Source organism: Thermococcus waiotapuensis, from assembly GCF_055384795.1.
This window is the reverse complement of the sequence record NZ_AP042429.1, coordinates 1,041,322-1,150,012: the sequence shown is the minus strand read 5'-3', so window position 1 is coordinate 1,150,012 and position 108,691 is coordinate 1,041,322. Positions and strand designations below refer to the sequence as shown.

At 53.3% G+C, this 108,691-nt stretch carries 123 protein-coding genes and 2 tRNA genes (2 of these 125 running past the window's edge); 71 read left to right on the top strand and 54 right to left on the bottom strand.

Going from position 1 to position 108,691, the window contains the following annotated elements; all coding sequences use genetic code 11:
* Together ACZ47M_RS06410 and trm10 are read right to left on the bottom strand one after the other, a co-directional pair.
* A protein-coding gene (locus ACZ47M_RS06410; RefSeq protein WP_315343383.1) for an AAA family ATPase crosses the window boundary here: on the bottom strand, window positions 1-551 show its 5' portion. 502 nt of this gene lie to the left of the window's left edge; 551 of the gene's 1,053 nt are visible here — the first part of the coding sequence; it begins with the start codon at window positions 549-551; the stop codon falls past the left edge of the window.
* A 52-nt stretch (window positions 552-603) separates the two neighbouring features.
* Window positions 604-1,713 carry a tRNA (guanine(9)-/adenine(9)-N1)-methyltransferase gene (gene trm10 / locus ACZ47M_RS06405; RefSeq protein ID WP_315343514.1) on the bottom strand — a complete coding sequence of 370 codons (1,110 nt, stop codon included), beginning with the start codon at window positions 1,711-1,713 and terminating at the stop codon, window positions 604-606.
* A gap of 98 nt (window positions 1,714-1,811) precedes the next feature.
* Here trm10 and ACZ47M_RS06400 point away from each other — a divergent pair, with 98 nt between their 5' ends.
* Complete coding sequence (locus tag ACZ47M_RS06400) at window positions 1,812-2,093, top strand: family 4A encapsulin nanocompartment shell protein (protein ID WP_315343386.1); 282 nt, start codon at window positions 1,812-1,814, stop codon at window positions 2,091-2,093.
* Here ACZ47M_RS06400 and ACZ47M_RS06395 read toward each other — a convergent pair.
* The 6 genes from ACZ47M_RS06395 to ACZ47M_RS06370 all read right to left on the bottom strand — a co-directional run bounded on the left by ACZ47M_RS06395 (window position 2,086) and on the right by ACZ47M_RS06370 (window position 5,460).
* A complete protein-coding gene (locus ACZ47M_RS06395; RefSeq protein WP_315343388.1) occupies window positions 2,086-3,000 on the bottom strand; it encodes a triphosphoribosyl-dephospho-CoA synthase in 915 nt (304 codons plus the stop codon). The genes ACZ47M_RS06400 and ACZ47M_RS06395 overlap by 8 nt on opposite strands.
* Entirely contained in the window at window positions 2,997-3,233 is a 237-nt protein-coding gene (locus ACZ47M_RS06390; protein ID WP_315343390.1) for a hypothetical protein, read from the bottom strand. Before ACZ47M_RS06390 ends, ACZ47M_RS06395 begins: the two co-directional genes overlap by 4 nt.
* A 1-nt stretch (window position 3,234) precedes the next feature.
* A complete protein-coding gene (locus tag ACZ47M_RS06385; protein WP_315343516.1) occupies window positions 3,235-3,669 on the bottom strand; it encodes a PspC domain-containing protein in 435 nt (144 codons plus the stop codon).
* 537 nt (window positions 3,670-4,206) lie between these two features.
* The gene (locus ACZ47M_RS06380) at window positions 4,207-4,938 is read right to left on the bottom strand and encodes a YhfC family intramembrane metalloprotease (RefSeq protein ID WP_315343392.1); all 732 of its coding nucleotides are present in this window, start codon (window positions 4,936-4,938) and stop codon (window positions 4,207-4,209) included.
* 5 nt (window positions 4,939-4,943) lie between these two features.
* Window positions 4,944-5,282: a heavy metal-binding domain-containing protein gene (locus ACZ47M_RS06375; protein WP_315343394.1), complete on the bottom strand. Its 339-nt coding sequence runs from the start codon at window positions 5,280-5,282 to the stop codon at window positions 4,944-4,946.
* Between the two features lie 100 nt (window positions 5,283-5,382).
* Window positions 5,383-5,460 (bottom strand) — tRNA-Met (locus ACZ47M_RS06370).
* Window positions 5,461-5,551: 91 nt separating this feature from the next.
* Between ACZ47M_RS06370 and ACZ47M_RS06365 the strand changes: the two genes are divergently transcribed.
* The 3 genes from ACZ47M_RS06365 to ACZ47M_RS06355 all read left to right on the top strand — a co-directional run bounded on the left by ACZ47M_RS06365 (window position 5,552) and on the right by ACZ47M_RS06355 (window position 8,425).
* Complete coding sequence (locus tag ACZ47M_RS06365) at window positions 5,552-6,712, top strand: aconitase X catalytic domain-containing protein (RefSeq protein ID WP_315343396.1); 1,161 nt, start codon at window positions 5,552-5,554, stop codon at window positions 6,710-6,712.
* Window positions 6,713-6,721: 9 nt separating this feature from the next.
* Window positions 6,722-7,114: a DUF126 domain-containing protein gene (locus ACZ47M_RS06360; protein WP_315343399.1), complete on the top strand. Its 393-nt coding sequence runs from the start codon at window positions 6,722-6,724 to the stop codon at window positions 7,112-7,114.
* Window positions 7,115-7,183: 69 nt separating this feature from the next.
* Window positions 7,184-8,425, top strand: a complete 1,242-nt coding sequence (locus ACZ47M_RS06355; RefSeq protein WP_315343400.1) for a site-2 protease family protein — start codon at window positions 7,184-7,186, stop codon at window positions 8,423-8,425.
* Here ACZ47M_RS06355 and ACZ47M_RS06350 read toward each other — a convergent pair.
* Window positions 8,422-8,973: an HTH domain-containing protein gene (locus ACZ47M_RS06350; protein ID WP_315343518.1), complete on the bottom strand. Its 552-nt coding sequence runs from the start codon at window positions 8,971-8,973 to the stop codon at window positions 8,422-8,424. The genes ACZ47M_RS06355 and ACZ47M_RS06350 overlap by 4 nt on opposite strands.
* 266 nt (window positions 8,974-9,239) lie before the next feature.
* Between ACZ47M_RS06350 and ACZ47M_RS06345 the strand changes: the two genes are divergently transcribed.
* Both ACZ47M_RS06345 and ACZ47M_RS06340 read left to right on the top strand, forming a co-directional pair.
* Complete coding sequence (locus ACZ47M_RS06345; protein WP_315343401.1) at window positions 9,240-9,422, top strand: class III signal peptide-containing protein; 183 nt, start codon at window positions 9,240-9,242, stop codon at window positions 9,420-9,422.
* Between the two features lie 49 nt (window positions 9,423-9,471).
* On the top strand, window positions 9,472-9,672 hold the full coding sequence (locus tag ACZ47M_RS06340) for a hypothetical protein (RefSeq protein ID WP_315343402.1): 201 nt from the start codon (window positions 9,472-9,474) through the stop codon (window positions 9,670-9,672).
* On the opposite strand, the gene ACZ47M_RS06335 is transcribed toward ACZ47M_RS06340, so the two are convergent.
* A complete protein-coding gene (locus ACZ47M_RS06335) occupies window positions 9,673-11,880 on the bottom strand; it encodes a glycosyltransferase family 39 protein (RefSeq protein ID WP_315343405.1) in 2,208 nt (735 codons plus the stop codon). It lies immediately after the preceding gene.
* Between the two features lie 148 nt (window positions 11,881-12,028).
* A complete protein-coding gene (locus tag ACZ47M_RS06330; RefSeq protein WP_315343407.1) occupies window positions 12,029-14,251 on the bottom strand; it encodes a hypothetical protein in 2,223 nt (740 codons plus the stop codon).
* 179 nt (window positions 14,252-14,430) lie between these two features.
* Between ACZ47M_RS06330 and ACZ47M_RS06325 the strand changes: the two genes are divergently transcribed.
* From ACZ47M_RS06325 to ACZ47M_RS06295, 7 genes are all read left to right on the top strand, one after another.
* The gene (locus tag ACZ47M_RS06325; protein ID WP_394356324.1) at window positions 14,431-15,000 is read left to right on the top strand and encodes a hypothetical protein; all 570 of its coding nucleotides are present in this window, start codon (window positions 14,431-14,433) and stop codon (window positions 14,998-15,000) included.
* Window positions 14,997-15,239: a pro-sigmaK processing inhibitor BofA family protein gene (locus ACZ47M_RS06320; RefSeq protein WP_315343412.1), complete on the top strand. Its 243-nt coding sequence runs from the start codon at window positions 14,997-14,999 to the stop codon at window positions 15,237-15,239. Before ACZ47M_RS06325 ends, ACZ47M_RS06320 begins: the two co-directional genes overlap by 4 nt.
* A 67-nt stretch (window positions 15,240-15,306) precedes the next feature.
* Complete coding sequence (prf1, locus tag ACZ47M_RS06315; protein WP_315343522.1) at window positions 15,307-16,554, top strand: peptide chain release factor aRF-1; 1,248 nt, start codon at window positions 15,307-15,309, stop codon at window positions 16,552-16,554.
* 140 nt (window positions 16,555-16,694) lie between these two features.
* Complete coding sequence (locus tag ACZ47M_RS06310; protein ID WP_315343415.1) at window positions 16,695-17,216, top strand: aliphatic sulfonate oxidoreductase polyferredoxin-like subunit; 522 nt, start codon at window positions 16,695-16,697, stop codon at window positions 17,214-17,216.
* Complete coding sequence (locus ACZ47M_RS06305) at window positions 17,216-17,971, top strand: aldehyde ferredoxin oxidoreductase N-terminal domain-containing protein (RefSeq protein WP_464883383.1); 756 nt, start codon at window positions 17,216-17,218, stop codon at window positions 17,969-17,971. Before ACZ47M_RS06310 ends, ACZ47M_RS06305 begins: the two co-directional genes overlap by 1 nt.
* 51 nt (window positions 17,972-18,022) lie before the next feature.
* Complete coding sequence (locus ACZ47M_RS06300) at window positions 18,023-19,090, top strand: aldehyde ferredoxin oxidoreductase C-terminal domain-containing protein (RefSeq protein ID WP_464883411.1); 1,068 nt, start codon at window positions 18,023-18,025, stop codon at window positions 19,088-19,090.
* Between the two features lie 20 nt (window positions 19,091-19,110).
* Window positions 19,111-19,329, top strand: coding sequence for a MoaD/ThiS family protein (locus ACZ47M_RS06295; protein WP_315343418.1), 219 nt, complete (start codon window positions 19,111-19,113; stop codon window positions 19,327-19,329).
* 13 nt (window positions 19,330-19,342) lie between these two features.
* Here ACZ47M_RS06295 and ACZ47M_RS06290 read toward each other — a convergent pair whose 3' ends face one another.
* The gene (locus ACZ47M_RS06290) at window positions 19,343-20,224 is read right to left on the bottom strand and encodes a dihydrodipicolinate synthase family protein (RefSeq protein ID WP_315343421.1); all 882 of its coding nucleotides are present in this window, start codon (window positions 20,222-20,224) and stop codon (window positions 19,343-19,345) included.
* A 211-nt stretch (window positions 20,225-20,435) separates the two neighbouring features.
* Window positions 20,436-22,364, bottom strand: coding sequence for an arginine--tRNA ligase (locus tag ACZ47M_RS06285; protein ID WP_315343525.1), 1,929 nt, complete (start codon window positions 22,362-22,364; stop codon window positions 20,436-20,438).
* A gap of 69 nt (window positions 22,365-22,433) precedes the next feature.
* Here ACZ47M_RS06285 and ACZ47M_RS06280 point away from each other — a divergent pair, with 69 nt between their 5' ends.
* Window positions 22,434-22,712, top strand: a complete 279-nt coding sequence (locus tag ACZ47M_RS06280) for a lipoate protein ligase C-terminal domain-containing protein (RefSeq protein WP_315343424.1) — start codon at window positions 22,434-22,436, stop codon at window positions 22,710-22,712.
* Window positions 22,709-23,284 carry a stage II sporulation protein M gene (locus ACZ47M_RS06275; RefSeq protein ID WP_315343427.1) on the top strand — a complete coding sequence of 192 codons (576 nt, stop codon included), beginning with the start codon at window positions 22,709-22,711 and terminating at the stop codon, window positions 23,282-23,284. The genes ACZ47M_RS06280 and ACZ47M_RS06275 overlap by 4 nt, the downstream gene beginning before the upstream one ends.
* 6 nt (window positions 23,285-23,290) lie before the next feature.
* Here ACZ47M_RS06275 and ACZ47M_RS06270 read toward each other — a convergent pair whose 3' ends face one another.
* Window positions 23,291-24,550 carry a radical SAM protein gene (locus tag ACZ47M_RS06270; protein WP_315343429.1) on the bottom strand — a complete coding sequence of 420 codons (1,260 nt, stop codon included), beginning with the start codon at window positions 24,548-24,550 and terminating at the stop codon, window positions 23,291-23,293.
* Window positions 24,551-24,708: 158 nt separating this feature from the next.
* On the opposite strand from ACZ47M_RS06270, the gene ACZ47M_RS06265 reads away from it, so the two are divergent.
* The 14 genes from ACZ47M_RS06265 (at window position 24,709) to nuoI (ending at window position 35,130) form a co-directional block, all read left to right on the top strand.
* Window positions 24,709-25,209 (top strand): ACT domain-containing protein, encoded by a 501-nt coding sequence (locus tag ACZ47M_RS06265; RefSeq protein ID WP_464883382.1) that lies wholly within the window; start codon window positions 24,709-24,711, stop codon window positions 25,207-25,209.
* A gap of 229 nt (window positions 25,210-25,438) precedes the next feature.
* Window positions 25,439-25,969 (top strand): Na+/H+ antiporter subunit E, encoded by a 531-nt coding sequence (locus ACZ47M_RS06260; protein ID WP_315343432.1) that lies wholly within the window; start codon window positions 25,439-25,441, stop codon window positions 25,967-25,969.
* Window positions 25,966-26,220, top strand: coding sequence for a monovalent cation/H+ antiporter complex subunit F (locus tag ACZ47M_RS06255; protein WP_315343434.1), 255 nt, complete (start codon window positions 25,966-25,968; stop codon window positions 26,218-26,220). The genes ACZ47M_RS06260 and ACZ47M_RS06255 overlap by 4 nt, the downstream gene beginning before the upstream one ends.
* Entirely contained in the window at window positions 26,217-26,615 is a 399-nt protein-coding gene (gene mnhG, locus ACZ47M_RS06250; RefSeq protein WP_315343435.1) for a monovalent cation/H(+) antiporter subunit G, read from the top strand. The genes ACZ47M_RS06255 and mnhG overlap by 4 nt, the downstream gene beginning before the upstream one ends.
* A complete protein-coding gene (locus ACZ47M_RS06245) occupies window positions 26,612-26,896 on the top strand; it encodes a DUF4040 domain-containing protein (protein ID WP_010477873.1) in 285 nt (94 codons plus the stop codon). The genes mnhG and ACZ47M_RS06245 overlap by 4 nt, the downstream gene beginning before the upstream one ends.
* 2 nt (window positions 26,897-26,898) lie before the next feature.
* Window positions 26,899-27,606 carry a Na(+)/H(+) antiporter subunit B gene (locus tag ACZ47M_RS06240; RefSeq protein ID WP_315343528.1) on the top strand — a complete coding sequence of 236 codons (708 nt, stop codon included), beginning with the start codon at window positions 26,899-26,901 and terminating at the stop codon, window positions 27,604-27,606.
* Window positions 27,603-27,947 carry an NADH-quinone oxidoreductase subunit K gene (locus tag ACZ47M_RS06235; protein WP_315343438.1) on the top strand — a complete coding sequence of 115 codons (345 nt, stop codon included), beginning with the start codon at window positions 27,603-27,605 and terminating at the stop codon, window positions 27,945-27,947. Before ACZ47M_RS06240 ends, ACZ47M_RS06235 begins: the two co-directional genes overlap by 4 nt.
* Window positions 27,944-29,431 (top strand): proton-conducting transporter transmembrane domain-containing protein, encoded by a 1,488-nt coding sequence (locus tag ACZ47M_RS06230; RefSeq protein WP_315343440.1) that lies wholly within the window; start codon window positions 27,944-27,946, stop codon window positions 29,429-29,431. Before ACZ47M_RS06235 ends, ACZ47M_RS06230 begins: the two co-directional genes overlap by 4 nt.
* On the top strand, window positions 29,428-31,281 hold the full coding sequence (locus tag ACZ47M_RS06225) for a proton-conducting transporter transmembrane domain-containing protein (RefSeq protein WP_315343442.1): 1,854 nt from the start codon (window positions 29,428-29,430) through the stop codon (window positions 31,279-31,281). The genes ACZ47M_RS06230 and ACZ47M_RS06225 overlap by 4 nt, the downstream gene beginning before the upstream one ends.
* 3 nt (window positions 31,282-31,284) lie before the next feature.
* Window positions 31,285-32,214, top strand: coding sequence for a respiratory chain complex I subunit 1 family protein (locus ACZ47M_RS06220; protein WP_315343444.1), 930 nt, complete (start codon window positions 31,285-31,287; stop codon window positions 32,212-32,214).
* Between the two features lie 10 nt (window positions 32,215-32,224).
* The gene (locus ACZ47M_RS06215) at window positions 32,225-32,803 is read left to right on the top strand and encodes a NuoB/complex I 20 kDa subunit family protein (RefSeq protein WP_315343531.1); all 579 of its coding nucleotides are present in this window, start codon (window positions 32,225-32,227) and stop codon (window positions 32,801-32,803) included.
* On the top strand, window positions 32,800-33,315 hold the full coding sequence (locus ACZ47M_RS06210; RefSeq protein ID WP_315343447.1) for an NADH-quinone oxidoreductase subunit C: 516 nt from the start codon (window positions 32,800-32,802) through the stop codon (window positions 33,313-33,315). The genes ACZ47M_RS06215 and ACZ47M_RS06210 overlap by 4 nt, the downstream gene beginning before the upstream one ends.
* Window positions 33,316-33,325: 10 nt before the next feature.
* Window positions 33,326-34,501, top strand: coding sequence for an NADH-quinone oxidoreductase subunit D (locus ACZ47M_RS06205; RefSeq protein ID WP_315343535.1), 1,176 nt, complete (start codon window positions 33,326-33,328; stop codon window positions 34,499-34,501).
* A gap of 5 nt (window positions 34,502-34,506) precedes the next feature.
* A complete protein-coding gene (nuoI, locus tag ACZ47M_RS06200; RefSeq protein ID WP_315343538.1) occupies window positions 34,507-35,130 on the top strand; it encodes an NADH-quinone oxidoreductase subunit NuoI in 624 nt (207 codons plus the stop codon).
* 50 nt (window positions 35,131-35,180) lie between these two features.
* Here nuoI and ACZ47M_RS06195 read toward each other — a convergent pair whose 3' ends face one another.
* From ACZ47M_RS06195 to hjc, 4 genes are all read right to left on the bottom strand, one after another.
* Window positions 35,181-36,482: a uracil-xanthine permease family protein gene (locus ACZ47M_RS06195; RefSeq protein ID WP_315343449.1), complete on the bottom strand. Its 1,302-nt coding sequence runs from the start codon at window positions 36,480-36,482 to the stop codon at window positions 35,181-35,183.
* Between the two features lie 84 nt (window positions 36,483-36,566).
* Window positions 36,567-37,910 (bottom strand): leucine/methionine racemase, encoded by a 1,344-nt coding sequence (locus tag ACZ47M_RS06190; protein WP_315343451.1) that lies wholly within the window; start codon window positions 37,908-37,910, stop codon window positions 36,567-36,569.
* 126 nt (window positions 37,911-38,036) lie between these two features.
* Window positions 38,037-39,791 carry a hypothetical protein gene (locus ACZ47M_RS06185; protein ID WP_315343452.1) on the bottom strand — a complete coding sequence of 585 codons (1,755 nt, stop codon included), beginning with the start codon at window positions 39,789-39,791 and terminating at the stop codon, window positions 38,037-38,039.
* Window positions 39,778-40,176: a Holliday junction resolvase Hjc gene (gene hjc / locus ACZ47M_RS06180; protein WP_315343454.1), complete on the bottom strand. Its 399-nt coding sequence runs from the start codon at window positions 40,174-40,176 to the stop codon at window positions 39,778-39,780. Before hjc ends, ACZ47M_RS06185 begins: the two co-directional genes overlap by 14 nt.
* Window positions 40,177-40,289: 113 nt before the next feature.
* On the opposite strand from hjc, the gene ACZ47M_RS06175 reads away from it, so the two are divergent.
* Both ACZ47M_RS06175 and uppS read left to right on the top strand, forming a co-directional pair.
* Window positions 40,290-40,811: a gamma carbonic anhydrase family protein gene (locus ACZ47M_RS06175; protein WP_315343456.1), complete on the top strand. Its 522-nt coding sequence runs from the start codon at window positions 40,290-40,292 to the stop codon at window positions 40,809-40,811.
* A gap of 9 nt (window positions 40,812-40,820) precedes the next feature.
* Window positions 40,821-41,615: a polyprenyl diphosphate synthase gene (uppS, locus tag ACZ47M_RS06170; RefSeq protein ID WP_315343457.1), complete on the top strand. Its 795-nt coding sequence runs from the start codon at window positions 40,821-40,823 to the stop codon at window positions 41,613-41,615.
* Between the two features lie 168 nt (window positions 41,616-41,783).
* On the opposite strand, the gene tgtA is transcribed toward uppS, so the two are convergent.
* Both tgtA and ACZ47M_RS06160 read right to left on the bottom strand, forming a co-directional pair.
* Window positions 41,784-43,529 carry a tRNA guanosine(15) transglycosylase TgtA gene (tgtA, locus tag ACZ47M_RS06165; protein ID WP_315343459.1) on the bottom strand — a complete coding sequence of 582 codons (1,746 nt, stop codon included), beginning with the start codon at window positions 43,527-43,529 and terminating at the stop codon, window positions 41,784-41,786.
* Between the two features lie 41 nt (window positions 43,530-43,570).
* The gene (locus tag ACZ47M_RS06160; protein ID WP_315343461.1) at window positions 43,571-44,488 is read right to left on the bottom strand and encodes an inorganic phosphate transporter; all 918 of its coding nucleotides are present in this window, start codon (window positions 44,486-44,488) and stop codon (window positions 43,571-43,573) included.
* Between the two features lie 119 nt (window positions 44,489-44,607).
* On the opposite strand from ACZ47M_RS06160, the gene ACZ47M_RS06155 reads away from it, so the two are divergent.
* The gene (locus ACZ47M_RS06155; protein ID WP_315343464.1) at window positions 44,608-45,231 is read left to right on the top strand and encodes a hypothetical protein; all 624 of its coding nucleotides are present in this window, start codon (window positions 44,608-44,610) and stop codon (window positions 45,229-45,231) included.
* On the opposite strand, the gene hmgA is transcribed toward ACZ47M_RS06155, so the two are convergent.
* From hmgA to ACZ47M_RS06140, 3 genes are all read right to left on the bottom strand, one after another.
* Window positions 45,228-46,454, bottom strand: a complete 1,227-nt coding sequence (gene hmgA, locus ACZ47M_RS06150) for a hydroxymethylglutaryl-CoA reductase (NADPH) (RefSeq protein ID WP_315343467.1) — start codon at window positions 46,452-46,454, stop codon at window positions 45,228-45,230. The two genes, ACZ47M_RS06155 and hmgA, sit on opposite strands and share 4 nt — an antisense overlap.
* Window positions 46,455-46,468: 14 nt before the next feature.
* A complete protein-coding gene (locus ACZ47M_RS06145; protein ID WP_315343469.1) occupies window positions 46,469-47,212 on the bottom strand; it encodes a MinD/ParA family ATP-binding protein in 744 nt (247 codons plus the stop codon).
* 119 nt (window positions 47,213-47,331) lie between these two features.
* Complete coding sequence (locus ACZ47M_RS06140) at window positions 47,332-47,544, bottom strand: TRAM domain-containing protein (protein WP_315343541.1); 213 nt, start codon at window positions 47,542-47,544, stop codon at window positions 47,332-47,334.
* Window positions 47,545-47,770: 226 nt separating this feature from the next.
* Here ACZ47M_RS06140 and tdh point away from each other — a divergent pair, with 226 nt between their 5' ends.
* The 7 genes from tdh to pheT all read left to right on the top strand — a co-directional run bounded on the left by tdh (window position 47,771) and on the right by pheT (window position 54,845).
* The gene (gene tdh, locus ACZ47M_RS06135; protein WP_315343544.1) at window positions 47,771-48,823 is read left to right on the top strand and encodes an L-threonine 3-dehydrogenase; all 1,053 of its coding nucleotides are present in this window, start codon (window positions 47,771-47,773) and stop codon (window positions 48,821-48,823) included.
* Between the two features lie 128 nt (window positions 48,824-48,951).
* Window positions 48,952-50,379, top strand: coding sequence for a S1 family peptidase (locus tag ACZ47M_RS06130; RefSeq protein WP_315343472.1), 1,428 nt, complete (start codon window positions 48,952-48,954; stop codon window positions 50,377-50,379).
* A complete protein-coding gene (locus ACZ47M_RS06125; protein WP_315343474.1) occupies window positions 50,372-51,034 on the top strand; it encodes a hypothetical protein in 663 nt (220 codons plus the stop codon). The genes ACZ47M_RS06130 and ACZ47M_RS06125 overlap by 8 nt, the downstream gene beginning before the upstream one ends.
* A gap of 84 nt (window positions 51,035-51,118) precedes the next feature.
* The gene (gene pheS / locus ACZ47M_RS06120) at window positions 51,119-52,621 is read left to right on the top strand and encodes a phenylalanine--tRNA ligase subunit alpha (protein WP_315343476.1); all 1,503 of its coding nucleotides are present in this window, start codon (window positions 51,119-51,121) and stop codon (window positions 52,619-52,621) included.
* A gap of 4 nt (window positions 52,622-52,625) precedes the next feature.
* Window positions 52,626-52,880, top strand: a complete 255-nt coding sequence (locus tag ACZ47M_RS06115) for a DUF4258 domain-containing protein (RefSeq protein WP_315343478.1) — start codon at window positions 52,626-52,628, stop codon at window positions 52,878-52,880.
* A 3-nt stretch (window positions 52,881-52,883) separates the two neighbouring features.
* A complete protein-coding gene (locus ACZ47M_RS06110; RefSeq protein ID WP_315343480.1) occupies window positions 52,884-53,117 on the top strand; it encodes a DUF2283 domain-containing protein in 234 nt (77 codons plus the stop codon).
* Window positions 53,118-53,138: 21 nt separating this feature from the next.
* Complete coding sequence (pheT, locus tag ACZ47M_RS06105) at window positions 53,139-54,845, top strand: phenylalanine--tRNA ligase subunit beta (RefSeq protein ID WP_315343483.1); 1,707 nt, start codon at window positions 53,139-53,141, stop codon at window positions 54,843-54,845.
* Between the two features lie 223 nt (window positions 54,846-55,068).
* Here pheT and ACZ47M_RS06100 read toward each other — a convergent pair whose 3' ends face one another.
* From ACZ47M_RS06100 to ACZ47M_RS06085, 4 genes are all read right to left on the bottom strand, one after another.
* The gene (locus ACZ47M_RS06100) at window positions 55,069-55,581 is read right to left on the bottom strand and encodes a hypothetical protein (protein WP_315343486.1); all 513 of its coding nucleotides are present in this window, start codon (window positions 55,579-55,581) and stop codon (window positions 55,069-55,071) included.
* A gap of 287 nt (window positions 55,582-55,868) precedes the next feature.
* The gene (locus ACZ47M_RS06095) at window positions 55,869-56,228 is read right to left on the bottom strand and encodes a Na+/H+ antiporter NhaC family protein (protein WP_394356323.1); all 360 of its coding nucleotides are present in this window, start codon (window positions 56,226-56,228) and stop codon (window positions 55,869-55,871) included.
* A gap of 61 nt (window positions 56,229-56,289) precedes the next feature.
* Window positions 56,290-57,027: an FAD-dependent thymidylate synthase gene (gene thyX / locus ACZ47M_RS06090; RefSeq protein ID WP_315343488.1), complete on the bottom strand. Its 738-nt coding sequence runs from the start codon at window positions 57,025-57,027 to the stop codon at window positions 56,290-56,292.
* 84 nt (window positions 57,028-57,111) lie between these two features.
* A complete protein-coding gene (locus ACZ47M_RS06085) occupies window positions 57,112-57,354 on the bottom strand; it encodes a DUF996 domain-containing protein (RefSeq protein WP_315343489.1) in 243 nt (80 codons plus the stop codon).
* A 181-nt stretch (window positions 57,355-57,535) separates the two neighbouring features.
* On the opposite strand from ACZ47M_RS06085, the gene argF reads away from it, so the two are divergent.
* On the top strand, window positions 57,536-58,483 hold the full coding sequence (gene argF, locus ACZ47M_RS06080) for an ornithine carbamoyltransferase (protein WP_315343546.1): 948 nt from the start codon (window positions 57,536-57,538) through the stop codon (window positions 58,481-58,483).
* 47 nt (window positions 58,484-58,530) lie between these two features.
* On the opposite strand, the gene ACZ47M_RS06075 is transcribed toward argF, so the two are convergent.
* Window positions 58,531-59,541 carry a deoxyhypusine synthase gene (locus tag ACZ47M_RS06075; protein ID WP_315343491.1) on the bottom strand — a complete coding sequence of 337 codons (1,011 nt, stop codon included), beginning with the start codon at window positions 59,539-59,541 and terminating at the stop codon, window positions 58,531-58,533.
* 166 nt (window positions 59,542-59,707) lie between these two features.
* Here ACZ47M_RS06075 and ACZ47M_RS06070 point away from each other — a divergent pair, with 166 nt between their 5' ends.
* The 4 genes from ACZ47M_RS06070 (at window position 59,708) to ACZ47M_RS06055 (ending at window position 62,540) form a co-directional block, all read left to right on the top strand.
* A complete protein-coding gene (locus tag ACZ47M_RS06070; RefSeq protein WP_315343494.1) occupies window positions 59,708-60,205 on the top strand; it encodes a hypothetical protein in 498 nt (165 codons plus the stop codon).
* Window positions 60,206-60,291: 86 nt separating this feature from the next.
* A complete protein-coding gene (locus tag ACZ47M_RS06065; RefSeq protein ID WP_315343496.1) occupies window positions 60,292-61,038 on the top strand; it encodes a hypothetical protein in 747 nt (248 codons plus the stop codon).
* A gap of 1 nt (window position 61,039) precedes the next feature.
* Window positions 61,040-61,867: an ABC transporter ATP-binding protein gene (locus ACZ47M_RS06060; RefSeq protein ID WP_315343498.1), complete on the top strand. Its 828-nt coding sequence runs from the start codon at window positions 61,040-61,042 to the stop codon at window positions 61,865-61,867.
* The gene (locus tag ACZ47M_RS06055) at window positions 61,848-62,540 is read left to right on the top strand and encodes a hypothetical protein (protein WP_315343499.1); all 693 of its coding nucleotides are present in this window, start codon (window positions 61,848-61,850) and stop codon (window positions 62,538-62,540) included. The genes ACZ47M_RS06060 and ACZ47M_RS06055 overlap by 20 nt, the downstream gene beginning before the upstream one ends.
* On the opposite strand, the gene ACZ47M_RS06050 is transcribed toward ACZ47M_RS06055, so the two are convergent.
* Complete coding sequence (locus ACZ47M_RS06050; protein ID WP_315343500.1) at window positions 62,541-63,587, bottom strand: FAD-dependent oxidoreductase; 1,047 nt, start codon at window positions 63,585-63,587, stop codon at window positions 62,541-62,543.
* Window positions 63,588-63,776: 189 nt separating this feature from the next.
* Here ACZ47M_RS06050 and ACZ47M_RS06045 point away from each other — a divergent pair, with 189 nt between their 5' ends.
* Window positions 63,777-64,556 carry an SDR family oxidoreductase gene (locus tag ACZ47M_RS06045; RefSeq protein WP_315343549.1) on the top strand — a complete coding sequence of 260 codons (780 nt, stop codon included), beginning with the start codon at window positions 63,777-63,779 and terminating at the stop codon, window positions 64,554-64,556.
* A 20-nt stretch (window positions 64,557-64,576) separates the two neighbouring features.
* Here ACZ47M_RS06045 and htpX read toward each other — a convergent pair whose 3' ends face one another.
* Window positions 64,577-65,452, bottom strand: a complete 876-nt coding sequence (htpX, locus tag ACZ47M_RS06040; RefSeq protein ID WP_315343502.1) for a zinc metalloprotease HtpX — start codon at window positions 65,450-65,452, stop codon at window positions 64,577-64,579.
* A gap of 170 nt (window positions 65,453-65,622) precedes the next feature.
* Window positions 65,623-67,266, bottom strand: coding sequence for a thermosome subunit beta (gene thsB, locus ACZ47M_RS06035; RefSeq protein ID WP_464883410.1), 1,644 nt, complete (start codon window positions 67,264-67,266; stop codon window positions 65,623-65,625).
* A 191-nt stretch (window positions 67,267-67,457) separates the two neighbouring features.
* On the opposite strand from thsB, the gene ACZ47M_RS06030 reads away from it, so the two are divergent.
* Complete coding sequence (locus tag ACZ47M_RS06030; RefSeq protein WP_315342680.1) at window positions 67,458-68,126, top strand: Kae1-associated kinase Bud32; 669 nt, start codon at window positions 67,458-67,460, stop codon at window positions 68,124-68,126.
* Between the two features lie 90 nt (window positions 68,127-68,216).
* The gene (locus ACZ47M_RS06025; protein WP_315342877.1) at window positions 68,217-68,828 is read left to right on the top strand and encodes a hypothetical protein; all 612 of its coding nucleotides are present in this window, start codon (window positions 68,217-68,219) and stop codon (window positions 68,826-68,828) included.
* A gap of 161 nt (window positions 68,829-68,989) precedes the next feature.
* On the opposite strand, the gene ACZ47M_RS06020 is transcribed toward ACZ47M_RS06025, so the two are convergent.
* From ACZ47M_RS06020 to ACZ47M_RS06010, 3 genes are all read right to left on the bottom strand, one after another.
* The gene (locus tag ACZ47M_RS06020; protein ID WP_315342683.1) at window positions 68,990-70,870 is read right to left on the bottom strand and encodes a threonine--tRNA ligase; all 1,881 of its coding nucleotides are present in this window, start codon (window positions 70,868-70,870) and stop codon (window positions 68,990-68,992) included.
* Window positions 70,871-70,961: 91 nt separating this feature from the next.
* Complete coding sequence (locus tag ACZ47M_RS06015; protein WP_315342879.1) at window positions 70,962-72,047, bottom strand: mechanosensitive ion channel family protein; 1,086 nt, start codon at window positions 72,045-72,047, stop codon at window positions 70,962-70,964.
* Between the two features lie 2 nt (window positions 72,048-72,049).
* Window positions 72,050-72,691, bottom strand: a complete 642-nt coding sequence (locus tag ACZ47M_RS06010) for a DUF432 domain-containing protein (protein WP_315342881.1) — start codon at window positions 72,689-72,691, stop codon at window positions 72,050-72,052.
* Window positions 72,692-72,784: 93 nt separating this feature from the next.
* On the opposite strand from ACZ47M_RS06010, the gene ACZ47M_RS06005 reads away from it, so the two are divergent.
* From ACZ47M_RS06005 to ACZ47M_RS05985, 5 genes are read left to right on the top strand one after another with little or no spacing between them, the layout of a single operon-like run.
* The gene (locus ACZ47M_RS06005; protein WP_315342684.1) at window positions 72,785-73,372 is read left to right on the top strand and encodes an exosome complex RNA-binding protein Csl4; all 588 of its coding nucleotides are present in this window, start codon (window positions 72,785-72,787) and stop codon (window positions 73,370-73,372) included.
* Window positions 73,373-74,017, top strand: a complete 645-nt coding sequence (locus ACZ47M_RS06000; protein ID WP_315342685.1) for a DUF2067 family protein — start codon at window positions 73,373-73,375, stop codon at window positions 74,015-74,017.
* Window positions 74,007-74,294 carry a DNA-directed RNA polymerase subunit L gene (locus ACZ47M_RS05995; RefSeq protein WP_315342687.1) on the top strand — a complete coding sequence of 96 codons (288 nt, stop codon included), beginning with the start codon at window positions 74,007-74,009 and terminating at the stop codon, window positions 74,292-74,294. The genes ACZ47M_RS06000 and ACZ47M_RS05995 overlap by 11 nt, the downstream gene beginning before the upstream one ends.
* Before the next feature lie 44 nt (window positions 74,295-74,338).
* Entirely contained in the window at window positions 74,339-75,676 is a 1,338-nt protein-coding gene (locus tag ACZ47M_RS05990; RefSeq protein ID WP_315342689.1) for a hypothetical protein, read from the top strand.
* Window positions 75,673-76,077, top strand: a complete 405-nt coding sequence (locus tag ACZ47M_RS05985) for a ribonuclease III family protein (protein WP_315342691.1) — start codon at window positions 75,673-75,675, stop codon at window positions 76,075-76,077. Before ACZ47M_RS05990 ends, ACZ47M_RS05985 begins: the two co-directional genes overlap by 4 nt.
* Here ACZ47M_RS05985 and ACZ47M_RS05980 read toward each other — a convergent pair whose 3' ends face one another.
* Both ACZ47M_RS05980 and ACZ47M_RS05975 read right to left on the bottom strand, forming a co-directional pair.
* On the bottom strand, window positions 76,078-76,647 hold the full coding sequence (locus ACZ47M_RS05980; protein ID WP_315342883.1) for an ASCH domain-containing protein: 570 nt from the start codon (window positions 76,645-76,647) through the stop codon (window positions 76,078-76,080). It lies immediately after the preceding gene.
* Window positions 76,634-76,981: an ASCH domain-containing protein gene (locus tag ACZ47M_RS05975; RefSeq protein ID WP_010477958.1), complete on the bottom strand. Its 348-nt coding sequence runs from the start codon at window positions 76,979-76,981 to the stop codon at window positions 76,634-76,636. Before ACZ47M_RS05975 ends, ACZ47M_RS05980 begins: the two co-directional genes overlap by 14 nt.
* Window positions 76,982-77,077: 96 nt before the next feature.
* On the opposite strand from ACZ47M_RS05975, the gene ACZ47M_RS05970 reads away from it, so the two are divergent.
* Together ACZ47M_RS05970 and ACZ47M_RS05965 are read left to right on the top strand one after the other, a co-directional pair.
* The gene (locus tag ACZ47M_RS05970; protein WP_315342694.1) at window positions 77,078-77,242 is read left to right on the top strand and encodes a class III signal peptide-containing protein; all 165 of its coding nucleotides are present in this window, start codon (window positions 77,078-77,080) and stop codon (window positions 77,240-77,242) included.
* Window positions 77,243-77,259: 17 nt separating this feature from the next.
* A complete protein-coding gene (locus tag ACZ47M_RS05965; protein WP_315342695.1) occupies window positions 77,260-78,480 on the top strand; it encodes an A24 family peptidase C-terminal domain-containing protein in 1,221 nt (406 codons plus the stop codon).
* 144 nt (window positions 78,481-78,624) lie between these two features.
* Here ACZ47M_RS05965 and ACZ47M_RS05960 read toward each other — a convergent pair whose 3' ends face one another.
* A complete protein-coding gene (locus ACZ47M_RS05960) occupies window positions 78,625-79,251 on the bottom strand; it encodes an HAD-IB family phosphatase (protein ID WP_315342885.1) in 627 nt (208 codons plus the stop codon).
* Between the two features lie 97 nt (window positions 79,252-79,348).
* On the opposite strand from ACZ47M_RS05960, the gene ACZ47M_RS05955 reads away from it, so the two are divergent.
* Genes ACZ47M_RS05955 through ACZ47M_RS05945 form a run of 3 tightly spaced genes read left to right on the top strand, consistent with a single transcriptional unit; the run spans window position 79,349 to window position 82,195 of the window.
* Window positions 79,349-80,062: an RAD55 family ATPase gene (locus ACZ47M_RS05955; protein ID WP_315342887.1), complete on the top strand. Its 714-nt coding sequence runs from the start codon at window positions 79,349-79,351 to the stop codon at window positions 80,060-80,062.
* Between the two features lie 37 nt (window positions 80,063-80,099).
* Entirely contained in the window at window positions 80,100-80,513 is a 414-nt protein-coding gene (locus ACZ47M_RS05950) for a hypothetical protein (RefSeq protein ID WP_315342697.1), read from the top strand.
* Window positions 80,513-82,195, top strand: coding sequence for a DUF4910 domain-containing protein (locus ACZ47M_RS05945; protein ID WP_315342699.1), 1,683 nt, complete (start codon window positions 80,513-80,515; stop codon window positions 82,193-82,195). The genes ACZ47M_RS05950 and ACZ47M_RS05945 overlap by 1 nt, the downstream gene beginning before the upstream one ends.
* Here ACZ47M_RS05945 and ACZ47M_RS05940 read toward each other — a convergent pair.
* Together ACZ47M_RS05940 and ACZ47M_RS05935 are read right to left on the bottom strand one after the other, a co-directional pair.
* A complete protein-coding gene (locus tag ACZ47M_RS05940; protein ID WP_315342889.1) occupies window positions 82,192-82,530 on the bottom strand; it encodes a transcriptional regulator in 339 nt (112 codons plus the stop codon). The genes ACZ47M_RS05945 and ACZ47M_RS05940 overlap by 4 nt on opposite strands.
* Window positions 82,531-82,810: 280 nt before the next feature.
* Window positions 82,811-83,227, bottom strand: coding sequence for an Lrp/AsnC family transcriptional regulator (locus ACZ47M_RS05935; protein ID WP_394356313.1), 417 nt, complete (start codon window positions 83,225-83,227; stop codon window positions 82,811-82,813).
* A 184-nt stretch (window positions 83,228-83,411) separates the two neighbouring features.
* Here ACZ47M_RS05935 and ACZ47M_RS05930 point away from each other — a divergent pair, with 184 nt between their 5' ends.
* The 5 genes from ACZ47M_RS05930 to ACZ47M_RS05910 all read left to right on the top strand — a co-directional run bounded on the left by ACZ47M_RS05930 (window position 83,412) and on the right by ACZ47M_RS05910 (window position 89,625).
* Window positions 83,412-84,578, top strand: coding sequence for an OBG GTPase family GTP-binding protein (locus tag ACZ47M_RS05930; protein ID WP_315342701.1), 1,167 nt, complete (start codon window positions 83,412-83,414; stop codon window positions 84,576-84,578).
* Window positions 84,579-84,856: 278 nt separating this feature from the next.
* The gene (locus tag ACZ47M_RS05925) at window positions 84,857-86,335 is read left to right on the top strand and encodes an FAD-dependent oxidoreductase (RefSeq protein ID WP_315342703.1); all 1,479 of its coding nucleotides are present in this window, start codon (window positions 84,857-84,859) and stop codon (window positions 86,333-86,335) included.
* A 2-nt stretch (window positions 86,336-86,337) separates the two neighbouring features.
* Window positions 86,338-87,498, top strand: a complete 1,161-nt coding sequence (locus ACZ47M_RS05920; protein WP_315342892.1) for an NAD(P)/FAD-dependent oxidoreductase — start codon at window positions 86,338-86,340, stop codon at window positions 87,496-87,498.
* 63 nt (window positions 87,499-87,561) lie between these two features.
* Entirely contained in the window at window positions 87,562-88,803 is a 1,242-nt protein-coding gene (locus ACZ47M_RS05915; protein WP_315342704.1) for an MFS transporter, read from the top strand.
* Window positions 88,804-88,842: 39 nt separating this feature from the next.
* Entirely contained in the window at window positions 88,843-89,625 is a 783-nt protein-coding gene (locus tag ACZ47M_RS05910) for a class I SAM-dependent methyltransferase (protein ID WP_315342706.1), read from the top strand.
* Here the strand turns inward: ACZ47M_RS05910 and ACZ47M_RS05905 are convergent.
* Window positions 89,613-90,404 carry a nitrilase gene (locus ACZ47M_RS05905; protein ID WP_315342708.1) on the bottom strand — a complete coding sequence of 264 codons (792 nt, stop codon included), beginning with the start codon at window positions 90,402-90,404 and terminating at the stop codon, window positions 89,613-89,615. The two genes, ACZ47M_RS05910 and ACZ47M_RS05905, sit on opposite strands and share 13 nt — an antisense overlap.
* A gap of 496 nt (window positions 90,405-90,900) precedes the next feature.
* Between ACZ47M_RS05905 and ACZ47M_RS05900 the strand changes: the two genes are divergently transcribed.
* On the top strand, window positions 90,901-91,542 hold the full coding sequence (locus ACZ47M_RS05900) for a metallophosphoesterase (RefSeq protein ID WP_315342710.1): 642 nt from the start codon (window positions 90,901-90,903) through the stop codon (window positions 91,540-91,542).
* Between the two features lie 316 nt (window positions 91,543-91,858).
* Here ACZ47M_RS05900 and ACZ47M_RS05895 read toward each other — a convergent pair whose 3' ends face one another.
* From ACZ47M_RS05895 to ACZ47M_RS05875, 5 genes are read right to left on the bottom strand one after another with little or no spacing between them, the layout of a single operon-like run.
* Window positions 91,859-92,068, bottom strand: a complete 210-nt coding sequence (locus ACZ47M_RS05895; RefSeq protein WP_315342712.1) for a PRC-barrel domain-containing protein — start codon at window positions 92,066-92,068, stop codon at window positions 91,859-91,861.
* 35 nt (window positions 92,069-92,103) lie between these two features.
* A complete protein-coding gene (locus tag ACZ47M_RS05890) occupies window positions 92,104-92,631 on the bottom strand; it encodes a hypothetical protein (RefSeq protein ID WP_315342713.1) in 528 nt (175 codons plus the stop codon).
* Between the two features lies 1 nt (window position 92,632).
* On the bottom strand, window positions 92,633-93,283 hold the full coding sequence (locus ACZ47M_RS05885; protein ID WP_315342715.1) for a DUF120 domain-containing protein: 651 nt from the start codon (window positions 93,281-93,283) through the stop codon (window positions 92,633-92,635).
* Complete coding sequence (locus ACZ47M_RS05880) at window positions 93,252-93,836, bottom strand: endonuclease V (protein WP_315342716.1); 585 nt, start codon at window positions 93,834-93,836, stop codon at window positions 93,252-93,254. The genes ACZ47M_RS05885 and ACZ47M_RS05880 overlap by 32 nt, the downstream gene beginning before the upstream one ends.
* On the bottom strand, window positions 93,826-94,449 hold the full coding sequence (locus ACZ47M_RS05875) for a translin family protein (RefSeq protein WP_315342718.1): 624 nt from the start codon (window positions 94,447-94,449) through the stop codon (window positions 93,826-93,828). Before ACZ47M_RS05875 ends, ACZ47M_RS05880 begins: the two co-directional genes overlap by 11 nt.
* Before the next feature lie 158 nt (window positions 94,450-94,607).
* On the opposite strand from ACZ47M_RS05875, the gene gatD reads away from it, so the two are divergent.
* The 4 genes from gatD (at window position 94,608) to ACZ47M_RS05855 (ending at window position 99,597) form a co-directional block, all read left to right on the top strand.
* Window positions 94,608-95,927: a Glu-tRNA(Gln) amidotransferase subunit GatD gene (gatD, locus tag ACZ47M_RS05870; protein ID WP_315342894.1), complete on the top strand. Its 1,320-nt coding sequence runs from the start codon at window positions 94,608-94,610 to the stop codon at window positions 95,925-95,927.
* A gap of 5 nt (window positions 95,928-95,932) precedes the next feature.
* A complete protein-coding gene (gene gatE / locus ACZ47M_RS05865) occupies window positions 95,933-97,819 on the top strand; it encodes a Glu-tRNA(Gln) amidotransferase subunit GatE (RefSeq protein ID WP_315342896.1) in 1,887 nt (628 codons plus the stop codon).
* Window positions 97,820-97,849: 30 nt separating this feature from the next.
* Window positions 97,850-98,353, top strand: coding sequence for a hypothetical protein (locus ACZ47M_RS05860; RefSeq protein ID WP_315342720.1), 504 nt, complete (start codon window positions 97,850-97,852; stop codon window positions 98,351-98,353).
* 311 nt (window positions 98,354-98,664) lie between these two features.
* Window positions 98,665-99,597, top strand: a complete 933-nt coding sequence (locus ACZ47M_RS05855; protein ID WP_315342722.1) for a glycosyltransferase family 2 protein — start codon at window positions 98,665-98,667, stop codon at window positions 99,595-99,597.
* A gap of 37 nt (window positions 99,598-99,634) precedes the next feature.
* Here ACZ47M_RS05855 and ACZ47M_RS05850 read toward each other — a convergent pair whose 3' ends face one another.
* The 3 genes from ACZ47M_RS05850 to ACZ47M_RS05840 all read right to left on the bottom strand — a co-directional run bounded on the left by ACZ47M_RS05850 (window position 99,635) and on the right by ACZ47M_RS05840 (window position 101,400).
* Window positions 99,635-100,453, bottom strand: coding sequence for a cysteine synthase family protein (locus ACZ47M_RS05850; protein WP_315342724.1), 819 nt, complete (start codon window positions 100,451-100,453; stop codon window positions 99,635-99,637).
* A 167-nt stretch (window positions 100,454-100,620) separates the two neighbouring features.
* Window positions 100,621-100,708 (bottom strand) — tRNA-Leu (locus tag ACZ47M_RS05845).
* A gap of 41 nt (window positions 100,709-100,749) precedes the next feature.
* Window positions 100,750-101,400 carry a hypothetical protein gene (locus tag ACZ47M_RS05840; protein WP_315342726.1) on the bottom strand — a complete coding sequence of 217 codons (651 nt, stop codon included), beginning with the start codon at window positions 101,398-101,400 and terminating at the stop codon, window positions 100,750-100,752.
* 95 nt (window positions 101,401-101,495) lie between these two features.
* Between ACZ47M_RS05840 and engB the strand changes: the two genes are divergently transcribed.
* Complete coding sequence (engB, locus tag ACZ47M_RS05835) at window positions 101,496-102,068, top strand: GTP-binding protein EngB (protein ID WP_315342728.1); 573 nt, start codon at window positions 101,496-101,498, stop codon at window positions 102,066-102,068.
* Here the strand turns inward: engB and ACZ47M_RS05830 are convergent.
* Window positions 102,044-102,475 carry an Lrp/AsnC family transcriptional regulator gene (locus tag ACZ47M_RS05830; protein WP_394356314.1) on the bottom strand — a complete coding sequence of 144 codons (432 nt, stop codon included), beginning with the start codon at window positions 102,473-102,475 and terminating at the stop codon, window positions 102,044-102,046. The genes engB and ACZ47M_RS05830 overlap by 25 nt on opposite strands.
* Window positions 102,476-102,631: 156 nt before the next feature.
* Here ACZ47M_RS05830 and ACZ47M_RS05825 point away from each other — a divergent pair, with 156 nt between their 5' ends.
* Genes ACZ47M_RS05825 through ACZ47M_RS05815 form a run of 3 tightly spaced genes read left to right on the top strand, consistent with a single transcriptional unit; the run spans window position 102,632 to window position 104,971 of the window.
* Entirely contained in the window at window positions 102,632-103,705 is a 1,074-nt protein-coding gene (locus tag ACZ47M_RS05825) for a Clp1/GlmU family protein (protein ID WP_315342732.1), read from the top strand.
* Window positions 103,706-103,749: 44 nt separating this feature from the next.
* Entirely contained in the window at window positions 103,750-104,580 is an 831-nt protein-coding gene (locus tag ACZ47M_RS05820; protein ID WP_315342898.1) for a geranylgeranylglycerol-phosphate geranylgeranyltransferase, read from the top strand.
* 10 nt (window positions 104,581-104,590) lie between these two features.
* Window positions 104,591-104,971: a ribonucleoside-triphosphate reductase gene (locus ACZ47M_RS05815; protein ID WP_315342734.1), complete on the top strand. Its 381-nt coding sequence runs from the start codon at window positions 104,591-104,593 to the stop codon at window positions 104,969-104,971.
* Between the two features lie 33 nt (window positions 104,972-105,004).
* Here the strand turns inward: ACZ47M_RS05815 and ACZ47M_RS05810 are convergent, their stop codons facing one another.
* The 5 genes from ACZ47M_RS05810 to ACZ47M_RS05790 all read right to left on the bottom strand — a co-directional run.
* Window positions 105,005-105,811, bottom strand: a complete 807-nt coding sequence (locus ACZ47M_RS05810; RefSeq protein WP_315342736.1) for an OB-fold nucleic acid binding domain-containing protein — start codon at window positions 105,809-105,811, stop codon at window positions 105,005-105,007.
* Window positions 105,808-106,188 (bottom strand): replication protein RepA, encoded by a 381-nt coding sequence (locus tag ACZ47M_RS05805; RefSeq protein ID WP_315342738.1) that lies wholly within the window; start codon window positions 106,186-106,188, stop codon window positions 105,808-105,810. Before ACZ47M_RS05805 ends, ACZ47M_RS05810 begins: the two co-directional genes overlap by 4 nt.
* 5 nt (window positions 106,189-106,193) lie before the next feature.
* Complete coding sequence (locus ACZ47M_RS05800; protein WP_315342740.1) at window positions 106,194-107,276, bottom strand: OB-fold nucleic acid binding domain-containing protein; 1,083 nt, start codon at window positions 107,274-107,276, stop codon at window positions 106,194-106,196.
* A gap of 124 nt (window positions 107,277-107,400) precedes the next feature.
* Window positions 107,401-108,015 (bottom strand): SMC-Scp complex subunit ScpB, encoded by a 615-nt coding sequence (gene scpB / locus ACZ47M_RS05795; protein ID WP_315342899.1) that lies wholly within the window; start codon window positions 108,013-108,015, stop codon window positions 107,401-107,403.
* Between the two features lie 71 nt (window positions 108,016-108,086).
* A protein-coding gene (locus tag ACZ47M_RS05790; RefSeq protein WP_315342742.1) for a CGP-CTERM sorting domain-containing protein crosses the window boundary here: on the bottom strand, window positions 108,087-108,691 show its 3' portion. It continues 31 nt past the right edge of the window; the window shows 605 of its 636 coding nt (coding positions 32-636); its start codon lies off the right edge, out of view; it ends in the stop codon at window positions 108,087-108,089.

The following is a 108,691-nucleotide window of genomic DNA, read 5'->3' as shown; positions in this document are numbered from 1 at the left end:
CCGAGGCCCAGGAAGTCGTGCAGGAGGCCAACTTCGGAACCGGTGAGTATTATCCTCAAATTCGGGAGGCTATCGTATGCATGGGCGAATAGAGCTAAGAGTTCTTTTCCACCCCTTGAGCCGTAGAACCGCAGATACTGGGCCTCATCAAAGGCTATTACGAACCCTCCGAGCTTCTCGCCGAGGTCGTTTAACTCCCTGAAGACCTCCCTCAGGGAGAGCTCCCTCGGCTCCAGGGCCAGGAACTTGAGGTCGAACGAGAACTTAAATCTTGCCATCAGCTTTCCGAGGAGGCTGACCCTTGACTGGAGCTCCTTTACGAGTTCATCCCTCGTTAGATGGCCCCTCTCGGCGTAGAGTTCCCTGCAGTCTATCAGGACACCCGGTCTCTCGTTCAGGTAGGCTCTCAGAATTGAGCTCTTCCCAACGCGCCTTATCCCGAGCAGTAATGCCATCGGGTAGGTTTCGAGGCTCTTCTCCAATTCATTGAATTCCCTTTCCCTGTCGAAGACCTCCTCCCTCCTCGTTTTGGGCCTGAGGTCGAAGAGCACTTACGCCACCGTAAGTTACTTACGGGGGCATAAGTTATAAGATTTTCGATCATCAGCAGTTGTAGCACAGCATCGCGGCCTTTTTGAGGAGCAGGACGCGGTAGAGCTTGCCGTTGATTATCCGCGCGTTGGATATCTTGTTGAGGTGGTGTATCCTCTTCCGCTCGAGGGCTATGAGGTCAAGCTCGCGGAGAACCTTCACGAAGTCCTCCCAGCGGATTTTGAGCCAGCTGGAGTAGTAATCGAAAAGCTCCTTCTCCACGACGCGGTAGGTCTTCCCGTCCACCCTGTAGCGGATTGCCTTTTTTGGAAGCTCCTTCCTGAGGCGCCAGCGCGCGTGGAGTGGTTCCTGCATCTCGTAAACCGCTTCCTCCATGCCCTTCCCTTCCACCATCATCTTGAGGATTATTCCGAGGATCCTGTTTATCCTGTCCGGGACGCCTATGACGTCGCCTCTGAGGACAATCTTCCGCCGGCGAACCCTTATTCCAGCGCTCTCCAGCTCTTCCCCTATCTTAGGGGTCAGCTTTTTCTCTCCACCCATGTCCACTATTCCGCCGATTATGAAGGCCTTGACGTCGAAGTCCTTCTCGCTCAAAACTTCCTCGGCCCATGGGTCGAGGAGGACGACCTCCTCTATTTTCTTCTCCCTCAGAAACTCGGCCGTTGGGCCTTCGTAAACGGTTAACCTGTCGAGGGGGCCGTTGAAGGTTTTTCTGAACTCCTCGCCGGCCCAGGTGATGGCAAGCTCGCTCCCCGTGAAGTAATCCTTCAGCAGGCCATAGCTCTGGTTAACCTGGAAGCAGAGCTTGCCCTTCTCCTTCTTGGTGTGCCCGTCCCAGAGCTGGAGGTCGATTATGAAGTACGGCCAGCTGGGCAGCCTTGAGCGGAGTTCTTCCGGCGTGAGAACCGGCTCGAATTTCTCCATCATGCAGAGCGGGGCGTAGGCGTAATAGGAGCCCTCGACGCGCTTTCCGCTGAGATCCCAGGCCACCGCGGTCTTCTCCGGGACCCTGAAGATTGCCCCTTTTCCGTGGACTATCTCGACCGCTATGTCCTGGAGCCTGTTCTTTGAATTCCTGAACCTCTTTGAGAGGGTCCCTACGCTCTCAACGCCCTTCTCCCTGAGAACTTCCCTGAACACATCGGCGAGCGTCATCATGGCCATCGAGTGGGGCTTGACCGGGGGGTTAAAAAGGTTGCCGTTAAAGCAATGGCAATCCTTTTAACGCCGGAACCCGAATTTGTCAGGGGTTGAAAATGCGTGGCGAACTTATCAGGGTTCTGAGCGAAATCGAAGAAAAGGCCAACGAGCTCAAACTGGACGGCTATAACCCGGACGTCGTCGTAATGGGCAGAGAGGCCTACGAGTTCGTGAAAACCCTGGCAAACGAAGAGTTTGGGGGAGACGAAGAACTGCTGGAGCTATCCGGGTTGAAAGTCAGAATAGTGGATGAGCTTGGAGGGGACGCGCTGATAATGGACAGCCGGGCGGTGGGCTTTGAGGCCAGAGCAATCAGGAGAATAAAAGTCGTCAGATAACGCCCCAGACCTTTCCATTCCTCGTTTCAAGCTTCAGCCCTTTGAAAGCTAGCAGGCTCAGCGATACTGCCATCACATCAGCCAAGCTGCCGGGGTTCCTCAGATCTCCCCTCGCCCTCATGAATTCGTCGAAAGCCTCCTCGCTCAGCTTGCCCTCGAGCACCTCGCCGGCCTTTTTCATGACGAGGACTGCCTCCTCCCTGCCTGCTTTCCGCTCTATGAGGGTATCAACCCTGCTGGCAAGGAGCTCAAGAAAAGCCCTCCTCACGGCTTCTTCGAGGGGAAGCTCGGGCAAAAGCTCCTGAAGGCGGGAAAACGTGGAATACGTCACCTCGTATCCACTGAGCCACTCGCAGAATATCAGCTCCCGTTCGCAGCTTATCCCGGCGAGCCTTAAAAGGTTCACGTTGTCCTCGAAGAGCTCCCCAAAGGAATCGTCGCTGTAAACGTCGTACTTAACACCTCTTGCTATTCCCTTGGGGTTCGCTATCCTTATGGCCCTGTAAAGCTCCACCGTGTCCCTAACGGTCGATTCACCCATCAGCAGGGGTATTTTCTTTCTGGCCTCCAAGATGTCTTCTGACATGGAGAGGGCGATTATAAGGGGAACTGAGAGCGTTACCACGCCAAAGTTGGGGTTTGCGTCCTGGAAGGTTCTCGAGGATTCAACGGCCCTTCTGATGAGTTCGCCGATCCCGGCATCGCACGGCTTAAGAAGGCCCCTCCCGATGAGCTCACCGACCTTTGCCGCCTCGTAATAAACCCCGGCGACCGCCGTGTCCGCGAAGAGGAAATGGTAGAAAGTCAGGTCACTGAAATCTCTAAACCTGCTGACGTTGCCGGGTTTTGGGAGGGCCGCTTCAAGCAGCGGACCCAGGAGGAATGCCCGAACTGTTCTCCAGATCATCCTCCCACCACCAGGTACAGCAGGAGGTACACAATGTAGAGGAAAACGACGGCCTTCCGGAGGGTTCTTTTTGTCAGGAGGTAGGAGCCGGCCGCGAGGAGGGTCACTCCCCCCAGGGAATTTCTTATGGCTTCTCTGTATGGCTCGAGCCAGATTAGGAAAGCAGGCTTGAACTCCCTCACCAGGAGCAGCAGGCCGAGGAGGATAAGGACAACCCCAGCGGTTCTCCCCATCTCAGCCACCCCGGAGGAGCAGGATGATCCCGATGGCCAGGAGCAGGAGCGCCGCGAGCTTGCTGAACAGCGGGACCCTGAAGATGAAGAACAGAGGGATTGCGAAGGCCACCAGGTAAAGGACGCCTAAGAGTATGAGGATTATCGCAACGGCCTTTATGAGGTCGTTCTTTTCACCGCCGGAGATGACCCTCTCCATTTCCTTCGTCACGTCGTTGAGCCTCTCTTCGACGGGCTTCTCCCCTTCGCCCTCCTCCGGGATCACGAGGGCGGCGAGGAAGTAGAGGAGGGCCATCGCAACCGGCTGAAAAACCAGGAGGACGACGAAGATCAGTCTCACCAGGGCCGGGTCAACGTCAAGGTACTCAGCCATGCCACCGAGGACACCCAGGAACATGCGGTTCTTCTTTGAGCGAAAGAGCCTCTTGCTCTCCATCCCGCTCACCGCCATATGTCGGGCAAGGGGCTTATTAAAGTTTCAGCGGTGGCCCTCCCGGGGAGCTTAGAGGCCGCGCAGGCGGGGGGCATGAGAACCGGGGCGGGGCAACTACGGCAAAAACTACCGGCGTGGCCTGATGTAAGCGCCGGCAGGCCCGCCATGGCGGAGAAACCAGCCCCCACGGTTACTGCTTCCAGATCCGGGGGCATGGCAGAACCGGCCCCCCGGCCCTGATGGGCCCCAAAGTTGCTTCACTGGTTCTGAAACTCAACAAAGTAAGAGTCATTGCATCCAAAGACATTCCAACAGCAGCGTTCCCAAAACTGCAAGCCGGTTCTGAAACCAAAGAACTCCTGGACCTGGACGCAAAAGCAAACAAGAAACTCCGGGACTTTTTCGTTTCCAAAACTGCAAGCTGGTTCTGAAACACATGGATCCGGAGCAGCGGGGGGCCCCGTACAAGGTCTTATTCGTGTTTCCAAAACTGCAAGCTGGTTCTGAAACGCAAAGGAAGGGACGCACCCTTGAGTGCCTTCACCATATGGGCTTTTCTTCCACTTCCGGCTCGCCGAGTGCCTTCAAGGCCCCATAGGCAAACACCAGGGTTCCGACGACGGCCACTGTAACTTCAAGGCCGTAGGCCAGGACTTCCAGCGTGCGGACCGGCCGGGGGTCCATGAAGAACGCCAGCTGGGAGTAGGCCGCACCCGTGTCAAGTACCGTGTGGAGGCCGACCATGTAAAGGAGCCCCCTCTTTCCAGCGCCTTTTTGGGCATAATAGGTCAAAAGAACCGCGGTTCCGACGTGGAAGAGGGTCACGAAGTAGCGCTCGCCCATGGAGAAGAGAGCCTCAAGCAGGGAGGCTTCGGGTGAGAGCCCGCGGGAAAGCAATGGAAGGGCCGTGGCGACTGCCATAAAAACCGCTTCAGTCACACCGAAGCCGAGGCCAACGAAGACTGCCTCACGGAGCTTTCTCTCCCTGACGAAGGCATATTTAACCCCCTCCTGGACAAAGCCAGCGGCCAGGCCAAGCCAGAGTGCCACGGCAACAGTAAAAGCCATCCCCCTGGCTACAACGTCCTCGTTAGACCTGATGCCGACCCCTAAGAGGGGGAGCTGCTGAACGGGGTTCTGGACGAGCATGGCTATAAAGAACGCCGCGAAGCCCAGAAGGAACTCAGCCCACCTCTGCTTTCTGAAACCCACCGCATAAACCGTCGCCCAGGCGAGCAGGGTCCCCAGAATGATAAATGGAAACGGGTACATGGCAATCACTCCTTCTCTACGACGACGGCCGTTCCGTAGGCGTAGACCTCCGCGACGCTTGAACCGACGTTTGAAGTGGCAAAGCGGACGCTAATGATGGCATTGGCCCCCATCTCCCTTGCGTGGAGCGCCATTCTTCTCAAGGCCTCTTCCCTTGCTTCGGCTAACATCTCGGTGTATTCCTTGACCTCGCCGCCCTTGATGTTCCTCAGGAGGGCCATTATGTCCCTTCCAATGTGGGTCGCCTTAACGATGCCCCCTCTGGCAACGCCCCTGACCTCGACTATCCTGTAGCCGGGGATTCCCTCGGTGGTGACGACAATAACGCCCTCAACGGTCTCCACATCGGTCACCCTATGTGTCCTACCAACGGAAACCTTTAACTCTTTTGCAACCGTGAGGAGCGGCCCGTAAAACTGCACAGGAAAGCCCTCAGAAAACGTCTGGTAGCGGGGGGTGGATTTGAACCACCGACCTCCGGGTTATGAGCCCGGCGGGCACTCCTAGCTGCCCCACCCCGCTGCTCGACCCGTTCTTAATGGGCCGGAGGGCTTTATAAATTTTACGGGAGCGGGTTTATAACTCCCCACCCCCATTTATCCCCGGTGGTTGGATGTACCTGACCAAAGAGGAGGAGCTTGTCTTAGCGGGCGAATACGGCTACGCCCTCCAGAAGGCGATGGAGATACTTGTTGCCCTCGGTGACATTTACGGAGCGGACAGGCTGATTCCCATCAAAAGCGCCCAGATCGCCGGCGTTTCCTACAAAAACCTCGGCGAAGCAGGGCTCGAGTTCCTGCGCGACTTTGTAAACGCGGGGGCCAGGGTCAGCGTCTACACAACGCTGAACCCTGCAGGAATAGGCGATGAGGAGTTCATGGAAAAGCAGAGGGAAGTGCTCGAGCTCTACAGGAAGATGAAGGTTGAGGTCACGTCAACCTGCACCCCCTACTACGGGGCCAACCTGCCGAAGTTCGGGGATAACCTGGCCTGGAGCGAGAGCTCGGCGGTGATCTTCGCAAACTCCGTGATCGGGGCGAGGACAAACAGGGAGGGCGGGCCTTCGAGTTTGGCCGCAGCAATAGTCGGAAAGACCCCCAACTACGGTCTCCACCTCGAAGAGAACAGAAAAGCCACAGTTATAGTCGATGTCCAGGCAAAGGTGAAGACCTCCGTCGATTATGCGGCCCTCGGCTACCACCTCGGGAGGGCCCTCGGAAACGATGTCCCTTACCTTCGCGGGATAAAGCCCAAAAATGCCGAGTTCCTCAAAGGGATGGGCGCGGCGATGGCCGCGAGCGGTTCAATAGCCCTCTACCACGTTGATGGTGAAACGCCGGAGCACAAAGATGCAATAGCGGATAAGCTGGAAACGATAACCGTCGAAGAGGGCGAGGTCAAAGCCGTTAGGGAGCAGTTCAGGGACGATTGGAGCGATATCGACATGATCCTGATAGGTTGCCCCCACGCTTCCCTGCAGGAGGTGAAGGAGATAGCGGAGCTCTTGGCCATGCGCGGAAGGCCCCTGAAGGTACCGCTCTTCATAACGGCCAGCAGGGCGGTGAAGGCTTTGGCGGACGCGCTCGGCTACACTGAGGTAATAGAACGCTACAATGGCAGGATTATGGCGGATTCATGCTTCGTCGTCTCACCAGTAAAAGGCTGGTACAGGGGAATAGCGACCAACAGCGGGAAGAGCGCCTTCTACTTCCGCTCCTTCGGCTTCAACGTGAGGCTGGATGATGCCGAGAACCTCATCAAAGAGGCCCCGTGAGGTGGGAGGATGAAGCTCAAAGGGAGAAAGATATTCGGAGGAAAAGCGGAGGGGGAGCTCATAGTTTCGCAGAAGCCCCTCTCCTTCCTCGGGGGGGTTGACCCCGAGACTGGAATCGTCACCGACGCTGAGAGCGACATAAGGGGGCAGAGCATAGCGGGGAAGGTGCTCGCTTTTCCACGCGGGAAGGGCTCAACGGTCGGCTCCTACGTTATTTACGCCCTCAAGAAGAACGGGAAGGCGCCGAAGGCGATAATCGTCGGCGAGGCTGAGACGATTGTTGCAACGGGGGCGATAATAGCGGGAATCCCCATGGTGGACGGTATAGACGTGTCGAAGCTGAAGAGCGGGGCCAGGGCCAGGGTTGACGCAGAGAAGGGAGAAGTTGAGGTTGAGGAGTGAAATCAACATAGGGATTCGCCGGGGACATAACTTTTTAACCTCTTTCATCCCTCTATTCCGGGGGAAGAAATGCCGAGGGGAATTTACGAGTGCGTTAACTGCGGCCATAGGGAGGTCATCGACTCCAGCGAACCACTCCTGGAAAAAGCCTGCCCTAAGTGCGGGGGCGACATGGTGCTCGTGGGCTTTTCGGTGGAGGTTGGGGAAACTACTGCCTCCCGTCCCGCGCTTCCGGCGGAGGTTGAGGCGAAGGTCCGGGAGTTTTATTCCGCCGAACCTCTCGAATTCAGGGAGGGAGTTTTCACGTTTGAGGTCAGGGAAATCATCAAAGACGACTTCGAGAGGTTTCTGAGCGAGATAGAGGGCTATGGTTACTGGGCGGCTTTGAAAAAGTCTGGCGGAAGGGCCGTCCTCTACATATTCCCCGCGGGGGAAATCAAAGGGGACAACCCCAGGATAGGCGTGCTGCTCTTTATAGCAACGCTCCTTTCAACGCTGTGGGCTGGATACGTTCTTGCCCTCAACTACATCGGAACCCTCGACGAGTTCGGCCTTCCGGGCTACAGAAATCCCTACGTTATAGGCCTGGCCTTCTCCATGAGCGTTTTGGGAATACTCGGAACCCACGAGCTGGGGCACAAGATAGCGGCCTCACTCCACAACGTCAGGGCAACGTTCCCCTACTTCATACCCTTCCCCAACCTGCTCGGAACCCTCGGAGCTGTCATAAGGGTAAAGTCCCCCGTCCCGACAAGAAAAGCCGCGATCGACCTGGGGGTTAGCGGGCCCCTGGCCGGGATCATGGTCGCAATACCCGTAACGGCAGTGGGGCTGAGGCTTTCCACCTTCGTTCCCGTCAGCGCTTTCCAGTCGTTGCCAGGGGAAGGGATATACTTCGGCACAAACCTCCTGTTTGAGATCCTCCAGAGGGCCCTCCTCAACCCGCCTTCGGGGGACTACGTGCTCCTCCTGCACCCGGTGGCCATAGCCGGCTGGGTCGGGATTCTCGTTACTTTCCTGAACCTGATCCCCGCGGCACAGCTCGACGGAGGGCACGTAGCGAGGGCCTTCATGAGCGAAGGGCTCCACCGCCAGTTCACGTGGGGGATGGGGCTCTTCCTGGTGATCATGAGCTACTTCTGGGCAGGGTGGTTCCTCTGGGCCCTGCTGATCCTGTTCATCGGAAGCGCCGGAAACCCGGGGGCTTTAGATGAGGTCTCACCGATACCGGCAAGCAGAAAACTCCTGGCTCTCCTGGCGGCGATTCTCTTTGTACTGACCGCTACGCCGGTTCCATTTTACGCGGGCTAGTCCCGCTTCTTTTCCTCTAATATCTGCTGGATGTCGTAGTAGATCGTATCCCTGGAGACGTCAAAGATCCTGGCAAGCTCGGAGACGTTGAGGACTCTGGGATTGTAATCGAAGAGGGAAAGAACGTGGGCCAGAAGCTCCCTTCGGTCACTTGTCTTTGAAACCTCAGAGGCCTGGAGCGCGGGCCTGTTGTAGGCCACGATTCCAACGGCATAAGTCCTCCTGGTTACGGGCGTTGTATAGGACCCGATCCTGAAGGAGACAACTTCCGCGTTCTTTATAACGGTGTTCAGCTTCTCAACAACGCCAAGGACAGCGGCCTCCCTTCCGCCGCCGGTGGAATAGACAACTGCCAAGTCGCCGCCGGTCTTCGACTCATCGACAAGGAGAAGTGCAGATATGTGCATAAACGCACCGAACGTGATGTTAAGCTGTGCGGAGACTATATACCAGCCGGCTCCACCCTTAGCGGTTTTAAGTTTCTCCATGAAATGGCTTACCCCATCTTCAACGCTCGCTGATTCGGCGGAGGTGTACACCAGTTTCATGGCCCGCACTCCCCTCCAACCTGGCGAAAAAGTTATATAAAGGTTTTTTTGAACGGGGAGTTAGCCATCGCCTGATAACCGGGGCGCATTGAATAAAGCCCAACGATAGCCGGGTTAGTTTGTTTTTCTTCCAGCGGGTTTACAGGGTAGTTAAAGGCCTGCGGTCTATACCCAGATTTGTCGGGATATCCCGCAAATTTGAGGAGAAAGGTATTTAAGGCAGAAAACTGCAGATTGATATGAAGAACCCAAGGAGGTGATTGGGAATGAAGAGGAAGGCCCAGGGTGCGATTGAGTACCTGTTCATGATTGCGGCGGCCCTGATAATAATAGCCATCGTCATAAGGTATCTCAGGAGCGCAGGTCAGAGTACTGGGAGTACAATAATCCAGGGCCAGAGCTCAATTAACAGCAAGCTCAGTAGTGAGCTCAACAGTGCTCTCAGCTGATGACAAGATGAGGTCGCTTTTTCTTTTCTTATATTGGGGGTACAAAGTTATGGGAAGATTAAGGGCCCAGGGGGCCGTGGAATACCTCCTTACGATGGCACTGGTTCTGATTATCCTTGTGTGGGGTATTTACTACTTAAGGATAGCCAAGGGGCAACATGAAAATCTTGCGGATTCCCTCTCGTCTTCTGAGGATCGCTTCAACGAAAAAATAAGGAGTGAAATATCCTCAAACATGGATTCCAGCTGATTAATTTTCCGCCTCGATTCTGACCTCTCCGCATTGCAGAACGACTTTGGATGAAGCTATCAGCGTCACCGTGCCGTCGCCTTCCACTGAAAAGCTCCCTTCGGGATAGAAAACCGTAAACTTACCACGGGTGCCTTCCCTGAGGAGCTTCCCGTTCTGAATGGCCACTGCGTTCTTCTTAAACTCAATGGTCAGGTTCGCAACCACGGGGAAAGACAGCGTTAGAGAATTTCCCTCCCGGGAAAGGCGGGCTGCAATTGAATTCCCGTCTCTGGAGTAATAGACGAGGTCGTACTCTCCGTTGGAGCTCTTCTTGATGGTTGTCCTCCACGAGTAGGTGACGTTGCCGACCGAAGGATAAACGTAGGCAACTTCGCTCCCATTTACCCACAGCTGGAGCTTTCCGAAGAAGGACGAGAATCCTATCACGTGAGAGCTCTCCCCAGAGTTGCTAAAGAGCTCTATAACGTCTCCTTTGCTGTAGCTCTCGGCGTAAAGAAGCGAGCCGTTCACGACTGCGCGTTCCTTCAGTTTTCCGAAGGTTTTCTCAAAAACTTTGGATTCCCTGCTCATTGTGTACATCCACGTGCTGAAAAGCATGTAATCGCTTTTGTTCACGGTCTCCCAAAGCCGGCTGGAGTTCCCCATGTAGATGATTCCAAATGTGTCAAGGCAGTACGGGTCGATCCTGAGGTTCAGGTAGTAGGCATTAAAGGGGTTAACCGAGAGATACGTCCCGTGCAGGTTCGTGTTTTGAATGTACTCACCGAGATCGTCCCTGAGGTCTTTGCTGTGGCCCGCCCATGCGAGGAGCAGTTTTCCATCCCGGTAGTTGTAAGCAACCCCATAATCTGCCACCCCAAAAACCAGGGCAATTGCGAAAGCCAAAGCCACGAGCTTTTTTTCTTCAAGCCCGTCTGGGAGAGATTCAAAAAACGCCAGGTAGGCCGTCAGCACCATCGGATAAATGAACCTCATGTTCGGGATTACTGGGAAAGCGAGAAGGTACATAACGGAGGAGACAACTAAGAGGGGCCCCGCAACAGAGGGCCTTTTTAGCTTCTCCCCTCTGCTGAAGTAAAAGAGTAAAACCGTGAAGATAAAGATCAAGGGCACGTAAAAAACAACGAAGTCCGGCTTTTCGTTCGTGAAGTCCTTAATAATGCCTGCGAAAAGGTCAAAGAACCCGGCCAGGGGGATATACCTGGAACCCTGGGCAAGGTATGTCTGATTAAAGTAATCAGCACTCACAACGAATCCCAGGACGCCCTCTATCACAGCTTTGGGGAGCAGAAAAGCCAGAAGGTACTGAAGGGCCGTTTTTAAGTTCCGGAGAGTCAGATGAACGGAGCGCACGAGTTTTCTGATGTAAGATATCCTGAAGACGTAAAGGGTCAGAAAGCCCCAGATTATCAAAAAGATCCCAGCTGGAATGATGTGTCCAACAATGTCTATCCAATGCACCCCGGGGAGTATCAGGATGTGTCTCAGCTCATCTGATGGATAAAGCATTACCGCGCCCACGATGAAGAGGGACATAATGCCGTAGGCAACGAGAACAAGAAAAACCTGAACCCTGTTGAGCAGAACCCTGCCGAGGCCATCGAGATAGGATTCAGTCTCGGCTTCAATGAAAAGCACGAGGACAACGTAAAGGGCCGCTGCGTACGGCAGTATCGTGAACTTGGAAGTGCTTCCAACTCCCACCCAGAAGAGGGACCATAGGGCGTCTTTTCTGTTTCTCTGCTTTACGTATCTGACGAAGTAGTAGAGGGAGAGTAGGGTAAACAGCTCAATCGTGGTCTCGTGAAACACGAGGCCGTTCATGTGAACCATTATGGGATCCATGGCAACAAGGGCCGAGAGGAGAACTCCAGTTTTCCAACCGCGGAGTTCCCTGCCTACAAGGTAGGCAACTAAAACAGCCAAAAGTCCCAGGAAAACGGAGAGGAGTCTTCCAACGACGTAGCTGTCTCCAAAAATGCGGAGCCAGAGGGCGAGAAGGTAGTAGTAAAAAGGAGGATGAACAGCGTAAATATCGCGGTAAGGCAGCACTCCGTGGTTGATAAATCTGGCCATCATGAGGTATGTGCCCTCGTCGTAGTCGAAATACTCATTCATGGCGGAGGATATTCCCCACAGGCGGGTCACGAGGTAATAGGCCAGGATAACTGAAAGGAACATCGCGCCCTTTTTCCTGTCTTCCATATCATCTCCTCCACGCCATGATGTAGAGTGCACATGGGAAGTCTTTCCCGTTGACGTAGACACCGTTTATCTTGTTTTTGCCTCTGTCCTCTACCCCTTAGATGTCCTCAAGAATCTTGCACCGAAAAATAATAGACTTTTTCCAAACTTATGATTCAGCCAATAGTTTGATTTCCCGTATAACAAGGGGCTCCTTTTCAACCGAGAGAGACACAAAGGTAAGCCTATCTCTGGGTAAGGGAGCGAGAATCTCCAGACGATTTTCTCCAGCCTTAAGTTCAAGGTCCTTTAATATGGGTTTTCCGTTTACGGTAACGTTCGTGGTCTGCTCTGTTGGGGAGTAAAGCTCTATCCAAAGGCCCCGATAGTCTTTACAGGGGGTGAACCCCACAACACCTTCCCTACTATCCATCCAGGCATATTCAAGGCCTCTCAGATACTGGCTTCTCACCCCAAAGTACTTCTTTTTAAAGCCGTAGACGAAGTACTTTCCGTATTTCTCCGTGTTGCCAGGTATGGAATCTCCACAGAGTCTCAGAGCCAAAGCCGCAGTTTTCTCGTTCATAGATGCGTTTAAAGATGATAGATCAAAAATCCAGTTGTTCCCGTTTACTCTTAGAAGCCGATATTTTTGAAAGAAGTCCAGGGGATTCAGACTGGGAGCGTTGGTGTCTATGTACGCTATGTAGCCAGGAAGAATTTGACTTTCGTTGAACATCTTTGCGGCAAATTTTGAAGGGGTCATATTCCATATCCTGCATCCTTTAATCCTGCTGTTGAACAGCACTGTTATGTTACTCTGGGGCTCAAAGAAGGGCATCCACTCTGCTGAATCAAGCGTGCAGGAGTTCAACACAGTCACACTGGGAAAGTTGCCGGAAATCCAGAGGAAGTCCTCGAGGTTGTCAGCCCAGACGTAAAAGTTAGCCTCCGCCGAGAGGAGATCATGAGCAGTGCCAACTGCGGGGATTAGGAAAAAGGCACCCACAACGCTTAAATATAGGGTTTTCTTGCTTATCTCTCTAATTGCGGGTTTGGATACAAGCTCCCCAAACCACGAAAGGCCTGCTCCGACGAAAAGGGGAAACACTGGAACCAGCCAGAGGAACATCCTCTCAATGGCCGCGGTGCTGTAGAAAGGTACGGGGACGTTTATTGTCAGCCTGTCAAGTATTAGAAACATAACAAAAGCGAAAAAGGCTACGAGCGAAAGTCCCTTTCTCCTGAACTCTCTTTTGTACACAAGATAAATCCCACCGAGGATCATGAAGAGCAATCCAAGGTAGTTGCCGTTTCTGACCGTTGCCCATTTGGTAAAGAGCTCGAAGTATCCCCATGTGTCCCTGGGATTCCTGCCATGAAATACCGCAAGTTTAGGGACAACATCCCAAATGTAAGAAGCCCATGGGTACTCCAGTTCGACATGAGCCAATGAGGGGAACCAGAAGTAGGGATTTATAATCGCGTGGACGAAAAGTGGAATGACAAAAAGAATGAAAGCACGTTTAAACAGGAAAACGAATCTGCGGATACTTAAACCTTCAGAGAGGAACTTGAGAGCAAGGCACACCAAAGCAACGAAAACGTAATTTTGGTAGCTGTAAGGATGAACCAAGACGGCACCAACGCTTATGAGAACCAATATGAGGTATTTCATATCGAGCTTTTCACTCATCTGGACGAAAATGGCAAGAAGAACTGCGAAGAAGTAGAATCCCAGAAAGTTCGGTGCTATGTAAACAAGAAGGTAGTAGTGGAGCAAGTTCACACTGAGCATGGCTAAGAGGGTGTAATTAGCAACCCTTCGTCCGAACCAGAGGCATGAGAGGGCATAAATACCCATAGCCAGAAAAGCCCACTCCCAGAGCCTCAGCTCCAGCATGACCGTTGGTATCACCTTTTCTCCACTCAGAATCATTACAAAAGACGCCAGAGAATGATAACCCGCGGGATATGTTAAAACATCGAAAACGGGGACCACTGGAGGATAAGTGGTATCGTACCTTAGCATGTACTCGATTTTGGTGGCGTGGAAAAAGTTGTCAACGTTGTCCGTTGGATAAGTATAAACAGCCCAGTGGACGAGCACGATAATCAGTATTGGAATAGTCCACCTGAGAATATCGTCCTTTTCGCGAACTGTGCTCCTCACTAATTCTAAAAGCTTCGGCCATGAACGAGCCAAAAGTATCGTAGCCAGCATAACTAAAAAAACAGTCCCCTTTTCTATTCCAGCCCCGAACAGACTGAAAATATGGAAGACTATTGCCAAAACCGATATCCCAACGGCCGGTGCAACTGAAAGCTTGATAGTTATCGGAAACTCAGGGAAAACACGGCCTACCAGAGACAGGCCAACAAGCCAGACCAAGACAACCACCCAGCAGGGGCAGAGAAAGCGAGAGAGCGCTACCATAGAGATCACTAGGAGAGAACTGGCCACATATAACCCAGATGATTTTTTCAGTATTTCATGTGTAATCATGGCATAAGATCAAGGAGGGGGAACCTTTTAAATATTAACGGTGCAATACTCCGGTGGTGACCACAATGCCCCTCCTATCCTTCGGCTCCAAAACGGGTAAAGTCAAAAAGATGCTCGAGAGCGATCAGTTCCAGCTGGTGGTGGAGGAAGCAACAAAGGACAAAAAGACGAGGGAGGCCCTCTTCGAGCTCCTCCAGGACGATAACCCTGGTGTTGTCGGTGATGTCCTCCTCACAATGGTCACACTGATGGACAATAACCCCGATGTCATACGACCTCACCTGAACGGAGAGGCCATCAAAAAGCTCTTGAGCCTCGTGGAGTCAAAGAACTCCTACGTTAGGGAAAACGCGATGATACTCCTCTACGGCCTCGCAAAGAATTTCCCAGACCTGGCGGCAGAGTACCATAGCCTTATCGTAGAAGAGGCTGGAAGGGCCCTTGAAAGCGGCGACAAAAACCAGAAGGGCTTCGCCCTTATCCTCATAGGCGAGCTCGGCCTTAGGGAGCTCGAACCTAAAGTCAGGGAGCTGGTTGGTGTAGAAGACAAGGTCATCCTCCCCTTCGAGGGCAAAAAGTGGGTCAAGCTTGGGGACATAGCCAGTGAAACCCTCGAGAAACTATCGGGGGCATGAAAATGCTGGAACTTTTGATTCTTCTTATCCTCCTGATAGCGGTTGGCTACATAGTAATAAAGCTGACGCTGGCGGTGCTCAGGTGGTTAGCCGTCAACGCGATAACCGGGCTCCTGCTCCTCGGAGTCCTTAACTTCCTTGGAATCACCCACATCCCGCTCAACCTGGTCAACTTCCTGATAATAGCCGTTGGGGGCGTGGTCGGGGTTTTCATTTTAATTCTGCTCTCCCTCATTTGAGCTCCAAACCTTTATAAATTCCCCTTTTTTATGCCCTTACAACGGGAGAATTTTAGGGGTGATGCTCATGTCTCATAAATCCGCTGAGATGTATGAACTCAAAAAGAAGGTCGAGGAGCTCAAAGGCTATCGAGGGCGGGCAACCGAGCTGGTCAGCCTTTACATTCCTGCAGGCTATGACATAAACAAGGTCATGCAGCAGCTCAGAGAAGAGTATGGCACCGCCCAGAACATAAAGAGCAAGTCAACTCGAAAGAACGTCCTGGGCGCCCTGGAGAGGGCGATGCAGCACCTTAAACTTTACAGGCAGACGCCTGAGAACGGTCTCGCCCTCTTCGTCGGAAACGTCAGCGAGCAGGAGGGAGTGAGCGACATAAAGCTCTGGGCAATAGTCCCCCCCGAGCCGCTCAACGTGAGGCTCTATCGATGTGACCAGACCTTCGTCACTGAACCCCTCGAAGAGATGCTCCGCGTTAAAGATGCCTACGGCCTCATAACCGTCGAGAAGAACGAGGCTACTATCGGCTTACTCAGGGGGAAAAGGATTGAGGTAATCGATGAGCTCACTTCCAACGTCCCCGGGAAGACCCGCGCTGGAGGTCAGTCGGCCAGGCGTTACGAGAGGATCAGGGAGCAGGAGACCCACGAGTTCATGAAGCGCATAGGTGAACACGCCAACAACGCCTTCCTCCCGCTCCTTGAGAAGGGCGAGCTGAGGGGCATAATCGTGGGTGGCCCAGGACCGACCAAGGAGGAGTTCGTTGAAGGGGACTACCTCCACCACGAGCTCCAGAAGAAGATAATAGGCGTAGTGGATATAAGCTACAGCGGCGAGTACGGCCTCAAGGAGCTCGTAGAGAAGGCCAGCGACATCCTCAAAGACCACGAGGCGATAAGGGAGCGCCACCTCATACAGGACTTCTTCAGGCACATCGTCAAGGACACCGGGATGGTAACCTACGGTGAGAACGAGGTCAGGAAGGCGCTCGAGCTTGGAGCTGTTGATACGCTCCTCATCAGCGAGGGCTACGACCGTGTCAGGGTTCACGCGAAGTGCAACAACTGCGGCTGGGAAGAGAAAAAGACCATGAGCAGGCCGGAGTTCCACGTCTACAGGAAGAAGCTCACCCACTGTCCAAAGTGCGGCAGCCAGAACATCAGCTTCGACGAGTGGGACGTCGCCGAGGAGCTCATAAAGATTGCCGAGGAAGCGGGCTCAAACGTTGAGGTCATCTCCCTCGACACGGAGGAAGGCCAGCAGTTCTACAAGGCCTTCGGCGGAATCGGTGCCTTCCTGAGGTACAAGATAAAGTGACGCCACCTGCTCACACCTTCCCTTTCCTTTGTGATAAAATCAGGGGCGTCTGTTTTGGGGCATTTCATTAAGATCCAAATCTTCACGTTATCGCAACAGTTATATAGCTTGGAAGCGATTTCATGGTTTAGGTGTTCCCAATGGGTGACGGGGAAAGGTTGTGGATTCTTGTAACTCCCGACAGATGCAGCGGCTGCAGGCTCTGCGAGATAGCCTGTTCTCTGGAGCACGAGGGAATAATATGGCCCGAGGCTTCCCGCATCAGGGTGTACGAGCTCCTTCCAGGCGTCAACGTCCCACACACCTGCGTCCAGTGCCCGGATTATCCGTGCGTGAACGCGTGCAAATTCGGTGCGCTGAGCGTGGATGAAGCAACCGGTGCCGTGAAAGTGAGCGAAGAGAAGTGCGTCGAGTGCGGTGCCTGCGTTTTAGCATGCCCGGGCAACGTCCCGAGGATTCCTGCAGGAAAGGGTAGCGTCGTGATATGCGACCTCTGCAACGGAGAGCCCAAGTGCGTGGAGGTCTGCCACGAGGCGGGCCATGACGCTTTAACGCTCGTCAAGGGCAACTACCGCTCTGTTTACAGGACTTTCGTGAAAGACCCCGTCGAGAAGAGCGCCGAGCTGGCGAGGAAGGTCTTTGGGGAGGAGTTCGCGGGGTGATGGGCATGAAGGGCTACGCTGGAAAGCTTCTTGATGTCAATCTGAGCACGGAAAGCGTGAAAACCGTCGAGCTGAGCGAAGACATGCTCCGCTTCTACGGCGGCAGGGGGCTCGGCACGTACATCCTCTGGAGGGAGCTCGGCGAGAGGTGGGAAGAGATTGACCCGCTCGGCGAGGGGAACCTCCTCCTTATCCTCACAGGCCCGCTGACGGGTTATTATCCAGGAATAAAAACCGCGGTGGTTGCTAAATCTCCGGAGAGCAACGGCGTGGTGGGGAGCGTCCTGAGCAGTGAAGTGGGAATAGAACTCAAGAGCGCGGGCTACGACGGGATAATAATCCGCGGAAAGGCCAGGGAGCCAGTTTACCTGTTCATAAACGACGACGATGTGGAAATTCGGGACGCCTCAAAGTACTGGGGCATGGGGGGCCTCGAGCTCCACAGGACCCTGCTGAAGGAAGTCCACGACGAGCTGAGAAAGGGGGCTAAGCTGAAAGGTATCCCCAAGGAGCCGGCGATGATGTACATTGGAAGGGGCAGGGAGGAGAAGGTGAGGTTTGCCGCCGTAATGAGCAAGCTGATGCACGCCGCTGGTTACGGCGGCTTTGGGGTCGTCATGGGGAGCAAGAACCTCAAGGCGGTTTTAGTCAAGGGGAACAAAGCTCTTCCCGAAGTCCACGAGCCGGAGAAGTTCAAAACAATGCTCCGCGAGTTCCAGAGGGAGCTTTTGACCCTCACCACCTTCCGGCAGTAGGGGACGGGGGCGGGCGGCTACAGCGTCGGTAAAGACCGCTCGAGCCAGCCGATCAGGAACTGGCAGGAGGAGTACCACGACGACGGGAGGATAAGCGTGGTGAACTTCGAGCTCAGGGCCTGGGTGAAGAAGTACTGGGCCGACTACGGCTGTCCGGTCAACTGCATGAAGATATCCTACCTCCGCTACGGGCCGTATAAAGGCGCAATAACAGACGCGCCGGACTACGAGCTCATGGCCTACATGGGCACTAACCTCGGAATATTCGAGCCCGAAAAGGTTGTCTACCTCTCCTACCTCGTTGATGAGCTCGGTCTCGACGGGATAAACGCGGGCAACGTCCTCGGCTTCGCCGCGGAGCTCTACCAGAGGGGAATCCTAACGGAGGAAGACATCGGCTTCAGGCTCGAATGGGGCGATGAAAAAGCTTTCGCGAGGCTCCTCGAGCTGATGGTTAAGGGAGAGGGCATCGGAAAAGTCCTAGCCGGGGGAACCTACCGCGCGGCGAAGCGCATCTCGGAGATGAAGGGCGTGGATGTTATGAAGTACGCCGTCCACGTCAAGGGGATTGGAGTAGGCGCCCACGGCGTCAGGAGCGGCCTTGACTACACGAGGGACATAAGCTATGCTGTCTCCGTTCAGGGGGGCGACCACACGGCAACCGCTGGGCTGCCAGCGAGGAGCTACGAGGGCGAGCTGGTGAATGCCTTCTACGACTCCGCCGTTGTGTGCATGTTCACAGCTAAGCCGGGCTTTGAGAGGATCATCGAGTTCGGAAACGCCGTTACGGGCTTTGAGATGACGCCGGAGAAGTGGTTCAACGAGGTGGGTTTGAGGATACTCCACCTCCAGAGGATCCTTCTCCTCCTCGGAGGGCCCGACGTTTACTGGGATTCAAAGGACGACGACAACCCGCCGAGGTTCTACGAGCCCCTCCCGAGCGGCCCGGCGAAGGGGAGCGCACCGGGTAGGGAGGAGATAAGGGCCAAGGTAAGGCAGTATTACGAAGAGATAGGCTACGACGAGCACGGGATTCCGAGGGAAGACATCTTAGAGGAGCTCGGCCTTGGTGAAGCAAAGCGCGAGGTGAAGCGCATAAGAAAGCGCCTCGGCCTCTGATTTTCCCTTTGGTGGTTCCCATGAGGATAACCCTGATACTCTACGGCGAGCACGCCCTGAAGCACGGCCCGCGGAAGGAGCTTGAGGTGGAAGAGGGAAAGAGGGTGAGCGAGCTTCTCAGGGAGCTCGGGATAAGCCCGGGCGAACACCACATTCTGGTGAACGAGAGGAAGGTTGAGGACTGCAGGCTCAAAGACGGGGACGTCGTTAAGGTGCTCCCCGTTGTTTACGGGGGCTGAAGGGAAGAAGGGCTCAGCCCAGCACCTCCTTTAACAGTTCCCTTATCTTTTCCCTCACCTCTTCGCCGTCCGCGATGTAAGGCGGCCTCAGGACGGGTTTTATCGAGAAGCCCCTGACGGACATTGCTAACTTTATCGCGGAGCCGAAGGATGACGCTAAATCGTAAACCTTCGAGAGCTTCGCCAGCTTTCTCGCCCCTTCAAAGGCTTCTTCAAAGCGCTTCTCCTGAAAAGCTCTCCACACCGCGAGGTGTATCTCGGGGGCGAAGTTAGCGCAGGCCATTATCCCTCCGTCGCCGCCGAGGACTAAGGTGTTGAGGAAGTGCTGGTCGAGGCCGGTAAAAACCTTAAAGTCCTTCCTCTCGCCCTTGACCTCGAGAATGACGTCCCTGACGTGGTTTACGCTATCTATCGTCTCCTTAACGCCGGCAATGCTGGAATACTCGAGGGCGAGGCGTTTGATAAGCGAGACGCTTAACGGGCTGGCGCAGGAGGGGATGTTGTAGAGTATGATCGGAATCTCCGTTTTTTCGGCTATCATCGAGTAGTGCTTGAAGAGCGCCTCTTCCCTCAGGGGGCAGTAGTATGGCGGCGCTATGACAGCGCAGTCCGCCCCTATGTCCTGGGCGTGCCTTGTGAGTTCAATAACTTCCAGAGTGTTCGGGGATGCCGTCCCCACGAGGTAGAAGGCCGAAGTGACGAGCTCGCGCCCCTTCTCAGCGAGAAACTTCCTCTCTTCGTGACTGAGGCTCGTGAACTCACCTGTTGTAGCGTTGATGAATATCCCGTGGACGCCGGCCTTCTGAAGGTACTCCACGTGCTCCTCGAGGGCAGAAACGTCTATGGAGTAGTCCTCGTTGAAAGGTGTAACCAGGGGGACTATAACGCCGCGCATGGGATCACCGGAAGGTTTAGGTGGAGGGGGTATTTTAGGGTTGTCCATGGATAGCCATAGAAAGGCTAAGACTACGTGGAGGCCAGGGCAGGACCCATAACCAATGCGCGGCTGAGCGAACTTATGTAACCTGGAAAATGGCTGTATATCCAGGGAAGAAGGAAAATACTGGGTCACAGATCCCGTTGTTGAAAAAATGCTGGGGAGTAGCTCACATCTTCTCCGGCGCCTCTATGCCGAGGAGCTTCAGCCCATTTCCGAGGACCTGTTTTACAGCCATCACGAGGAGAAGCCTCTCCTCCACGATGCCTTCATCGGCCTTGAGCACGGGGTGATCCATGTAGAACCTGTTGAAGAGGCTTGCCAGCTCGTTGAGGTAAGCTGGAACCAGGTGCGGCTTAACATCTTTGCCTGCCTGCTCAATAATCTCTGGGAACCTGGTGAGGAGCTTTATCAGCTCCTTCTCGCGGAGGGTGAGCTTCGAGAAGTCGGCTTTCTCAAGGAGGCTCCTCCAGTTAGTATCTATGCCGCTCTCCTCGGCCTTTTTAATAATTGAGGCACAGCGCGCGTGAGCGTACTGGATGTATGGCGCGCTTTCACCTTCGAAGTTGAGAACATCCTCCCAGCGGAAGGTGATTATCTTATCGGGGCTGTACTTGACGAGGTTGAAGCGCACCGCTCCAACGCCAACGGCCTCCGCTATCTCGTCCTTCTCCTCCTCGCTCAGGCCAGGGTTCTTCTGCTCCACCAGCTCCCTCGCCCTCTGAACGGCCTCGTTGAGCACTTCATCAACGGTGAAGCCGACCCACGTCCCCTTCCTGCCCGAGAAGGAACCCTCTGGCCTGACCACGTGCTCGTAAGCTAAGTGGTAGAAGTTCTTCGCAGAATCTTCGAAGCCGAGCAGCTGGAGGGCGTACTTTATCGCCATCTGCGGGTGCTTCTGCTCTGCCCCGATCACGTTTATAACTATATCGGCCCTCCCGAACTTACCGGGCATCTCCTCCCCGTCCGGCGCCGTCGTCCAGGTCTCGTGGTTCCCCTTCCTGTCCCAGAGCTTGTAGAGCATGTCCGCCTTAACCTTGCCGAACTTCCAGAGGTGGTAGGCTATGTCCTTGCCCGTGTAGGTTGCAGTCCCGTCGCTCCTCCTGAGCACCAAAAACGGGTTCTTCATGTCCGGGAAGAGCTTCCTCAAGTCCATTACAAAAGCCCCTTTGTACTTCCCTTCCTCCGCCCAGAAGAAGTTCTCGCTGGCCTCTATAAGCTCGTAGGCCTCGCCGAAGATTCCGCTCCTCACTATATCGCTCTCCCAGCTGAGGAGGTCGTAGGTTATCCCCATGCGGTAGGTTGTGAGCATCTGAGCCTTAACGACCCTCTCGGCCAGTTTTCTGCCTGTTTCTGCTATCCCGTTGTCCCCCTCTTCCAGTTTCTTCATCAGCTCGCGGACCTGCCTGTCCACGTCTGGATTCTCCTCTGTGCGCCTGTTCACCTCGACGTAGAGCAGGCCCAGGGTGTGGTCTATGAAGTCCTCCTTGAGGCCCTTCTCCCTCAGCTCGGCCTCAATCCTCTCGAACTCCTCCTTAAGGTTGAGATAGCCCCAGAGAACCTGGGCGAACTGGACTCCGAGGTCGTCTATGTAGTTCTGAACCTCGACGGTGTAGCCGAGCTTCCTCATGATCCTCGCCATTGTATCTCCTAAAACGGCGTTTCTCGCGTGCCCCATGTGGAGCGGCTTTGTCGGGTTCACCGAGGTGTGCTCGACGATGACCTTCCTGCCCTTCCCTATGTCCTTCTCACCATAGGCGGCGCCCTTTTCCAGTATCTCGCCCACGAGCTTCCTCCCAAACCTGTCGTAGTCGAGGTAGAAGTTTATGTAGCCGTTCACGGCCTTGACCTCTGCAATCTCCTCCGGGAGCCTTCCGTTAAGCCTTGCCACAAGCTCTTCAGCTATGAGCTTTGGCGCCTTCCTGAAAACCCTCGCCAGCTGGAAAGCTACCGCAGTTCCGAAGTCGCCGAGCTCGGGGCTTGGAGTATCGTCAAAGGTTATCTCGCCGTCCCATTCTTTTCCAGCCTCGATGAGCATTTCCCCGAGAGCATCCCGAAGGGCGGACTTTACCCCTTCCAGAACGTCTGCGTAGGCCATTCTCACCACCGGCCAAACTATCCCCGAACCTTTAAAAAGTTCTCCCGCAAACTTATCACAGGTGAAAACGTGAAGCACCGCATGGGCGAGCACAAGGCCAGGAAGGGGCTCATAAGGATCGAGTTCGACGAGGAGAATGGAGTAGCTAAGCACGTCAGGATAACGGGGGACTTCTTTGTCCATCCAGAAGAGGCAGTCCACGAGCTGGAGGAAAAGCTCGAGGGGCACAGGCTGGACGAGCTGGAACGCCTGATAGAGGAGTTCTTCGCCGTGAGGATGGACATTGAAATGCCCTACGTCAACGTTGAGGACTTCAAGATAGCCCTAAAGAAAGCTTTAGAAGGGTGAGGAAATTGCCTTTCACCTCCTCCCGGGCAAGGGATAGGGCAAAGGAGTATTTTGTTTTACTCACGCTTGGGTTTACTATAGCAGTTGTCTTTGGTGCGATAACCGCCCTGACCGCATCCCAGAGGTCTCTGGGGATTTTTGAGAGCATCGGAAGATCCATAGCCGGAAAAATCGACACCCAGGACAGGTTTCACACGTTTCTCTCGATATACTTCAACAACCTCGGCGTCGCGACCTCCGCCTATGCCCTCGGGGTACTCTTCGGCATCGTCCCCTGGCTTATAGTTATGGTCAACGGCTTCATCCTCGGGCTCGTGGTAGCTCTGGTAATTTCCCAGGGACTCATGAGCCCCGTCCAGGCCCTCCTCGCCATAGTCCCCCACGGGGTATTCGAGATACCTGCGATACTTCTCTCAGCAACCGCCGGAATACTCCTGTACCGGGGAACCCTCAAGAAAGAGGGCTTAGACCTGGTTTATTCATCCCTCAGGCTCTACGCCCTCTCCGCTGGCCTCCTGCTCCTGGCGGCTTTCATAGAGGCCTTTGTAACCCCGCGTGTTGCCGGGCTTTGAGGGCACCTAAACCTCCGTACCAGTGTAAATCCCGTGCCTCGTCCTTACGATTCTCACATTTATCCTGTCCCCAACCTCTGCGTTGGTGTTTATAACCTCTATAAGCCTGTTCCGGGCCTTTGCGAGCATCTCCCCCTCCATCCTCCCGGGCAGAACAACCTCGGCCCTGACAACTTCACCCGGTTTGAAGGCGAGGGGTATGAATTCCCTCTTCTCCATGCCGAAGTGGGCCGGCTTAAGGATCAGAGGCCTCATGCCGGTTTTCTCTTCAAGGGCCCTCAGCCAGGCGTAAAACTCATTGAATGGGACAACCTTCGCTATTACCGGGTTCCTGCCGAACTTGTAGGGGACGTAGTTCTGGAAGCCGAGGGCGGGCCAGCGCTTTCCAGCGCCTATTTTTCGGGCAAACTCTATGAAGGCCTCGGCCTCGTCGTCGTTTACTCCGAAGATTATGACCGGCGCGAGGAGGACGTCAATTCCCGCGTTTACCAGGGCCTCGGCCATGTCGAGAACGTGCTCAAGGTCGTAGTCCTTCCTTCCCATGAGCATCTTGGCCTTCTCCGGGTCGAGGGAGTGTATGGAAAGGTTCACCCTGTCGAGGCCGGCCTCCGCCAGCTCCTCAACCAGCTTATCCGTCAAGAGAGTCCCGTTGCTCTGCATTGAGATTACCGAAACGTTCGGATGCCCGCGGAGGGCCTGAACGAGCTCGACGCGGAAGGGATAGAGGAGGGGCTCGCCCTGGCCGTCGAGGTGGGCCTCAAGGCCTTTTCCCTTCATTCTCGCGACCTCATCAAACCACTTCATTAGATAGTCGATGTCCACTACGTAGTCAAGCTTCCTGGTTCTTGAGTAGGGGCCCTCATCGACGGAGCAGAAGACACAGCTGAGATTACAGCCGCTAATACCTCTCACCTGGATGAGGTTGGTTCCCCTGTCAATCAGTCCAAAGGCGTTGTAGCCGAGAAGAGGAACATCCGTGCCCTCGTGGATGTAGAGGACTTTTCTGTTGGTGTAGCGGCTCCTCAAAAGCGCGCCGAGGTTGTTCTGGATATAGATGGCCAGGTACTTCTCGATACCGGGATAGTCGGTATCAACGAAGAGCCTCCCGTCCCTAACGATTAGCTCGGGTTTAACCCGGTACTTTCTCATCAAAATCCTTTGAAGCTCTTTCCTGTCAAAGTCAGCGTAAAGCGTCTCCCTCCAGATGAGTCTCACGCTTTCCTCCTTTTCCTCAAACTTTACGTTGGGGAGAGAAACTTCTATCATGCCCGGGGATTTTTTAAACCCTCTTAAAAACCCGCCGATGGAGATTTTATCCATCTTAAGCTTTTTAAAGGACGTTGACTGTCCCCATGAGGGCATGGAAACATTTTAATACCAGTGATGCAAAACGTCTAGTGATGAACTTAAGTGGGTGATGGCCCATGTGGGGAAAGATCGAGCACTACTTTGACGAATACCCGGTAAGGAAGGTAATAGCGAAGACACTCCTCAAGTACGGTCTCAGGGTCTCGGACGACATGAAGATAAAGGCGGGGGAAATAGAGGTTCCCTACACCAAGATCGCCAAGGCCCTCAACGTCGACAGGCGCGTTGTGAAGGAGACCGTTGGCATGATACTCGCGGTACCCGAGCTGAAGGAGATCTACGCCAACCTCGAGCCAACAGTCCACATGAAGCACGTGGGAAGGCACGTCGGATACGGCGTCATTGAGATAGAGCCAGAGCCGAGGACGGTTGGGATACTGGCGAAGATATCCCAGAAGATAGCGGAGAGGGGCATAAACATCGTCCAGGTCGTCGCGGAGGACCCCGAGCTCTACCCCGAGGCTACCCTGACGATAATCACGGAGAGGCCAATCCCGGGTGACCTCATCAACGAGCTCTCAAAGCTCGAGGGCGTTAAGAGGATTTCGATATACTGACTCCGTTTCTCTTAACTTTTGCGGGCCCGCGCCTGTTGTTTTTGGAGACGGAATTTGGAGCCCGAGGAATCCTTTTTAGCATCAAAGGACAAAGTTGCTTCCCGCATTTTAACCAAAGGTTTTAAACCTCCGTTCTTCGCAGGCAAGGTTTATAAGCAATTGTTTTCAACTTCCGGATAGCCAAGTTGAAGTGTCCTGAGATGTCCACCAACCGCTGGAGGGTTGATGAATGGAGGAAGCAAGCAAAGTTAGCAGGTACCTCTACACGCTTATAGTCCTGTTTTTGATATGGCTGGCCCTGACGGCGAGCTTAGATCCCCAGGAGCTAACCTTTGGCTTCATTCTCTCGGCGATAGTGGCAGCTATAACCTACCCAATCTTCACCACGAGGGGGCTGGCGAACCTCCATCCAAAGAGGATTGCCTACGCGATAGTTTACGTGCCCTACTTCCTGTGGGCCATGATAATGGCTAACCTCGACGTGGCCTACAGGGTTCTCCACCCGAAGAGGCCGATAAGGCCTGGCATCGTCCACTGCAGGACCGTTCTTAAGACCAACCCCGGAAAGCTCGCCCTCGCGAACTCGATAACCCTCACCCCGGGAACCATAACCCTCGACGTCGATGGCGACGACTACTTCATCCACTGGATATGGGTTCCCGACGAGGCCCTAACCGAGAAGGAAGAGGAGCACGTTAAAGCCGCTTCAGAGAAAATAACGGCTCCCTTTGAAAAATTCCTGAAGGTGATCTTCGAATGATAGGGATAAACGTTTATCTCGCCCTCATAGCGATAGCGACCCTTCTCAGCATGTACAGGTTCATGGCCGGGCCAACGACGGTAGACAGACTCGTCGCCGTTGACATCATGACCACCGTAACCGCTGGGCTCATGGTGCTCCTTGCGCTCTACTACCAGCGCATGATACTCCTTGACGTGGCCCTCGTCTACGCGATACTCGCCTTCGGTGGAGTGATAGCCTTTGCACGCTACCTGGAGGGAGGCCTATGAATGTACTCACCGCCCTGGGTGAAGCCCTTGTGCTCATAGGAACGTTCTTCTACTTCCTCTCAGCCCTGGGTCTCATAAGGATGCCAGATGTATACAACAGGATGCAGACGTCAACGAAAAGCGCAACACTCGGTTCGCTCGGCGTTATGGTTGGTGTCGGGATCTGGGCACTGGGGGAGGACTTCGGAAGCGTTGCCTGGCTCACGAAAACCATCGTCATAGCAGTTTTCCTCCTGCTGACAAACCCGATTAGCGCCCATGCGCTGATAAGGGCGGCCTACAGGAGCGGTATCCCCCTCTGGGAGGGCAGCGTGATGGACAAGTACCGCGACCACATTGAAGCCAAAGCCAAAGGTGAAGAGGGTGAAACGCCGAAGGAAGGTGGTGGGGAATGAACTGCTTTGCCTGCGTTGAGTACATAATAGTGGCGCTCATGCTCCTCTCAGCCATTCTGGCCGTTGAGTGGAGGGACCTTCTCGCGGCAGTGGTCGGCATGGCGGCAGTTAGCCTCTTCGCCTCGCTGCTGTTCTTCATGCTTCAAGCGCCCGACGTTGCGATGACTGAAGCGGCCATAGGGGCTGCGCTCAGTGGCGCTGTCTTCATATTCGCCATAAAGAGAACGAGGCGCTTTGAAACGGAGGAAGAGGAGAAGCCCGGCTGGTGGGTGAGGTGGTGAAGATGCTCAAGCGCGCACTCGCGATAATCTCCCTCCTGATAATCGGCTACTGGCTCGCCCAGGGGCTGGCCGGAGTGCCCTTTGGCCAGGACAAAATGCTCGTCGGCCAGTACTACCTTGACAACGTCAGGGAGCAGACCGGCGCTGTTAACGCCGTCACTGCAGTAGTTGTCAACTACCGTGGGTTCGATACCCTCGGCGAGGTCACCGTTTTGTTCATAGCCTCAACGGGCGTTGGGGCACTCCTCTGGAGGAAGAAGAGGGAAAGAACGGCAAAAACCGAGGGCTCGGTGGTCCTCAAAACCGGAACCGAGCTGCTCTTCCCCTTCATAGTGCTCTTCGGCGCCTACATATTCATCCACGGGCACCTGACGCCTGGAGGGGGCTTCCCTGGAGGGGCGACCATAGCCACGGCGTTCCTGTTGCTCTACATGGCCTTCGTGGGCTATGAAATCCCCCACAGGGCCTTTGAGAAGGTTGAAGGAGCGGCTGGAATGGGCTACGTCCTCGTTGGCCTCATAGGCCTTGCCATAGGCGGCTACTTCCTCTTCGACTGGATATGGCTGACCTGGAAATGGGGCGCAGGGAACATAGGAAGGCTCTTCAGCGCCGGCTTCATACCGGTGATCTACACCCTCATCGGGATTAAGGTCGGCACCGAGCTCAGCGGAATCATCGACAACATGCTCAAGGAGGAGGTGGGAGAGTGATCAGCGTTTACTACTTCGGGGCAATAAGCCTTATCCTCATAGGCCTCTACGCCGTCCTGGTAAAGAAAAACCTGCTTAAGATCCTCGTGGGCCTCAGCATAATGGAGACAGGCGTCAACCTTCTCCTCGTCAGCATAGGCTACGTCTCCGGGAGGAGCGCGCCAATCCTGAGCGAGGGGATAGGCCCCAACCAGGCCGTTGACCCGATACCGCAGGCCCTTGTTCTCACGGCGATAGTCATAGGCGTCGCAACTACCGCCATGGCCCTCAGCGCCGCGATCATCCTGTACGAGAAGTACGGCACACTCAACGTTGATGAGATGAGGAGGTTGAGAGGATGAACGGGCAGTACGCTTCACTCCTCATAGCTTTACCGCTTATCAGCGCCTTTTTCGTCCCGCTTATCAAGGGGCTCGGGGACAGGGCCGTGAAGTACTACCTGATCCTCGTAACCGCGGTCCAGGTGGGAATAGCTGGGTGGGTATTCAGAGAAGTTTACTCCACCGGAAAGCCGATAATAGTGATGGCAGGTGGTTGGAACCCGCCCGTTGGAATCAACCTCTACATAGGCCACTTCGCGGCCCTGTTCGTGGTAATAGTGGCCCTGACCAGCTTCTTCATGGCAATATTCAGTGCCAAAGCCATCGAAACCGAACCAACGGACAAGTACGCCATGCTCTTCCTGCTCCTCATGCTCGGAGCAACGGGCATGATAGCGACGGGGGACATCTTCAACCTCTTCGTCTTCATGGAGATAACGGCAATAAGTGCCTACGCGCTCACGGCCTACAACAAGACCGGTGAAGCGGCCGAAGCCTCGCTCAAGTACATGATCCTCGGCGGCATAGGTTCAAGCTTCTTCCTCGTCGGCGTGGCACTCCTCTACGGTGCCACTGGAACCCTCAACATGGCTCAGCTGGCCCAGCTTGCGGGAGGAATAAACGCCACCGTGGCCCAGGTTAGTCTCGCGCTCATAATCTTTGGCTTAGCCGTTGAGGCCGAGCTCTTCCCGCTCAACGCGTGGGCGCCCGACGCTTACCAGGCCGCCCCACATCCGATAACGGCCATGTTCTCGGCCTTCGTCGTCAAGGCGGGCCTCTACGCCATGGCGAGGATTCTCTATATCCTCAGCGCTGCCTCCGGATGGGCGGACATCACGAGGCTCCTAATTGTATTGGGCACCCTCACGGTCATCGTGGGCGAGCTCTCGGCGCTGAGGCAGAGGGACGTCAAGAGGATGATAGCCTACTCGAGCATCGCCCAGGTCGGCCTCATAGCGGTGGCCCTTGCCCTCGGAACGGCAGACGGCGTCAGCGCAGGCGTCTTCCACATGGTCAACCACGCCATAGTTAAGGCCCTCCTCTTCCTCGCGGTCGGCTACGTCGGGATAACCCTTGGCGGAACCGCGGTGGAGAACTTCGAGGGCCTCGGAAAGAGGATGCCGCTCACAGCTTTCAGCATAACAGTCGGTGCAGTGGCCGTCATGGGCATACCGCTCTTCAACGTGTTCTGGAGCAAGGTCAGGATAATCTTAGCGGCGATGGACGCCAATTACACCTGGGTGGTCGCCCTCGTTCTCGCGGCAAGCGTTGTCGAGGCGGTCTATTACATAAGGCTCATCCACACCATGTGGTTCACCGGCGAAGGGGAGAGGATCCACGAGAACATCGCCATCGGAACTATAGCCCTCTTCCTCGCTCTGCTGATAATCTTCATCGGCCTCTACCCGGACTACTTCTGGACCCTGTCCCAGAAGGCCGGCCAGGACATCTTCAACGTGGTTCAGTACGTTAAGAACGTTCCACTCATGGGGGTGGGATCATGATCAACGAGCTGGCCCTTATCGTTTTCACTCCTCTCCTTGCGGGAGTGCTCGCGTGGCTTCTCAACATTAGGGGGCTCAGGGAGGCCATAGGGGTCATCGGCGCGGCTGTGCCGCTGGCTTACGTTGCAATGCTCCATGGAAAGGCCGCCGAGGGGCTCTCCTTTGCCATAAACCTCGGCGTCTTCAACATGACCTTTGCTCTGAGCCAGCTTAGCTGGTTCTTCGTCGGCATAGCAGCCCTTGTCGGCTTCAGCGCGGTCCTTGGACTCGTCTCAACGGCAAGGGGCAGCTACGAGTGGCTCTTTGCCCTGATGAGCCTCACAGGAGCGTTCGGGGTCTTCTTAGCAAACGACCTGATGACGTTCTTCATATTCTGGGAAATAATGACCTTCGCCAGCTTCATGATGGTGCTCCGCTACAACAGGCAAGCATCGCTCAAGTACTTCGTGCTCAGTATTGTCGGAGCCTACGCCATGCTCATAGCCATAGCCTTCATCTACGTCAAGGTCGGGAGCTTTGACTTCAGCGCGGTCAGGAGTGCCTTTATAGAGGACGCCTACGCGAGGATGTTTGGAAGCGCCACCTTCAGCTCGGGGGAGCTGATGACACTCTTCGGGCTATTCCTTGTGGCGTTCGGCGTTAAGGCAGGGCTCTTCCCGCTCCACGTGTGGGCACCCGATGCCTACAGCGAAACAAACCAGAGCTACACAGCGATGTTCAGCGGCGTGCTGAGCAAGACCGGTATCTACGGCTTCATAATGATGTACATCCTCATGGGCACGAGGTTAATGGTGGAGTTCGGGATGTTCAGGAGCGCCCCGAAGTTCGGCTACATAATAGCCTTCCTCGGAGGCCTCACCATAATAGTCGGCGGCCTCTTGGCGGCCCTCCAGGAGGACATAAGGAAGCTCTTTGCCTATTCGAGCATAAGCCAGGTTGGCTACATCCTCGTGGGCATCGGTGTGGGCACGGCTTTGAGCATGCAGGCTGCCCTGTTCCACGCCCTCAGCCACGCCCTCTTCAAGGGCCTGTTCTTCCTCGCAGTGGCCACCATCGTGTACCGCACTGGCAAAACGACCTTTGCCGACATGGGGGGCCTGGCGGAGAAGATGCCCTTCACGTTTGCCATGACATTTATAGCGATCCTCAGCCTCGCGGGGATACCGCCGCTGGTGGGCTTTGCCAGCAAGTGGGTACTATTTGAAGCAGTTATAAGCCAGAATCTCCCAATACTCGGCGGCATGGTGTTCTTTGGAAGCGCCATAGGTTTCGTCTACCTCATAAGGTTCACCTACGCCGTGTGGTTCGGACAGAGGCCGACTGACCTCGACGATACAAAGGACGCGCCGCTCCCGCTGGCTGTGGGGATGGCCATACTGGCTCTCTTCAACGTCGTGCTGGGCATAGCCCCGGGCCTCGTCGCAAGGGAGCTCAACAGGATATTCGGCAGAGATATCATAGGAGGCAACCTCTTCGTCCTCGACCTGGGCTTCGGAAAGTACAACGCGCTGGCAATACTCACATACCTCATAGTGGGCATTGCCATAGCCGGGTTGATTTACTTGCTCGGTGCAAAGGCCAGGAAGGTTCCTGTCACGGACACCTACCAGTCTGGCAACCCCGTCACGATGGAGTACAACCTCACCATAAGGAGGAACTTCTTCCTCCCGCTTAAGGAGACCCTCTCTGGCTGGCTCAGGATAAGCTTTGATAAGACGTACCGCAACATCGGGGCGTGGGTTGAGGACTTCGGGGAGGTTATGCGCAACTACCTCTACAACGGAAACGTCCAGAGCTACGCCTGGTACCTGCTCCTGGTACTCCTGATCCTTGCAATCTGGGGGGTGTGAAAGATGATTGAGACGGCACTTAAGGCCCTCTTTATCCTCCTTTACGCGACGTTTGTGGGCTTCATGTTCATGGGGATAATCAGGATAGTGACGGCCAGGATACACAGGAGGGTTGGACCGCCAATCTACCAGCCCATCCTCGATACCATCAAGCTGCTCTCGAAGGAGAGCAACATAACCCACGGCTTCATCTACGACTTTGGAATCCTCTACGCGGTCGGGGCGACGATACTCGCGGTGATGTTCATACCCCTTGGAAGCATCGGTGTGCTCAGGGCCTACGGTGACCTAATCCTCATCACCTTCCTCCTCGAGATACCGATGCTCGGCATAATGTTCGCCGCAATGAGCTCCGGGAACCCGTGGGCTGGCATAGGTGCCCAAAGAGCCCTGCTTACCCTGCTCGCCATACAGGTTCCTCTCGGCTTTGCGATAGTTGCCTTAGCTGAATACTACGGCACCTTCAGCACCTACGAAATAGTTATGGCCCAGCAGATAAGAGGGTGGAGCATTGCCCACTTCCCGCTCCTGCTCGCGGCGATAGCCTATGACCTCGTCCTGCAGGCGATGTTTGGAAAGGAGCCCTTCGACATCATGATCGCTCCGGGCGAGATATCCCTCGGGCCGATGGTCGAGTTCGGCGGCAAGCACATGGGGCTCCTGAACATCCAGCACGCCATAGCGCTCTTCGCGGAGACGCTGTTCTTCAGCAACATCTTCCTCGGCGGCGGCGTGGTCACGGCCTTCTCCAGCTCGGTGCTCAACACAATAGCGGGCCTCCTGGTGCTCCTAATCAAGCAGATAGCCGTGCTCCTCGTGGCTACGTTCATGGCGGCGATATTCCCGAGGTTCACAATAGACCAGGCGGCGAAGTTCTACTGGAAGTGGCCGACCATAATAGCGGCGCTCGGGGCGATCTTGGCAAGTCTGTGAGGTGATGGAGATGGTCGACTGGAGACTCTTTGATCCTCTCATTGAGTACGCAAGAAAGAGGAGCATGTGGATTGTAGCGTTTTGTACAGGTTGCGGCGGTATAGAGATGCCGCCCCTCGCCACCGCCAGGTACGATTTCGAGCGTTTCGGTATGATGCCCAATCCAGCGCCCAGAATGGCAGACCTGTTCCTCATCACTGGCTACGTTACGCCGAAGACGCTCAAGAGGATTATCATAACCTACGAGATGCAGCCTGATCCAAAGTACGTTTTAGCCCACGGCTCGTGCCCGCTCAACGGTGGCGTCTACTGGGACGCTTACAACGCAATAAAGCACCTCGACAAGTACATCCCCGTGGATGTGGCCATAGCCGGCTGCATGCCGAGGCCAGAGGCCGTGATGGACGGGATTCAGAAGATGATGGAGCTCATAGAGACGGGCAAGGCCGACGGCTGGAAGAGGTACAGGGAGAACTACGAGTACTACAAGAAGAACCAGGACGAGCTCTTTGGGGAGGGCTGGCGCGAAAGAACAGCGAGGATGTGGATACCATGGCTGATGAAGGGCAACAACAGAGGGGAGGAATGAGCATGGGAGAGGAAATCGTGAGCACGCTCCTTGAGAAGGCCCCCTACGCGGAGGGGAAGGTCAGAAGGGAGAGGAGGCTTGAGTTCCGGGTTCCAGCTGACAGGATAGTGGACTTCCTCCGCACGGCGAAGGCCCACGGCTTTGAGCTCCTCCTCCAGATAACCGCGGTCGACTGGCCTAAAGAGGGCGAGATAGAGCTCGTTTACCAGCTCTTCAGCGTAAGCCATGGCACCCACGCCATGGTCAAGACGAGGGTTCCCAGGGACAATGCGAGGATCTCGAGTGTCATGGATGTTTATCCCGTCGCGGAGACCTACGAGAGGGACGCACACGAGTTCTACAGGGTCATCTTCGAGGGCAACCCCAAGCTGTCAATGCCCTGGATACTCGAAGAGGAAGACAGGGAAGCCGGCGTTTCCCACAGGAAGGACTTCGACATGCTCTCCTACGTGAAGAAGAAGTACAAGCTCCTCGACAGGTTTGATGAGGATAAGGAGAACTACGTGATATGAGGTGATGGTCATGACCTCACAGGAAGAGCTCGTTATGGAAGCGAGGGCCAACGGGATGGAGCTGCTCCCCCTGGAGAAGGACACCTACGAGCTGTTCTTCGGTCCACAGCACATGGCTACCGAGAACTACAGCCTGATCCTCAAAATGGACGGCAACAGGGTCGTTAAGGCCATAGCCAACCCCGGGTTCCTCCACAGGGGCTTTGAAAAGCTCGCGGAGTACAGGCCTTGGTATACGAACATAGCCCTCCTCCTCAGAATATGCGTCCCGGAGCCAGACGTCCCGGAAGCGATATACTCAATGGCCGTTGATGAACTCATGGGGTGGGAGGTTCCCGAGAGGGCCCAGTGGATTAGAACAACAGTGCTGGAGATGGCGAGGGTTAGCGCCTACCTCTTCTGGATCATGGGACTGAGCTTTAAGCTCGGTGTTTACACTGCTGGACAGTGGGCCGCTGCTTATAGGGAGAGGTTCATGGCACTCTTCGAACAGCTCACCGGAGCAAGGGTCTACCACATTTATACCATCCCCGGGGGAGTAAGGAGGGACATACCGGGCGACAGGTGGCTCAGGGAGCTCAGGGACACCGTAGAGTACCTGAAGGGCAAGCTCAAGGACTTCGATAACGTGCTCTTCGAGAACTACATCACCTACAAGAGGCTTGAGGGTATAGGCGTCATGGACAGGAAGTTCGCCCTTGAGGAGGGCGTAACCGGACCAAACCTCAGGGCCACGGGCGTCCCCTACGACGTCAGGCGCGTTGACCCATACCTCCTCTATCCCGAGCTCGACTTCGAGGTTCCGGTTCTCAGGGAAGGTGATACCCTCGCGAGGGCCCTCATCAGGCGCTTCGAGCTCGAGCAGGACCTCTACATACTCGAGCAGCTCCTCGACATGGGGCCGCCGGGCGGGCCCTACAAGGTGGATCACCCGGGCCTCAAGTCCCTTCCGAGGTTCAAGGTTCCCGCGGGGGATGCCTTCGCCCACGTCGAGGCCACGAAGGGCGACTTTGGTGCCTACGTAGTCAGCGATGGCAACAACAAGCCCTACAGGGTTCAGATAAGGGGGCCGAGCATAGCCCACGGTATCAGGGTCATAGAGCAGTTGCTCGTTGGCGCGAGACTCGCCGATGTGCCCGTCATATTGATGAGCCTTGACAACTGCCCGCCCGACATAGACAGGTGATGGAGATGGAGGAGGTTACCTTTAAGATCGCCCAGGAGAGTAAGGTCAGGAAGAAGCCCTCATTCATCAAACCCTGGCTGGGCCTCAAGTACCTCTTCAAGAAGCCAGTCACGATAAAGATACCCTATGAAACGATAGAGCCGGCGAAGGACTACAGGGGCTTCCACACCCTCAACTGGAAGACCTGCATAGGCTGCAACATGTGCGGGCAGATATGCCCGGCCAGGGCAATAGAGATGACGTGGATAGAGGGGGAGAAGAGACCTCACCCGAAGATAGACTACGGAAGGTGCACGTTCTGCCAGTTCTGCGTTGAGGTCTGCCCAACGGGAGCCCTCGGCTTCGTTGAGAGCTACATGCTCACGACGGAGTGGAAGGAGGAGGAGCTCCAGCTCTTTGACTGGGTGCCCATTCCCCCGGAGAAGTTCAGGGAGATACAGGAAGCTCACAGGGACTGGAAGTTCCCCGTGGAGAGGATGGAGTTCAACAAAGAGACCAGGGAGGTAACCTACCACCTCAGGGACGGAACGGAGTTCAGGTTCAGGATCCTGGGCTACGGCCTCAAACCTCCCGCTGCTAAGCCAGCCGAAAAGAAAGAAGCGGAGAAGTCAACCGAGAAGCAGGAGTGAAGTTTCTTTTCTCCCCCTACTTTTCCGGGGAGTTTCTGAGAAAAAGAAGTTCAGAGGATCCTCTCGAGGATTATCGCCGTTAGGGCTCCAACGGCCATCCCCGACTCAAGGATGCTCGCTATGAGTTTCGGGAAGTGCCCCAGGAACTCCGGCGGGAGCTGCGGTGCCCCGAGGCCCGCTATAAGCGCTGCAGCCAAGATTAGCGTGTTCCTCTCGGTGAACTCCACTCTTTCCTTTATCAGCCTCAGCCCCGTGACGCTTATCATGCCATAGAGTGCAAGCGTCAGCCCACCGAGGACGGGAGCCGGCATGGAGGCGAGTATTCCGGCGAACTTCGGCAGGAGGGAGAGGAATACCAGTATCACCGCGCCCACCTGAACCACGTGCCTGCTGCCGATCTTTGTGAGTGCAACGACGCCGATGTTCTCCGAATAGCTCGTCGTCCCGCAGGCGCCTAGGAGGCCAGCTATGGAGCAGGCCAGGCCCTCCGCACCTATTCCCCTTGCGATGTGTTTTTCTGTTATCTCAGAACCCGTTACGGTGGCTATGGCGTGATAATCGCCGACGCTCTCGATGATGCTCACCATGAAGGCAAACAGGAGGAGGACTATGGCGCTGGCATCGAAGATGGGTGCCCCCCACGGGAAGACGGAGGGCACGCCGAGAACCGGCAGGCTCTTAACGAGGTCGAAGTTGGTCAATCCGAGCGGGACACTGATAAGGTAGCCAACCACGACACCCGCCACCACGGGCATGGCCTTAAGGCTTCCCCTTGCCCTGAGCGCCACGAAGACTGTGGTGAGGAAGGTTATCAGGGCTACTGCACTGGACTTCACGAGTGTTTCGCCGGCAGGGTCAGCGTAGAAGTTGAAGAAGTTCTTTACAGCAACGTCTGCCAGGCTGAAGCCGATGAGGGTTATCGTCACACCTGTAACCAGGGGAGTGAAGAGCTTCCTGACCTTTCCTATTATCCCGAGCCAGCCTATTGCCGCCTCAATCAGACCGCCGACGAGGAGTGCCCCCTCAACAGCGGCCATTCCGAGGGAAGAGCCTATGGATATAAGCCCTGGTATGAAGGCAAAGCTCGACCCCTGGACTATCGGATAGCGGGAGCCTATAGTAGTCTGGAGCAGCGTCGCTATGCCCATCGTCAGCAGAACCGCCTGTATCATGAGGGCAATCTGGTTGCCGCTTAGACCTACGGCACCGCCGACAACGAGCGGCACTGTCACGGTCGCTCCAAACATCGCAAGAACGTGCTGAAGGCCAAAAACGAAAGCCTTCGCGGGTTCAACCTTCTCCTCGATTCCAACCTTCAAAACCGGCTTTTCAAGTGCCTTAACGTTCTCCATTAAAGCCCGCTCAACCTGGGAGGGATTTGTTTAAAAAGTTTTTGGAAGAGGGCAGGATTAACAGAAAAATGTCAAAACTTGAGCTCACCAGCCCTGGACCTTCTCCAGAACGCTGTCCGGGACTTTCCCATTCTCGACGTCTTCTATTGCCTCCTCGAGCCTGTTGAGGCCCTCATCGAGTAATTCCTCCTCTATCGTCAGCGGGGGCTCAATCCTCAGGACGTTGCCCTGCAGGAAGGCGACTATGAGGCCCAGCTCGTAGGCCCTCCAGACCACCTTCTTGGCCTCGTCGTAGGCCCTATCCTTGGTCTCCCTGTCCTTCACAAGGTCAACGCCGAGCATCAATCCGAGTCCCCTAACGTCGCCGATGAGCTCGTGCCTCTTCTTCATCCTCTCGAGCCTGTTTTTGGCCCTCTCGCCGAGCCTTTCGGCGCGCTCTAAAAGGTTCCGCTCCTCGATTTCCTCGATAACCGCCAGGGCCGCGGCGCTCGCCACCGGGTTCCCGCTCAGGGTGAAGGCGTGGCCGAGGGGCGGTAGCGAGTCCATTATCTCGGCCCTGCCAATTACCGCGCTTATGGGCAACCCCCCGCCGAGGGGCTTGGCCAGGGTTATTATGTCGGGCTCAACTCCAAAGTGCTCTATTGCAAACCATTTTCCCGTCCTTCCGAGGCCGCTCTGGACTTCGTCCACAGCTAAGAGGATACCGTGCTCGTCTAAGATTTTCTTCAGCCTCCTGAAGTAGTCCTCCGGGGGGACGACCATGCCAGCATCTCCCTGTATCGGCTCCGCGAGGAGCAAAGCCACACCTTCGGCGTGGACTTCCCCTTCAAACTTCTCCCTGAGGTATTCCAAACACTCCATTCTGCAGCTCCCTTGCTCCTTGCCAAAGGGACAGCGGTAGCAGTTGGGGTAGGGAATGAAGTGCACCTCGCTGAGCTGGCCGACCCTGGAGCGAACCTCGAAGTCGAGGCCGGTGACGCTCATCGCGCCGTAGGTTGAACCGTAGTAGCTCCTCAGGTAGCTGATTACCGCCCTCCTGCCGGTGTAGGCCCTCGCGAACTTTATGGCACCGTCGTTGGCGTCACTCCCGCTCAGACCAAAGGCAACCTTTGGGCTTTCTACGGGTGCTATCTCCGAGAGCTTCTCAGCCAGGAGGAGCGGCTCTACCGGAAAACCGTAGATGAAGGTAAAGTGCAGAAGCCTGTCCGCGGTTCTCTTCACGGCCTCAACCACGCGCGGGTTGCTGTGGCCGACGTTCTGAACGGCCGCATCGCCCAGGAAGTCTATGTACTCCCTCCCCTCAACGTCCCATACGAGGGCGTTCCGGGCTTTGTAGGGTACTATCGGGGCATAGGTAACATGGGAGGCCCTTGAAATGTAGCGGGAGTACCGCTCAATAACCTCATCCCTCCCATAGGGATACTCCATATTTCCACCTCACCACTATACGCGTTTGAAACTAATAACGATTTCGGCGAGGGCATAAGAAGTACCGAAACGCCCATCCTCACGGGCGTCAAGAAGTGGGGCTACGCGAGGGTATTCTGAAAAAAGTCAGCCGAGGATAACCTGGAGGACCGCTTCCTCGTTAGGCTTCAGCCCGTCCACCTCCCATATCACCCTGGAGCCTTCAATCCGGACTTTACCCCTCGTCGCCCTGACCTCGAGGGCTTTCATGCCCTTCTCCCATTTGAATTTCAGGAGGGGTCTCATCCTCGGCGCCTTCAGCTTGACGAAGTAGTACCTGTCAAGTTCTTCCTCCACGACATGGGGTCTGGCAAGGGCCAGGTAAGAACTGCCTGCCAAGCCGGTAAGCGATATTACAACCACGAGAATCACCTTTAAGTCCGGCAGTCGGGATTTTTCGCCTCCCTTTCCACTGAAAGTTGAGGTGGTGTTTTTTCCCGGACTTGCTGAAGTTTTCTCCTGGGTTGAGAGGTCAATCACACCGCTGTACTCCAGGTAGCCCCTGGCTTCGGCGGTCAGGGCGAACTTCTTAGAGCCCAGCCTATCGAGTGGAATGAAGATTTTGCCGTCGTCATTGGTTCTGAGGGAAAGTGTCCCGCCGGAAGATTCAATAACAACGGTGACGTTTGGAAGGGGACTCCCGCTGGAATCGATGGCCGTCAGGACGAGGACATCCGCGCGTACTTCTGGAACCACCAGCAGTTTGTCCACCTTAACCGAAACTCCCTCAATGCAGTCACCGAGGTATAGCCTGGCCTCGTAGACGCCCGCCTGGTTGACTTTAAATGCAGCCAGGCCATTTTCATCGGTGAACAGAGTTTGGCCAAGGAGATCGACCCGTATCCCAGAAACCGGACTTCCGTTCTCCTCGCTTACTCTGATCCAGATGCTTCCGTTCTCGTACCAGGCCCCGTAGGAGTAGGGGCATTTAACCTCGACGGGCCTTGTAACAATCTCCCCATCTAAGTTTAATCTGACCAGATAAACCCCTTGCCTTGGAGGAACAAAAACAGCCTCGCCGTTTTCATCTGTGTAGAGCGTCGTCCCGTTGATCCAGACTTCAACGTCTTTTGCCGGTTTTCCGTCCGCAAAAGAGACCCTAACGAGGATCACTCCTTCCTTAAATTCTGCCGAGTAGCGGTAATTCCTGGGCATGACCTTGAAGCTTTTCTCCAATCTCTGGGAAACGTTTGAGAGATCCGCGAGTATGGCCAGAGTATAATTCCCCGCGTCAAGGCTCGGTATCCTTATCGTCTCGCTCCATCTCCTCCCGGGGTCAAGGGAAACTGTGAAGTTCCAGGAGCTGACCACGGACTCGTTCCCTTTGATGACAAAAACCCTGACTGTGCCCTCGATGGGCACGTTGGACTTCGATATCACTTGTATGTATGAGACTATATCACCGCCCGCGGTGTAGAATCCACCGATGTCCGAGCTCAGGGAGTACTGGATGAGCTTTTCAACCTTAACAACAACCCCATGCTCGAGGATGAAGTTTCCAAGCTTCCCCTCGATCCTGGCGGGGTACTCCCCCGGAGGCAGGAGGGGAACCTTCACCCTGAGGTGTACTATAGTGCTCTCCAAGGGGCCCAGGGATAACGTTTGATTTGCCCTTAAAGTCACATCTCCCGCTTTCCATACAATGCTCACGGTCAATCCGGAGAGACTCTCATTTAGGAGGTTGGTGACGCTGACCGGAACATCAAGTTCCTCGCCGGGGAAAGCATCAAAAACATCGATAACGGGGGCCATGCTGAATGGTGGTGAGTTTTCAGCAAACCCTTGAGAGCTAAAGAACGCCCCCACAAGAAAGACGACCACCAGGAGCCTAATCACCTTCATTCCTCAACACCTCCAGCAGGTTTCTCTGGACACCCAGAAGTTCTTCAAGGGTCATTCCGCTGTTTGAGTACTTTACCCCGTTTTTTCCGGATTTTACCAGTTCATCAACATCAAAAAAGCGCCATCCCCGATTTATGAACTTGACGGCCAGGACGGCCCTTCCACCGAATCTTCTGGAGAACTCGGCAAGTTTTCTGATGTCTTCATCCCCAAGGTAAACCCTGTCTGAGCGGGTACTCTTGACCTCGATGCAGAGGTAGAGCTTTCCGTTGCCCGCAATCACGTCAACTTTCTTGCTTCCGGCTGATCTAACAACCGCGAAGCCATTCTCTTCAAGGACTTTTATCAGCTCCCTTTCAGCGCTCGCTCCCTTTCTGTACCTCATGGCCATAACCTCCAGTAACTTTGCGGGCCTGTATTTATCTTTTCCTGTCCTTCGCTCAGTTTGTGGGGTTAACTTTTATAAGGGGCCTTTCGAGTTCAAATTGGTGGTGATGAATGGCGATATACTCCTTAGGCGATAAAAAGCCCAAGATACACGAGACGGCTTACATTGATGAGAGCGCAACCGTCATTGGTGACGTCGTTCTCGAGGAGAACACCAGCGTCTGGCCCTCCGCGGTTCTGAGGGGGGACATAGAGCAGATTTACATCGGCTGCTGCTCCAACGTGCAAGATAACGTGAGCATACACACCTCCCACGGCCTTCCGACGAAGGTTGGCAAGTACGTGACGATAGGCCACAACGCCGTCGTCCACGGAGCGAACATCGGCGACTACACCATAATCGGCATGGGTGCGGTAATCCTCGACGGGGCGAAGATAGGTAAGCACGTCATCATAGGGGCGGGGGCGCTCGTTCCGCCGGGCAAGGAAATACCGGACTACAGCCTCGTCGTCGGCGTTCCCGGAAAAGTCGTTAGGCAGCTCAGCGAGGAAGAAATCGAGTGGACGAAGAAGAACGCTGAAATCTACATGGAGCTGGCCAAGCTGCACCTGGAAAAGAGAAGAAGGCTGTGAGTGATTCCCATGCTGTACCGTTTAATTTCTAAGGTTCCGCCCGTTATTTTTAAGCCAGCCTATGACTTTTACGAGTCCTACCTGCTTGAGAAAGTCAAATCAGGCGAAATCCCAAAGCATGTCGCCATAATTATGGACGGAAACAGGAGATGGGCCAGAAAACTGGAAAAACCCCCATGGTACGGCCATCTTTTTGGTTCAAACAAACTGGAGGAAATCCTCGAGTGGTGCAGAGACCTGGGCATAAGGACGCTGACGGCCTATGCTTTCTCCACAGAGAACTTTAAACGCTCCCCGGAGGAGGTTAACGCCCTCATGAACCTCTTTGAGCAGAAGTTTAAGGAGCTCATCAAAGACGAGAGAGTGCACAGGTATGGCATCAGGGTGAACGTGATTGGCAGAAAAGACCTCCTGCCGGAGAACGTGAGGAAAGCGGCCGAAGAAGCGGAGAGGGTTACCAAAAAATACAACAACTACACCCTCAACCTGGCAATAGCCTATGGGGGAAGGAGCGAGATAACCGACGCCGTGAGGGAGATCGTCCAGGACGCGCTGGAGGGGAGGATAAGCCCGGACGAAATAGACGAAGACCTGATAAAGCGCTACCTCTACCACCCAAACATGCCGGATCCGGATATCGTGATCAGAACAGGGGGAGAAGTGAGGATAAGCAACTTCCTCCTGTACCAGATAGCCTACAGTGAGCTCTTCTTCGTCGACGTCTACTTCCCCGAGTTCAGGAAGATAGATTTCCTGAGGATAATAAGGGAGTACCAGAAGAGGCAGAGGAGGTTCGGGAAATAAACAATCCTCTGTGATCGAATGGACAGGTTCTGGCGATTGTCCCCGCAGTTCTGTAGAAAAGGCCCGTGGTTCATGCGTCACTTTATCTCCTCCTCGTCGTAATCGGCTGCGCTTACCCAAGCGAATGGCTTGAAAAAATGGCTCAAAAGAAAAGGGTACGGAAAGTACTTATGCCTTCTCCACCCCCCTCCTCACCTTCACCGCCAGCCCGCTCCGGAAGACCTTAAGCTCCTCGCCGTTGAGGAGCGTCTGGCCCGTCGCGAGAAGCTCGTCCCTCCCGTTCACCACCAGAACCTCGTCGTAGGGCCTTATCTCCGGGTCGGCATCTACGACAAACTTGGCGAAGACGTTTCGCCCCTCCCTCGCGAAGGGCTCTGCATCATCGCTGACAACAACGCGCATCCTCGGGAATGGGAGGAGCGCATGAAGCCTTCTTGCCCCCTCTATTCCAAGCGTCAATAAACCATCCTCTGCTCTAAAGGTGGCGAGGTGCTTGCCTTCAGCGCTTATCTGCCTCGGCATGCCCGTCTTCCTTGAGAGCTCAACGGAGGCGTCTTTGAAGGCTTCGCCCGCTCCTTCTCCGAACTGGTATTCAGCAATGGCCATTATGTAGTTCCTCGCTTCGTCCTCCCCTGGCTTTTCTATCGTGAAGTCCTCTTCACCCTCGCTCTGGGCGAAGGGATAGCTCAGGCTTAAATACTTCGGAACCTCGCCGAATATCGGGTGCTCCATCGTCTCAGGGAACTTACTCTTAACGCGCTTTGCCCTCTCCTTCGCCCTCATTGCCATCGGCCACCTTAGGGATTCCTCGCTCACCTTGAAGAAAGCGGAAGCTTTGGTAATCGGCTCGTTCTTCTCGAGGTATTCCCTGTACTCAAGCAAGCGCTTGTAAGCAGCGAAGAGCTTCGGATGGCCCCTCGCCCTCTCGTCCACCAGCTCCCAGAGGGTTCCCTCCTTTATGGCCTGCTTCACCCTGTTGAGCTCCTCCCTGATTACCCAGAGATTGTGGATGGCCAAAAGCCTCGTCCTCTCTTCCTTCGGCATCTCGCGGAGCTCCTGCGGAGTATAGCGGGAGCAAACGGGGCAGGAGCAGGGGAAGTACTCAAGCTCCTCGAGCCTTTTTGTGCCTTCTGGCGTCAGATAGCGGTCGTCCTTGGCGTAGAGGGCGTAGCTGGCAGAATCAAAGAGGTCTATTCCCATCGCCACCGCCAGCGCGAAAACCATGGGATGGCCGGCACCGAAGAGGTGGACGGGCCTGTCGGGTCTAAGCCCCTGTTTTGAAGCTATGACGACATCAACTAAGTCCCTGTAGCGGTAGCCCTCCATCAACGGGACGACGGCACCGATGGGGTGTATTTCAAAGTTCATCTCGCTCAGCTTTTTAGCAGCATAGGTTCTCAGGTCGGGGTAGGTGGAGCCCTGAACTGCCGCGTTCATCGCTATTTCCTTTATCTCTTCCGCCTCCTTCGCCCTCTCCAGCGTTATCCTGAGGTCTTCCTCTGCCTTCTCCCGCGGAGCGTCCGGCGGAGTTGGTACGTCAAGGAAAGTGCCTATGTCAACGCCTATCTCATGCTGGAACTGGACTATCTCGCGGTTGGTGACATCAACGTCGCCATAGCGCAAAAGCTGGAAAGAGCCCGAATCGACTTCAATTATGCCATCGTAGTCGAGCAGCTTATGGATCCCAACCTCAAGCGCCTTTTCCCTCAGCTCGGGCGTCTTGTAGATGATGTAAGAGTTCGTGATGACCATCCCGAAGCCCATCTCCCTGAGCTCCTTTGGAGTTACTACGAGCTGCTTTGGATTTATGACCGGCATTATGTTTGGAGTCTCTATCGTTTTCCCGTTAACGGTCAGCTTTCCAATTCTTCCAGCCGCGTCCCTTGCTTTAACCTCAAACCTGAAGTCGGTCATTTTCTCACCTCCGGGGGTTGGCATCTTCTGCTTAAAAAGCTTCAAAGGTCGGAGAAGAGCCTTATCAGAACAAAAGCCAGAAGGCCAGCTCCAAGGGGAGCCGCTACCCAGCCCTTCAGGATCCACATCAGGGCCTTTATATTAACCGGTTCCCCCTTGTAAAGACTGACACCGGCTATCGCCCCCACTATCGCCTGGCCCGAGCTGACTGGGATTCCCGCAACGTTGGCCATTGTAACCGCCAGCGAGGCGCCCATCTGGGCGGAAAAGCCCGAAGTTGGGCCCAGGGGAGCGAGGTCTCTTCCAACGGTTTTTATTACCCCATAGCTGAAGGTCAGGGCACCAAGCCCGAGGGAGAGGGCCAAAAAGACTCTACTGAAAAATTCTCCGTCTACAAGGCCGACAACGTTGGCCAGCTCGTTAGTTCCGAGGTTAAAAGAGGCATAAGCCGCGGCGATGAAAACCATCCACCTCTGCGTCAGTTCCAGCAATCCCAAATGCTTTATTCTGTTGAGAACTATTCCGTAGGCAAGGTATGTTGCAATCGAGAGCATCCCCGCTACCACAGGGGATACAACCCAGGCCAGGACTATTTTAAAGATCACTCCCCAGTTCACGGGGAGACCTAACGCCAGGGAAGCCCCCACGAGGGCCCCTATTATGGCCTGGGTTGTTGATATTGGATTACCGGATAAGCTGGCAAGGGTTACGGCGGAGGCCGCGCTGAAGAGAACGAGGCCTATTGTAGTCTCGCCCATACCCCTGGCTAACCCGGCGACGGTGCTCGATACACATGAACCGCCCATCGTAGCCCCGGCTACCACGAAGACCCAGATCAGCAGGACTGCCCTCTTAAAGCCGATTATCCCGGAGCCAACTGCGGTTCCAACTGCCTTTGCACTGTCGTTGGCCCCTATTGCCCAGGCCATGAAGAAAGCACTGGCGAGCAACCACAGCATGGCTCCACCTCTATAGTCTATATAGTCTACATGGCTCAGGTGTGCACATTGAAAAGATCCATTTAAAAAGATTTCGATGGCGGGAAAACTTTTTTAAGTATGGCGCGATACTCTCGGTGATGGTGAGATTCCAGAAGATCAAGTCTGCTTACCGCGGGCTGCTCCACTCGAAGTACGTCAAGTATTACAGGGCGAAATGCGAGCTCCTCCCCCTCTGCCTGCAGAAGCTCAAAGGTTTTTCCCACTTCCAGGATCCGGATGAGTACTCGCTGGTGTCGGAGGCAGAGAAGCTGTACCAGAAATCCGAGTTTGTAACCGTCCTGGAGATCACCGATGGACTCACCAGGATCTTCTACCTCATCCCGGGCGATTTCTTCTCAGATGATATCGAGCCGGAGTTCGAGCTCTACTTCCGGGTCAGGAGTGAGGAGGGTCTGAGGGCACTTTTGGGGGTTATCCACCGGGGAAAGGTGGGCGGAAAGAGGTTCAAACACAGGTCAGTGCTGAGTTTTCTGGCGAGCTTCGTCTTTAGCTTTCTGCTCTCTGCCCTGGCGGAGAAAGCCGGCTTCTGGATTCAAATGGCCGTGTTGCTGGCCCTCACAGGGCTCATCTACCTAACCCTCGATTATCCTTTCTCCCTGCTTTATTTCAGGGGCGTCGAAGTGATAGGGAAGCCAGGGAGAAAGGATTTCATGATAATCATCAAGAGGAGACAAAGAGAAAACAGGAGAAAACTGAGTTAACGCCCGAGTTCCTTGTGGGCCTTAGCAAGGTGCTTCGCCGCTATCGCCGCGAGGAGCGAGAGTTCCCCAGCTAAGACTGCACCCGCAACTATCTCGGCAAACTTCCTGGCGTTGCTTCCGGGCGGGTCCCCTCCCCCCGCGACACCCATAATGCTCAGAGCTTCCCTCTGCGTTGGAACCCTCGTTCCGCCGCCTACCGTTCCTATCTCGAGGCTCGGCATGGTTACGCTTATGTATAAGTCCCCCTCGGGGGTAACCTCAGCCAGAGTTATACCGTGGGAGCCTTCAGTAACCTGGGCCTCATCCTGGCCCGTAGCCAAGAAGATGGCCCCAACGATGTTGCCGAAGTGGGCGTTGAAGCCGTAGGAACCGGCCTGGGCTGAGCCGATGAGGTTCTTCCGGTAATTGACCTCCGCTATGAGCTCCGGCGTTGTCTTGAGCTTCTTCTCGACTATCTCCCTTGGAATCACTGCCTCAGCTATTACCGTCTTGCCCCTGCCCTCGATGAAGTTGAGGGCGTTGGGCTTCTTATCAACGCAGAGGTTGCCAGAGAGGGCTAAATACTTAACCTCCGGGAACTCCTCCTCGATGACGTTCATTATCTCCTCGCTCGCTATTGTCACCATGTTCATGCCCATCGCATCGCCGGTCTCGAATTCAAAGCGGAGGTAGAGGTTGTTGCCTACTATGAAAGGCTTAACGCCACGGAGCTTTCCGTGCCTGGTAATTTTGCTTACCGCCTTCTCCTGGAGGTAGTCGAGGTTGTTCTTAACCCACTCGGCTACTTCCCTGGCCTTCCTGGCGTCGGGGCACTTGAGGAGTGGCGCACGCGTCATCTTGTCGTCAATTATGGTCGTTTTAACTCCACCGGCCTCAGTTAAAGCGGAACAGCCACGGTTCACACTCGCGACGAGCGCTCCTTCAGTTGTGGCAAGCGGAATGTAGAATTCTCCCCTGGCGTATTCCCCGTTTATCTTAAGCGGCCCCGCAACGCCCATCGGTATTTGAACGACGCCTATCATGTTCTCGATGTTCTTACCTATGAGCTGGTTTGGGTCAAGGGAATAGTGCCCGATGTTGTCAAGCTTTACCCCGAGCTTCTTCTCAAGGGCCTTTCTCCTTATTTCAGTGGCGAGCTTCTTGTCGCCGTTTGTGTACTCTTCCACCTGGTGGAGCTTTATTTCACCGCTTGCAACTTTCTCAACCAGCTCCTCAAACTCCATAAAGACACCTCCGATCAGCCGAATATCCAGCTTCCGAGAACTTCCCCGGCCTCAGCAAAAGCCAAAGCGGCGTCACTTTTCGGCTTGTACGCGAGAACAGGAATTCCAACGTTAATTGACTCCGGAACGGCCTCATCAAAGGGAACCCAGCCCAAAACCGGAACGCCCACATCGTTTTCAATGACGTCGATGATCTTGTCGACAACGTCGGCGCTTTCCCTAACTTTGTTCAGTACCACACCTATCTTGAGCCCGTACTCCTCGCCGAGGGCCTTTAGTTTGTTCACCTCGTTTTCCACCATGGTTTCAAAGGAGTAGATCGGTGACCTCTCGATCTCGACCACTATTATCTGGTAATTGGCAACCTCAAAGGTGGGGAGGGTATCAAAGGGGACGCCCGTTGGGGAATCGACAAAAACGACACCGAACTTGTACTTTATCTCCTCAACAAGATCCCTGAGCCTTTGAGGGGAAATTCCAATGACATCTTTGAGGTTGGTGCTCCCAGGCATTACGTGAACGCCTGTTTCATTGTGCTTGTATATGGCCCATTCCGGGTCCAGACTGGGGTCCTTAAGAACGGAATGAACGGTGTACTTAACGTTGTCCATCCCAAAATGGAAGCCGAGGTTGGGCAGATATAGATCACCGTCAATTGCCAGAACTCGATACTCCCTTCGAGCCAAGTAGGTGCTTAGATTAGCCGTTGTGGTCGTCTTTCCTGCCCCGCCTCTTCCGGTCACGACTATTACTGCCATCCGTTCCCCTCCACTCTCAAGGTTTGAAATTCGTTTTTATTAACTTTTTCCCCTCACCTCTAACCCAATGCGAAAATGGCCGAAGAGGGGTAGAAAAAAGAGAACAGCAACTTAAAAATTCACCCCACAACCTCGGCAAAGGCAAAGCGCTCTTTCACGTTCTTTATCTCGATCTCCACCTCATCCCCAACGTTGGTGTTGGGGACAAATATAACAAAGCCCTTAATTCTGGCTATGCCATCCCCACCTTTGCCGAGGGACTCAATCCGAACCTTATAGCGCTCCCCCTTCTTGACCGGGGGCTTCCTGCCTTGGAATTCATTCCTCTCCAACTCAGACACCACCTTAAGCGATGTCCACTTAGCAGGAGAAGTATCGGTATTTAACTTCTATGTCAGATCAGCGAACAGGAAGGAGCAAAAATAGACGAATTTCGAACCTAACTTTGGCAAAAAGTTCGAATTTCGGTAAAACTCAGACACATGACCATTCCCAGCTCACCCGTAAAAAAGTTTATATCCACGACAGAGCTATGCACCAATGTAGGTGATGAGAACCATGTCCGAAAAGATGCAGGCAATTATGAAGACGAAACCGGCTTACGGAGCCGAGCTCGTCGAGGTTGAAGTTCCAAAGCCAGGCCCGGGGGAAGTTCTCATAAAGGTTCTTGCAACGAGCATCTGTGGCACCGACCTTCACATCTACGAGTGGAACGAATGGGCGCAGAGCAGGATCAAGCCGCCCCAGATCATGGGCCACGAAGTGGCCGGAGAGGTCGTTGAAGTCGGCCCGGGCGTTGACACCCTCCAGGAGGGCGACTACATAAGCGTGGAAACCCACATCGTCTGCGGCAAGTGCTACGCATGCAAGCACAACCGCTACCACGTCTGCCAGAATACAAAAATATTCGGCGTCGACATGAACGGCGTCTTCGCCGAGTACGCCATAGTCCCGGCCAAAAACGCCTGGAAGAACCCGAAGAACATGCCGCCCGAGTACGCCACCCTCCAGGAGCCGCTTGGAAACGCCGTCGACACAGTTTTAGCCGGCCCGATAGCGGGAAGGAGCACGCTCATAACCGGTGCAGGCCCGCTCGGACTCCTCGGAATAGCAGTTGCAAAAGCATCCGGAGCTTACCCCGTCATCGTGAGCGAGCCGAGCGAGTTCAGGAGGGAGCTGGCGAAAAAGGTCGGCGCCGACTACGTCATCAACCCCTTCGAGGAGGATCCCGTCAAGGCCGTGATGGACATAACCAACGGGGCAGGTGTTGAAGTATTCCTCGAGTTCAGTGGGGCTCCAAAAGCCCTTGAGCAGGGCCTCAAAGCGACAACCCCCGGAGGAAGGGTTTCCCTGCTCGGCCTCTTCCCGAGGGAGGTGACCGTAGACTTCAACAACCTCATAATCTTCAAGGCTCTTGAGGTACACGGCATTACCGGAAGACACCTCTGGGAGACCTGGTACACGGTCTCAAGCCTCATCCAGAGCGGAAAGCTCAACCTCGACCCGGTAATCACCCACAAGTACAGGGGCTTCGACAGGTTCGAGGAGGCCTTCGAACTCATGCGCGCGGGCAAGACCGGAAAGGTCGTCTTCTTCCCGCACAAGGGGTGATTTCTCTTATTTTTATTACATCTGGATGTAAAAGATTCTACTGAATGAGCCAAGTATGGAAAAATTTAAATATAATAAAATTCGTTATTCGTTAATTAGCTGACAAATCGGATAAAGTGGTGGTGCAAGTGAGACTAAAGTTAGTGAGTTTTTTAATAGTATACTTGGTAGTGACTAGTCTCCTTGTGGCTACAGCCAATGCTCCAGACAGCAATGAGAAAAATCTATCCATAAAGTCTAAACCCATAGATTTAAGCCCAGATGTGTGTAAGCCCATAAACTACTGGATCTTCAAAAATGGAGAGTGGGTTCAAAAAAGTGAACCTAAAGTTTGGTGGTACTGCCAGGAGCCTGAGAAGACTGAGAAGTTTGAGGGATTTGCCTTTGAGAATGGGCTGCTCAATGAGTCTTCCAATCTTCATAAAGCCACCTTGGAATTGCTTAACCTTGTTGAACCAGACGAACTTCCAGAAACTGTGTCTGTTAAAGGGCTTTTTGACACTAAACCGTTTTCATATGGAGGAATGTTTATCAATGAAGATAGAGGACTTATCTTTGTATATATTTTAAAGGACGATGATAAAGAAATCATTAAAAAAGCTATGGAAAAATACACGGGAAAAATAAACGTGGTATTTCTAAAAGGCAAATATACCTTGGGAGATTTAGAAAAATGGAAAAAATTGGCTCTGAAACTTGACCTCAAGCAACTTGGTATTTTAGGTATTGATGCCGACGAAGTTCACAACACATTGACAATAGAACTCACAGATGTAACCCAAGATAAGTTAAAAGCTCTTGAAAAGGAGTTAGAAAAGATTGGAATTCCAAAGTCAGCAATAAGAGTGGAGAAAAGAAGGATGATACAACCCGCTAGCTCCCCAACTGATGTCTTTGATCCTCTCATTGGAGGCATAGGTATCAGAGTGGGTTCTGGATTTTCATCAACATGCACCTTAGGATTTACTGCAAAAATAAATAATGAGGATTATTTTGTAACTGCAGCACACTGTGGGGAATTTGGGAAAACCGGAGACTCCGTATACCAACCATGGGGTTTTGGGGCATGGAACAATGTTGGAGTAGTTGTTAAAAATCCTCCTCTGAAGGATGAAAATGGATACTTAGTTAGAGAGAGTGATGCCATGCTGATCAAGACTTCATCGAGGAGCATAGCCCCCAAAGTGTACGGGGTAGAAAGCTGGAAAATTGAAGGAACCACTACGAGTGTAGTAGGTCTTTATGTGTGTAAATACGGAATGGGTAGTAAAAAAGTATCTTGTGGATATGTAACAAAAACTGATATGATAGTACATATTAAAAATACTAACATACTCATAACTGACATCTCGGAGGTTTCTGGCATGGAAACTGCACCTGGTGATAGTGGAGCTGCTGTTTTAGTAAAGCCTTATTATGTCCCCACTACGAGGATCGTGGGAATAGTTCATGGCATAAGTGCCGATCCGGATACAGGGACAACATTAACATACTTCAGTGAGATTGATGGAATACTAAAAGAATTAGGAAACGTGGAGGTGGCTTATGGTGGATGACAAAAAAATCGTGTTGGGAACTTTTATTATTGTGATTTTAATTTCAGTTATGGTTTATATAAATGGAGGAGCCTCCAACGTCCAAGAGAAACACAGGCTATGTTCCGCGGGAAATCTTTACGTCCTTCTCGACGTCTATTACCCTGGGGAGCTCAGGGCGACAGGCTACGAAATCAAAGACGATAGAATAGTTTTGCACTTCCACTCAGAGGGATCCGGCGATCTAAAGGTGAACCACGCAAACTTTACGATCTCATGCATCCCGGAGAACCTAAGTCCTGGCCTCTTCGAAGTCAGCGTTGACGGGAAGACCTTCCGCCCATCGTGCGAAGGTGTTCTAACAACGCCCGTGCCCTCCAAAACCTCCAACTCCGAGAGGAGCGTCTGGTACCTGGCAAGCCCCTACAACCTGAGCAAAATAGCACTCATCGAACTCCCAGAGGGATATTCCTTCAGGGAGCTCAATCTGGAGAACAGAACTCTCGTGATCAAAGTTTCCACCGGCGGGAACGTCGGCAGTACCGTTGTTAAATCTGAGCTTCTCGCGGAGGGATGGGAGAAAATCATCTACACCGACGGGAGCAGTACGTGGAGAGGAAAGAAGTCTGTAATGGGCAACGGAGAGTGCCCGGTTTGGATATCTCCAACGTCTTAGAGCAGTTTCTTTCACTTTACTGATCATTCTCCTCCACCGCAATTCTCTTAAGTTCTCCCGCCCACTCACCCAGGAGGTGCCACCATGGAGCTTAGCTATCAGGAGAAGCTCACGCTCATAAAACTTGGGGAACTCAGGAAGGCCAAATTTGAGGAGCTGGTGGAGAAAACCGGCCTTGATCAGGTAGCGGTTATGCGTTCCATCCTCGGCCTTCAGGCCAAGGGCCTGGCAAAGCTCCACGAGAGGAGCGAGAGAATTGTAGTCCTTACGGAAACGGGGGAGGAATACTCTAAAATCGGCCTGCCCGAGTGGAGGGCCCTTAAAGTTCTGAGGGAAAAAGGGAAAGTCACCCTCGACGACCTTTCGGAGGTTCTCAGCGGGGACGAGCTCAAGCCCATCGTCGGCCTCCTCAGGAGCGAGGGCTGGGCGAACGTGAGGAACGAGGGAGGAAAGCTAATCCTCGAAATTACCGAGAAAGGCCTTAACGCCGGGGAGAGGCCAATAGACAGGGCCCTGAAACTTTTAGCAGAGAAGAAAACCGTCCCCCTGAGCGAGATTCAGAAGCTCGTTTCAGTAAATGAGCTCAAGAGGAGGAAGATAGCCGAGGAGGATACGGTTACTGAGAGAACCGTCGAGATAACCCCCGCTGGCGAGGAGCTCCTGAAGAAAGGACTCGAGCTGAGGGAGCAGGTGTCCATTCTCACCCCCGAGCTCATAAAGTCCGGGAAGTGGCGCGAGGTGGAATTCAGGCGCTTTGACATCAAGGCCCCCGTGAGGAGGCTCTATCCGGGCAAAAAACAGCCTTACCGCGCTTTCCTCGACAAGATAAGGAGGAGGCTCATCGAGATGGGCTTCATCGAGATGACCGTCGAGAGCCTCGTGGAGACTCAGTTCTGGAACTTCGACGCGCTCTTCCAGCCGCAAAATCACCCGGCCCGCGATTGGACTGACACCTACCAGCTAAAGTACCCGACGAGCGGTTATTTGCCCGGGAAGGAGCTCGTCGAGAGAGTTAAAGAAGCACACGAGAGGGGCTTGGCAGGCTCGCGCGGCTGGGGCTATACCTGGAGCCCCGAGAGGGCGATGCTTCTGATGCCGAGGGCCCACGGAACAGCCCTCAGCGGGAGGCAGTTGGCCAAAGGCGTTGAAATACCGGGCAAGTATTTCACGATACAGCGCGTTTTCAGGCCCGATGTTTTAGACAGGACACACCTCATAGAGTTCAACCAGGTGGACGGCTTCGTCGTTGGTGAAAACCTCAACTTCAGGCACCTCCTGGGAATCCTCAAGCGCTTCGCGGTGGAGATAGCTGGGGTGGAGAAGGTCAGGTTCCTGCCCGATTACTACCCGTTCACCGAGCCGAGCGTCCAGATGAGCGCCTACCACCCAGAACTCGGCTGGGTCGAGTTCGGCGGGGCTGGGGTGTTCAGGGAAGAGATGACCAGGGCCCTGGGAATAGATGTGCCGGTTATAGCGTGGGGAATAGGGATAGACAGGTTAGCCATGTTCAAGCTTGGGATAGACGACATCCGCTACCTCTTCAGCTACGATTTGAAGTGGCTCAGGGAAGCGAGGCTCGTGTGGTGATTTGATGCACTTCACCGATCATGCCCTTGAAAGGATGGCCCTTTATTCAATTTCTCCCGAAGAAGTGGACAGGACAGTAGAGCGTCCCGAGAGAAGGTTCTTCGATGTGGCCATGGGGAGATACGTCGCAATCGGGGAGAAAAACTGGCATTCCCTCGTGGTCGTCTATGAAAAAAGCGGGGACGAAACCACAGCGTATCGCACGAGCAAAATCGATAAAATAGTCGAGACAAAACTCTCCTCAGGGGAGGTGGATTGAGTTATGAGTGACGAGATTCTGGTTAGATACGATCCCGACGTTGATATCCTCTACGTCAAGCTCTCAGACAAAAAGCCGGTGGATGCAGACATGAGGAGAGACGTTGTGATAGACCTCGATGAGGAAGGAAGCGTTGTGGGCTTTGAGATATGGCGTGCCAGGGAAATCTTACTGCCCGAGTTTATGAAGTTTATCGAGAGGATAAAAGCTGAGGGGAAAGTCGAGAGTCAGGCTTGAAAAACTGTTGAGGTGGTACTCATGCCCAAGTTTGAAGTCTCGAAGTCCGACCTTGAGAGGCTCGTCGGAAAGAGCTTCACCGTCGAGGAATGGGAAAGCCTCTTCCTCTACGCCAAGTGTGAGCTCGATGGCTTCTGGGAGGAGAACGGTGAAATCTACTTCAAAGCCGACTCCAAGGACACCAACAGACCCGACCTCTGGAGCGCCGAGGGGATAGCGAGGCAGGTTAAGTGGGCGCTCGGGATTGAGAGGGGCCTGCCGAAGTACAAAGTTGAGAGGAGCGGCGTTACCGTTTACGTTGACGGGAAGCTGAAGGACATCCGCCCCTACGGTGTCTACGCCATAGTTGAGGGCCTCCACCTCGATGAAGAGGCTCTCAAGCAGATGATAAACCTCCAGGAAAAGATAGCCCTGACCTTCGGCAGGAGAAGGGGGGAGGTAGCGATAGGCGTCTTTGACTTCGACAGGGTTAAACCGCCCATCTACTACCGAGCCGCCGATAAAACGGAAAAGTTCGTCCCCCTCGGCTTCACGGAGGAGCTAACGCTTGAGGAAATCCTCGAAAAGCACGAGAAAGGAAAAGAATACGGGCGCCTGATAAAGGACAAGCCCTATTACCCGCTCCTCGTTGATTCGGAGGGCAAAGTTCTCTCCATGCCCCCCATCATAAACTCCGAGGTAACTGGAAGAGTAACGACCAAAACCAGGAACGTCTTCGTTGACGTAACCGGTTGGGATCTGAGGAGGATTATGCTGGCCCTCAACGTTGTCGTCACCGCTTTGGCCGAGCGCAGTGGAAAAATCAGGAGCGTGAAAGTTGTTTACCCGGACTTCGAGATTGAGACGCCGGACCTAACGCCAAAGCCCTTCGAGGTCGAGCTGGATTACATAAGAAAGTTGGCCGGCATCGAGCTGGGTGATGAGGAAATCAAAGGCCTCCTCGAGAGGATGATGTACGCGGTTGAGCTCGAAGATGGAAAGGCAAAGCTCCTCTACCCGGCATTCCGCAACGACATAATGCACGCCAGAGACGTCCTGGAGGATGTGCTCATAGCCTACGGCTACAACGAGATCGAGCCGGAGGAGCCGAAGCTTGCCGTCCAGGGTAGGGGGGACAAGTTCATCGAGTTCGAAGATGCCGTGAGGGAACTCATGGTCGGCTTTGGTTTGCAGGAGGTGATGACCTTCAACCTCACGAACAGGGAGGCACAGTATGAGAAAATGAACCTGGCCTACGGCAACGATTACTTCAGCCATCCACCGGCCGAGCTCGTCGAGATAGAGAACCCCATAAGCCCCAAGTGGTCGGCCCTGAGGAACTGGTTGCTTCCGAGCCTGCTCGACTTCCTGAGCCAGAACACCCACGAGGAGTACCCGCAGAGGGTCTTTGAAGTGGGCAAGGCGACGCTGATAGATGAGAGCAGGGAAACGAAGACCGTAAGCGAGAGCAAATTGGCGGTTGCCCTGGCGCATCCGCGCGTCACCTTCACGGAGGCAAAGGAGGTACTGGACTCGGTCATGCACCACCTGGGCTTCTCCTACGAGCTGGAGGAGGTTGAACATCCGAGCTTCATCCCTGGAAGGGCTGGGAAAATAATCGTTGGGGGGAAAGCGATAGGGGTCATCGGGGAGATACATCCAGCGGTGCTGGAAAACTGGGGCTTAGAAATGCCAGTTGCGGGCTTTGAACTCTTCCTCAGGCCCCTCTACACCGAGCCTTACCTATGAGCCCTTCTCCAGATTTTTCTTTACCATTGTATACATCAGCTCGAAGTTTGTCAAGTTTACCAGGAGTTCTGCATCGAGTATCTCCACCATAGCTTATCACAGTATCAAGTTTGAGAACAGGTTTATCAATCTTCCGCCAAAAACTTTGAACGTGTGCCAAATACGGCAATGAATTTCAAAAAAATTTGAACAAATGACAAAGGACGACTCCACCGTGGACAGTTCAGAGCTTCTTTGCCTGTATCTTGAATTTTTTACCCAAAGGCAGGCCCTCAAAGGGCTCGCTGTCGAGTTTGACCACCGGTACGTCCATATGGATGACGGATTCCGAGGTCTCAACTTTGACGGTAAGGTGCGTTAAGTTCCCACCTCTGATTTCAGCGGATAGATATGTGCCGTCTTCAGCCGTTCCCTCCACAACAAAGTCCGTTCCCAGCTCCACTGCAAGCCTCTTTATAAGTGCTGGTACCGTCTCAGGGGTAATGTGCTCAACCCAACCTCCCTCGCTATTGATTTCTGTGGCGGGACACTTCATCGAGGAGCAGAACTCCTTTATTGCTTCCGCTATTCCCATGGCAAAGTTCTCCAGGGGCTTTCCCATGAGAGATTCTCCAAAGCCTGCCCAGCTGGCCGTAACGCGGAGTTTTCCACCGCTAACCTCGAAGGTTATGGTCAGAATGCCCCTTTCTCCAGTAAAGGTGTAAACTGCGCTATTTTCTTTGAACCCAACGGCCACTTTGAACTCGTAGCCGAAGTTGAAGATAAACCGGGACTTTAAAGCGAATGACGTCTCCTTCTATGCTCTCGAAGTACGGAAAGAAGGGCAGAGTCTTTTTAGGATCGTCAAGGATTGCCTTGAGTGTTTCCCAGTCAGCGGAAACTTCAACTTCCCAGCTCTTCGTTTTCATGCCTGCCCACCAATTTCAGACAAGAAAAAGGGGCTCAAAAAAAGCTTTTCTTAAACTTTGGGTTTAAAACTGAAAAAAGGGCAACAAGGTCGCCCAGAGGTGAGGGGCCCCTCATTCACTTTCTTCCCTGAGTGTTCTCCTCATAAGCGCTCCCGACCACGTAGACTGGCACTCTGCACCCCGGGATGCCAACCCTCGCTCCATACCATTCACTGAGGAGGCGGTGGAGCACTACCAAGAGTGGCACCGCTATGGCGAGGAGCGCCCAGCCGTTCTGAAGTCCCGCGGCGAAGAGGAGGAGCATCACGGCGCTTACAAAGCCAGCGGTGAGGGCGTAAGGTAGCTGGGTGTTAACGTGATCCAGGTGGTCACAACCGCTGAAGATGGAGCTCATGATTGTGGTGTCGCTTATCGGGGAGCAATGGTCGCCGAAGACTCCCCCGGAGAAGACCGAGGCTATGCTGGCGTAGACCACGGGGCTGAATCCGCCTTTCTATTTCTTGCCTACCTTGTCCCAAAAATTTATGAAAATGAATTCACCCCTCTGCTACGTTCTTCCACTTCTCCCTCGTCCTCTTCCAACACCCCTGCGGCATTAACTCCCTCTCCGGGCAATAGCCGAGCTGAATACAGCGCGGCCCCAGCTTTGCCCACTTTATGATCGGCTTCAGCTCATCGACCTTCGCCATCTCTTCCAGCATCTTCCAGGCAACTTCCCTTATCTCCCACTGGGCCCTCTCACAGGCCCTTAAACCAAGGAAGTGTTTTAGCTCCCTGAGGTTCATCGTCACGACTATCTTCGTCCTGATCGCCTGAGGCAAAATAAAGCGCGCGTCCTCCTGGTGGATTCCAGCCCTACAGGTTTCCTCATAGAGCTCGATGGCGTTTTTCATGAAATCCTTCCACCTTTGGTAGAGCTCTGGCTTTTCCCTGACGCTCTCGGGGATTACAAAGGTCTCTTCCACATCAGTTAGGTCTAATTTAATATAACGCTGTGACTGCTGGGTATAACTGGCAAGCCTATGCCTCACGAGCTGGTGGGTACACGCACGAGAACAGCCCTCAATCGCAAAGGTAAGCGTCGCATGCTCCAGAACGGACTCATGGCCGTAGCCGAGAACCTTGGGAAGGTGCATCTCAACATCGTTCAGGGTCATCCGCTCGAAAGCCTCTCCCTCCCAGCCCTCCCAGTAGCTTATCAGCGCCGCCCACGTGACAGTCTCAAGCGGTTTCTTCGTATAATTGACGAGGGTCACGCGGATTTTATTCTCCATGCCAAGCCACCAAAAAGGGAAACGTCTGGAGTTTATTAGATTTTTGGGGGTTCAAAAAAGCAAAAATCAAAGGGGCAACAAAAATCAGAAGGCGAGCTCCTCCTCAGCGGGCGTGGTAGACGCCTTTTCTGGAACCGAGTCCGGGAGGGAGAAGAACGCAATGACCTCCAGGATCGCGGCAATGAGGAGCAGCAGGGCACCGATGAGGACTATCGTCAACACTGCACCGACGATATACAGGAGGGCAACTGTGTGGAACATTCCAACGCCGGTCTCTTCAGCTATCAGGTCGTAGCTCTGCTTCATGAGCAGCACACCCACTATCATATTGACCTTAAAAGGGTTCCCCTTGGGGGTATGCCAAAGGCACGCAGACACAGGTTGGGCCGTTGATAACATTACGTTTGGAAAACTTGTGGCATTTGGGAGCCAAAGAATTTCAAAACGAGCCCAATTACTCCGACGAAAGGGTTATTAAATCCGCCCCCAACTTTGGACGGTGATGCACATGGTGGTTAGCCTCGCAGGAAGGGATGTTCTCTGCCTCCAGGACTTCACCAGGGAAGAAATTGAGACTATTCTCAAGACGGCCGAGATGATGAAGATATGGAACAAGATCGGAAAGCCCCACCGCCTTCTCGAGGGCAAAACGCTCGCAATGATATTCCAGAAGCCCTCAACCAGAACCAGGATTTCCTTCGAGGTCGGCATGTATCAGCTCGGCGGTTATGCTTTATACTTAAACGCCCAGGACCTTCAGCTCAGGCGCGGTGAGACGATAGCTGACACGGCTAGGGTTCTCAGCAGGTACGTTGATGGGATAATGGCGAGGGTCTACGCCCACAAGGACGTGGAAGACCTCGCCAAGTACGCGAGCGTTCCGGTCATAAACGGTCTCAGCGACTTCTCCCACCCGTGCCAGGCCCTCGCTGATTACCAGACCATAATTGAAAAGAAGGGCAGGGTTGCGGGCCTTAAAGTCGTCTACGTCGGCGACGGAAACAACGTGGCACACTCCCTCATGGTGGCTGGCACAAAGCTTGGTGCCAACGTCGTCGTCGCCACTCCCGAAGGCTATGAGCCGGACGAAAAGGTCATTAAGTGGGCTGAGCAGAACGCGGCCGAGAGCGGCGGAAGCTTCGAGCTCCTCCACGACCCAGTTAAGGCTGTTAAAGACGCCGACGTCATCTACACCGACGTCTGGGCGAGCATGGGTCAGGAAGCTGAGGCAGAGGAGAGAAGAAAGATATTCAAGCCCTTCCAGGTCAACAGGGAACTCGTCAAGCATGCCAAGCCAGACTACATATTCATGCACTGCCTCCCCGCTCACAGGGGCGAGGAGGTCACCGATGATGTCATAGACAGCCCCAACAGCGTCGTCTTTGACCAGGCCGAAAACAGGCTCCACGCCCAGAAAGCCTTGCTGGCCCTCGTTATGGGCGGGATTAAGGTTTAATCCGTTTATTCTCCTTTTTTGGGAGACAAACAGGCGGAAAAGTAAAATCAGCCTTTCATCACCTTCCACACCAGCAGCGGGAACACCAGTGTTGCGTCCGCCCATATCTCCACGTAGTCGGCTTTTGCTCTTATCTTGCCCCAGCTAACGCCTTCGCTTGGAGGGGCACCGCTCAGCGAGCCATCCCAGGGGACGGCGGTGGTTATATAAATCGCGTAGTCAGTCCCGCCCCTGAAGAGGTTGGCGTTGATTATCGCGTGCTTTGGGAGGGAACCGCCGAGGATTATCGACGCGGTCTCTTTGGCGGTAACCGCGAGGTTGTTGAGCTTCACTATGTCGTTGGCGATGTCTATGACAAGCTCCCTGTCGCCTCTCTCCTCCTTGAAGAAGTAGAGCATGTCCCCCATCGAGCCGTCTGTTATGGCCGGGCAGAATATAGGGACGTTCCTCCTGTAGGCCCAGTATATAATCGAGCGCTCCTTCTCCTTCCCGAGCTTCTCGTCCATGTAGCGGCCAAGCTCGTAGATGAATTCGCTCGCCGTGAGCGGCTTTCCGCGCTCCTTTTCCATCTCGAGAACCCTCTCAAAGAAGGGTATCATGTACTTCTCGAATTCGATGTAGCGGTCATTGGGCACGAAGATGTTGCCTATCCTGTTGATGCCCCTTTCGCGCATCTCGGCGTCGTTCACCTTCCAGTCGCCAAGGATGAAAGGCTTTAGAGCTTTGATGAAGTCCTCCTCGATTCCTCCGGCTGTAGTTACGATCACGTCAACCTTGCCTTCCTTCACGAGCCACGCGATCAGCTCGCGCAGGCCGGAGGAGACTATGTTGGAGGTGTAGCCGAGAAATACGCGGACTTCCTTCCCTTCGGCGCGCCTTTTCTCAACTCTCCTCCAGATCTCTATGGCCTTCCCGAGGTGAGTCGCCTGGAAGCCTATTCTCCCGTAATAATCGAGCACCTCCTCAAGGCTCGAAACTTCGTCCAGCCACGGCCCCTCTATTGGCGTTCCCTCGATCCCTTCGCTTTTCTTGAGCACGATGTCTTTTGGCTTTGTCATGGGGGAAAGTTGAAAGGGTCACGTTATAACTTTTTTTCTTTGTCATAGTGTCGAAAGTTGGATATATCTGCTTTTCCGAACTTGTCATAATGACAAGAAAAAAAAGAAAAGTATATATTTACTAATTGTTATTAGTGATTATTGAAAACTTGATGGAGGTGAACAAATGAGAAAGGCATCTTTACTGGCAATGCTTTTGTTTTTTGGAGTAATTAATGCTACTGTATCCGCATTGATATTGATACCAAACACCACCGGAAACTACTCGGAAGTTACTGCATATGGGGCTAATATATTCGGATGGCATATGGCATGGGTAACCTCAAAATGGACATTCGCAACATCTTCCACAGGACAGTTCCTTTTAGACCGTAATACATACATTGAGACTTCTACAGGTGGGCATCTAGGAGACTATGGAAGTTGGGAGTATACCCAAGCTATTCCAAGTACCAATGAGCTAGAATTCTGGGGATATTTCACCCTCCATGGGCTGCAGATACTCGGAAACAACATCCATGGAGTGATGTACAATAGGGTTCTTTTCAATGGAAGAACCGCAGATGGAAAGAACTATCAGTACCAAATATACTATGGAGTGAACTACATCGCCAGCGAAGAAGAAAGCTTACCAGTAGCGTTTTCAATATCAATTGAGGTTTAATAGCAAAGAATTTAAATTTTAATTTATCTAATTTTTGCCACCAAGGAGGGATAACCATGCGAGTAAGTTCATATAGGAGAATAGCAGTGCTCATGATAATTTTTGGGATTCTGATTAATTTTGTGCCCGTCACCTCATATTATCTCGGGAGTTATATTCACATTCCATATAAAGACTCGATCAGGAATGGCAGTACTCTGGAATATCTGTTCTTCATGGGGCCTTTCCACGAAAATACCACCAATAGCACTTTCAACATTGGAGTTATAACCAACATAACCTACATAGGAGAAGATAAATACCAGCTCGACTACGAAGGTTATAAACTCACCGGGAAGAAGACAGGTGCCTACCCAAAGCTCCTACCTGAATTCCCGTTCCGCGCATCCGGAGGGATCGTCAAGGCCTACGAGGGCCATAAGGTTGTTAACGCCAGCAATGAGCTAATACAGTTTCTGATGCCACAAAAGCCACTGCCAGGTTGCCTGGCAAACGCCTCCATCCACACCTTTCCCAATAAGTTCTACGGCTACCCAGAGGTTTTCATGTGTCCCTCTCCCTCGATTCAGGGTATGTATACCTTCTACAAAAACAGACCCGTGGCCCTCAACTTGAACCCCTTAAACGCCTCTTCGATAATAGAACCCATCATGCCAGGGTCCTACACTGGTTCGGTATCTATAGTATCTGTTTTCCTCGGCTGGGGGAACACTGTTCCTCCCCAGGATTGGACAGGATGGGTTAGATACGGCGTGGGCCTGTATTTTCCCCTGAACGTGGGCTTTATCATCATAGGAATTTTAATGTTAATAGTGGCATCCCGAGGGGTGTGAGATGATCACACTTGAAGCAGAAAAGCTGAGTTTTAGTTACAATGGAAAAACCATGGCATTAAAGGATGTGTCCTTTAGAGTTAAAGAAAAGCGGATTGGAATAGTGGGGCAAAATGGAAGTGGAAAGACCACCCTTCTTTCTATTTTTATGGGGTTTCTAAAGCCTGAGAGTGGAAAGGTGACATTGAATGGGGTCGTCCCGTACAGAGAACGAGGCGAAATCCTTAAGGCCTTCGCACCATCCTTTGAAAAAGGCCGTCTACCCTACAGGATGAAGGTGAGGGATCTCGTGAGCCTGGTAGGGGAGATTACTGGGGAAAGCAAAGAAGTTGTGTCATTGGCCCAGGATCTCGGTGTACAAAGCTTTTATGATAAAAGGGTCTATGAGCTTTCCTCGGGGCAGGAACAGCTCTTGTGGATTTTCAACGCCCTCTCTGACCCTGGTAGAATCCCAGTTCTCGATGAGCCGTTTGTACACCTCGATATACATGCTTACCGCAGAGTCGTAAAGGTCTTGAAAGAGCGCTTTGACAGTTACATACTCACATCACATGTTCCGGAGGACGTTGAGCTCCTAACTGAATCGGTTATAGTGCTTGAGAAAGGAGAAGTCCGCTGGTATGGAAAGATTCCTGAGCTCGAAGGAGCATATGAGGTGTTTGTGGCCTCTACCGAGAAAGTTGATATACCAAACGTTGTGGCCGACTTTGGAAACGTCCTCGTGTGTGACTGTGATCTTGGACTTTTGGAATCTCTAATGCGGAGAGGAGCGATTAGAGGTTATAAAAAAGCGGGGGTGCGTTTGCTCTATGCTAAAATACGCGATTAAAATGTATCTAAGGGAAATCTTTTATAACGCCACTTACTGGGCCATCTCAGCCATCCTACTGCTTTCGGAATATTTCTCAATTACTCAATACCGCGGTGATCTGGCGTTCGTTGAGACGACCCAGTTTATAGTTGTTCCAGTTTACCTGTTCTTGGTGTCCGTCCCCTTCTTCACGGAGGATCGGGTTCTAACGTTTGAACTCGTCATGTTTCGTGAGTGGTCCTCTGTGGCTGTGGGAAGGCTCCTAGCCTTATTAGTTTCAATTCTACCTTTTTCAACACTTGTCATGCTTATGGCCAGTGTTCGCGACTCGGACCCGTTTATTCTCCCGATCTTAGCTTCTTCCCTTTTCTACGGAACACTCGTGCTCCTCTCAACGGCAGTAGGGGGCGGTAGTAAGGCTTACGTACTTTCAATGGGGATACTGTTCATGCTTCCTTTTTCATCTCTGGTTCTGGTTCAGAACCAGGTGAGCCTTGGAAATCCTGTCCAGGGTTTCGCAGGATACCTCACGTACATACTGGCCCCGGTTTACGGTAGGTCGGTTGTTCAGTCTGGCATGATGCTAACTAACCCAACTCTGGCGAATGATATCTGCATTTTCCTGGCAGGGATATGGGCACTGGTGTACCTGATAGTGTTTATCAGGAGGGAGGTTCATCCATCCGGTTAGTCAGCACTCGCCGTTTACAACCTGGCTTATCAGCCTAGCCGTCACCGGAACGGGGAAGACCTTTCTTGGGGCTTTGTTGAAGAGCCACTCCTCGATTTCCTTCGCTTTTGCCCTTCCTTCCATCATAGCAGTGCCGATGTTCCTTGGAGTAACAACGTCGCCTGCAAAGAATATGCCCGCATCTTTCAGTATTTCCTCACTGGCGCAGAGGACTTCCCTTATCGGGCTCGTCGGTAGTTGGCCTATGGCGTAGGCAACAATATCAGCGTCTATGATGAAACGCTCGTCAGTTGTTAGAACGTTTCCCCCGACTAGTTTTGTCTTCGCGAACTCAACTCCTCGGGCCCTTTTCTCCCCGATTATTCTGACTGGAGCCGCGTACTCAACAAATTCCACCCCCTCACTGATCAGCTTCCCTATCTCGGTCTTCGCGTAGCTGTGCTCAAGGGAGCGGCGGTATGCCATCGTGACCTTCTCAGCTCCAAGGAGCCTCGCCTCGAGGGCCACGTCAACGGCGGTATAGCCGGCGCCGATTACCACGACGTGCTTCCCCTTGAAGTCAGGAACCCTCTCCCAGGAGTAGTAGCCTATCCTGGCCATCTTTACCTGGTGGAGGAGTGTTAAGGCGTCGTAAACGCCGGGCAGTTCAGCTCCGGGAACCTTGAGCTCCCTCGGCTTCCATGCGCCAGTGGCTATGAGGAGCGCATCAAACTCGCTCAGGAGCCTCTCAAGGGAAACGAAGTGCTCCGCCCACTCGTCGCCGAGCTCCCTGGGGGAGTCGTAGACAACTTTCGTCCTGAAGTGGAATTGCACTCCGAGTCTCTCAAGGTCTTTTACGCCTTCTCTAACCGCGTTTATTGGAATTCTGACTTCCGGAATGGCAAAGGCCACCATTCCGCCGCCTTCGGGCATCTTCTCGTAGACATGGACCTCGTAGCCCTTGCAAGCAAGGTAGCCAGCGGCCGTTAACCCTGCCGGGCCTGCACCGATGACGGCTATTCTGAAGGGCTTTGGTCCGGCTTTCTCCCCGCAAATGAAAAACTTCACTCCATCACCCCCAGATTTTTCGAGAAATCCGTCTAAAACCAAAGGTTTTACACTTTAAGTTTCTTTTCCCGAAGTTTTTGGCAAAATGACGTGGATTATCCAAATTCGGGAAGCCTAATTCGTCAGCGGGACAAAAGTTATTAGCCTGTTCGATGATTGGAACCCATGAGCGGGATAGACTTGGAAGGAATGGGAATCCTCGTAACGGCTTCCTCCAGGGGGATTGGCTTCAACGTTGCAAAAGAGCTTTTGAAGAGGAACGCGAGGGTTGTCATAAGTTCCTCCGGCGAGGAAAACCTCCGGAGGGCCGGGGAAGAGCTCTCCCTTCTGGGGGAAGTTTATGCAGTGAAGGCGGACCTTAAAGGGAGAGAAGACTTAGAAAACCTCGTCAAAGAGGCGTGGGATCTTCTGGGTGGGATTGACGCCCTCGTCTGGAACGCGCCGAACGTTTCCTGCGAGCCGTGCCACCTCCACGATGCCGGCTATAATGACTGGCTCGAGGCTTCCCTGCTCCACACCGTTGCTCCGGGATACCTCACGACCCTCCTCGTCAGGAGGTGGCTTGAGAAGAGAACGAAGGGGAGATTAATCTACTTAAACTCGGTTTCAATAAAAGAGCCGATGCCCCCGCTGGTTTTAGCGGACACCTCGCGGGCTGGCCTCGTTCAGCTGGCGAAGAGCGTTTCGAGAGCCTACGGGAAGTATGGGATAAGGGCCTATTCGGTACTTCTCGGGAGCTTTGACACCCCGGGCGCAAGGGAGAACCTGAGAGCGCTGGCAGAGGGCAGGGGGGAACCCTTCGAGGAGGTCTGGGAAAGGGAAGTGCTGAGCAGAACACCCCTTTACAGGACCGGAAGGTGGGAAGAGCTGGGCTCTCTGATAGCGTTCCTTCTGAGTGATGAAGCCGAATACATGCTCGGCTCGACGGTTGTTGTTGACGGTGCGATGACGAGGGGCGTTTTCCTCTGAGGACAAAAGCAGAAAAGGTGTCAGAAGTAAATTCCCATTTCCTCTGCTATCTTCCTGAGCCTCTCAATCCTTGCCTCGGTGGGCGGATGGGTTGAAAAGAGGTTCACTATGCTCATTCCCCTGAAGGGGTTCACTATGAACATGTGGGCGGTTGCGGGATTGCCGTTTTTCATTGGCTTGTAGCGGACGACTTCCTCTATCTTCATCAGCGCGCTGGCAAGGGCTTGTGGCTTGCCGCTTATCTTTGCCCCTCCTTCGTCCGCCAAAAACTCCCTTGAGCGGCTTATTGCCGCCTGAATGAGCATTGCCGCTATTGGAGCCAAAATCGCCACGAGTATCGCCGCTATGACCTCCCCATCCCTGTTGTCCCTGTCCCTGCTGAAGCCACCAAATATCGCTATCCATCTCGCCCAGTAGGCGAGCTGCATTATCGCGCCGGCCATCGCCGCTGCTACAGTGCCTATCAGTATGTCCCTGTTCTTGATGTGGGTAAGTTCGTGGCCTATGACACCTTCAAGCTCGTCCCTGTTGAGAATCCTCAGTAGCCCGGTGGTTACAGCGACTACCGCGTGCTTCGGGTTCCTTCCAGTGGCGAAGGCGTTTGGCGTATCAGTTGGAATTATTGCCACCTTGGGCATCGGAAGCCCTGCCCTCTCGGTGAGTTTTCTAACGATGGCGTAGAGCTCCGGCGCCTCGTACTCATCAACGACCCTCGCGTTGTACCATCTCAGCACGATCCTGTCACTGTACCAGTAGGTCAGGAAGTTGAAGAACATGGCGAAGAGGAACATCATAAACGCCACGTTTGGCCCGCCGAAGAGGTAGCCTATCCCCATCAGAAGGCCCGTGAGTATGGCCATCAGAAGGCCCGTTCTGAGCCACATTACGAGTCCCATTCTCTCACCCCAGATAGAATTGCAGGTTGATGCTAAAACTTTTTTGTTCTCCCGCACTCTCGACCTGACGCCCCTTTCCGGGGTATCAGGCGGATCTCGCCATCTTTTGAAACTTAAAATTCCGAGCTGATGCCTTTTCTCTAAAACGAGCAAAAAAGAAGGGAAAGGCATCACATGCCCATGTCCATGTCGCCCATACCGCCGGGCATTCCGCCCTCGCCTTTCTCTGACTTGCTGGCCTTGGCGGCGATGACGTCGTCTATGCGGAGGATCATTATTGCTGCCTCGCTGGCGCTCTTGATGGCCTGTTTCGGAACGCGGAGCGGAGCGATGACGCCGCGCTCCAGCATATCAGCAGGCCCTCCCTCGAAGACGTCGATGCCTATTCTGGGACCTCTGTTCTTGTGCTCGCTGATGACCTTAACGAGGACGTCGACGGTGTCAAGCCCTGCGTTCTCCGCTAAGGTCTTCGGGATTATCTTGAGGGCATCCGCAAAGGCTTCTATAGCGAGGGCCTCCTTGCCGCCAACGGCCTTGGCGTACTCGTCGAGCCTGATGGCCAGCTCAATCTCCGGGGCACCGCCCGCCGGGAGTATGTAGCCGTCCTCCATCACGTCTTTAACGACCTTGAGGGCATCTTCAAGGGCCCTCTCGACTTCATCAACTACGTGCTCTGTGCCACCGCGGATGAGGATTGTTACAGCCTTCGGGTTCTTGCAGCCTTCGACGAAGACCATGTTCTCTCCAGCAACTTTCCTCTGCTCGACGAGGTCAGCGTGGCCGAGGTCCTCCGGAGTTAGATCGCGAACGTTGGTGACGATTTTAGCTCCAGTAGCCTTGGCCAGCTTCTCCATGTCGCTCTTCTTGACCCTCCTGACTGCCATTATGCCGTATTTGGCAAGGTAGTGCTGGGCTAAGTCGTCGATACCCTTCTGGACGAAGACGACGTTGGCCCCAACCTCCCTGATCTTCTCAACCATTTCTCTGAGCATCCTCTCCTCCTGCTCGAGGAAGCTCATGAGGTGGTTGGGGTCGGTGATGTTGATCTTTGCGTCTGTTTCAGTCTTCTTGACTTCAAGGGCCTCGTCGATGAGGGCTATCTTAGCGTTCTCGACCCTCTTCGGCATCCTCGGGTGAACAACTTCCGTATCAATGACTACTCCCCTAACGAGCTCGCTCTCCTCAACGCTCTCGCCTGCCTTCTTTTCGAGCTTAATGTTGTCGAGGTCAATGGTATACTTACCGTCCTTCTTCTCTGCGACCTGCTTGACGGCCTCGACGGCGAGCCTTGCAAAGAGCTCCTTGTAGCTCTCGGCGCTCTTGCCGGTGATTGAGGTCATGGCTATCTTCATGAGGATCTCCTCATCATCCGGGGTGACCCTAATGGCTATGTTTTCGAGTATTTCCTGGGCTTTCTCTGCTGCGAGGACGTAACCCTTGACGATGATGCTTGGGTGAATGTTCTGGTCGAGTAACTCCTCAGCCTTCCTGAGGAGTTCACCGGCGATGACGACAGCAGTGGTAGTTCCATCGCCCGCCTCCTTGTCCTGGGTCTTGGCAACCTCAACCATCATCTTCGCGGCAGGGTGCTGGATGTCCATCTCGTCGAGTATGGTTGCACCGTCGTTGGTGACAACAACATCCCCAAGGCTGTCGACGAGCATTTTGTCCATTCCCTTGGGGCCGAGGGTGGTTCTGACGGTTTCGGCTATTATTCTCGCAGCCAGGATGTTCAGTCTCTGGGCGTCCCTACCAACGTACCTCTGAGTCCCCTCAGGCAGAATAACAACCGGCTGGCCACTAAACTGCTGCACCATTTGACGTTCCTCCCGTGGAATTTCTTTTTGCAGAAACGCTTCGTCAGCATTCCATAAAAAGTTTTGGGCTAAAAATTTCAAAGAAAAGCTCTAAAACTGGAACAATGACAAAAATTCGAAAAAATGTGGGGAAAAGGACTAAAACCCTTTCCGGGAAGTTCTAATTGTGGATCGAGAGGGGTGATATCGTGAAGCTCATAGCCCAGGGAGCCGAGGCAAAGATCTACGAGGCCACCTTCGAGGAAGTGTTCGGGGTTCCTCTCCTGAAGGAGAAGGTGATAGTCAAGCACAGGATCCCAAAGCGCTACAGGATAGGGGAGATAGACATCAGGCTGAGAAAAGAAAGAACTGTGAGGGAGGCAAGGATACTCCACAGGGCGAAAGAGTTCGGTGTAAACTGCCCCCACGTGTATGAAGTTGATCTTAAAGACATGAAAATCGTAATGGAGTTCATTGAGGGGGAGCGCCTTAAGGAGCTGCTGGAAAAAGTCGAAATGAAAGAGAGGCTAAGCCTTTGCAGGGAAATCGGAAGGCAGATAGGAAGGCTTCACAGGGCTGGGATAGTCCACGGCGACTTAACGACGAGCAACATGATATTCCGGGAGGGGAAGGTCTACCTCATAGATTTCGGTCTGGCGGATTTCGATTCAACTCTCGAGGCGAGGGGCGTTGACCTCCACCTCCTGAAAAGGGCAATGGAGAGCACCCACTACCGGTGGTTCGAGGCTGGCTTTGAGGCCGTTTTGGAGGGCTACGCTGAGATTATGGGCGAAGACCTCAAGGAAGAGGTAAAGGAGAAAATACAAGAAATAGAGAGCAGAGGACGCTACAGGGAGAGAAGCTGGATATTAGGATGAATTTTTCAATTTTGGGCTCCAGTATTCCAGTTTATGGTGAAGGGGGAAGGTTTTTAAATGGGGTGAAAGAGATGGCCCCAGGTGGTGGGAGTGAAGTTTAAAGGCTGGGCCTTTGGCTCAACTGCAAGGATTGAGTTTGACATAATGACTCTGGGCGAGCTTAAAGTCGAAGACTTCCGGGACTTTGACGTTGATTCAATTAAGCTGGAATTCAGGCCCGGCTCGTCCGGGATAAAGATAATCGGGATATGGGAAGGCCCCATTGAGAGAGCCGGCGAGGGTATTAAAAAGGCCCTCGAAGAGAGCTCAAAGTTAAGGGAGAGGATAATGCGCAGGATAAGAGCCAAAACCGATTCGATAAGAGGCACAATGCTCCAGCTGGGCTTCAAGGAAGAGGTTGTTGGGTATGGAAGTGCCCTCCGCTTCTCAAAAAAGATCGGATCCTATGAGATAGTGGTCGTTGTCTCGACAACGGACAACGTGGTTCGGGTTGAGGTTTACGGAAACGACAGAAAGGTCATCAGCCCTGAGCTGGAGAGCATATTTGGGGAAGTTGAGGTTGAGGAACTCGAGGTCTACGACCTGGAAGACAACCATGAAGAACGCCTTGTGATAAACCTCGAGATCCCCAAAGACGACGAAAAACCGGAAAAGAAAATAGCTGAAGCCATAAAGATAATTGAAAACATGCTCATGACCTGAAGCAAACTTTTATGTTCCTTTTTTGTTTGGGGCTGTAACCCTGGAACAGCGGTCTTGTCATCTACGAAACGTACTCAATGGCTGGAACGGCCAGTGGGACGCTTTTCAGGGTCCAAACCTGGTGAGCACCTCAGCCGAAAAAGGGGGAAAGAAAAGACAGGTCATCCCTTGAACTTCGGCCTCCTGCTGAGGAGGAGCGGCAGAGGCCTCGGCCTGTAGGGGAAGCCCTCGGTCTGGGCCTTTATCTCCTTGATCAGGTCTTCGATCTGCATTTCAACCTGAGCTCCATCGCTTCTTCTCCTCACGGTGATTGTGTTCTGCTCCTTCTCGTTCCTGCCGACAACCACAATGTAGGGAACCCACTCCTTCTCAGCTTCCCTTATCTTCTTGTTGAGCCTGTCGTTGGTGTCATCGACGTCCACTCTTATCTTAGCGCCTTCGAGCTTGCCAGCTACGTAGAGAGCGTAGTCCATGACCTCCTCGCTCACCGGGATAACCCTGACCTGTATCGGGCTGAGCCAGAGCGGGAACATCGGCTTCTTACCCTGGGCCTGCAGTTTCGCCTGCTTTTCAAGGATGGCATACATTACACGCTCGATGGCACCGCTCGGCGAGCAGTGGAGTATGAGCGGGTACCGCTTCTGTCCCTCCTCGTCGTAGTAGGTTATTCCAAAGCGCTCGGCGTTTTCCACGTCTATCTGCACGGTGCTCAAAGCGGCCGCTTTATCGAGGTTGTCCACGAAGTTGAACTCGAACTTGAGGATGAAGTAGAAGAACCTCTGGTCCCACATCTCGATGAGGACGGGCTTGCCTATTATCTTCGCAAGCTCGACGATGAAGTCCCTGTTCTCCTCCCAGAAGTCCCTGGTGAAGCGTATCGCGACCTCGTAGTCATCTGGCGTCAGACCGACCCCCTTGAGAACCTCCATGCTGAGCTTGTACTGCTTCTTGAACTCGTCCATGGCCTGCCTGAGGTCTCTGGCTACCGTGTGCATATCCGGCATGGTGAAGGCCCTCAACCTCCTCAGACCGCTCAACTCACCGCTCTTCTCCCTCCTGAAGGAGTAGCGCGTAAGCTCGTACATCCTGAGCGGCAGGTTGCGGTAGCTTATGGTCGCGTCCTTCTTTATGAGGAACTGGCCGAAGCAGGCGGCAAAGCGGAGGAAGAACTTCTTGTCACCGCTCTTAACTACGTACTGCCTCGCCGGGAAGCGGTTCAGGTACTTCTCGAGCGCCGGGTGCTCGAAGTCGTACATAATGGGAGTCTCCACCTCCATGGCGCCGTACTCGATGACCTTCTCGGTGACGTACTGCTCGAGGAGGCCCTTGATGAGCCTGCCCTTCGGATAGTACCTGAGGTTGCCCTGATCGCTTCCGGGCTCGTAGTCGACGAGCTCGTGCTCGAGCATGAGCTTAACGTGGGGTGGCTCTCTATCGGCGGCCCTGTTCTTGTTTATCTCGTAGTTTGCAAACTTCCGGAGGTTTTCATGGCCGGTGAAGTCGAACTTGTCAACCTCAACCAGCTCCCCCCCAGGCGTGAGGATATACCAGTAGCTCTTGAGTTCTTCCTCCTTTTCGAGGGCTATGTTGCGCTCCTCCGTGCTTACAGCCTCTCCGCTTGGAACTACTGACCTGCTGAGTTCAGCGAGCGGGTGTCCCTTGCAGGAGAGCTTGAAGGCCTTGTAGTAGCCGAAGGGGGCGCGCTTGACTTCGAAGCCTTCCTCCTTAAGCTTCTCCTCAACCTTCTGGAGGACCTCGAGGGCAACGTCAGGCTTCGCCAGGTCACTGCTCAGGTGGGCGAAGGGGTAAACGAATATCTTCTCCGCCTTAACCTGTCCTGCAACGTCCTTGATTTCCTTCACGGCTTTCTCAACGACCTCTTCCGGGTTCGCCTCGTCAACCTTCTCAACGCTCATGAAGACCGCCAAGACCTCGTCGAGCCTGCCCTTCCTCTGCTCTTCGCTTATCGGCTCCGGGTTCTTCAGGGCCCTGTCCTTGACCTCGTACTCGAGGTAGTCGGAGTGTATCAGAAGCATTCTCATCCTTAACCACCACCCATGGCTGGGCGTAAACTACTAAAAGTTTTCCCCTTGGCTTATAAACCTGTCCAAAGAGGAAAAGAAAAGCAGCGGCTCAGTTTCCCCTCTCTCCCTCGACCTTTATCCTTATGGGCTCCGGGAACCAGTTGACCCTCTGCGGGAACGGTATCTCTATGCCTTCCCTGTCGAGGGCCTCTTTGACCTTCTGGACTATTTGGATCCTTACATCAAACCACTTTTCGCTCGGTGCCCACGCCCTAATTGATATGTTCACACTGCTGTCCCCGAGGTTGTCCACGAACACCACTGGTTCTGGCTCTGCCAGAACGTAGGACATCTCGTCGAGGGTCTTCTTTATTACCTCTATAGCTTTCCCTGCGTCTTCTTTGTAGCCTATGCCAACCGTTATGTCGACCCTTCTCGCGGGATACTTCATCAGGTTCTGTATCTCGCTGTTGAAGAGCTTCTCGTTTGGGATCCTAACCAAAACGCCATCCCACGTTCGTATTCTGGTTGAAAGGATCCTTATATCGTGCACTATTCCGGAATAGCCGGCAACTTCCACGGGGTCGCCTATTTTGAGGGGCTTATCAAAGTACATGAATATGCCCGAGATGAAGTTGGCCACAACAGTTTGAGAGGCAAAACCGAGGACGATACCCGTTATTCCGGCCGCTGCAAAGATCGTTGTCAGCCTGCCAGTGAAGCCGGCAATGTTGAGGGCTATGAAAAAGGCTAGTACAACAATGAGGTAGTAGAAGAGCTTCGCCTTAACCTGGACCTCAGGAAGATTTTGCGTTGGAGAGCGCATTATCATGTAGTCTTTTGACTTCTTGGCGAAGATGTAAGAGAAGTAGAACACCAGAAATCCAGCGAGGATGTTGCTCATGTTTGCCCCTCCAATCTTAAAGGCCATAGCCCCAAGGGCCTCAAAGGCATAGACGATGGCTATGACCACTATCATGTTGTGGAGCGTTGAGGCGGTGTCCTCGTTGATTATCCAGATGTACTTGGTACTCCGGGAGAGGTTGAGGAGATACGCCCTCACAAACCTTGCAATTATGAGAGCTGCGACGAGTATGAGCAGTGCCTTGGTGATTCCTCCGACGGTTATACCGAGGATCAGGCCCTGGCCAAAAACACCCTGCTCCCAAAAGGAGGTTGTGTTGGCCGTTGTCATCTTCACCACCTCATCAGGAAGTCCGGAAGCGGGAGCCTGTCACCTACGGCGTTCAGGCCCTCCTTGGGGGGTTTTCCCGTGTTGTTGACCTCCGGAACGTGATTTTTCAGCGTAACGATGATGAGGGGGTAGTAAGCCCTCTCCTTCGTATAGTACATTGAGCTCCCTTTTACCGGGATTATAATCTTCTCAAGGGATTTCCAATCGCTTGAGGGATTCGAGACGATCAGCTCGGCCACACCCAAACTCTCGGGCTCTTCCGCGTAGAATGGGCTTACATGATAACGGCATATAATCCCCGCCTCAAGCGTCCCGTAGAGGGCGTATTTTTCCCTTCCAACAATAAAGTGGTCTATGCTAAGCTCGCCAACTTTGACATCAATCTCCACTGGAGCTTCGACAAATCCCCCCAGAGACTCTTGGGGCGGAACCACAACGGGTTCCCTGAACTTCACCATGAGGAGCCTGACTCCATAGCCCACCGCCGGGGAAGGCAGAATTTTGAGTTTTTCCCCGTTGCTTTTGATGATTTTTTCAACCTCATCCCTTCTGTACCGAACAACGCCCCCTTTATCCTCGAGCAGGTGTATCTTTTTGTCGGCAATCTTTATGAACTGTGTTTTTAGCTCGTGCTCTCCGAACATGGCAAAGCCCACTCGTCAAACATAAATTTAAAGTTATCGCGACGGTAGCAAAGGCTTAAAAAATCCTCGCTGGAATCCCTACTGGGTGGGAGGATGGAGGTTAAAAAGACATTAAAAGAAGGCGATCTTGTGCTCCCTGGGGATCACCTGGGGGTTATTGAAGAGTATCTCCCGGGTGAGGGAGTGAAGGAAGAAAACGGCGAGTTAATAGCCACAAGAGCAGGGAGGGTTAGAATAGATCAGGAGAAAATGGAAATCTACGTCGAGCCAGTGACGGACACACCACCCCTTCCAAAGGTTGGGGACATAGTTCTGGCGCGGGTCATTGATGTGAAGCCCCCGGCGGTTATGGTTAATCTTCTTCGGATAGAGGGAGAAATCAGAAGGGAAATCGCGACTTCAAAAATGGCCGGAATCCACGTTTCCAGCATCAAAAACGGTTTCGTTGAAGACCTGAGCAGTGAGTTCAAAATAGGTGACATAGTCCGTGCCAGGGTAATTTCCAACGAAAAGAGCCCAATTCAGCTTACTACAAAAGATCCAGACCTGGGGGTAGTTTACGCCTTCTGCTCCAGATGCAGAACGCCTCTCATAAGAAGGGGGGACAAGCTGATCTGCCCCAAGTGCGGAAACATTGAAACAAGAAAGCTCTCAAGGCTCTACCGCAAGCTGGTGATTTGAATGTCCCGGGCAAAGAGGGTTATAACAATACACGTGAGGAGCGAGGAGGAGAAGGAGGAACTGCTTAAGGAGATCCAAAAGCTCAGACTGCCGGCTTTCATATACGTCCATGGAAAGCTGGATTCAATCAAAATAAACGTCCAGGGAACAAAAGACGAGATAAGGGAGACCATGGGAAAAATAAGGGCCATTCACAACAGGATAAGGGCGAAGCTTTACCCGGATAAGAGGGGACTCTACCGCTATTCGCCCGATGACCTGTTCAGGGAAGCGGGGACCAGCGTTTCCCTGCCGGTTCTCCTTTGGATACTCCAGCTAAAAGGAGAAACCGTGATGTTCGATGAAGACGGGAAAGAGCTCATAACCTCGCTCCCATGGACAGAAGCTTTGGAGTTAGTTAGAGAGCTGGGGCAGGCTCTGGCTGAGGTATCCCTCCAGACAACCCGCCAGATAAGAGAGGTAGTCCTCCCGGTGTCCGTGGTATACGGCATCCCGGCGGAAGAGGTTCTTGAGCTCCTGGTAGAGCTTGGCCTGGCAGAGTGGAAGGAGGATAAGTTTAAATACGAACTCATAAAGAACAAGGAGCAGGCCCTGGAAGAGGTCATCAAACACATCTCCAAAGAGGGTGAGGAATATGAAGATTGAGGTCATCAAAAGGGAAGACAACAAACTTGAGTTTTACCTGGAAGAAGAGGATCACACCTTCGCCAACCTGCTGGTCGAGGTTCTCCACGAGGACGAACACGTTAAATTCGCGGCTTACTCAATAGATCACCCGATCCTCATGGCCAGAAAACCGAAGTTCAAGGTAGTAACGGACGGCAAGGAAAGTCCGGAGGAGGCACTTGAAAAGGCCGCCCAGAAGATATTCGAGAGGGCCAGGGAAGCCCTTGAGGCCTGGAGGAGCGCGGTTTCCTCCTGAGTCTCCGGCGATAATTTTTTAAACGTTAAATTATACCACTCACCATGAGAAGGCCGAAATCAAACCCGGGAAAAGAGCGTTCGTTTTATGTCCTTTTGGTTATACTACTCCTCTCGCTCTCCATCAGACTTTACATAGCGCCCTACTCGACGGGAAGCGATATCCCCCAGTTCTATGGCTTCGCCGGGACGATGCTCCGCCATCCCCTTGACTTCTATTCCTACGCCGATGGAAAACACTGGGAAGAAGAAGGATGGCCCTACAACTGGCCCTACGTTTACGGCCCGGTTTTGGTATATTTGATGGCCCTTTTGAGGGTTATCGTGGGGGATGGGGCCGTTAAGTTCTTCTGGGACTCATCGGGCTATCATGTCTTCGCCTCCACGTCGTGGATCATGGCCGTAAAATCCCTCTTCATCATCGCCGATGTGGGGGTAGGGATCCTTCTATACCTCTTCCTGAGGAAAAAATCGGAAAAGCTTGCTCTGGGTGTTTCCTCTCTGTACCTTTTCAACCCCATGGTTATCTACGTTTCCTCGGTATACGGCATGTTCGATGGGCTTGCGCTTCTTCCATTCCTCCTCGGGCTTTATTTTGTTGAGAACGGAAGGAAAAACCTCGGCTACGGGTTGATTGGCTTCAGCCTGGCGGTCAAGCATACGATAATTTTTCCAGCCCTGGTAGTTCTCTGGGATGAACTGCTTGACAAATGGAAAACTCCTGGAGCGCTCAAAGAATCCCTCGGGAGTTTCGTGGCCGGGACAGCCATCCCGTTCCTCCCCTTCCTCCTCAAGCCAGCATCCCTCCTTGGGATACCCGATCTGCTTCAGGGCATGAAGCCGGACTACACATACCCGATAGCCTATAACCTCAACGGGATAGTTTCCCTCCTGACCTTTGTTCACGAAATCTCAGGCCTAAACACACTGTTCTACATGAGGCACTGGGCTATCTTCTCAGTTTTGGCCTTAATGGGTGTTCTTTTCACCCACTACAGGCTAAGAAACCTCAGGGTTTCTATTGCCCTGGCCTACGCGGCATTCCTTCTCACTTACTGGAGGGTTAACACCCAGTACTCCCTTCCGCTTATAGCGTTCCTCCTCCTTGCCCTCCCCGAACTCGACTGGCCTTCGAGGGTTGTCATGTTCCTCCCCACAGTACCCCCCACCCTCTGGCCCATAATGTTCCCCACCAGCTTCTGGTTCCACGTTCACATTGAACACCCAAACTGGAACATGGTTAAGCTTATAGACCGCTTCACCCTAATGATCTTTGATACCGGGCCGTTCGTGGTGCTATCGATTTTATTCACGCTTTCGCTCTTTGCCCTCCTAGTATGGATGCTCGCACTTTCGTTTGAACTGAGGAGGTGCAACGGTTGAAGGAAAGGCCCAGGATAAATTACTCAAGGGATTTCAGGGACAGGGGGCTCTCAACCCTCGGTGATTCGCTCGCAAACTTCATATTTTCCCTGGCTCTCAGCGAGTACACCGGAAAGCCAACCGGTGGAAGGGTTCCAAACGCTTCGCTCGCAATCGCCATCGAGAGGGCCGGGCTGAAGCATCTTATACCTCCCAGGACGGACAAGCACGGCAAAGGCGACGTGGCGGAGGCGGTTATAGCTTTTGCCTGGCTGGAAGGGGCATTCACAATAGAGGAGGCCGTTGAAGTACTTGTCAGGAACTTCGAGGATGATGTACTGCACCCGTACAGGAGCAAGGAGGCTCTTGGAAAGGCCTTTGGAGAGCTTTTGGGGCTCATAAAGGAGAGGCTCGAGCTCTGATCAGGCTTTCGGCCCCATGAGGCCTTTCTCCTTGAGCTGTTCATAGGCTCTTCTTAATGTGTCCCTTATCAGGTAGCGCTTGTTTAGACCACCAAGACGATAGGCGGCCTTTCTAAGGCTCCCGGTTTTCAGAAAGAGCTCTATCAGCTTTCTATCTTCCTCCGGGAGATCCAGGTATTTCAGGGCTTTCTCGGCTATCTCGACTGGGAGATTCCCCTCGTATGCGTAGTCAGAACTCATAACCGGCGTATTGAACTTCTCTACTAACTTAAAGACCACCACATGGGCCTTTGAGTTTTCGTTTACCCACCTGTAGTGCTCCTTGAGGGCATTTATGAGCTCCTCCCTGCTGGAGAAACCATCCAAAAGGGCATCCTCATTGGTCAGCTCTCCAACCGTCTTGCTCTCGACACGCTCTATAACGGCCTTTCCCAGGACGTAACCACCTGAGTGAATGAGAACCACGTCTCCCTCTTTCAGGTCGGGCCTCCTACCGAGCCTAACGGTTGCCCGTTTCTTCCCCTTCAAGATGGCCTCGGAGTACTTTCCGTCGAACTCAAGGTGCTTCATTTTCACCACCGAGGAGCTTGAACTTTATGGCCATCACCCCGTACCTGTTCTCCTTCCACTTTGGGTACATTCCGTGGAAACGCTTCAGGGCCCTCTCAAAGCTGGGCTCGTCTGGGAAGATCTTTTCTATGGGTTCTTCTCTCAGCACCTGCCTGAAGGTTTCGTACCTCTTAACCTCTGTAACAATTGCCGGAATGGAGTCGTTGAATATTATCCTGTCCCCCGGTTTGATACCCCTCAGCTGGGGGTACGCCACCCTGACCTCAATTCTCTTCTCACCGGAGCGTATGAACTCAAGATACTCCTCGTGCACCTTTAAGTGATAAACCCTCATGGCCCCTCACAGCTGGGAGGTGGGAACGATTTAAAAAGATTGGCAGGGAAACCCTTAAATCATGGGAACGCCAGAAATATATGCAGGTGGATGACGATGAAGCGGGCTCAAACTGCCATAGAGTATCTCTTCATGCTCGCAGCTGCCCTGATTCTCGTGGGTATAGCGATGAAAACCATTCTTGACACGAGCAGGCAGCTCGAGACTACGATTTCCGACTACACAAAGACCGTCAGAGAGAAAGTCCTGGAGAACCTTTAACGCCGGGAGGGGAAGGAATGGAGTGGTACAGTGCACTCATCGTCCTAGTTGGATCTTTGATGGGGATTCTCACCTCATACACCGACATCAAAACCGGGTTCATATTTGATAACCATGTCTTTCCAACCCTTGCCTTTGTGGAAAAGGCAAAAGGGCTGGAAAACGAAGGGGAGGAAGTGATAGCAGGGAGGGTTGAAAAAATAATAATCCCCGCAACGGAGATCGGGTTCATAGTCTATCTTTACCTTGGGCTCGTCAAAGGGGACTATTTGTTGGCAATTTCTGGGATCCTGGGCTTTTTCATCGGGCTTGTTCTTGGGCTGATTCTTTATTATGCGGGAGCGTGGGCTTCCGGGGATGTTCTGGTTTTGGCTGCGTTCTCGGCTCTCCTGCCGTATCCACTAAGCTTTGCCAGGGTCGTCGCCCCCTATGAAGCTTCCTACCCCCTCTATCCCATAGCAATCCTTTTCAACGGTGTACTGGCCGTTTTTCCGTTCCTTTTCGTCTACGCCCTGGGCGTGCTCCTGGTTAGAAAAAATATCAAAAGACTCAAGGACGTCTTTTCGGAAAGGGCCTACCTCTCGGTTGAGGTGGCCCTCTGGCTTTTGGCCGGAATTGGCCTGGCCCTCTTTCTAAACCGGCTCGGTCTCTCAGTGGGGGGAGCCTATCAGTACGTCCTTACGATTGTTCTTTTTGTGGTCTTTGGAAAGTACAGAAAAGCTGGAGACGTTGCGGGCCTCGTTTCTCTTACCTACCTGGTTTACCTCACGGGAACGGACGCCCTTTATGCATTTGCCAAACTGCTGGCCGTGGTGTACTCATTCAAGGTGTTCTTCTCCGTAGTTCGGGTTCTCAGGGAAGAAGCCCTTGTTGAGGAAGTTCCCGTTGAGGAGTTGAGGGAGTGGGACATACTGGGGGAGACCATATACATTGAGGGGGATGTCGTTAAGAGGGACAGGAGGGGCTTCTTTGAGGTTCTCAGGGATGCCCTAAGAACTGGGGACATCAAATTCCAGAACATCTATGGAGGCGAAGTAATAGCATCCCCCACAGCAGAAGGACTCAAGAGGGAGCAGCTAGAGAAGCTGAAGGAACTCGTCAGAGAAGGAAAACTGGACAACAGATTCCTAAGGAAGAAGGCGATGCCCTTTGCACCGAGCATCTTTCTGGGGTTCCTGATCGCGGCCCTCTGGGGGGACGTGTTCTGGTGGCTTGTCCTAAAAATGGCGGGACTGTAGGGGGTCAGTGAAGGGCGTGGTCATCAACTTTCAGCAAAGCAAAAGCTCTTCATCCCCCAGGGTCCGGCAGGAAGCCCCGCTTCACGCTTCTGCTGGGAGGCGGGAGGCAAACCCGGAAAGGTTCGGGGAAACTCATTAAAAACCTCACCCCTCTATCAGTCCCCCGATTATTTCAATCACTTCGTGTAGGTTCTCAACGACGTGATCCCCTTCGACCCCTTCGTGAGGGTTTATGGCTATACTGACGTCCGCCTCTGCAAACATTGAAAGATCGTTATATCCGTCTCCGACAGCCACGGTTAGTTCGGGGGAGAGCTCTTCCTTGAGGGCCCTGAGGATCGATCCCTTTCCCACAAAATCCACCTGGGGGATGACTTTTCCTGTTATGAAGCCGTTCTCGTCGAAAACCAGCTCGTTGGCGAACACGTAATCTGCCCCGAGATCATCCGCGATTTTTCTGGCAAGGCACATAAGACCACTGCTCAGGATGGCCGTTTTAAAATTGTTCTCCCGCAGGAAATCAAAAAGTTCATACGCACCTTCCATGAACTCCACCGATCCAACCCACTCAAAGATCTCCTCCCTTGTGTGCCCCTTCCAGAGGGATGCGTCTAATTCGGCCCAGGTGGCGTAGTCTATCCTTCCCTCAAAGAACATTTCAGCGTATTCCTTTCCCTTTTCCCACGTTCCAAACTTTTTATGAAGTTCAATCCAACCGGAAACTGATTTTACCAGCGTTCCCTTGAGATCGAAAGCGGCCAGTCTTACCATAATGCCCACCACCGACCAGATTAAATGCCTCAATAAAAATGTTGCTGGAGGGACAACTTTAAATACAAAATTTTCGGAATTAAATCGGGTGAACTTGATGTACGTTGGAGAACTCCTCAGGAGCCTTGATAGGGTCCCCTCCGGTGTTCCGGGACTCGACGACATGATAGGTGGAGGCTTCCTGCCTGGAAGGGTCTACCTTGTAACTGGCCCCCCGGGAAGTGGAAAGACAACCATCGGAATACAGTTCCTCGTTGAGGGAGCAAAAAACGGAGAAAAAGGGGTATTTATCTCCCTGGTTGAAAACCCAAAAATAATAATCCAGGACATGCTCAGGTACAACTTTGGCCTTCTGGGATATATAAACTCCGGGATGATAACGTTTCACGACCTCGGAAGTTACCTGCTAAGGGCAGAATACCGGATGAGCTGGACCGAGCTCTTCAACGCCATTCTAAAGGTTATAAATGAGGGAGAAGTAAAGAGAGTCGTGATAGACTCCTTCACTTCCATGGAGAATCTCATCAAGGACCCCGAAAACAAACGATGGGCCCTCGGAAGATTCATTCGGGCACTTCAGGAGCTTGAGATAACTACCATAATAACCGCTGAAATGCTCCAGGGCGACTCCTACACGGACGAGCACTACTTGGCCGATGGGGTCATAGTGATTCACCACTTCATGAGGAACTACCAGATGATCCGGGCCCTCCAGGTGCTAAAAATGCGTGGTGTCCCTCATGACAACAACCTGAAGAGAATACGCTTCACCGAGGACGGCATACGCGTCTACCAGGAGGCTCCCTTCTGAGGTGTTGGTTATGGGAGAGAAAAAATCCAGTGAGAACGTGAAGAAGGAGATAAAAGCCCTTCTTGAGGACGCTTACTCCTTCGGCTATTTTGTTGGTTACAAAGGACACAGCGAGTGGGTGGAGTGGGTCAGAGAAAGAAAGGAAGAACTATACAGGAAGGCGGAAGAACTGGGCGTATATGACCTGGTGAGGAACGCATACGGGAGAGGAAGAGAAGACGGAGCCAAGAAAAGGGGGGAGGAAATAAACCTCGGACTCATCGAAAAGGGAAAAATAGAGTTAGAAAAAGAAAAGCCGAGGATAGAGATACCACCACAGCAAGAAAGTGAAAGATTTGAAGCCGAGTTCGCACGCTTTCTTCAGACCACTAAATTCACCCTTCCCCCTGAGTTCTTGGACACTCTAAGGCATCTGGAAATTCCAAAAATGCTCAAGATGGGTGAAATATAATGCACGGGCCCGCAGAAAAACTTAGGCCGGAGAGGATTCTTCACAGGGTAGAGGAGCTGACCCGGTTCCACAGGATTCAGGGGTCTAAAGGACTTGTTGATGCAGTTGAGTACCTCCGGGATGAGCTTTCAAACATTGGACTGTCCCCCAAAACACACTACGAAAAATACGACGGAAAGAGCTGGTATCTAACCCTCCAGAGCCCAATAGCCTGGGATCTCCTTGAAGGAGAAGTTAGATTCAACGAAAAAACTCTTAGCTCGGAGGAAACCCCTCTTGTCGTTATGGCACACTCTCCTCCCGGGGAGGGAGAAGCTGAGATAGTGCCGATTCTGAATGACTCCGACTGGGAACGGGCCCACGGAAAGGTCGTTCTTGTGGGGAAGAACTTTAGAAAAGCCTACCGGAAAGCCAACGAGATTGGTGCCGTCGCTTTTGTCTCTTACAGGGAGGGGACTGACGATGCGGTTCCATACATAGGTCTCTTTCTCACTGAAGAGGATCTAAAATGGGCGAAAATTCCCGCATTCGCTGTTCCTGAGAGCTGGGCCAAGAAAATAATCTCAGACTACCTCTCAGGAAAGAAACCCCGGCTTAGTTTTAGAGCAGTAACGGAGATAAAAAGCTCGGAAAAGCTCCCAATTTTGTACACTGAAATCGGAGAACCGCCTTTTATACTGCTCACTGCCCATATCTGCCACCCAAGACCTGGGGCAAACGACAATGCAAGCGGTAGCGCAATGCTGGTTGAGCTCGCTGAAGTACTTTCAAAGGTCTATAAGAGCGATTTCCGCTTTGGATTCGCCTTTCTGTGGATCCCGGAGTATTATGGAAGCCAGGCGTTTATCGAGAGGAAAGTAGAGCCCAATGACTACTACTCGGCGATAAACCTCGATATGATCGGTGGGAGCGAAGACCGCTCAGGCTCCACTGTAATGCTTGTAAGGACACCCCTCTCAAGGTTCTCTATCGTTTCCGGCGTATTGGAATATTTCCTGAAGAGGCACAACCTCTCAAGCAAAAAGAGCCTCTCCGGTTCCGAAATTCCGGCAGTGAAATTTAGGGCTTATCCCTATGAAATGGGAAGCGATCACGACGTTTTCAACTTTTTCGGAATCCCCTCAGTGATGCCGATAACCTGGCCGGACAGGTTTTATCACTCCAATATGGACACGCCCGAGAAACTGAGCATGGAGTCTCTGGCCATAATAGGGAGATCAGTTCTCTCCTCCGTTATCTTCCTGGCGGGGGAGGATGAGGAGAAACTCAGGCGGTTTGCAAGGGGATACTCCCTCAAATACCTCGGAGAACTTGCCATGGAACGGGAGACGGAGATGGCTGAAAAGCTCGTTATGCTCGGCCTTTCCAGGGATTCGAAGTTCACGGGAATGGACATTGGATACGAATTTGAAAAAACTCCATGGCTCAGGTGGAAGCTGAGGGGAAGGATTGGTGAGGATATAATAAAGAACAAGGCTCCGGAGAGGCTTGATGAGTTCGAAAAGTTAACGGAAGAGAGAAAAGCCCTTATCAACCTCCATGAGCTCGTTATGCTGGGTGAACTCCTTCCAAAGGACGAAGCCTACAAAGCCCTTTCAGAAGAATACGGAGAAATCGAAAAGAGTACGCTGGAGGTACTTATTGGTCTCCTGGAGGAGGCAGAGATCGTTGAGACCCTCTAGCCGGATTTCGTTATCTCTTTTTCGAGCTCGTCTATCTTTTGTAGTATGTTCTCTTTTATACGCTCCAGCAGCTCCACGGGGGAAACGGCGGTGTAGGCGTACCCAAGCCATCCCTTCTCAATAAGTTTTCTCCTGAGGATACCCTTACGGTAGAGGTTAAGAACGTACTCTCTAACTGACCTCTCGCTCATCCCGAGCTCCTTCTGGATTTCCGTGATCCTCATGGGCCGTTTCTTTTCTAAGAGGAGACGGTATACCTTAAGCTCAGTTTTTTTGAGCCCGAGGTTCCGAAGGAGACCCTCCAGCTTTTCGTAGAGCTCCTCTCCTGAAACCATTAATTCTCCCCTCTGAACTGTGATTTTCATAGGCGCTTAAAAGTCTTGTGATTGATTGGTATGTCCCAGAGAGAACGCAAAGTGTGGGCCGGTACAGAGGCCCGCGTTCATCGCTCGCGCGGGTGATGTCCCCGGCCCTGTGGGCTCGGCGTGAGCACGCTCCGCTCATTGAACCCGAGAACCTTGCGGAGGCGGGAAAACCGAGCCCGTGCGAGGAGACTGTGTTGTCCCCTCGCTGTCGGCATGAAATAGTGGGAAAGAAGGTTTAAAAAAATGAAGGTCACTCGATTGGAATATCGACCCCTTCTTTGTGAACCTTAAGAACCACCATGGTATGGGTGGATTCAACGCCCTCTACGTCGCCAATTCTGTCCAGAAACTCGTTGAGCTCTTCACTGTCCCTGGCGCGGATTTTAATCACCATGTCATAGTCCCCGGTGGTCTCGTAGACCTCAACGATTTTAGGATTCTTCTTAAGCTCCTCGGCGACTCTGGAATACATACCAGCCTTGGCCTTTATCAGAACGAAGGCTAACATGTTGAGACCGAGGGCATTGGGATTAAGAACGACGCTGAACCTCTTTATTATCCCCCTCTCCCGCAGTTTCTTTATCCTCTCATAGATCGTGGACTCCGCGAGGTCAACTTCCTTAGATATTTCCCGCAATGGAGTTCTGCTGTCTCTCTGAAGAATCATCAAAATCTTCTTATCTACTGGATCCAGCGACCAGCCCTTCAAAGCCACCACCACTAAAAATTTTCGAGTCAGTATATAAACCTGCCGATGACTCGTGCAGTGACAAGAACAAAGAACTAGGCCCTCACCATACTTTTATAAAACTCATCCCTCTGCATATTCTGGAGGCAGAGGGTGGTGCAGGATGCCAACGAACGTAACCGCCGAGTATCTGGCGGCAGAGGAAGAGTATAGGAACGCCAAAACTATCCCGGAAAAGATAAGGGCACTTGAAAAAATGTATGCCATGGTTCCAAAGCACAAGGGGACGGAGAAGCTCAGACTACAGATAAAGAGGAAACTCTCAGAGCTCAGAAAAGAGCTGGAAAAACAGGGACAGACAAGAAAAGGCAGCGGCGGACCCTCAATGGCTGTTAAAAAGGAGGGCGCTGCTCAGATAGTCTTAGCCGGCCTTCCGAACGTGGGCAAAAGCTCCCTCCTGAAGGCCCTCACGAACGTTGAGGTGGATGTTGCTGACTACGCTTTTACAACAGTCGAGCCCATCCCAGGCATGATGCACCACCGGGACGTTCAGATTCAGCTCGTTGAGGTTCCCGGGTTAGTTGAAGGCGCCGCCTTCGGAAAGGGAATGGGGCCCCAGCTTCTCAGCGTGATAAGGAACGCCGATGCGATAGCGATAGTGGTTGACCTCTCACAGGATCCGGTAAAGCAGGTTGAGACCCTTCTTACAGAGTTCGAGAGGGCCGGAATCAAGGTCAACAAGAGGAAGCCGAAGGTCGAGATAAAGAAAACCGCGATGGGAGGCATAGTCATCAACGGCCAGGAGAACATCAAGGGCGATATTCAGGAGGTCATAAACATGCTCCGCGAGGAGAGGATTCACTCGGCGGAGATAACCGTTAAAGAGCCCGTAACCCTGGAGGAGTTTGCCGACGCAATAGATGACAGCCTGGTGTGGAGAAGGGCGATAATCATAGCCAACAAAGGCGATGCCCCCGGCAGTAAGGAAAACTACGAGAAGCTGGTTAAAGCCTACGGCGACCGCTTTAAGATAGTTCCCGTCTCGGCTGAGAGAAAGATAAACCTCGAGAAGCTCAAGGACGAGCTCTACGAGCTGGCTGAAATAATAAGAGTTTTCACGAAGAGCCCCGGCGAAGAGCCGGCTTATCCACCCGTTGCCCTCAAAAGGGGTTCAACCGTTATTGATTTAGCAGAGAGAATCCACGCGGACTTCGCCAAGAACTTCAGATATGCCAGGGTATGGGGCAAGAGCGTCAAGTTCCCGGGCCAGAGGGTTGGAGCCGACCACGTGCTTGAGGACGGCGATATAGTTGAGATTCACACCCGTTAGCTGCAGAACGTTCCCTTACGGCTTCTTCCCGTTCTTTCTGTATTGAGCTAGGGAATATCGGGGCTGTTCCTCAGAGCCAGTTGAAAACGCCGCTGAGTTCGTTATGGCAAAGGGACTCGCCTGATTCTTGCCCTTCTTGTTTTTGGTTCTCCGGCAGATTCTCCGGGTGTTTTGGCGTTGGGGCACTAAAGGTTTTAAACCATCTTTGATCAACCCAACGTTTATAAGCACCGGTGTATAGAGAAGAGCGCCAGCCGTAAAATTTTCGAGGTGGGAGCATGAGACCTCTCGACCTAACGGAGAAGGACCCTTCTAAGAAGATCACGATCTATTTTGAGGGGAGGCCCTACGAGGCCTACGAGGGCGAAAAACTTCCCGTCGCCATGCTCGCCAGCGGCGTTTACTGGCTCACGACGAGCACAGAGGGGAGACACAGGGGAGCCTTTACCTTCGGCCCGGTTCCAGTTACAGTCAACGGCGTCAAGAACGTTGACGGAAGGAAACTGAAGCTCAAGAATGGCTTGAGAATCGAGAGACAGCGCTACGACGAGTTCCAGGAGCAAGTGGAAATAGACGAAGGCAAGCCCGTTATTAGGTATGTAGTTGACGTTGCAGTCATCGGCGCCGGCCCGGCCGGACTTGGCGTTGTTGAAGAAATAGGTGGAAAGCTCACCGTCGCGCTCATTGAGGAAAAAGGCTGGCTCGGAGGCGACATGTGGCTCAAGGGAGTTGACCAGGAGGGCTTCGGAAACCCGAGGAGGGCGATAGAAAGGCTCTCAAGCTTCCCAGACGGAGTTAGGGTTTTTCTCGGGACGACGGCTTTGGGAGTCTTTGACAAGGGCGAGTACTTCCTCGTCCCTGCAGTTAAGGAAGACCAGCTGATAGAGTTCATGGCCAAGCGCGTGGTCCTCGCTACGGGGGCGGTTGATTCGATAATGCTCTTCGAGAACAACGATTACCCGGGAGTCTTCAGGAGGAGCGACGCCCTTGAAGTTATAAACGTCTGGGGCGTGGCGCCCGGAAGGAAAGTTGCTGTGGTTGGGGCTTTTCCGGAAGAGATAACCCAAGAGCTCGACCGCTGGGGCATAGAGTACGTCGTGGTTCCCAACCCGAAGAGGGTTGAGGGGAACGATAGGGTCGAGCGCCTAATTGATGGGAACGGCAACGTCTACGAGGTTGACGCGGTGATCGTGGCCGACGGCAGGATTCCCGACATAAACCCGGTCACCCAGGTCGGTGGAAGGCTGCACTTCAGGCACGGCTACTACATTCCAATACTCGACGCCGAGCACAGGATAAGGAAAGGGATCTACGTTGCCGGAAGCGCCGTGAGCATAAAGCCGCACTACGCGAACTTCCTTGAGGGCAAGCTCGTTGGTGCCTACATCCTCAGGGAGTTCGGCCTTGAGGCCGAGCCCTGTCTCTACGAGGAAAAACTGAAGGAGTACGAGCCTGTGGCAAGGCCGATTCCAAAGCTTCCGCTCGATGGCTTCAACGGTGAAGACGTCCAGATATGCGGTTGCGGCGTCACACTCGGAAAGGTGGATGAGGTGGTAAAAAGCGGCATAACCGACCTGCAGATAATCAAGCGCCTCACTCACCTCGCAATGGGCTTCTGCCAGGGACGCTTCTGCCTCTTCAACGGGGCTCTGCTCGTTTCCCAGAGAAGCGGAACGCCCATGGGTGAGCTCGACATACCAGTTGCGAGGCCGCCTCTAAAGAACGTGAAGATGAAGGTCGTCGCGGGGAGGGAGTGAAGATGCCGACGAAAATTCTCCCGGAAAAGAGCGAGATAACGGTCATAGGCGGCGGAATAGTTGGGGTGACGATAGCCCACGAGCTGGCCAGGCGCGGGGAAGAGGTTACGGTTATAGAGAAGCGCTTTATTGGCTCTGGCTCGACCTTCCGCTGCGGAACTGGGATAAGGCAGCAGTTCGGCGATGAGGCCAACGTCCGGGTGATGAAGCGCTCCGTGGACCTCTGGAAGCGCTACAGTGAAGAGTACGGCTTCCCCTTTGAGCAGACGGGCTATCTCTTCCTCCTATACGACGATGAGGAAGTTGAGGCCTTCAAGAGGAACATCGCGATACAGAACCGCTTCGGCGTCCCCACGCGGCTCATAACTCCCGAGGAAGCCAAAGAGATAGTCCCCCTTTTAGACATCAGCGAGGTCGTCGCCGCCTCCTGGAACCCGACGGATGGAAAGGCGAGCCCCTTCCACTCGACGACTGCATTTGCCCTCCACGCTGAGGAGTTTGGTGCAAAGCTTGTTGAATACACGGAGGTGAAGGACTTCATCATAGAAAACGGCGAAATCAAGGGCCTGAAGACGAGCAGGGGGACGATAAAGACCGGAATAGTCATAAACGCCACCAACGCCTGGGCCAAGCTCGTCAACGCAATGGCTGGAATAAGGACGAAAATCCCGATAGAGCCGTACAAACATCAGGCGGTAATAACCCAGCCCGTAAAGAAGGGCTCGGTTAAGCCGATGGTCATCTCCTTCCGCTACGGCCATGCCTACCTCACCCAGACTAGCCACGGCGGGATAATCGGCGGTGTTGGCCATGAGGAGGGACCGACCTACGATTTAAGCCCCACCTACGAGTTCATGCGTGAGGTGAGCTACTACTTCACTAAGATAATCCCTGCCCTGAGGGAGCTCCTTATCCTTAGGACGTGGGCGGGCTACTACGCCAAAACACCGGACAGCAACCCTGCGATAGGCAAAATAGAAGAGCTGAGCGATTACTACATTGCGGCTGGCTTCAGCGGCCACGGCTTCATGATGGCTCCAGCGGTGGCCGAGATGGTCGCCGACCTCATCACGAAGGGCAAGACCGACCTCCCGGTGGATTTCTACGACCCTTACCGCTTTGAGAGGGGAGAACTCCGCGGAAAGGCCCTCCAGATGGGCTGACTTCAACCTTTTTCTTATCCTTTCGACGGAAATTTTATAAAGCTTCCGCAGTTTCTTCGGCTGATGCCGAAGCGTGAAGAGGCCGTCATCCAGGGAAAGCGCGAGAGAGCTTTAAAGCTCCAAAGGCTCCAGGTTAGGCGGGAAAACCTTTTGATCCTGGCCGTGTCCACTTTCATCGCCAACGTCTCCTTTGGAATGGCCTTTCCCTATCTGGGCGTTTACATGAGGCTCCTCGGCGCGAGCATGTTCCTGGTCGGCCTTCTCAGCGTCGCTTTCAACTTAACCTCCACCGTCTTCCAGTACCCCTTCGGCTGGCTTTCCGACTCAACGGGCAACAGGAAGGGCTTCATAGCCTTTGGGACGGCCTCGATTGGAGTTTTCTACGCGGCAATGGCCTTTGTAGGCTCCGCAACCGGTGTCCTGGTCCTGAGAACCCTCCAGGGCGTTTTCGGCTCTGCAATGGCGCCCGCTCACTTAGCCCTCATCTCGGAGCTTTCAACGAGGGCTGGCTCTATATTCGGCCTCTTCAACTCGATAGAGAACGCCGGTTACATGGCGGGCAACTTCCTGGGCTCCTTCGTCGTCAGGTACCTTGGAATAAAAAGCGTTTTTGCCATCGCAAGCTTTTTGCTCTTCCTCTCCGCGGGTTTGGTTCTGTTGATAAAAGAAAGACCGAACGGAGGGCGCTCTCTTCTTGACGTCATCCGGGGGGACAGGAAAAGCTGGCGCACGACAGCTAAGGGCTCGGCCTTCAAAAAACTCATGCACGGCTCTCTCGGCCTTTTCTACGTTACAGTTTTCCTCGTCATGATCGCCAGCGGGCAGTTCTACAGCGTCTCATCAGTTTACTTCGAGGAGACCTTCGGTGAGTGGAGCGTTGGGGTTATATTCGGCATCGAAAGCCTTGCAGCAGCTCTAACAGGCTACTTCCTTGGAAGGCTGATAGATATTTACGGGGCTAAAAGGTTCTACTTGTTAGCAATAGCCGGCTATGGCCTGGTTTTCTTCCTCTACGCCTTCGTTGAAAACGTCTGGCTCATCTTTGGGGTGGCTTTCCTCTCCGGCGTGAAGTGGGTTCTAATGATAAACTCGACATCAGCCTACGTCGCCCAGAACGTTAAGGCTAGCGAGAGGGGGCAGGGAATGAGCCTGCTCAACGCGATGATGAGCCTTGGCTGGGTAGTTGGGCCCCTCATCGGCGGCTATCTCGCGGGGATAAGCTTCCGGCTCAATTTCGTGAGCACACTGATTCCCCTGGGGTCGGCTTTTCTGCTTGCGCTCAGACTGCCCGAGAAACTCCGTTAACCTCTTAAAAACCGCTGCCCCAATAACACCGGTGATAGAATGTCCCTGGAGGAGCTCTACTCGTACCTTAGGGGATACATGGATCCCGGTAGCGAAACCGCCAGGAAAAGGTACATGGCGCTGAAAGCCTTCTTCAACTGGACCGTCAAGAAAACTCTCCTCCCCGATGGGAGAAGGCTGAGGATACTGGACCTATGTGCCGGCACTGGAATAGCCGGGGCGGCCCTTCTGGAAGTTCTAAAGGAGTGGGGCGTAGAGGCCTCCCTTACCCTGGTGGACAAACGAAAAGAGGACATTCTAAAGGTTGAGAGCTGGCTCAGCGGTGAGGGGGAAGTTTATGGGGCCGTTATGGATTGCCTCGACGACCTGAGCAAGCTCGGGGAATTCGATGTAGCCCTCATGTGGGGTTACACAATGGCCCACTTTGATCCGTATCAAGCGGCAGACCTCTTCGCGAACGTTTCAAGGGTTCTCACACCCTCTGGAGTCTTCATGATCGAAGAAATGGACCGCTTCGGCACGTTCTTCTACAGAGGGGCATATCGGGAGATAGTTCCCGAAGTCAAAGGCGAAAACTACACGGTGGTTTCCCTCGATGAGGGCTACGACCCGCTGAGGGGAGTCATCCTTAGGAGCTACTACCGGCTCCCTGGCTCGGAAAAGATAGGGGAGATAGAAACCCGCTACTGGGACCTGGCCGGACTGGCCGGCATGGGGAAACTCGTTTTTGAGAAGGTGAAGATAATACCGAGGAAGGAGCACGGCAATGTTGAGGTTGGCGATATTCTCTATTTCAGGGAACCAAAAACTCAACGGGCGTAGTGCTCGGGTCTCCTGTCTCTGAAGATATCGTTGTAGTCGTTGAGCCCTTTCCTCCTTGCGAGGCTCAAATCAACCTCCGCTATCCCAACCTCCTCCCCGTCCTCGCTTCCCTCAACCAGGGTCTCGGCCAGGGGGGAGTTTATCTGGCTCCTGCCGATGAACCTCAGGCCCCTTTCCTCACCGACGCGGTCGGCGGTTATCGTGTAGACTCTGTTTTCCAGGGCCCTTATCGGCATGGCCCTCGGGGCGTAGGGCATGACAAGGTTGGCCGGATGGGCTATTATCTCGGCCCCTTTAAGGGCCAGCGTTCTCGCGCTTTCGGGGAAGAACCAGTCGAAGCATATCATGACCCCAACCCGGGCAAAGCCCAGGTGAAAGACCTCAAAACCCAGGTTCCCGGCCTCGAAGAACTCCTTCTCCCGGGCAAAAAGATGTATCTTACGGTATTTGCCCAGATAACCCTGCGGCCCGACGACGACTGCTGAGTTGTAAAGCCTTCCCAGGCTGTCCTTTTCTGCGGTCCCTGCAACTATGAAGATGTGATGTTTTTTTGCCATCCTGACAAGAAATCCGGTGGTCTCCCCGTTGGGAATGGGCTGGGCAACCGATTCAACTTCCTCCCTGTTCTCAAAGTTGTATCCGGTATCGAAGAGCTCAGGAAGGACTATAAGCCTGGCGCCATTTTCTGCGGCCTTCTCGATTAGGCTTTCTGCCTTTAGATAGTTCTCCTCAGGCTCAAGCAGTTTTGGGTACATCTGGCCGAAGGCAACCCTGATCACGTGTTCCACCTGGGTTGGGAATATGTAACAAGGGGTACATAAGTATTATTGTTCAACACCGGCGATTTTTTGCGGGATTGACCAGCGTTATTTCAGGATTACACGGCTTAAAAGCTGCCTTTTTGTCAATGCTTTTTTACAAATAACGCATCAGGCTAGATTGCCCTTTAAATCGCATATGGTTGTGAAAAAAACCCGGAGCTGCGGTAATTTTTTGCATGGTAAAACTTTTCAAGTTGGTATGTTTTATTTGAAACCACCTTTAAAATCCGCTTGCTGGCACCGGCAGGTAACTCCTTGGGAAAAACTTAAAAACATACCCTTGAACTTCTCCAGGAATAGGAGGTGACGATCATGAAAAGGAGACCAAGGAAGTGGAAGAAAAAAGGAAGAATGAGGTGGAAGTGGATTAAAAAGAGAATAAGGCGCCTCAAGAGACAGCGCAGAAAAGAGCGCGGTCTGATCTGATTTCATTCTCTTTTTTGGTGATTCCAAGATGGACTTGATGGAACTCAGAAACTTTTCGCTCTCTTTGAACACTTCCCTTGGCAGGACCCTTATAATGGCCGATCCCCACCTCGGGTTTGAGCTCTCCCGCGGCCTCAGGATAAGAACCCGCTTTGAGGAAACCCTATCTGAGTTCATCCTTTTGGAGGATCCCGATTTGGTGATAATCTTAGGTGACCTAAAAGAGCCCCTTGGATTGAGCTTTGAAATGAAATCGATTCTTAACTGTTTTTTCGAGAAGATCAGAGATTTTAACGTGGTTATAACAAAGGGGAATCACGACGGAAGACTTGAGGAAGTCACCCAAAAATTCCCCGGTGTGAAGATTGTCGACCACTTTCTGCTGGATGGTCTCCTTTTTTTACATGGACACAAGCAGTTGCCAGGCGTGGAGTTTTCCGAGGGCTATCTGGGCCACGTTCATCCTGCTTACACCTTTAAAGGGGCAACCGCGAAGAAAATCAAGGTATTCGTCCGTATCGGGAAGTTCCTAATATTCCCCACGATAAACCCGTTCCTGGAGGGATTGGACATAAGAAGTGGAATAAAATTAGTTCCCTTTCTAAGAGAAGCCAAGGACGCAGATCTGTTCCTCCCGGAGGGGATACATATTGGAAGGGTTGAGCTGTAGAGAAATAAGGTGGGCCTCAAGCCCACCCGACCCGCTTTGATTTCAGCCCTGAAGAGGCCTATTTAACCCATCACGATGTGATTTATATCCATGGCTGCAATTTAAGCTTGTTTTGGATTTAAGCCAATTACTCAGGCACCAAAATGTTAAAGAACTGGTATTTAAGCTTTTCCATTTGAATTCTTCAAGGATCACCTTTGAACATTGGCGATAATCCACTGGACATCCAGGATGTCCCCCTGAAAAACACCGGAGCATTGTAGATTATACAAACGAGAATTAAGCGCCTCGGAAAATCAATAAACGGGCAAAGTAATCACTCATCCTTGGCCTTGACCAGTATTATGTCCCCTATAGCAACAACTTGTTCATAGGGGATTCCCACTTTCTCTCCAGGGAGCGCGAGAGCGACCACTCTGCCCCTTCCGTCCTCTACCTCGATTAGGATCTCATCTACGTATCCAACATAGTTCCCCCTCGTGTTGTATATCTGCTTTCCGTAAATCTTCGAGAGCCTCATGACCATTTAAACCACCCATAGGATTCTGCTTTCAGGGATATTTAAGGTTTAGGTTTTTCCGGCTTCGTCGGGATCATGAGGGACAACACCGCCGTGAGGAACGCCGCTATGGTTCCGATTATTCCAACGAATACAGTTCCTACCATAGTTTCAACGCTCTTGAGCAAGCCCAAAGCCCCTTCAACTGCTAAGGCCGTGGCAACGCCCCCAAAGTACACCGGGCCGGCAAGCAGTGCGTCGGTGACCCCCATGGGGCGGTAGATTTCGAGGGCCAACATGGAGATTAGTATTACGGCAAACAGCTTTGCCGCCGTGACTTCGGAGACTTCCGATATTAGGGTTACCGCAACGATGGCAAGCATCCCGCCCAGATATGCCACGGGGGAGGCCCTGAATTCTCCTCCCAGCACCCCAAAGGCCGCGGCTCCAATCGCTAACCCCAGGAGGTAGAAGGCAAGCACTTCCTCAACAGGGGTCGTTTCAGGGATTAAGCGCAGGCTGGCCAAGAAAGTGATGAACACTCCAATTCCGGCGCCAGTAAGCAGTTTTCCGGCGGTTTTCCATCTCACTTTACTCACCTTCGGCAACGACCTTTATCTTCACCCTGTCCCCGTCCTTGAGTCCCAGGGAGTCTCTGAGGTTCACCGGGGCTATTACCTCTGCAATCCGCGGCGGATGGATGGTTCTCGACGGTATCACTATCGCGCCCTCAATGCCGTTGATCCCGACTGGGTAAGCTTTAACGTCGCCGAACGTCCTTCCGTCCTTCACGAATCCGGGTATGAGGATGGGCCTCACGCTGGCCAGTGCGTCGAAGATGGTTTTCGGGAATATGACGCGGACGTTGAGGGTCCCCGGATAGGGTTCAAAACCGAGGTACTCCTTTATTCTCTTGCTGTAGAGCTTTACGTAGTAAGACCCTTCGCCGAGTCCCGAGACGACCTCCCCCAGGATTACTCCTCCGTAGAGAACCTTCTCAAGCCTCTCACAGAGTTTTTCAAGGAAAGAAAGGCCCTTCTCGCTCACTTCGAGGTAGGTTTTTCTCTCTTCTACGTGCCGGGTTATCATTCCCTCCCTCTCCAGTTCATCAAGAACCCTCAGGACAGTTTGGGGTGAAACTGAGAACCTTTCGGCGAGCTCCCTCAGGGTGAGCTCCCTTTTCTCGCCTATCGCTCCCATATCGGCTATCTCAATGAGAAGACGGGTCTTTTCGAGCCTCATCTTCAGCACCCTTTGAAAACCTATCGGCCAGCTTAAGTGGTAACGGATAGCCGTCCCGGCTTAAAGCTTTAACTATCTCCACCGCAGAGGCCAGATCCACGAGGTGTCCAACGCTTACGTAGGCCTTTCCGACCCTGACCCAGGAACCGGGTGGAGAACCCCTCAGGAGTTTTTTCGCGACGCCGATGGTTGGGATACTAAGAACGAGGCCGATGTGGGAGGCCAGACCGTATCCCCTGGGATGCGCCTTTCCATGCCCCTCAACGAGGAGCACGCCGGGTTTTTCTTTACCTATCGCCATTATGACCGGTTTGGTCTCACGAAGAAAGAAGAAAGTCGGCACATAAGGGAAGGTAACTTCCGTCTCGACTGTTCTAAACCTCAAAAGCCTACAATCTGGGAAAGAGCAGAGGACAAAGGCCGCCCTTGCCTTTTCTCCTTTGTATGAGACGTCAACTCCACCGACGGTTTTCAAGGTGCCGATATCAAGGGGCCTCTCAACAACCCTCTTAGCGAGCTTCCCCTGGATCTTGGCTATTTTTTCAAAGTCCATCCTTCATTGCCGCCTCCAGCTTTTCTTCAAGGCTTTTGTTCAGTTTTGCCCGGGTCAGGTCCTCGAGGGTTCTCTCAAGGACGTGCCTCGCCTGATCCTGCTTCGTCCTTATGTTCACCAGCCCCGCGGGGTATTCGAGGGTCATCAGCTCCTCGTACAGCTCTTCCATGAAACGGTACACCCCTTCGGCCTCACCGATTTCTCCCCTGAGGAGGAGCAGGAGGAAGTACCTCCTGAGTTCGCCTATGAAATCCCCGAGGCCGAGGAGATAGTCCGCCTCCGGGATGCCGAGCTCCCAGGGTGATGGGAATTCCCTCTCCTCCCTGTAGGCCAGCAGGAGGGTAGCCTCGACGAACTCCTGATGGGCGCTCTGCACGTAGCCCGAGTAATAGAGCATTGGGTACGGCTTCAGGCTTTCTCTCAGCATCTCAACAAGTTTCCGGGCGTTTTCAAGCCTCCTCCTTGCCTTCTCAAGGTCGCCCCTGTGAATGGCTTTAACGGCGTCACCGCTGAGCCTCACTATCTCCCGCGTGATCCTCAGCGCCTCTTCTCTTGCCGCATCGGCCTTGTCCAGAGCCTTTTTTATGCCCCCCACGATTTCCCCCAGCTCCATTCAACCACCTACGGGGATTATACCTTCAATCCTAAAAGTTTTGTGAGGTTTGGGGTTGAGTGGGGTTTCGCTACTTCCTCCGATGCTGATGGCAAACACCTTAAAAGCCAATTCACAAGCGTTTTATAGTCTGCAACAAACTGGGGCAGGGGATGGGAATGAGCAGGAAAATCGAGGAGTTCATGAAGAGGCACAATCTTGAGGTCGGGGACCTGATCAGGGTCGTTAAGAGGGAAGGAGACGAGCTTTTGACTTTTGAGGGCCTTGTAATGCCGCCCTACGAGCTCTCGCCGGGCGAAACGCTGACCATAAAGCTCGACAACGGCTACAACATCGGAATCCTTATAGATACGATCGAGGGGGTCGAGGTTCTCGGAAAGGCCGCTGAAAAGCCGGAGATGGCCTTCCAGGAAGTTCTCCCGAGGAAGGAGGGCCTCCCGAACGTTACCATCCTTGGAACTGGTGGGACGATAGCGAGCAGGATAGACTACAAGACCGGTGCAGTTCACCCGGCCTTCACTGCTGAAGAGCTCGCCAGGGCCGTCCCGGAGATATTTGATATGGCCAACATAACGCCGAAGCTCATCATGAACATCCTCAGCGAGGACATGAAGCCTGAATACTGGAAAAGGATAGCTCAGGAAGTAGCAAAGGCGCTCAACTCCGATTATGACGGCGTTGTCATCGCCCACGGAACGGACACGATGAGCTATACAGCCTCAGCCCTGAGCTTCATGCTCAGGAACCTCACCAAGCCGGTTGTTTTGGTCGGAGCCCAGAGGAGCTCGGACAGGCCGAGCAGTGATTCGGCCATGAACCTCACCTGCGGGGTTAAAATGGCAACCAGTGACGTTGCGGAAGTGATGGTGGTCATGCACGGGGAAACGAGCGACACCTACTGTTTAGCGCACCGCGGGACTAAGGTAAGGAAGATGCACACGAGCAGGAGAGACGCCTTCAGGAGCATAAACGACATCCCCATAGCAAGGGTCTGGAAGGACAGAATAGAGTTCCTCAGGGGTGACTACAGAAGGAGGAGCCAGGGCGAGGTAGAGGTTGACGACAGAATAGATGAGAGGGTCGCAATGCTCAAGGTTTACCCCGGGGTAAGGGGCGAGATACTCGACTTTCTTGTGGATAAGGGCTACAGGGGAGTCGTCATAGAGGGAACGGGCCTCGGCCATGTTCCGGGAGATTTCATACCGCACGTGGAGAGGGCCGTTGAAGAAGGGGTCGCCGTGTGCATCACCAGCCAGTGCCTCTATGGAAGGGTCAACCTCAACGTCTACTCAAACGGCAGGAAGCTCCTCAAGGCTGGAGCGATACCCTGCGAAGACATGCTTCCGGAAACTGCCTACGTCAAGCTGATGTGGGTTCTCGGCCACACGGAGGACCTCAAAGAAGTGAGAGAGATGATGCTAACCAACTACGCCGGCGAGATAACGCCCTACACGAGGTTTGACACCTTCCTGAGGTGATGAAGATGGCTGAGAAGTTCGATTACGAAAAGCTCGGCCTTAAGGTTGGCCTCGAGATTCACAGACAGCTTGACACGAAAAAGCTCTTCTCGCCCGTTCCGAGCGAGCTGACCGAGAAGGTTGACTTTTCATTCGAAAGAAGGCTCCGCCCGACGATGAGCGAGATGGGGAAAATTGACCCCGCCGCCCTGGAGGAGTTCAAGAAGGGGAGTAAGTACATCTACGAGGGCAACTACGGGCTGACTGATCTGGTTTACATGGACGAGGAGCCGCCGAGGGGGCCTGACAGAGAAGCCCTGGAGGTTTCCCTCCAGATAGCCTACCTCCTGAACGCGAAGCCCGTCGATGAAGTCCACTTCATGCGCAAAATCGTCATTGACGGCTCCAACGTTTCAGGCTTCCAGAGGACCGCAATAGTGGCCGTGGACGGAAAAGTGGAAACCCCCTGGGGAAGCGTTGGCATTCCCACGGTGTGCCTTGAGGAAGACGCTTGCCGTATCGTCGAAAGGGAGGGCAAGGAGGCAATATACCGCGTCGACCGCCTTGGAATTCCCCTCGTTGAGATAAGCACTACTCCGGATATACATCACCCGGAGCAGGCTAAGGTGGTCGCCAAGTACATAGGCGACGCCCTGAGGGCGACGAGGAAGGTCAAGCGCGGCCTCGGAACCATAAGGCAGGACTTGAACGTCTCAATCAGGGGCGGTGCGAGGGTTGAGATAAAGGGCGTTCAGGAGCTCGACATGATCCCCCTCATCATCGAGAGGGAAGTGGAGAGGCAGGTGAACCTACTCAGAATCCGCGATGAGCTCAGAGAAAGGGGCGTTAAGGCAGAAGACATCAAGGAGGAGTTCTACGACGTTACTGAGGTCTTCCAGAGCACTGGGTCAAAGATAATAGCGGGGGCAATAAAGAACGGTGGCAAAGTCCTCGCCGTCAAGCTTCCTGGTTTCAGGGGCCTTATAGGCAGGGAAATCCAGCCGGGCAGGCGCCTGGGAACGGAGATGGCCGACAGGGCCAGGAAGTATGTAAAGGGAATCTTCCACATCGATGAATTACCGAACTATGGAATTACAGAAAAAGAGGTTAATGCAATTATAGAGAGGCTGAGCCTCGGTGAAAAAGACGCCTTCGTCCTCGTTGCTGCAGAGGTAGAAACGGCAAGGAAAGCTCTGGCTGAGGTGGTTAAGCGCGCTAAGGAAGCCTTAGAGGGCGTTCCGGAGGAGACGAGGAGGGCCCTGCAGGACGGTAATACCCAGTACATGCGCCCGCTCCCCGGTAAGGCGAGGATGTATCCAGAAACTGACATCCCGCCCATATTCCTGCCTCGGGAGTACAAGGAGAAGATAAGGGCAAATCTTCCCGAGCTCCCGCAGGAGAGGGTGGAGCGCTTTATCAGGGAATACCAGATAGACAGGAGCCTCGCAGAAACCCTGGTAAATGAAGAACGCGACGAGCTCTTCGAGGAGCTGGTAAAGAAGGGGGCTAAGCCTTCCCTGGTGGCTTCTATCCTCGTGGTCGTCCTCAAGGGCCTCAAGAGCGAGGTTCCCATAGAAAACATCACAGAGGAGCACATCAGGGAAGCTTTTGAGCTCTACCTCGAGGGCAAGATCGCCAAGGAGGCCTTCGAGGAGATATTCAAAGAGCTGGCAAAGAACCCGGAGAAAACCGCTCAAATGGTTGCCGAGGAGAAGGGATTAACCCTTCTGAGCGAAGAGGAGGTCGAGAAAATCATCGACGAGGTTATCCAGCAGAACCTTGAAGTCATCAAGGCCAAGGGAATGGACGCGATGGGCATGATAATGGGAAGGGCAATGGCAAAGCTCCGCGGAAGGGCGGATGGAAAGCTCGTCAACTCGCTCGTCAGGAAGAAGATCCAGGAACTGGGCTAAGCTTTTTATTCCTTTCCCCCAATTTCCCCCATGAAGTACAGGTATCGGGTGCTCTGCTACACCTATCCCGACGACCCGGAGATCGTTTCGAAGCTCAAGGGGAAGCTGAGGAACTATACTTTCCTCTTCAACCCCGACAGGGCTTCTCTCCACGATGCCCTCCTGATGACGGTTATGACGGGCGGGGAAGCGGTCATCGCGAGGTCTGGGGATAAGTTTCTCATAGCCCCCCTTCAGGATGTCCCGCCCGGCTGGACCTCCGGCGAGGAGTTTCTGATCGGCAGGGAGAGGGGCCTTGAAAAGGTTGTCGAGGAGATCGTGGGAAAAGAAAAGGCGAACACAACCGCGAAAGGTGCCCTGGTGGTTGGCCTAATACTTCTGGTATCCTACGCCGGCTATCGTTTTTACGCCCTTGAAACTATTAACAACCTTCTCCTCTTTGCTGGTGTTCTCCTGGGCCTTCTTGGCGGAATGTTAAAGGGCTATCGGAAGGAAAAGGTCAGAGCATCGGCTCCTCCTCACCGCTCGGAGTGAGGGAAAAACTCATCATCCCATCCCGGGATGGCAAAACGCCTTTTAATGCTTTCCCCGGAAAATTCTTTCAAGTCCCGCGTGGTTGCACCTCCCATGGAAGCCGGCAGGAGAGCACAGGGGATAGCGCCCCCTTTCCCCGAACACTGAAATCGACGTGGCAGAGGCCAGGATTTTTAAAGGGTTCAGGCCAAGGAGACCGCGATGGTGATTGAGTTCCTCCTGCTCATGATACTGGCATGGGACGGCTATTTTTTCTGAAGTACCTGGTGAGTCTCACAAAGGTCTCAAAAACATCGGCCTTACTGCCAAAGGTGAGCCTGCTCATGCCAGCACACAACGAGGAAAAAAACATAGGAGAAGCCATAAGGGCGGCTTTAAACCTCGATTATCCCGATTTCGAGGTTATCGTAATCGACGACGGTTCTCGGGATAGAACCTACGAGGTGGCATTAACTTTCAAGGACCCCCGCCTGAAGGTCGTGAGGATACCCCACTCGGGAAAGGCTAGGGCCCTGAACGAGGGTCTTAAGCTTTCCTCCGGCGAGATAATAGTGACCACGGACGCGGACGGCATGCTGGAGGAGAAAGCCCTGAAATGTCTTGTCGGGCGTTTTTATGCGGACGATGTGGTGGGGGTTGGCGGCCAGGTTCGGGTTGTGTGTGGGAGCTTCCTTGAGGTTATCCAGGACATAGAACACCTTAGAATAGCCATGTTCAGAAGGGCCCACGAGCTCGAAAACCTCAGCGTGGCACCCGGACCGATAGCGGCCTTCAGGAGAAGGGCCCTTGAGGCCATCGGTGGCTTCGTGAATGACCCGGTTGAGGATTACGCAACGACGATAGCCCTAAAGGGTCTTGGAAAAGTCGTCTACTCGCCCAAAGCCAGGTGCTGGGTCAGAATGCCAACTACACTGGTAAAGCTCTGGAGACAGAGGAAGAGGTGGTTCCTCGGTGATCTCCCAAAGCTCGGCGGCGGCCCGTTAAAGGAGAAGGTGTTCCTTGGCATAAGCGATGCCGTTGCCCTCTTCGATGTCCTCTTCCCAATATTGGCGATTTTCTCGGGAAAATTTGCACTGCTTGCTGTTTTCTTGCTCTTTGAGATCCTTACCATGGCGGCCGTTGTGGCCGTGGAGGGAGGATCCCCGGTGGAAGTTCTGGCCTTCCCATTCGTCCTGTGGTTTCTGGCACTCTTTTACCTGACGCTCCACGTTTATGGCTATCTCCACCTGCTCTTAAAGCAATAAGCGTCAACTAAAAGAGGTCAGGGAGGGGTCCGGTCTTTCACGTCATCCCCAGGTAGTCCTCAAAGACCTCCACGTATTTAAACCCGTCATCGGGGAAGATTAGGACGTAGGTGCCCCCGCCGAACTCCTCCGAGACCCTCTCGTAGGCCTTCACTACGGCGCCTGAGCTAAGGCCTATCAGTAGACCGTCCTTTCTGGCGACGGCTATGGATCCCTCTATGGCCTCTCTCCGCGTTACTTCAACGACGCGGTCTATCTTCACCAGAGGATACCACTTCTGGCCGGTTTCGAGGCGCTTTATCCCCGGGATTTTCTCCCCCTTAGCAGGCACGACGCCGACGACGTGGACATCGTAGCGCTCCTTCAGGTACTTGGCTATGCCAGCTATGTGGCCCGAAGTTCCAATCCCCGCTATCAGCACGTCTGGTTCCTTCCCGATGCTCCTCAGCTGTTCCTCGATCTCCCTGGCGGTAACGCGGTAGTGGACGTCAAAGTTGTCGTCGTTCTCGAACTGGTTCAGGTTGGCCGCTCCTGCCTTCCTCGCCTCTTCCTTAACGAACTCGACCATCTCAGTGTCAATTGTCTCGAAGTCCGTGACAACGACCTCTGCCCCAAGAACCCTCAGGAGAACCTGCGTGGCCTTTGGGGTCGGCTTTGGAAGGTAAGCGCGGAACTTTATACCAAAAACATTGCTCAAAGCGGCGAGGGAGATGCTGGTGTTGCCGGAGCTTGCCTCAAAAAGGGCCCTTCCGTTGATGTCTCCGCGCTCCATCGCGCGCAGAAGCATGTTGAAAACAGTTCTGTCCTTTATGCTCCTGTTGAAGGGGTTAAAGAACTCCAGCTTGGCAAAAGACATCCCCCCGCTCAAAGGAAAGGCGCACAAGGGGGGTGGGCTTGTACTTCTCGTACAGCTCAAGGGTGCCCTTGAACACGTTCATTTGCCATCACCGGAAAGAAATCCCGGGGCCCCTTTAAAAGCGTTCCCAAAACGAGCAGTTATACACAGAAATGGGTAAAAGCTGATGGTGCGGGGGCGGGGATTTGAACCCCGGAACCCCTGCGGGACGGGACCCTAAATCCCGCGCCTTTGGCCAGGCTCGGCTACCCCCGCGCCGGTTTAACTCATGAGGGTGATGTTAAAAAGTTTTGGGTTCAGAGAAAGCCCGTCTTTTTGAGTCCCCTCGCGTTGAGTTCCTCATCTATTATCCTCCTGACGGTGCCCTCTAAGGTCTCACCCACCAGGCCCTCCAGCAGTTTTCTGATGCCGTCTATGTCCTCTCTCATACCCTCAAGAACCCTTATGTACTCCCTGGCCATCTCGAGCTCACCCTCCTGTTTGAGAATCTGCTCCTTGAGGTGCTCAAAGTCCTCCTTCATAACCTCACAGCGCCTCAGCTCCCGCTGGGCCTCATCGAGCTGTCTTCTGAGTAAAGTGACTTCCTCCCTGAGTGAGCTAACCACCGCTTCCTTTTCTCTCAGCTGGGTCAGAACTTCTTCGTACTTGTCCCTGAGCTGGGTAAGGTTTTCTATCTCCCTCAGCGGTGGAACTTTCCCGTCCCCTATTATTATAACGTCCGGGCCAACGTTGACGATATCGCCTGGCTCTATCGTAAGCTTAGTCTCGCTGGTAAGCATACCCTGGCCCTTTCCCAGGTTTTCCACTACCTTCATCTTCAGTATGAAGAAGAACCTGTCCCCCTCGACCTCTACGTTTATATCGGTCACATAACCGAGTATCTTTCCGGTGGTAAGGGAGACAACGAATTTGCTAATCAGCTGGTTCGCCTTCTCACTCGCAACCATAAACCCACCCTCATTATTTTGTTCCAGAGGAATACTTAACTTTTCCGGGCGTTTAGCTTATAACCCCTTCTCTCAGATCTGCGGTGGGATGAGGGATGATAATATTTGTGGGACGCTCCAACGTGGGAAAGAGCACGCTGATATACCAATTAACCGGAAAAAAGGTTCGCAGGGGCAAACGCCCTGGCGTAACGAGAAAGCCGGTCGAAGTGGAATGGGGGGGCAGAAAGGTTGTGGACATGCCCGGCTTTGGGTTCATGGGCGGCCTGCCAGAAGAGGTTCAGGAGCGGGTTAAGGACGAGATCGTCAGGTTCATAGAGGAAAACGCCGAGAAAATCGAACTGGCCGTTCTGGTTGTGGACGGAAAATCCGCCCCCGAGATAATAGAGAGGTGGGAGAAGAGGGGGGAGATACCCATAGATGTTGAGTTTTATTCATTTCTTCGGGAACTTGGAATTCCGACGATAGTGGCGGTCAACAAGGTGGACAGGATCAAAAATCTGGAGCAAACGCTCGGATTCCTGGCCGAGAAGATGGGTATTAGGCCGGAAGAGAGGGAAGAGGTAATGATTCCGGTATCGGCTAAATTCGGCACGAACGTTGACCTCCTCAAGAGGGAGATCATAAAAAGAGTTGAAGGATCTCAGAGAACCTCAAGAACAACGTGAGTCACTGTTTCTTTAACCCCCTCAATGGAGGCTATCTCCTCAAGTATCTTGTCGAGATGTCCCTTGTCGGCCTCAATGATGATGTCTATGTCCCCGGTGACGCGGTAGATCCTCTTTATGTTCATCTTTTTGATTTCTGCGTAAACTTGTTTCCTCTTCGTCGGCTCTATTCTGACGAAGATAAAGACGCCACCTCTTTTCTCCCCAAGGAGTTCGAGGGCTTTCTCCGTTAGGTCTATGAAGCCCCTGCCAGTTCTGATGTAGCCAAGCTCCTTTAGGATCTTGAGGTGATTGCTGAGGGCCTGCCTCGTTACCCCCAGCTCCTTAGCCAGGTCATCCTGGGTCTTTTCAACGGTGTGAACTTCAATCGGTTTCCCTTCATCGTAAAGTTTCTTCAGGAGCTTCATCTGTTTGGGTGTGAGGGAGCCTTTCTCCACAGATAACACCTCCGACCACGACTTTTCAGCGTTAAAGTCCCGATTTTTTATTTGTAAACTTTACGTTTGGGCACTGCAGGGAAGAGTTTTATAAACCTTTCCCGAAAGTTGACCGAGGGGAGTGACATGGAGCAAATAAACAAAGCGGGCTACACAACGGAAGTTCCAGAGGATAGACTTTCCCTGGTCGGTCTTCTCGACGAGATTGGTTCTGGGAAGATAATTTTTATCGGTGATGTTGACAGCGGAAAGACCACGACCATTTTCTATGTGGCAAATTCCCTTTTATCAATGGGTTATAGAGTGGCCGTGGTGGACAGCGACGTTGGACAGAAGAGCATACTCCCTCCGGCTACGGTAAGTCTCGGCATTCTTGACGGGCCCGTGGCCCACATAGGCGAGGCGGTTCCTTTAGCTCATTACTTCATCGGGACAACAACTCCTTCACAGTACATCGGAGAGACGGTGGTGGGGGTTAAAAGGCTCGCTGACATAGGTTCAAAGATGGCGGACTTCGTTCTGATCGATACAACGGGGTTCGTTAGCGGGCCTGGACTTGAGCTAAAGCGCATGAAAGTTGAACTCCTGAGGCCAGAGTTAGTAGTTTTTATAGGGGAGGGTGAAGATCTTCGCAGGCTCGAAAGTTCGATTGGCTCTCTTGCCAGGGTCTTTCACGCTGAGAAAAGCAGGCTTGTCAGGCCCTATCCCCATGAGGAGAGAAAGATAATAAGGGCCGCAAAGTGGCGGGCATACTTCTCGGGATCAAGAATGGTGGAAGTCGACCTGAACGAGTTCCCCGTTTCCGGGACAGCCATGTTCGCCGGCAGACCCTTGCTTCAGGAGGAAATAGAGCTAATCGGAAAGCTCCATGAGTGGATAGTCTTCAACGGCTGGAAGAACAGGGAAGGCTACGTCGTCGTGAAGGCCGAGTCAGGAAGACCCAAGTCCTACAACTGGTCGGTCATCAAAGCAATAGACATCGAGAAGCTGAGCAACTTACTCGTTGGCTTTATAGATGGGGAAGGCCTCTGCCTTGGCCTCGGGATCATCAAATGGCCGAAGCTCAGCAGCGGAAAACTGGAGATCCTGACCCCCCTGACTGAGGAAGAACTGGCAAGGGCACGTGAAATCCGGCTCGGAAGGATAAGGGTAACTGAAGAGGGGGAGGAGCTGGAACTCCTCAGGAGGGAAGAGCTCTAGCAAAGCTTTTTAACCCCTCTCATGAACTCAATTAGGTGTCCCTAATGGAGTTGAAGGCTTTCATCGAGATCACGAGGCCGCACAACTGCCTACTGGCCGGTCTTGTTGGCGTTCTCGGTTCAATAGTAGCGGCAGGGCACCTCCCGAGCGCCGGTAAAACAGCGCTGGTCTTCCTTGTTGTCATTCTGGGCTGCGCCGGCGGAAACACAATAAACGACTACTTCGACTACGAGATAGACAAAATAAACCGCCCCGATAGACCGCTCCCCAGGGGTGCAATGAAAAGATCAACGGCTCTGCGGTATTCGTTCCTCCTATTCGCTGCCGGATTAGCTCTCTCGGTTTTCATAAGCCTCTATGCTTTCCTGTTTGCGCTGGTGGCGTACGCCGCAATGGTAATCTACGCCTGGAAGCTCAAACCCACGCCGCTGATGGGCAACCTTGTCGTTGCGGCCTTAACGGGTGCAACCCCGCTCTACGGTGCATTGGGTGTTGGAAAAATTGGCCTCGCGGGGACTCTTGCCCTCTGTGCCTTTCTGGTAAACGTGGCCAGGGAAATCGTGAAGGACATTGAAGACGTTGAGGGAGACCTGGAAAAAGGTGCCAGAACCCTTCCGATACTCATCGGAAAAAGAAAAGCGGCCTACCTCGCTTCCTTCTTTGGAGTCCTGACAGTTATTGCGTCCTTTCTCCCCGTTAAAGCGGGTGTTGGCGTTGGATACTACGCCATGCTTCCCGTGGATGCGATAATCCTCTATGCCAGCTACATAATCCTGAGGGATCAGAGCAAAGAAACCGCTCACAGGTCCCAGTTACTGCTCAAAGTGAGCATATTCCTGGCCGTTGCGGCCTTTCTCATGGCAGCAGTTGTGTGAGGTGAGAGGTATGGAGTTTAAGGAGGAAATCCTGAGGGCCCTCGAAGGGGACGAACTCTGGACTGTCCTCACTTTTAAAACCCCCCACGGACCGGGGGTGACCCTTCAGAAGCTTGCGGACATCGTTGAGGAGGCCGGCTGGAAAGTCCTCTTTAAGGCCAACTGGTGGACCGCGGACATACCCTACGGCCTCGCCAGACTCGACCTCAAAAAAGGAGAGAAGGAGAAGATACTCCTCGGGAAGTGGATACTCGGGGATAAATTCCTCCTGATAAAGCTTGAAAACCTGTCTTTAGAACAGGGGCGCGAGGAGTTCTTCAGGATGGTGGACAGCATAGCCTCGACGCTGATCCACGACCCGGTTATAAGAACCATGAGGGAGCAGTACTGATTCTTCTCCTTTTATCTTTCAAAAGGAAAAAGTTCACAGGGGCTCGTAGTAGCCCGTCTCGGGCTCGTAGATTTCTCCCTCGGCAAGAAGGCGTGTTATGGCCTCTTCTATTAGCTCTTCACTGAACTCCTGGGAGAGCTTCTTAACGATGAACCTGTGGGACAGAGGCTTGGCCTTTTCCTTCAGCAGATCCATGACCGCCTTTTTGGCTTTTTCAAGTTCCGGGTTTTCTTCTGGTTTCTCCTCTTCAATCTCCTCCTCGAAGAGCTCCTCCTCAACCTCGGCATTCCTATGCTCGAGCATCAGGGTGTAGAGCTCGTCTATGGTGAGGAGAAGGTCTTCGCTGACCCCTTTGTTCTTGGCTATAACCTTGGCCTTCGCCGTTATTCCGTAGAGGTTGTATATCTCAAAGGCTGCCCTGGCCTTTGCTGCGTGCTCTGCCTTTTCCTTCAGCGTCTCAAAGCGGTGGAGGATCATCATGTTGGGATCCACCTTAGCAACACCCTCCACAAGTATCTGCTTGTCGTCGCGCCACTCCGCTACTTTTCCTATGACCTGAACGAGGTCACCTTTCTTGACGAGCTTGACGAAGCGGGTATCGTCCCGGAAGGCAAGGGCCCATATTGTACCAGTTCCATCGTCGAGCTGGAACTTTCCATAGGTCTCGTCCTCGCTGATGAAAGGTTCCCTGACGACTGTGGCAACGATCTTTACGCGGTAAACCTTCCTTGCATCCTTTGTTATCAGGTAGTTGGGTTCAAGGTCCCCGTCGCTTTTGATGTAGTAGCCATCGAGAATATCGCTGATGTAGAGCCTGTTCGCAGGGAGGCGCTTTTTCATAGCTCCTCACCCCCCTCCCAGAAAGCCGTCATCCTTTCAATCTTCGGGAGGTACTCTCTTTCGAGCCCCCTTATCTCCTCAAGCGCATCCAGATCGGCACCGCTGAAGTCCTGAATGACTTCACCGTAGATGTGGATTCCATTTTCCTCCCTTATCACCCTTCCGATAACCCTGACGAGCTGTCCCGGCTCTGGAAGAACGTTGTCCTCGCTCTCGACGAGGATAACCCCCGTACCGTCGTCGATCCAGAAGGTGTAGTCCATCTTGTCAATCTTGAAAGCCTTTCCTATGAGGGCGACACGGGTGTCTTCTTCACCTATCTCCGCTATCTTTCTCTCAACGGCCGGTTTTCTCCTTTTAAGGGTTTGTTCTTCCATCTACATCACCCCTGAAGCCCGGAATCTATCTTTTTGAGGGCCTCCTTAAGCTCACCTTTAACGAGGCCAAGTTCTCTCCTGTAGTCCACCGGATCCCAGCCAAAGGCCTTCAGTATCAGGCCGAAGAACTTGTCCTCGACCACGTTACCCCTAACGACGATTTCCTGTCCGAGAACTGTGTAAAACTCTTCCTCAGCGAGCTTTCTGGCGGCTTCCTTGAGAGTTGCCCCCGCCTCAATAAGTTCATTCTGCTTCCGGTATATCTCCTCCGGATCAACACCCAGGAGGTCGGCGGCGTCTTCCCCGAAGAGGGTGACTCTGATGTAGCCGGAGCCGTCGTCCAGGCCGAAGTCCACAACGGTTATCTTCACGGGCTCGACTTCGCCGTGCTCAATGCAGATCCACTTCCCCGTTGCCGGGTCGTGGTCAACTTTTCTCCTGCACTGCGGGCAGGCGTTGTACACGGCAACGCGGTAAAGCCTTGATATTGTTCCCCTCAATTCAACGAACTTCTCACCGTCCATGAGGCCGGCTATCTTGACGCGTTTGTAGTTGTAGCTCCGGACTTCCTCGAGTGGAGGTAACTCTTCAACGCGCGGATCATCCGTGGGGTTTACGATTATCCTGCTCCTGAAGTTGACGTGCAGTTCAACGCCGTTTCTGCCTTCCCTGACCGAGGGGTCGATGACCTTGATAACGTCGCCGGGGTTTATCTCGTTGTAGTACTTCGAAACCTGGGAATCCCAGAGAACGAGCCTGGCTTTACCCGTTGAGTCATAGATGACCACGCTTGCCACGATACCCTTGCTCCCCTCTTTCTTCACGTACTCTCTCGCGGGATACTTCCTGAGAACCCTCGCAACGATGTTCACCCTCTCCATTCCTGGAACAAGATCGGCTATGCGGAGGGGCTCTTCCTCACCTTCTATGCTTACACCCAGTTCTTCTGCCAGAAGTAAAGCGGCGGCGTGTTCACCTATGCTCTCCCTTCTCATTATTTCCCTGATCCTCTCCTCAATCTCGTCGTGGCCCATCCCAGTCCTAGACCGGATGAGGTTCACTATGTCGTCCTTCGTAAGCACCACCATAGAACTCACCTAAATGGTAATTATTGCCCAGGGTATTTAAGCTTTTCTAAGCCTTTGTCGGCCCTTCAAGGTATTAGACTTCTCACTTTCGCGGAAAATGGATAACTAATGCCTCCAAAAAACTTCAAGAGGACTCTTCAACCTCGTCATTTTTGTCAGCTTCGGCCCCTGCTTCAGTCCCGTCAGAACCCTCGCTCTCGAGCTTCTCAATGATGTCCGTGTACTCGGCGTGAACCACCTTCCTGAAGGCCTCCTTGATTACCATCGGGTCGTTCTCCGGGAAGCCGTACAGTTCGGCGAACTTCTGGGTCGTGCCGAGCAGTTTGGTTTTCTCGTGGGGTTCAGCGTATATAAGCCCCATCTCCATGAGCTTTTTGATGTGCTCGTAGGCCTGGCTCCCGCGGAGCTTTATGATCTTGCTCTGCTCTATGGGCTGGAGGTAGGCTATTAGGGCAAGGGTCTTCAGCTCGCCCGTCCTCAGGTCTGGCTTTGGCATGAGGTGGATGACCTTCTGGCTGTACTCCTGCTTGACCTGCATGACGAACTTGTCCCCTAAAACTTTGACAACTTCTATGGCGCTCTTCCTCTCCGCGTATTCAGCCGCTATCAGCTCGATTAGCTTTTCAAGGTAATCAAGGGATTTTATTCCAAGGGCCTTCGAGAGCTCATTCAAACTCAGGGGCCTTCCAGAAACGAAGAGGGCCGCCTCAACCAGGGCCTTGTCTTCGAGCAGTCCCATGATTTTCACCCTGAAAAAATGGGAGGCCCAGCAAATAAAGTTTGCTGGAGTAGAGGGAAAATGAAAAGGTTTTACCTTCTCCGCCTCAAGAGGATGGGAATCGCCGAAAGGGCTATTACTGTCGCTGGCCCGCAGATTTCTCCGCCGCCCTCGCTGGTAGTTGTCGTTGTGGTAGTGGTTGTAGTGTTTGCAGCAGGAGTAGTGGTTGTAGTGGCCGTGGGCCTGACAAACAGCTCGTACAGCGCGTTTGTCAGGTTCATACCCCCTGTGGTGTTGTGGGGGATTAAGTAGGTTACCCCCCCGACGATGAGTATTGTGCCGTTGCGGTCAATGGCTTCCTTAACAATCTCAGGTGTCGCTGAAATGTTGAATTCTCCCTCAATAACGGCCACGAGCTGGCCATCGTAGACTATCCCTATTGCAGGGACACCGGTTATGCCCGTTAGGCGGGAGATGTTGCTGAAAGCCTCAATGTTGTATTGGTTTCCATTGAGCTCGTAGTAGGTGAGCTTGTCTGAGCCATAAACTTCCGGGATCAGCTGCTTCATGTTCCTGCAGTGCGGGCAGGTTGAGAGGCCGTACATGTAGAAGTGCACCTTTGAATCGTCGAACTTCCAGTTTGATGCCGATGCAAAAGGTAGGGCAAGGAATGCCAGGGATAGCGTAAGAGCCAGCA

Bases quoted from the DNA above. Each gene is read 5' to 3' on its own strand.
- ACZ47M_RS05955 (WP_315342887.1), top strand. From the start codon at position 79,349: ATGTACGTTGGAGAACTCCTCAGGAGCCTTGATAGGGTCCCCTCCGGT.
- trm10 (WP_315343514.1), bottom strand. From the start codon at position 1,713: ATGATGACGCTCGCCGATGTGTTCAGGGAAGTTCTCAGGGAGAAGGGC.
- ACZ47M_RS06000 (WP_315342685.1), top strand. From the start codon at position 73,373: ATGTCCCGGGCAAAGAGGGTTATAACAATACACGTGAGGAGCGAGGAG.
- ACZ47M_RS06290 (WP_315343421.1), bottom strand. From the start codon at position 20,224: ATGCGCGGCGTTATAGTCCCCCTGGTTACACCTTTCAACGAGGACTAC.
- ACZ47M_RS05820 (WP_315342898.1), top strand. From the start codon at position 103,750: ATGGAGTTGAAGGCTTTCATCGAGATCACGAGGCCGCACAACTGCCTA.
- ACZ47M_RS06380 (WP_315343392.1), bottom strand. From the start codon at position 4,938: ATGTACCCGTTTCCATTTATCATTCTGGGGACCCTGCTCGCCTGGGCG.
- ACZ47M_RS06355 (WP_315343400.1), top strand. From the start codon at position 7,184: ATGCCGAGGGGAATTTACGAGTGCGTTAACTGCGGCCATAGGGAGGTC.
- ACZ47M_RS06365 (WP_315343396.1), top strand. From the start codon at position 5,552: ATGTACCTGACCAAAGAGGAGGAGCTTGTCTTAGCGGGCGAATACGGC.
- ACZ47M_RS05910 (WP_315342706.1), top strand. From the start codon at position 88,843: ATGTCCCTGGAGGAGCTCTACTCGTACCTTAGGGGATACATGGATCCC.
- prf1 (WP_315343522.1), top strand. From the start codon at position 15,307: ATGTCTCATAAATCCGCTGAGATGTATGAACTCAAAAAGAAGGTCGAG.
- ACZ47M_RS06345 (WP_315343401.1), top strand. From the start codon at position 9,240: ATGAAGAGGAAGGCCCAGGGTGCGATTGAGTACCTGTTCATGATTGCG.
- ACZ47M_RS06360 (WP_315343399.1), top strand. From the start codon at position 6,722: ATGAAGCTCAAAGGGAGAAAGATATTCGGAGGAAAAGCGGAGGGGGAG.
- ACZ47M_RS06115 (WP_315343478.1), top strand. From the start codon at position 52,626: ATGCACTTCACCGATCATGCCCTTGAAAGGATGGCCCTTTATTCAATT.
- ACZ47M_RS05925 (WP_315342703.1), top strand. From the start codon at position 84,857: ATGAGACCTCTCGACCTAACGGAGAAGGACCCTTCTAAGAAGATCACG.
- ACZ47M_RS06400 (WP_315343386.1), top strand. From the start codon at position 1,812: ATGCGTGGCGAACTTATCAGGGTTCTGAGCGAAATCGAAGAAAAGGCC.
- ACZ47M_RS06310 (WP_315343415.1), top strand. From the start codon at position 16,695: ATGGGTGACGGGGAAAGGTTGTGGATTCTTGTAACTCCCGACAGATGC.
- ACZ47M_RS06270 (WP_315343429.1), bottom strand. From the start codon at position 24,550: ATGATAGAAGTTTCTCTCCCCAACGTAAAGTTTGAGGAAAAGGAGGAA.
- ACZ47M_RS05850 (WP_315342724.1), bottom strand. From the start codon at position 100,453: ATGTCTTTTGCCAAGCTGGAGTTCTTTAACCCCTTCAACAGGAGCATA.
- gatE (WP_315342896.1), top strand. From the start codon at position 95,933: ATGGCTGAGAAGTTCGATTACGAAAAGCTCGGCCTTAAGGTTGGCCTC.
- ACZ47M_RS05915 (WP_315342704.1), top strand. From the start codon at position 87,562: ATGCCGAAGCGTGAAGAGGCCGTCATCCAGGGAAAGCGCGAGAGAGCT.
- ACZ47M_RS05975 (WP_010477958.1), bottom strand. From the start codon at position 76,981: ATGAGGGTTTATCACTTAAAGGTGCACGAGGAGTATCTTGAGTTCATA.
- ACZ47M_RS06160 (WP_315343461.1), bottom strand. From the start codon at position 44,488: ATGCTGTGGTTGCTCGCCAGTGCTTTCTTCATGGCCTGGGCAATAGGG.
- ACZ47M_RS06340 (WP_315343402.1), top strand. From the start codon at position 9,472: ATGGGAAGATTAAGGGCCCAGGGGGCCGTGGAATACCTCCTTACGATG.
- ACZ47M_RS05800 (WP_315342740.1), bottom strand. From the start codon at position 107,276: ATGGTGGTGCTTACGAAGGACGACATAGTGAACCTCATCCGGTCTAGG.
- ACZ47M_RS06260 (WP_315343432.1), top strand. From the start codon at position 25,439: ATGGAGGAAGCAAGCAAAGTTAGCAGGTACCTCTACACGCTTATAGTC.
- ACZ47M_RS06225 (WP_315343442.1), top strand. From the start codon at position 29,428: ATGATCAACGAGCTGGCCCTTATCGTTTTCACTCCTCTCCTTGCGGGA.
- ACZ47M_RS06320 (WP_315343412.1), top strand. From the start codon at position 14,997: ATGAAAATGCTGGAACTTTTGATTCTTCTTATCCTCCTGATAGCGGTT.
- tdh (WP_315343544.1), top strand. From the start codon at position 47,771: ATGTCCGAAAAGATGCAGGCAATTATGAAGACGAAACCGGCTTACGGA.
- ACZ47M_RS06385 (WP_315343516.1), bottom strand. From the start codon at position 3,669: ATGGAGAGCAAGAGGCTCTTTCGCTCAAAGAAGAACCGCATGTTCCTG.
- ACZ47M_RS05940 (WP_315342889.1), bottom strand. From the start codon at position 82,530: ATGGTTTCAGGAGAGGAGCTCTACGAAAAGCTGGAGGGTCTCCTTCGG.
- ACZ47M_RS05875 (WP_315342718.1), bottom strand. From the start codon at position 94,449: ATGGAGCTGGGGGAAATCGTGGGGGGCATAAAAAAGGCTCTGGACAAG.
- ACZ47M_RS05930 (WP_315342701.1), top strand. From the start codon at position 83,412: ATGCCAACGAACGTAACCGCCGAGTATCTGGCGGCAGAGGAAGAGTAT.
- ACZ47M_RS05830 (WP_394356314.1), bottom strand. From the start codon at position 102,475: ATGAAGCTCCTGAAGAAACTTTACGATGAAGGGAAACCGATTGAAGTT.
- ACZ47M_RS06085 (WP_315343489.1), bottom strand. From the start codon at position 57,354: ATGATAGTGGGTGTGCTGCTCATGAAGCAGAGCTACGACCTGATAGCT.
- ACZ47M_RS05880 (WP_315342716.1), bottom strand. From the start codon at position 93,836: ATGGACTTTGAAAAAATAGCCAAGATCCAGGGGAAGCTCGCTAAGAGG.
- scpB (WP_315342899.1), bottom strand. From the start codon at position 108,015: ATGGGACTGCTCGAAGACAAGGCCCTGGTTGAGGCGGCCCTCTTCGTT.
- ACZ47M_RS06255 (WP_315343434.1), top strand. From the start codon at position 25,966: ATGATAGGGATAAACGTTTATCTCGCCCTCATAGCGATAGCGACCCTT.
- ACZ47M_RS06175 (WP_315343456.1), top strand. From the start codon at position 40,290: ATGGCGATATACTCCTTAGGCGATAAAAAGCCCAAGATACACGAGACG.
- ACZ47M_RS06195 (WP_315343449.1), bottom strand. From the start codon at position 36,482: ATGGAGAACGTTAAGGCACTTGAAAAGCCGGTTTTGAAGGTTGGAATC.
- ACZ47M_RS06390 (WP_315343390.1), bottom strand. From the start codon at position 3,233: ATGGGGAGAACCGCTGGGGTTGTCCTTATCCTCCTCGGCCTGCTGCTC.
- nuoI (WP_315343538.1), top strand. From the start codon at position 34,507: ATGGAGGAGGTTACCTTTAAGATCGCCCAGGAGAGTAAGGTCAGGAAG.
- ACZ47M_RS06265 (WP_464883382.1), top strand. From the start codon at position 24,709: ATGTGGGGAAAGATCGAGCACTACTTTGACGAATACCCGGTAAGGAAG.
- engB (WP_315342728.1), top strand. From the start codon at position 101,496: ATGATAATATTTGTGGGACGCTCCAACGTGGGAAAGAGCACGCTGATA.
- ACZ47M_RS05920 (WP_315342892.1), top strand. From the start codon at position 86,338: ATGCCGACGAAAATTCTCCCGGAAAAGAGCGAGATAACGGTCATAGGC.
- ACZ47M_RS06015 (WP_315342879.1), bottom strand. From the start codon at position 72,047: ATGACAACGGCCAACACAACCTCCTTTTGGGAGCAGGGTGTTTTTGGC.
- ACZ47M_RS05895 (WP_315342712.1), bottom strand. From the start codon at position 92,068: ATGGTCATGAGGCTCTCGAAGATTTACGGAAAGCAGATATACAACACG.
- ACZ47M_RS06295 (WP_315343418.1), top strand. From the start codon at position 19,111: ATGAGGATAACCCTGATACTCTACGGCGAGCACGCCCTGAAGCACGGC.
- ACZ47M_RS06010 (WP_315342881.1), bottom strand. From the start codon at position 72,691: ATGTTCGGAGAGCACGAGCTAAAAACACAGTTCATAAAGATTGCCGAC.
- uppS (WP_315343457.1), top strand. From the start codon at position 40,821: ATGCTGTACCGTTTAATTTCTAAGGTTCCGCCCGTTATTTTTAAGCCA.
- ACZ47M_RS06305 (WP_464883383.1), top strand. From the start codon at position 17,216: ATGGGCATGAAGGGCTACGCTGGAAAGCTTCTTGATGTCAATCTGAGC.
- pheT (WP_315343483.1), top strand. From the start codon at position 53,139: ATGCCCAAGTTTGAAGTCTCGAAGTCCGACCTTGAGAGGCTCGTCGGA.
- ACZ47M_RS06145 (WP_315343469.1), bottom strand. From the start codon at position 47,212: ATGGCAGTAATAGTCGTGACCGGAAGAGGCGGGGCAGGAAAGACGACC.
- ACZ47M_RS06155 (WP_315343464.1), top strand. From the start codon at position 44,608: ATGGTGAGATTCCAGAAGATCAAGTCTGCTTACCGCGGGCTGCTCCAC.
- ACZ47M_RS05810 (WP_315342736.1), bottom strand. From the start codon at position 105,811: ATGAAAAAGCGCCTCCCTGCGAACAGGCTCTACATCAGCGATATTCTC.
- ACZ47M_RS06395 (WP_315343388.1), bottom strand. From the start codon at position 3,000: ATGATCTGGAGAACAGTTCGGGCATTCCTCCTGGGTCCGCTGCTTGAA.
- ACZ47M_RS06185 (WP_315343452.1), bottom strand. From the start codon at position 39,791: ATGAAGGTGATTAGGCTCCTGGTGGTCGTCTTTCTTGTGGGGGCGTTC.
- ACZ47M_RS06230 (WP_315343440.1), top strand. From the start codon at position 27,944: ATGAACGGGCAGTACGCTTCACTCCTCATAGCTTTACCGCTTATCAGC.
- ACZ47M_RS05815 (WP_315342734.1), top strand. From the start codon at position 104,591: ATGGAGTTTAAGGAGGAAATCCTGAGGGCCCTCGAAGGGGACGAACTC.
- ACZ47M_RS06210 (WP_315343447.1), top strand. From the start codon at position 32,800: ATGAGCATGGGAGAGGAAATCGTGAGCACGCTCCTTGAGAAGGCCCCC.
- ACZ47M_RS05960 (WP_315342885.1), bottom strand. From the start codon at position 79,251: ATGGTAAGACTGGCCGCTTTCGATCTCAAGGGAACGCTGGTAAAATCA.
- ACZ47M_RS06325 (WP_394356324.1), top strand. From the start codon at position 14,431: ATGCCCCTCCTATCCTTCGGCTCCAAAACGGGTAAAGTCAAAAAGATG.
- ACZ47M_RS06240 (WP_315343528.1), top strand. From the start codon at position 26,899: ATGCTCAAGCGCGCACTCGCGATAATCTCCCTCCTGATAATCGGCTAC.
- gatD (WP_315342894.1), top strand. From the start codon at position 94,608: ATGAGCAGGAAAATCGAGGAGTTCATGAAGAGGCACAATCTTGAGGTC.
- ACZ47M_RS06220 (WP_315343444.1), top strand. From the start codon at position 31,285: ATGATTGAGACGGCACTTAAGGCCCTCTTTATCCTCCTTTACGCGACG.
- ACZ47M_RS06075 (WP_315343491.1), bottom strand. From the start codon at position 59,541: ATGACAAAGCCAAAAGACATCGTGCTCAAGAAAAGCGAAGGGATCGAG.
- ACZ47M_RS05900 (WP_315342710.1), top strand. From the start codon at position 90,901: ATGGACTTGATGGAACTCAGAAACTTTTCGCTCTCTTTGAACACTTCC.
- ACZ47M_RS05970 (WP_315342694.1), top strand. From the start codon at position 77,078: ATGAAGCGGGCTCAAACTGCCATAGAGTATCTCTTCATGCTCGCAGCT.
- ACZ47M_RS06020 (WP_315342683.1), bottom strand. From the start codon at position 70,870: ATGAGAATGCTTCTGATACACTCCGACTACCTCGAGTACGAGGTCAAG.
- ACZ47M_RS06285 (WP_315343525.1), bottom strand. From the start codon at position 22,364: ATGGCCTACGCAGACGTTCTGGAAGGGGTAAAGTCCGCCCTTCGGGAT.
- ACZ47M_RS06205 (WP_315343535.1), top strand. From the start codon at position 33,326: ATGACCTCACAGGAAGAGCTCGTTATGGAAGCGAGGGCCAACGGGATG.
- argF (WP_315343546.1), top strand. From the start codon at position 57,536: ATGGTGGTTAGCCTCGCAGGAAGGGATGTTCTCTGCCTCCAGGACTTC.
- ACZ47M_RS05995 (WP_315342687.1), top strand. From the start codon at position 74,007: ATGAAGATTGAGGTCATCAAAAGGGAAGACAACAAACTTGAGTTTTAC.
- pheS (WP_315343476.1), top strand. From the start codon at position 51,119: ATGGAGCTTAGCTATCAGGAGAAGCTCACGCTCATAAAACTTGGGGAA.
- ACZ47M_RS06190 (WP_315343451.1), bottom strand. From the start codon at position 37,910: ATGGAGTATCCCTATGGGAGGGATGAGGTTATTGAGCGGTACTCCCGC.
- ACZ47M_RS06350 (WP_315343518.1), bottom strand. From the start codon at position 8,973: ATGAAACTGGTGTACACCTCCGCCGAATCAGCGAGCGTTGAAGATGGG.
- htpX (WP_315343502.1), bottom strand. From the start codon at position 65,452: ATGGGACTCGTAATGTGGCTCAGAACGGGCCTTCTGATGGCCATACTC.
- ACZ47M_RS06215 (WP_315343531.1), top strand. From the start codon at position 32,225: ATGGTCGACTGGAGACTCTTTGATCCTCTCATTGAGTACGCAAGAAAG.
- ACZ47M_RS06110 (WP_315343480.1), top strand. From the start codon at position 52,884: ATGAGTGACGAGATTCTGGTTAGATACGATCCCGACGTTGATATCCTC.
- ACZ47M_RS06045 (WP_315343549.1), top strand. From the start codon at position 63,777: ATGGGAATCCTCGTAACGGCTTCCTCCAGGGGGATTGGCTTCAACGTT.
- hmgA (WP_315343467.1), bottom strand. From the start codon at position 46,454: ATGGAGTTTGAGGAGCTGGTTGAGAAAGTTGCAAGCGGTGAAATAAAG.
- ACZ47M_RS06005 (WP_315342684.1), top strand. From the start codon at position 72,785: ATGGAGGTTAAAAAGACATTAAAAGAAGGCGATCTTGTGCTCCCTGGG.
- ACZ47M_RS05885 (WP_315342715.1), bottom strand. From the start codon at position 93,283: ATGAGGCTCGAAAAGACCCGTCTTCTCATTGAGATAGCCGATATGGGA.
- mnhG (WP_315343435.1), top strand. From the start codon at position 26,217: ATGAATGTACTCACCGCCCTGGGTGAAGCCCTTGTGCTCATAGGAACG.
- ACZ47M_RS05935 (WP_394356313.1), bottom strand. From the start codon at position 83,227: ATGATTCTTCAGAGAGACAGCAGAACTCCATTGCGGGAAATATCTAAG.
- ACZ47M_RS05860 (WP_315342720.1), top strand. From the start codon at position 97,850: ATGAAGTACAGGTATCGGGTGCTCTGCTACACCTATCCCGACGACCCG.
- thyX (WP_315343488.1), bottom strand. From the start codon at position 57,027: ATGGAGAATAAAATCCGCGTGACCCTCGTCAATTATACGAAGAAACCG.
- hjc (WP_315343454.1), bottom strand. From the start codon at position 40,176: ATGAGGTACAGAAAGGGAGCGAGCGCTGAAAGGGAGCTGATAAAAGTC.
- ACZ47M_RS05805 (WP_315342738.1), bottom strand. From the start codon at position 106,188: ATGGAAGAACAAACCCTTAAAAGGAGAAAACCGGCCGTTGAGAGAAAG.
- ACZ47M_RS05965 (WP_315342695.1), top strand. From the start codon at position 77,260: ATGGAGTGGTACAGTGCACTCATCGTCCTAGTTGGATCTTTGATGGGG.
- ACZ47M_RS06335 (WP_315343405.1), bottom strand. From the start codon at position 11,880: ATGGAAGACAGGAAAAAGGGCGCGATGTTCCTTTCAGTTATCCTGGCC.
- ACZ47M_RS05945 (WP_315342699.1), top strand. From the start codon at position 80,513: ATGCACGGGCCCGCAGAAAAACTTAGGCCGGAGAGGATTCTTCACAGG.
- ACZ47M_RS06070 (WP_315343494.1), top strand. From the start codon at position 59,708: ATGAGAAAGGCATCTTTACTGGCAATGCTTTTGTTTTTTGGAGTAATT.
- ACZ47M_RS05840 (WP_315342726.1), bottom strand. From the start codon at position 101,400: ATGGTTGCGAGTGAGAAGGCGAACCAGCTGATTAGCAAATTCGTTGTC.
- ACZ47M_RS06060 (WP_315343498.1), top strand. From the start codon at position 61,040: ATGATCACACTTGAAGCAGAAAAGCTGAGTTTTAGTTACAATGGAAAA.
- ACZ47M_RS06055 (WP_315343499.1), top strand. From the start codon at position 61,848: ATGCTAAAATACGCGATTAAAATGTATCTAAGGGAAATCTTTTATAAC.
- ACZ47M_RS05980 (WP_315342883.1), bottom strand. From the start codon at position 76,647: ATGAAGCACCTTGAGTTCGACGGAAAGTACTCCGAGGCCATCTTGAAG.
- ACZ47M_RS05825 (WP_315342732.1), top strand. From the start codon at position 102,632: ATGGAGCAAATAAACAAAGCGGGCTACACAACGGAAGTTCCAGAGGAT.
- ACZ47M_RS06245 (WP_010477873.1), top strand. From the start codon at position 26,612: ATGAACTGCTTTGCCTGCGTTGAGTACATAATAGTGGCGCTCATGCTC.
- tgtA (WP_315343459.1), bottom strand. From the start codon at position 43,529: ATGACCGACTTCAGGTTTGAGGTTAAAGCAAGGGACGCGGCTGGAAGA.
- ACZ47M_RS05990 (WP_315342689.1), top strand. From the start codon at position 74,339: ATGAGAAGGCCGAAATCAAACCCGGGAAAAGAGCGTTCGTTTTATGTC.